100 protein-coding genes and 1 tRNA gene (2 of these 101 running past the window's edge) are annotated in these 115343 nt (G+C 33.5%); 29 read left to right on the forward strand and 72 right to left on the reverse strand.

All coding sequences use genetic code 11. The features are described from left to right. The 7 genes from hisB to Q9Q97_RS04810 all read right to left on the reverse strand — a co-directional run. Positions 1-876, reverse strand: partial view of a bifunctional histidinol-phosphatase/imidazoleglycerol-phosphate dehydratase HisB gene (gene hisB / locus Q9Q97_RS04780; protein WP_306155180.1) — the 5' portion only. Its footprint begins 261 nt before the window's first position; 876 of the gene's 1137 nt are visible here — the first part of the coding sequence; it begins with the start codon at positions 874-876; the stop codon falls past the left edge of the window. 37 nt (positions 877-913) lie between these two features. Further along, positions 914-1663 carry a hypothetical protein gene (locus Q9Q97_RS04785; RefSeq protein ID WP_306155182.1) on the reverse strand — a complete coding sequence of 250 codons (750 nt, stop codon included), beginning with the start codon at positions 1661-1663 and terminating at the stop codon, positions 914-916. A gap of 27 nt (positions 1664-1690) precedes the next feature. Then, entirely contained in the window at positions 1691-2740 is a 1050-nt protein-coding gene (hisC, locus tag Q9Q97_RS04790) for a histidinol-phosphate transaminase (protein ID WP_306155184.1), read from the reverse strand. A gap of 80 nt (positions 2741-2820) precedes the next feature. Next, complete coding sequence (hisD, locus tag Q9Q97_RS04795) at positions 2821-4119, reverse strand: histidinol dehydrogenase (protein ID WP_306155186.1); 1299 nt, start codon at positions 4117-4119, stop codon at positions 2821-2823. Positions 4120-4291: 172 nt separating this feature from the next. Continuing rightward, positions 4292-5149: an ATP phosphoribosyltransferase gene (gene hisG / locus Q9Q97_RS04800; RefSeq protein ID WP_306155188.1), complete on the reverse strand. Its 858-nt coding sequence runs from the start codon at positions 5147-5149 to the stop codon at positions 4292-4294. Between the two features lie 312 nt (positions 5150-5461). Beyond that, a complete protein-coding gene (locus Q9Q97_RS04805) occupies positions 5462-6862 on the reverse strand; it encodes a cell wall metabolism sensor histidine kinase WalK (RefSeq protein WP_306155190.1) in 1401 nt (466 codons plus the stop codon). 4 nt (positions 6863-6866) lie between these two features. After that, the gene (locus Q9Q97_RS04810) at positions 6867-7529 is read right to left on the reverse strand and encodes a response regulator transcription factor (RefSeq protein ID WP_306155191.1); all 663 of its coding nucleotides are present in this window, start codon (positions 7527-7529) and stop codon (positions 6867-6869) included. A 197-nt stretch (positions 7530-7726) separates the two neighbouring features. Between Q9Q97_RS04810 and Q9Q97_RS04815 the strand changes: the two genes are divergently transcribed. Then, a complete protein-coding gene (locus tag Q9Q97_RS04815; protein WP_306155192.1) occupies positions 7727-9865 on the forward strand; it encodes an LTA synthase family protein in 2139 nt (712 codons plus the stop codon). A 619-nt stretch (positions 9866-10484) separates the two neighbouring features. Here Q9Q97_RS04815 and Q9Q97_RS04820 read toward each other — a convergent pair. Continuing rightward, positions 10485-11483, reverse strand: a complete 999-nt coding sequence (locus Q9Q97_RS04820) for a zinc dependent phospholipase C family protein (RefSeq protein WP_306155193.1) — start codon at positions 11481-11483, stop codon at positions 10485-10487. Positions 11484-11590: 107 nt separating this feature from the next. Here Q9Q97_RS04820 and Q9Q97_RS04825 point away from each other — a divergent pair, with 107 nt between their 5' ends. Continuing rightward, positions 11591-12607, forward strand: a complete 1017-nt coding sequence (locus Q9Q97_RS04825; RefSeq protein ID WP_306155194.1) for a hypothetical protein — start codon at positions 11591-11593, stop codon at positions 12605-12607. Between the two features lies 1 nt (position 12608). On the opposite strand, the gene Q9Q97_RS04830 is transcribed toward Q9Q97_RS04825, so the two are convergent. From Q9Q97_RS04830 to Q9Q97_RS04925, 20 genes are all read right to left on the reverse strand, one after another. Then, positions 12609-13589, reverse strand: coding sequence for a YeiH family protein (locus tag Q9Q97_RS04830; protein ID WP_306155195.1), 981 nt, complete (start codon positions 13587-13589; stop codon positions 12609-12611). A gap of 59 nt (positions 13590-13648) precedes the next feature. Continuing rightward, complete coding sequence (locus tag Q9Q97_RS04835; RefSeq protein ID WP_306155196.1) at positions 13649-14545, reverse strand: LysR family transcriptional regulator; 897 nt, start codon at positions 14543-14545, stop codon at positions 13649-13651. 85 nt (positions 14546-14630) lie between these two features. Further along, positions 14631-16658, reverse strand: coding sequence for a hypothetical protein (locus Q9Q97_RS04840; protein ID WP_306155198.1), 2028 nt, complete (start codon positions 16656-16658; stop codon positions 14631-14633). A 79-nt stretch (positions 16659-16737) separates the two neighbouring features. Beyond that, a complete protein-coding gene (fabG, locus tag Q9Q97_RS04845) occupies positions 16738-17484 on the reverse strand; it encodes a 3-oxoacyl-[acyl-carrier-protein] reductase (RefSeq protein ID WP_057119779.1) in 747 nt (248 codons plus the stop codon). A 492-nt stretch (positions 17485-17976) separates the two neighbouring features. Beyond that, a complete protein-coding gene (locus Q9Q97_RS04850) occupies positions 17977-19338 on the reverse strand; it encodes a DUF4302 domain-containing protein (protein WP_306155202.1) in 1362 nt (453 codons plus the stop codon). Between the two features lie 30 nt (positions 19339-19368). Next, a complete protein-coding gene (locus Q9Q97_RS04855) occupies positions 19369-20226 on the reverse strand; it encodes a putative zinc-binding metallopeptidase (RefSeq protein ID WP_306155204.1) in 858 nt (285 codons plus the stop codon). Positions 20227-20246: 20 nt separating this feature from the next. Further along, positions 20247-21734, reverse strand: a complete 1488-nt coding sequence (locus tag Q9Q97_RS04860; protein WP_306155206.1) for a RagB/SusD family nutrient uptake outer membrane protein — start codon at positions 21732-21734, stop codon at positions 20247-20249. Positions 21735-21747: 13 nt separating this feature from the next. Then, positions 21748-25458: a SusC/RagA family TonB-linked outer membrane protein gene (locus Q9Q97_RS04865; RefSeq protein ID WP_306155208.1), complete on the reverse strand. Its 3711-nt coding sequence runs from the start codon at positions 25456-25458 to the stop codon at positions 21748-21750. Positions 25459-25677: 219 nt separating this feature from the next. Beyond that, the gene (locus Q9Q97_RS04870) at positions 25678-26793 is read right to left on the reverse strand and encodes a FecR family protein (protein WP_306155210.1); all 1116 of its coding nucleotides are present in this window, start codon (positions 26791-26793) and stop codon (positions 25678-25680) included. A 90-nt stretch (positions 26794-26883) separates the two neighbouring features. Then, complete coding sequence (locus Q9Q97_RS04875) at positions 26884-27489, reverse strand: RNA polymerase sigma factor (RefSeq protein ID WP_306155212.1); 606 nt, start codon at positions 27487-27489, stop codon at positions 26884-26886. 452 nt (positions 27490-27941) lie between these two features. Then, the gene (locus Q9Q97_RS04880) at positions 27942-30794 is read right to left on the reverse strand and encodes a T9SS type A sorting domain-containing protein (RefSeq protein WP_306155214.1); all 2853 of its coding nucleotides are present in this window, start codon (positions 30792-30794) and stop codon (positions 27942-27944) included. 119 nt (positions 30795-30913) lie between these two features. Further along, positions 30914-31342 carry a hypothetical protein gene (locus tag Q9Q97_RS04885; protein ID WP_306155216.1) on the reverse strand — a complete coding sequence of 143 codons (429 nt, stop codon included), beginning with the start codon at positions 31340-31342 and terminating at the stop codon, positions 30914-30916. Positions 31343-31495: 153 nt separating this feature from the next. Beyond that, positions 31496-32368, reverse strand: a complete 873-nt coding sequence (sucD, locus tag Q9Q97_RS04890; protein WP_057118027.1) for a succinate--CoA ligase subunit alpha — start codon at positions 32366-32368, stop codon at positions 31496-31498. Between the two features lie 86 nt (positions 32369-32454). Next, positions 32455-32817 carry a nuclear transport factor 2 family protein gene (locus tag Q9Q97_RS04895; protein ID WP_306155222.1) on the reverse strand — a complete coding sequence of 121 codons (363 nt, stop codon included), beginning with the start codon at positions 32815-32817 and terminating at the stop codon, positions 32455-32457. 1 nt (position 32818) lies between these two features. Next, entirely contained in the window at positions 32819-33748 is a 930-nt protein-coding gene (locus Q9Q97_RS04900) for a UDP-3-O-(3-hydroxymyristoyl)glucosamine N-acyltransferase (RefSeq protein WP_306155224.1), read from the reverse strand. A 208-nt stretch (positions 33749-33956) separates the two neighbouring features. Next, positions 33957-34523 carry an elongation factor P gene (gene efp, locus Q9Q97_RS04905; protein ID WP_306155226.1) on the reverse strand — a complete coding sequence of 189 codons (567 nt, stop codon included), beginning with the start codon at positions 34521-34523 and terminating at the stop codon, positions 33957-33959. A 123-nt stretch (positions 34524-34646) separates the two neighbouring features. Then, positions 34647-35432, reverse strand: a complete 786-nt coding sequence (gene lpxA, locus Q9Q97_RS04910) for an acyl-ACP--UDP-N-acetylglucosamine O-acyltransferase (protein ID WP_306155228.1) — start codon at positions 35430-35432, stop codon at positions 34647-34649. A 74-nt stretch (positions 35433-35506) separates the two neighbouring features. Beyond that, positions 35507-36895, reverse strand: coding sequence for a bifunctional UDP-3-O-[3-hydroxymyristoyl] N-acetylglucosamine deacetylase/3-hydroxyacyl-ACP dehydratase (locus tag Q9Q97_RS04915; RefSeq protein WP_306155230.1), 1389 nt, complete (start codon positions 36893-36895; stop codon positions 35507-35509). Continuing rightward, positions 36888-37931 carry a UDP-3-O-(3-hydroxymyristoyl)glucosamine N-acyltransferase gene (gene lpxD, locus Q9Q97_RS04920; RefSeq protein ID WP_306155232.1) on the reverse strand — a complete coding sequence of 348 codons (1044 nt, stop codon included), beginning with the start codon at positions 37929-37931 and terminating at the stop codon, positions 36888-36890. The genes Q9Q97_RS04915 and lpxD overlap by 8 nt, the downstream gene beginning before the upstream one ends. A gap of 39 nt (positions 37932-37970) precedes the next feature. Next, positions 37971-39200 carry an HD domain-containing protein gene (locus Q9Q97_RS04925; RefSeq protein ID WP_306155234.1) on the reverse strand — a complete coding sequence of 410 codons (1230 nt, stop codon included), beginning with the start codon at positions 39198-39200 and terminating at the stop codon, positions 37971-37973. Positions 39201-39423: 223 nt separating this feature from the next. On the opposite strand from Q9Q97_RS04925, the gene Q9Q97_RS04930 reads away from it, so the two are divergent. The 5 genes from Q9Q97_RS04930 (at position 39424) to Q9Q97_RS04950 (ending at position 44141) form a co-directional block, all read left to right on the forward strand. Beyond that, entirely contained in the window at positions 39424-40977 is a 1554-nt protein-coding gene (locus tag Q9Q97_RS04930) for a bifunctional response regulator/alkaline phosphatase family protein (protein WP_306155236.1), read from the forward strand. 277 nt (positions 40978-41254) lie between these two features. Beyond that, positions 41255-41662, forward strand: a complete 408-nt coding sequence (tsaE, locus tag Q9Q97_RS04935) for a tRNA (adenosine(37)-N6)-threonylcarbamoyltransferase complex ATPase subunit type 1 TsaE (protein WP_306155238.1) — start codon at positions 41255-41257, stop codon at positions 41660-41662. 6 nt (positions 41663-41668) lie between these two features. Continuing rightward, positions 41669-42433, forward strand: a complete 765-nt coding sequence (locus tag Q9Q97_RS04940; RefSeq protein WP_306155240.1) for a DUF4262 domain-containing protein — start codon at positions 41669-41671, stop codon at positions 42431-42433. 97 nt (positions 42434-42530) lie between these two features. Continuing rightward, positions 42531-43730: an alanine dehydrogenase gene (locus tag Q9Q97_RS04945; protein ID WP_306155242.1), complete on the forward strand. Its 1200-nt coding sequence runs from the start codon at positions 42531-42533 to the stop codon at positions 43728-43730. 36 nt (positions 43731-43766) lie between these two features. Next, complete coding sequence (locus Q9Q97_RS04950) at positions 43767-44141, forward strand: DUF4258 domain-containing protein (RefSeq protein ID WP_306155244.1); 375 nt, start codon at positions 43767-43769, stop codon at positions 44139-44141. 130 nt (positions 44142-44271) lie between these two features. On the opposite strand, the gene Q9Q97_RS04955 is transcribed toward Q9Q97_RS04950, so the two are convergent. Further along, on the reverse strand, positions 44272-44937 hold the full coding sequence (locus Q9Q97_RS04955) for a uracil-DNA glycosylase (RefSeq protein ID WP_306155245.1): 666 nt from the start codon (positions 44935-44937) through the stop codon (positions 44272-44274). Positions 44938-45119: 182 nt separating this feature from the next. Here Q9Q97_RS04955 and Q9Q97_RS04960 point away from each other — a divergent pair, with 182 nt between their 5' ends. From Q9Q97_RS04960 to Q9Q97_RS04970, 3 genes are all read left to right on the forward strand, one after another. Next, on the forward strand, positions 45120-47285 hold the full coding sequence (locus tag Q9Q97_RS04960) for a DNA mismatch repair protein MutS (RefSeq protein WP_306155247.1): 2166 nt from the start codon (positions 45120-45122) through the stop codon (positions 47283-47285). A 295-nt stretch (positions 47286-47580) separates the two neighbouring features. Beyond that, a complete protein-coding gene (locus tag Q9Q97_RS04965; protein WP_306155248.1) occupies positions 47581-47886 on the forward strand; it encodes a GIY-YIG nuclease family protein in 306 nt (101 codons plus the stop codon). A gap of 12 nt (positions 47887-47898) precedes the next feature. Next, on the forward strand, positions 47899-48342 hold the full coding sequence (locus Q9Q97_RS04970) for a thiol-disulfide oxidoreductase DCC family protein (protein ID WP_306155249.1): 444 nt from the start codon (positions 47899-47901) through the stop codon (positions 48340-48342). 516 nt (positions 48343-48858) lie between these two features. Here the strand turns inward: Q9Q97_RS04970 and ettA are convergent. Genes ettA through holA form a run of 3 tightly spaced genes read right to left on the reverse strand, consistent with a single transcriptional unit; the run spans position 48859 to position 51843 of the window. Next, positions 48859-50550 carry an energy-dependent translational throttle protein EttA gene (ettA, locus tag Q9Q97_RS04975; protein ID WP_306155250.1) on the reverse strand — a complete coding sequence of 564 codons (1692 nt, stop codon included), beginning with the start codon at positions 50548-50550 and terminating at the stop codon, positions 48859-48861. A gap of 45 nt (positions 50551-50595) precedes the next feature. Continuing rightward, a complete protein-coding gene (locus Q9Q97_RS04980; RefSeq protein WP_125720634.1) occupies positions 50596-50778 on the reverse strand; it encodes a CAL67264 family membrane protein in 183 nt (60 codons plus the stop codon). 60 nt (positions 50779-50838) lie between these two features. After that, positions 50839-51843, reverse strand: coding sequence for a DNA polymerase III subunit delta (gene holA, locus Q9Q97_RS04985; RefSeq protein WP_306155251.1), 1005 nt, complete (start codon positions 51841-51843; stop codon positions 50839-50841). Between the two features lie 94 nt (positions 51844-51937). On the opposite strand from holA, the gene Q9Q97_RS04990 reads away from it, so the two are divergent. The 3 genes from Q9Q97_RS04990 to Q9Q97_RS05000 are packed head-to-tail and all read left to right on the forward strand — an operon-like array spanning position 51938 to position 54300. Next, entirely contained in the window at positions 51938-52390 is a 453-nt protein-coding gene (locus Q9Q97_RS04990; RefSeq protein ID WP_306155252.1) for a type I restriction enzyme HsdR N-terminal domain-containing protein, read from the forward strand. A gap of 24 nt (positions 52391-52414) precedes the next feature. Beyond that, complete coding sequence (locus Q9Q97_RS04995) at positions 52415-53434, forward strand: glycosyltransferase family 2 protein (RefSeq protein ID WP_306155253.1); 1020 nt, start codon at positions 52415-52417, stop codon at positions 53432-53434. 32 nt (positions 53435-53466) lie between these two features. Then, positions 53467-54300 (forward strand): flagellar motor protein MotB, encoded by an 834-nt coding sequence (locus Q9Q97_RS05000; protein ID WP_306155254.1) that lies wholly within the window; start codon positions 53467-53469, stop codon positions 54298-54300. Between the two features lie 188 nt (positions 54301-54488). On the opposite strand, the gene Q9Q97_RS05005 is transcribed toward Q9Q97_RS05000, so the two are convergent. The 3 genes from Q9Q97_RS05005 to Q9Q97_RS05015 all read right to left on the reverse strand — a co-directional run bounded on the left by Q9Q97_RS05005 (position 54489) and on the right by Q9Q97_RS05015 (position 58894). Next, positions 54489-55109, reverse strand: coding sequence for an L-threonylcarbamoyladenylate synthase (locus Q9Q97_RS05005; protein WP_306155255.1), 621 nt, complete (start codon positions 55107-55109; stop codon positions 54489-54491). Between the two features lie 76 nt (positions 55110-55185). Continuing rightward, complete coding sequence (locus tag Q9Q97_RS05010) at positions 55186-57522, reverse strand: ATP-dependent helicase (protein WP_306155256.1); 2337 nt, start codon at positions 57520-57522, stop codon at positions 55186-55188. A 604-nt stretch (positions 57523-58126) separates the two neighbouring features. Next, on the reverse strand, positions 58127-58894 hold the full coding sequence (locus Q9Q97_RS05015; RefSeq protein WP_306155257.1) for a TSUP family transporter: 768 nt from the start codon (positions 58892-58894) through the stop codon (positions 58127-58129). Positions 58895-59018: 124 nt separating this feature from the next. Between Q9Q97_RS05015 and Q9Q97_RS05020 the strand changes: the two genes are divergently transcribed. After that, positions 59019-59543: a hypothetical protein gene (locus tag Q9Q97_RS05020; RefSeq protein ID WP_306155258.1), complete on the forward strand. Its 525-nt coding sequence runs from the start codon at positions 59019-59021 to the stop codon at positions 59541-59543. Between the two features lie 77 nt (positions 59544-59620). Here Q9Q97_RS05020 and Q9Q97_RS05025 read toward each other — a convergent pair whose 3' ends face one another. Beyond that, positions 59621-60529: a patatin family protein gene (locus Q9Q97_RS05025; protein ID WP_306155259.1), complete on the reverse strand. Its 909-nt coding sequence runs from the start codon at positions 60527-60529 to the stop codon at positions 59621-59623. A 188-nt stretch (positions 60530-60717) separates the two neighbouring features. Further along, positions 60718-62778 carry a M1 family metallopeptidase gene (locus Q9Q97_RS05030; RefSeq protein WP_306155260.1) on the reverse strand — a complete coding sequence of 687 codons (2061 nt, stop codon included), beginning with the start codon at positions 62776-62778 and terminating at the stop codon, positions 60718-60720. A gap of 94 nt (positions 62779-62872) precedes the next feature. On the opposite strand from Q9Q97_RS05030, the gene Q9Q97_RS05035 reads away from it, so the two are divergent. Beyond that, positions 62873-63616 carry a diphthine--ammonia ligase gene (locus tag Q9Q97_RS05035; protein WP_306155262.1) on the forward strand — a complete coding sequence of 248 codons (744 nt, stop codon included), beginning with the start codon at positions 62873-62875 and terminating at the stop codon, positions 63614-63616. A 62-nt stretch (positions 63617-63678) separates the two neighbouring features. Here Q9Q97_RS05035 and Q9Q97_RS05040 read toward each other — a convergent pair whose 3' ends face one another. The 4 genes from Q9Q97_RS05040 to Q9Q97_RS05055 form a co-directional block, all read right to left on the reverse strand. After that, a complete protein-coding gene (locus Q9Q97_RS05040; protein ID WP_306155264.1) occupies positions 63679-64071 on the reverse strand; it encodes a DUF4348 domain-containing protein in 393 nt (130 codons plus the stop codon). Further along, on the reverse strand, positions 64071-64610 hold the full coding sequence (locus Q9Q97_RS05045) for a DUF1697 domain-containing protein (RefSeq protein WP_306155265.1): 540 nt from the start codon (positions 64608-64610) through the stop codon (positions 64071-64073). The genes Q9Q97_RS05040 and Q9Q97_RS05045 overlap by 1 nt, the downstream gene beginning before the upstream one ends. 33 nt (positions 64611-64643) lie before the next feature. Continuing rightward, complete coding sequence (locus Q9Q97_RS05050) at positions 64644-66410, reverse strand: hypothetical protein (protein WP_306155266.1); 1767 nt, start codon at positions 66408-66410, stop codon at positions 64644-64646. Between the two features lie 148 nt (positions 66411-66558). Continuing rightward, complete coding sequence (locus Q9Q97_RS05055) at positions 66559-66990, reverse strand: hypothetical protein (protein WP_306155267.1); 432 nt, start codon at positions 66988-66990, stop codon at positions 66559-66561. A 338-nt stretch (positions 66991-67328) separates the two neighbouring features. Between Q9Q97_RS05055 and recG the strand changes: the two genes are divergently transcribed. Beyond that, positions 67329-69437 carry an ATP-dependent DNA helicase RecG gene (recG, locus tag Q9Q97_RS05060; RefSeq protein WP_306155268.1) on the forward strand — a complete coding sequence of 703 codons (2109 nt, stop codon included), beginning with the start codon at positions 67329-67331 and terminating at the stop codon, positions 69435-69437. A gap of 271 nt (positions 69438-69708) precedes the next feature. Here recG and Q9Q97_RS05065 read toward each other — a convergent pair whose 3' ends face one another. The 4 genes from Q9Q97_RS05065 to Q9Q97_RS05080 all read right to left on the reverse strand — a co-directional run bounded on the left by Q9Q97_RS05065 (position 69709) and on the right by Q9Q97_RS05080 (position 72332). Next, a complete protein-coding gene (locus Q9Q97_RS05065; protein ID WP_306155269.1) occupies positions 69709-70314 on the reverse strand; it encodes a PAS domain-containing protein in 606 nt (201 codons plus the stop codon). Between the two features lie 64 nt (positions 70315-70378). Beyond that, positions 70379-70723 carry a hypothetical protein gene (locus Q9Q97_RS05070; RefSeq protein ID WP_306155270.1) on the reverse strand — a complete coding sequence of 115 codons (345 nt, stop codon included), beginning with the start codon at positions 70721-70723 and terminating at the stop codon, positions 70379-70381. 123 nt (positions 70724-70846) lie between these two features. Further along, positions 70847-71701, reverse strand: a complete 855-nt coding sequence (locus Q9Q97_RS05075) for a hypothetical protein (protein ID WP_306155272.1) — start codon at positions 71699-71701, stop codon at positions 70847-70849. 31 nt (positions 71702-71732) lie between these two features. Further along, complete coding sequence (locus tag Q9Q97_RS05080) at positions 71733-72332, reverse strand: thioredoxin fold domain-containing protein (RefSeq protein ID WP_306155274.1); 600 nt, start codon at positions 72330-72332, stop codon at positions 71733-71735. 465 nt (positions 72333-72797) lie between these two features. Between Q9Q97_RS05080 and Q9Q97_RS05085 the strand changes: the two genes are divergently transcribed. From Q9Q97_RS05085 to Q9Q97_RS05110, 6 genes are all read left to right on the forward strand, one after another. Next, positions 72798-73856, forward strand: coding sequence for an efflux RND transporter periplasmic adaptor subunit (locus Q9Q97_RS05085; RefSeq protein WP_306155276.1), 1059 nt, complete (start codon positions 72798-72800; stop codon positions 73854-73856). A 91-nt stretch (positions 73857-73947) separates the two neighbouring features. Then, a complete protein-coding gene (locus tag Q9Q97_RS05090; protein WP_306155278.1) occupies positions 73948-77046 on the forward strand; it encodes an efflux RND transporter permease subunit in 3099 nt (1032 codons plus the stop codon). 37 nt (positions 77047-77083) lie between these two features. After that, on the forward strand, positions 77084-78394 hold the full coding sequence (locus tag Q9Q97_RS05095; RefSeq protein WP_306155280.1) for a TolC family protein: 1311 nt from the start codon (positions 77084-77086) through the stop codon (positions 78392-78394). A gap of 26 nt (positions 78395-78420) precedes the next feature. Further along, positions 78421-79284, forward strand: a complete 864-nt coding sequence (locus tag Q9Q97_RS05100) for a bestrophin family protein (RefSeq protein WP_306155281.1) — start codon at positions 78421-78423, stop codon at positions 79282-79284. A 181-nt stretch (positions 79285-79465) separates the two neighbouring features. Continuing rightward, positions 79466-80458: a hypothetical protein gene (locus tag Q9Q97_RS05105; protein WP_306155283.1), complete on the forward strand. Its 993-nt coding sequence runs from the start codon at positions 79466-79468 to the stop codon at positions 80456-80458. Between the two features lie 176 nt (positions 80459-80634). Then, complete coding sequence (locus Q9Q97_RS05110) at positions 80635-81558, forward strand: AraC family transcriptional regulator (RefSeq protein WP_306155285.1); 924 nt, start codon at positions 80635-80637, stop codon at positions 81556-81558. A 201-nt stretch (positions 81559-81759) separates the two neighbouring features. Here Q9Q97_RS05110 and Q9Q97_RS05115 read toward each other — a convergent pair whose 3' ends face one another. The 3 genes from Q9Q97_RS05115 to Q9Q97_RS05125 all read right to left on the reverse strand — a co-directional run bounded on the left by Q9Q97_RS05115 (position 81760) and on the right by Q9Q97_RS05125 (position 84806). Then, on the reverse strand, positions 81760-82134 hold the full coding sequence (locus Q9Q97_RS05115; RefSeq protein WP_306155287.1) for a DUF779 domain-containing protein: 375 nt from the start codon (positions 82132-82134) through the stop codon (positions 81760-81762). A 69-nt stretch (positions 82135-82203) separates the two neighbouring features. Next, positions 82204-83238 carry an alcohol dehydrogenase AdhP gene (gene adhP / locus Q9Q97_RS05120; RefSeq protein WP_306155288.1) on the reverse strand — a complete coding sequence of 345 codons (1035 nt, stop codon included), beginning with the start codon at positions 83236-83238 and terminating at the stop codon, positions 82204-82206. Positions 83239-83300: 62 nt separating this feature from the next. Then, positions 83301-84806, reverse strand: coding sequence for an aldehyde dehydrogenase family protein (locus tag Q9Q97_RS05125; RefSeq protein ID WP_306155289.1), 1506 nt, complete (start codon positions 84804-84806; stop codon positions 83301-83303). 273 nt (positions 84807-85079) lie between these two features. Here Q9Q97_RS05125 and pheT point away from each other — a divergent pair, with 273 nt between their 5' ends. Continuing rightward, positions 85080-87500 (forward strand): phenylalanine--tRNA ligase subunit beta, encoded by a 2421-nt coding sequence (pheT, locus tag Q9Q97_RS05130; protein ID WP_306155290.1) that lies wholly within the window; start codon positions 85080-85082, stop codon positions 87498-87500. A 369-nt stretch (positions 87501-87869) separates the two neighbouring features. Here the strand turns inward: pheT and Q9Q97_RS05135 are convergent, their stop codons facing one another. The 3 genes from Q9Q97_RS05135 to Q9Q97_RS05145 all read right to left on the reverse strand — a co-directional run bounded on the left by Q9Q97_RS05135 (position 87870) and on the right by Q9Q97_RS05145 (position 92934). Then, positions 87870-88694: an N-acetylmuramidase family protein gene (locus Q9Q97_RS05135; protein ID WP_306155291.1), complete on the reverse strand. Its 825-nt coding sequence runs from the start codon at positions 88692-88694 to the stop codon at positions 87870-87872. Then, complete coding sequence (locus tag Q9Q97_RS05140; protein ID WP_306155292.1) at positions 88694-90841, reverse strand: hypothetical protein; 2148 nt, start codon at positions 90839-90841, stop codon at positions 88694-88696. The genes Q9Q97_RS05135 and Q9Q97_RS05140 overlap by 1 nt, the downstream gene beginning before the upstream one ends. Before the next feature lie 77 nt (positions 90842-90918). After that, complete coding sequence (locus Q9Q97_RS05145; RefSeq protein ID WP_306155294.1) at positions 90919-92934, reverse strand: hypothetical protein; 2016 nt, start codon at positions 92932-92934, stop codon at positions 90919-90921. Positions 92935-93190: 256 nt separating this feature from the next. Between Q9Q97_RS05145 and Q9Q97_RS05150 the strand changes: the two genes are divergently transcribed. The 4 genes from Q9Q97_RS05150 to Q9Q97_RS05165 all read left to right on the forward strand — a co-directional run bounded on the left by Q9Q97_RS05150 (position 93191) and on the right by Q9Q97_RS05165 (position 95666). After that, positions 93191-93616, forward strand: coding sequence for a hypothetical protein (locus Q9Q97_RS05150; protein WP_306155296.1), 426 nt, complete (start codon positions 93191-93193; stop codon positions 93614-93616). 7 nt (positions 93617-93623) lie between these two features. Beyond that, the gene (locus tag Q9Q97_RS05155) at positions 93624-94271 is read left to right on the forward strand and encodes a hypothetical protein (RefSeq protein ID WP_306155297.1); all 648 of its coding nucleotides are present in this window, start codon (positions 93624-93626) and stop codon (positions 94269-94271) included. A gap of 98 nt (positions 94272-94369) precedes the next feature. After that, positions 94370-95026, forward strand: a complete 657-nt coding sequence (locus tag Q9Q97_RS05160; protein ID WP_306155298.1) for a sensor histidine kinase — start codon at positions 94370-94372, stop codon at positions 95024-95026. Further along, on the forward strand, positions 95016-95666 hold the full coding sequence (locus Q9Q97_RS05165) for a response regulator transcription factor (RefSeq protein WP_306155300.1): 651 nt from the start codon (positions 95016-95018) through the stop codon (positions 95664-95666). The genes Q9Q97_RS05160 and Q9Q97_RS05165 overlap by 11 nt, the downstream gene beginning before the upstream one ends. A 1-nt stretch (position 95667) precedes the next feature. On the opposite strand, the gene Q9Q97_RS05170 is transcribed toward Q9Q97_RS05165, so the two are convergent. Continuing rightward, complete coding sequence (locus Q9Q97_RS05170; protein WP_306155302.1) at positions 95668-96180, reverse strand: adenine phosphoribosyltransferase; 513 nt, start codon at positions 96178-96180, stop codon at positions 95668-95670. A 114-nt stretch (positions 96181-96294) separates the two neighbouring features. Here Q9Q97_RS05170 and Q9Q97_RS05175 point away from each other — a divergent pair. Beyond that, positions 96295-96368, forward strand: a tRNA-Arg gene (locus tag Q9Q97_RS05175). Here Q9Q97_RS05175 and Q9Q97_RS05180 read toward each other — a convergent pair. The 20 genes from Q9Q97_RS05180 to Q9Q97_RS05275 all read right to left on the reverse strand — a co-directional run bounded on the left by Q9Q97_RS05180 (position 96334) and on the right by Q9Q97_RS05275 (position 113999). Continuing rightward, positions 96334-97884, reverse strand: coding sequence for a recombinase family protein (locus Q9Q97_RS05180; protein ID WP_144212938.1), 1551 nt, complete (start codon positions 97882-97884; stop codon positions 96334-96336). The genes Q9Q97_RS05175 and Q9Q97_RS05180 overlap by 35 nt on opposite strands. Beyond that, positions 97881-98045: a hypothetical protein gene (locus Q9Q97_RS05185; protein ID WP_167443804.1), complete on the reverse strand. Its 165-nt coding sequence runs from the start codon at positions 98043-98045 to the stop codon at positions 97881-97883. The genes Q9Q97_RS05180 and Q9Q97_RS05185 overlap by 4 nt, the downstream gene beginning before the upstream one ends. A 60-nt stretch (positions 98046-98105) precedes the next feature. Next, a complete protein-coding gene (locus tag Q9Q97_RS05190; protein ID WP_306155304.1) occupies positions 98106-98390 on the reverse strand; it encodes a hypothetical protein in 285 nt (94 codons plus the stop codon). 10 nt (positions 98391-98400) lie between these two features. Next, positions 98401-99444 (reverse strand): hypothetical protein, encoded by a 1044-nt coding sequence (locus Q9Q97_RS05195; RefSeq protein ID WP_306155305.1) that lies wholly within the window; start codon positions 99442-99444, stop codon positions 98401-98403. A gap of 28 nt (positions 99445-99472) precedes the next feature. Continuing rightward, positions 99473-100276 carry a hypothetical protein gene (locus Q9Q97_RS05200; RefSeq protein WP_306155306.1) on the reverse strand — a complete coding sequence of 268 codons (804 nt, stop codon included), beginning with the start codon at positions 100274-100276 and terminating at the stop codon, positions 99473-99475. Between the two features lie 28 nt (positions 100277-100304). Continuing rightward, positions 100305-101153 (reverse strand): conjugative transposon protein TraN, encoded by an 849-nt coding sequence (traN, locus tag Q9Q97_RS05205; RefSeq protein WP_306155307.1) that lies wholly within the window; start codon positions 101151-101153, stop codon positions 100305-100307. Positions 101154-101168: 15 nt separating this feature from the next. Then, the gene (gene traM / locus Q9Q97_RS05210; RefSeq protein ID WP_306155308.1) at positions 101169-102443 is read right to left on the reverse strand and encodes a conjugative transposon protein TraM; all 1275 of its coding nucleotides are present in this window, start codon (positions 102441-102443) and stop codon (positions 101169-101171) included. Positions 102444-102447: 4 nt separating this feature from the next. Further along, entirely contained in the window at positions 102448-102714 is a 267-nt protein-coding gene (locus Q9Q97_RS05215) for a hypothetical protein (RefSeq protein WP_144212950.1), read from the reverse strand. Positions 102715-102720: 6 nt separating this feature from the next. Beyond that, positions 102721-103341, reverse strand: coding sequence for a conjugative transposon protein TraK (gene traK / locus Q9Q97_RS05220; RefSeq protein WP_115887085.1), 621 nt, complete (start codon positions 103339-103341; stop codon positions 102721-102723). Between the two features lie 19 nt (positions 103342-103360). Then, positions 103361-104560 (reverse strand): conjugative transposon protein TraJ, encoded by a 1200-nt coding sequence (gene traJ, locus Q9Q97_RS05225; protein ID WP_222104868.1) that lies wholly within the window; start codon positions 104558-104560, stop codon positions 103361-103363. A 4-nt stretch (positions 104561-104564) separates the two neighbouring features. Continuing rightward, positions 104565-105200, reverse strand: coding sequence for a TerB family tellurite resistance protein (locus tag Q9Q97_RS05230; protein ID WP_144212952.1), 636 nt, complete (start codon positions 105198-105200; stop codon positions 104565-104567). 4 nt (positions 105201-105204) lie between these two features. Next, a complete protein-coding gene (locus Q9Q97_RS05235; RefSeq protein WP_144212954.1) occupies positions 105205-105825 on the reverse strand; it encodes a hypothetical protein in 621 nt (206 codons plus the stop codon). A 14-nt stretch (positions 105826-105839) separates the two neighbouring features. Beyond that, on the reverse strand, positions 105840-106523 hold the full coding sequence (locus tag Q9Q97_RS05240; RefSeq protein WP_144212956.1) for a conjugal transfer protein TraI: 684 nt from the start codon (positions 106521-106523) through the stop codon (positions 105840-105842). A 12-nt stretch (positions 106524-106535) separates the two neighbouring features. After that, positions 106536-109004 (reverse strand): TraG family conjugative transposon ATPase, encoded by a 2469-nt coding sequence (locus tag Q9Q97_RS05245; protein ID WP_306155311.1) that lies wholly within the window; start codon positions 109002-109004, stop codon positions 106536-106538. Between the two features lie 33 nt (positions 109005-109037). Then, complete coding sequence (locus Q9Q97_RS05250) at positions 109038-109352, reverse strand: DUF4133 domain-containing protein (protein WP_115887082.1); 315 nt, start codon at positions 109350-109352, stop codon at positions 109038-109040. A 12-nt stretch (positions 109353-109364) separates the two neighbouring features. Beyond that, positions 109365-109703 carry a DUF4134 domain-containing protein gene (locus Q9Q97_RS05255; RefSeq protein ID WP_306155577.1) on the reverse strand — a complete coding sequence of 113 codons (339 nt, stop codon included), beginning with the start codon at positions 109701-109703 and terminating at the stop codon, positions 109365-109367. Between the two features lie 130 nt (positions 109704-109833). Then, positions 109834-110307: a hypothetical protein gene (locus Q9Q97_RS05260; protein ID WP_306155313.1), complete on the reverse strand. Its 474-nt coding sequence runs from the start codon at positions 110305-110307 to the stop codon at positions 109834-109836. A gap of 569 nt (positions 110308-110876) precedes the next feature. Beyond that, positions 110877-112070, reverse strand: a complete 1194-nt coding sequence (locus Q9Q97_RS05265; RefSeq protein ID WP_306155315.1) for a hypothetical protein — start codon at positions 112068-112070, stop codon at positions 110877-110879. Positions 112071-112094: 24 nt separating this feature from the next. Next, positions 112095-112991: an AraC family transcriptional regulator gene (locus tag Q9Q97_RS05270; protein ID WP_306155317.1), complete on the reverse strand. Its 897-nt coding sequence runs from the start codon at positions 112989-112991 to the stop codon at positions 112095-112097. Between the two features lie 315 nt (positions 112992-113306). Further along, positions 113307-113999 carry a hypothetical protein gene (locus Q9Q97_RS05275; protein ID WP_306155319.1) on the reverse strand — a complete coding sequence of 231 codons (693 nt, stop codon included), beginning with the start codon at positions 113997-113999 and terminating at the stop codon, positions 113307-113309. 336 nt (positions 114000-114335) lie between these two features. On the opposite strand from Q9Q97_RS05275, the gene Q9Q97_RS05280 reads away from it, so the two are divergent. After that, positions 114336-115343 carry the 5' portion of a helix-turn-helix domain-containing protein gene (locus tag Q9Q97_RS05280; protein WP_306155321.1) on the forward strand. The gene runs 675 nt beyond the window's last position, so 1008 of the gene's 1683 nt are visible here — the first part of the coding sequence; the start codon lies at positions 114336-114338; its stop codon lies beyond the right edge, outside the window.

Genomic DNA, 115343 nt, shown 5'->3' on the forward strand with positions numbered 1-115343 from the left:
AATTGCAGCTTGCGCTAAGCAATCGTCCATTGGAAGACAGAATCCGTAACGTTCAATCCCCAATTTATTTCCTAACGCTTTCGCGAAAACTTCACCCAAAGCAATTGCTGTATCTTCGATTGTGTGGTGTTCGTCAACTTCTAAATCACCTTTTACGGTGATTTCTAAGTCCATTTGACCGTGACGCGAGATTTGGTCTAACATGTGATCAAAAAAGGCAATTCCCGTATCGATTTTGCTTTTTCCGGTTCCATCAAGATTTAAATTGATGTAAATATCAGTCTCATTTGTTTTACGAGTGATTGATGCCGAACGAGCCTCTAGTTTTAAAAACTCATAAATGGTCTTCCAATCCATTGATTGTAAAACGATTGTTTCGTTTAACTCTTCACGTTTAGAAGAAATTTCACTGCTTCCAATTCCATCTGTGTTATTCATGAAAATTGCTTTTGCACCAAGGTTTTTAGCCAACTCCACATCGGTTAAACGATCTCCTAAAACAAAAGAATTAGCCAAATCATATTCTGGATTGTTCAAATATTTGGTCAGCATTCCAGTTCTAGGCTTGCGCGTTGGCGCATTTTCTTCTGGAAAAGATCGGTCAACAAAGATTTCGTCAAACTTTACGCCTTCATTTTCAAAAGCTTTCAGAATAAAGTTTTGCGTTGGCCAAAATGTATCTTCAGGAAAACTGTCTGTTCCTAATCCGTCTTGATTGGTTACCATTGCTAATTCGTAATCTAATTCAGAAGCAATCTTAGCCAAATATTGAAATGCTTTCGGATAAAACTCTAATTTATCTAAGCTGTCTAATTGATAATTTTCAGGTTCTAAAACAATCGTTCCATCACGATCGATAAAAAGTACTTTTTTCATAATATAATCTTATTGAGCTTAATCTCTATTAAAATGTTTAATATTTAAATTCGCGCTCTATGTAATTTATTTCTATTTTGTTATCAGAATTTATATCCTGAAAATATACGCCAGTCCAATTATAATCATCATATTTTTGATAAACACTCTTGTTGTACAATCTAGGTTCTTTGTCATGATTTAAAGTGATTTTTCCATAAATTTCGGTTGGAAAGTTCTTCTCATTATACTTATATGTATATACATCATTCTGAATCCCATTCAAATAAGTTTCTTTAATAATATTCTTATTCGCATCATATTCATATGAATATGTCCAGCTTGAATTAATACTTCCGTCGTCTTCCAAATACGCTTCAGTTTTCTTTACAAGCAAATCATTTTCATAATCGTACTTTATAAATTTTTCATATTTTTCTTCACGATAAAACTTTTCTTCTATAAGATTCTTATTTAGATAGACAAATTTTGTTTTACCAACAACTTTGCCTTCATCATCATAAAAAATCGATTCAATTTTCTGATTATCTTTATTATAAATATTTTTTTTTGAATCTTTTTCTTCTGAAGGAAATTCTGAATACTCTACAAATTCATTATTTGAATCTTTAACATAAACTTTTTCATATAAAAATTCTCCTTTTATAAAACCCGTTTTTGTTTTCTTTGCTTTGTAAAACGTTTCTTTATATTCTTTCGGATTGCCTCTTATGGCACCTAAAAGCTCTTCAGTTTGTGCTGAAGCATTAATAAAAACAAAAAAGAATGCTAAATAGATTAATTTCATATGGCAGTTTTTAAATATTGTTAAAAATTATTCAAGTTTCCTTAATTCCCTAATCACAACTTCATTTTCTTCTTTTGTTCCGATTGTGAAACGAAGACAGTTTTCGCATAAAGGTTGAGTCGTTCTGTTTCGGATTACAATTCCTTTGTCAATCAACTGATCGTATCTTTTGTTAGCATCATCCACTTTTGCTAAAATAAAATTAGCTTCTGTTGGGTATACTTTTTCGACAAAACTTACTTCAAGTAATACTTTAAGCAATTCTTCTCTTTGATCAATAATTGAAGCTATTTCTTGTTTAATTTTTTCTGAATCTTTTAAACGCTCGATTGCTTTTTGCTGTGTTAATTCGTTTACGTTATAAGGCGGTTTGATTTTATTTAAAATCGAAATCACAGCTTCAGAAGCGTAACAAATTCCTAAACGAATTCCTGCCAAACCATAGGCTTTAGAAAGTGTTTGTGTTATGATCAGATTTGGATATGCATCAATTTCTGTCATCCAGCTTTCTTTTTCCGAAAAGTCAATATAAGCTTCATCAATCACAACTAAACCTTTGAAATTTTGAAGCAGCTTTACCACGCTTTCGTCAGAAAAAGAATTTCCAGTTGGATTGTTTGGCGAACATAAGAAGATGATTTTTGTGTTTTCATCAACAGCTTCTAAAATTTTTTCTACTTGTGGCTGAAAATCTGTAGAAAGCAAAACTTCTCTGTTTTCTACATTATTAATATTCGCCAAAACACTGTACATTCCGTATGTTGGTGGCAATGAAATAATGTTATCTGTTTTCGGTTCGCAGAACGCTCTGAAAAGCAAATCTAAAACTTCATCACTTCCGTTTCCTAATAAAATCTGACTCTGTTTTACTAAATTATTTTTAGCCAAAATCGCTTTTACAGACAGCTGCTGCGGGTCTGGATAACGATTTACGCCATTCTGAAACGGATTTTCATTCGCATCCAAGAAAATCATTTCGGCTGTGTCAAAATCTTCAAATTCATCACGCGCCGATGAATATGGTTTTAAAGATTTTACGTTTTCTCGCGTTATTGTATTTATATCGAAGGTACTCATTGTTTTTTTATTTTCCTGCAAGGTTTCCAAAACCTTGTAGGTATTACTATTAAACTTTTAAATCGCAAATCTATTTAGACCTACGAGGTTTTGGAAACCTCGCAGGACTGCAGACGTAATGTCACTGCGTTCTTGTGCGCCTGTAAGCCTTCAGCTTCAGCCATCAATTCGATAGCTTTTCCTATATTTTGAATTCCTTTTTCTGAAATCTTCTGAAATGTCATCGATTTCATAAAACTATCCAAATTTACGCCACTGTAATTCTTGGCATAACCATTTGTCGGTAAGGTGTGATTAGTTCCTGAAGCGTAATCTCCGGCACTTTCTGGCGTATAATTTCCAATAAAAACAGAACCCGCATTTACAATTCCGTTGCAGTAGAAATCATCATATTCAGAACAGATTATAAAGTGTTCCGGGCCATATTCATTAATTAAATCTAAGGCGATTTGGTCGTTTTCAACATAAATCAGTTTCGAATTTTCGATAGCTTTTTCTGCAATTGCCTTTCTTGGTAGCACTTCCAATTGCGATTGAACTTCTTTTTCTACTTCTGCAATCAGTTTTTTCGAAGTCGAAACTAAAATCACCTGACTGTCTGTTCCGTGTTCTGCCTGCGACAATAAATCGGACGCTACGAAAGCTGGAACCGCAGTATCGTCAGCCACAATCAATAATTCTGAAGGCCCTGCAGGCATATCGATTGCAACGCCAAATTGTGTCGCCAATTGTTTTGCCACAGTTACGAACTGATTTCCAGGCCCGAAAATTTTGTATACTTTCGGAATTGACTGTGTTCCGAAAGTCATTCCTGCAATAGCTTGAATTCCGCCAACTTTTAGAATTTTAGTTACACCGCATAAATTGGCAGCATATAAAATCGCTGGATTGATTTTTCCTTTTTTGTCTGGGGGCGAACACAATACAATTTCTTTGCAACCCGCAATTTCAGCAGGAACTGCCAACATCAAAACAGTAGAAAACAAAGGCGCAGTTCCTCCTGGAATGTATAAACCAATTTTTTGGATTGGTCTTTTTTCCTGCCAACAACTTACTCCTTCAATTGTTTCAACCGAAACTCTATCTGTTTTTTGGGCATTGTGAAATTTATAAATATTCTCTTTTGCTAATTCAATAGCTTCTTTCAATTCGCTTGGAATCAAACTAATTGCCTCGTTAATTTCTTCTTGAGAAACTTGATAATTATCTAGTGAAATTCCGTCAAAAATTGAAGTGTATTTTGCCACTGATTCATCTCCTTTTTTCTGAACTTCTCTAAAAATTTCTTTTACCGTAACCTCAATATCATCAATAGTTTGAGTTGGTCTTTTTAATATTTCTGACCAGATTTCTGGTTTTGGATTGTCTATTTTGTTCATAATATTTTTAATATTAAATTCCAATTTTTTAAGTTCCAAATTCCAATGCTTTGTCTTAAAATTTTACCGCAAAGAGCGCAAGGTTTTTTATTCTCTTTGTCTATAAAAACGCTAAGCCCGCAAAGCTGTTGTCCAAAATTGGAATTTGGAATTTTATATTTGGAATTTCTTTCTACAGTACCATTTTCTCAATTGGGCAAACTAAAATCCCTTCTGCCCCTACTTCTTTTAATTGATCAATTACATCCCAAAAAGTATCTTTGTCAATTACCGAGTGAACACTGCTCCAACCTTCTTGTGCTAACGGCAAAACCGTCAAACTTCTCAAAACCGGAAGAATTTTTCCAACTGCATCAATTTTGTCATTTGGAACGTTCATTAGAATGTATTTTGAATTTCTAGCTCTTAAAACAGCTTGAATTCTAAATTTTAAAGTATCAATGTGTTTTTGGATTTCTGGAGAAACTTTTGGAGAAACCGCTAGAACAGCTTCACTTTTTAAAATCACTTCAACTTCTTTTAAGTTGTTTTTAAATAAAGTGCTTCCGCTTGAAACAATATCTACAATTGCATCTGCAAGTCCGATATTTGGCGCAATTTCTACAGAACCAGAGATTTGATGAATATCTACAGTTAAACCGAATTGGTTGAAATATTCGTTAACGGTGTTTGGATAAGAAGTTGCAATACGAAGATTAGCTAAATCCTGAACAGAATTATATTCGAAAGTTTTAGGAACCGCTACAGAAACTTTACATTTTGAAAATCCAAGTTTTTGAACGACTTCGATGCCTTTTCCTTTTTCTACCAAAAGATTATCGCCAACGATGGCTAAATCAACCACTCCATCAATTAAATATTGCGGAATATCTGAATTTCTAAGGTATAAAACTTCAAGAGGAAAGTTTGAAGCTTCGGCTTTTAACTGATCGATTCCGTTGTTGATTGAAATACCGCAATCTTTTAAGATTTGAATGCTGTCTTCGTTTAAACGACCAGATTTTTGAATTGCAATTTTTAAAGTACTCATTTTTTTAGTTGTTTGTTGGATTAATAGTTTGAGTACAAAGAGAGCTTGAATTAAAAAACCCGTTTGATGTACTCAAACGGGTTTTAAAATATGATGATTTACACGCATATCATTAACACATCGCTTGAGAGCAATAATGTAAATGATGATGATGTAATTGAATTGAGATCATGATTCGGTTTGTTTTTTACTTCTTTGATTCGGTTGCAAATATACTAGATAAAATAATTAAAAAGCAATTTTTATTTTAACTTAACGATAGTTTATTGTTAAAAATCGTTTTAGATAGCATTTTACTTAATGATTTTAGAATTACTTTAACGAATTATCATATTCGTCAAAAACCAATAAAACCTTGGTTCCTTTTCCTATTTCGCTTTCAATTTTGAATTTAATCTGCAGCAGATTGGTCATTCTTTTTACAATAAACAATCCAAGCCCAGTTCCTTTAATTTCGGAATGATTAAGCGAATCTGATCTGAAAAACGGATTCAAAATAGACTCCAGATCTTTCTTTGCAATTCCGATTCCATGATCTGAAACGGTGCATACAATTTTATGGTTTTCTCTTGACAATGAAATTTTAACTTCATTATCTGGTTTTGAATATTTTACCGCATTTGAAATAATATTTCGAAGAATTGTTACGGTCAAATAATTATCAGAATAAATGTAAAATTCTTCTGAAGCATCCAAAATCACATTTATTCTTCCTGATTTAATCTTCTCTGCATTCAATTTTAAAACGTCTAAAATTGCCGCATTCAAATAGACATTTTCTTTAAGAATGTTCTGTTTCTGATTCTCAAAACGCGCCATCAAAAGCAGCTGATCTACAAGTGAATTTAAATGGTCTACTTCGTTAATACAATAATTTATTTTTTCTTCGTATTCCTTACTATCACGAGGTTTGCGTATAAGAACTTCAAGTGTTCCTTTAATTACTGTAAGCGGAGTTCTTAATTCATGAGAAGCATCAGAAGTAAACTGTTTTTCACGTTCAATTGCGTCTTCAATTCGGTTCAATAAATTATTAATTGTTTTAGAAAGTGTAAACAATTCGTCTCTCGTTTTTGGCAACGGAATTCTGGATTTTAAATTGTCTTTTGTAATGGCTTTCGAAGTCTCTATAATATCGTTTATGGGTTTTATACTCCTTCCCGCATAGAATCTCGCTAAGAAAAACAAAATCAAAAGAATGATCGGAAATGTAATGAGCAAGGTATCCATCAGATTATCTAAAACTTTCGACGAATCTGAAAGCGACATAGCAATGATTAAATACCCTATTTTCTTTGATTTTAAATGAAGTGGAACTTGAATCTGACGAATTTTATTGCCTAATAATTTGGTGTCAAAAAGCTGAAAATGGTCTTTATTTTCATGATAAATCAGTTTTTCATTCTTTAGATTAGGCGATTTCTCAATGATTTTTTTATTCAAATCTAAAAATTGGACAAAAACAGGATTTACATCTACAGAGTTGTGCTCTCTTTCCTCCCATTCTTCGGCATCCATAAAGATTATTTTGCCATTTTCTTCTTTAATTTCTTTAAAATGATCTTGAATTTCGGTATTTAAATTTTCGTCAATATGGTTGTAAACGGTAAGTTTTACAATGAAATAAATAGCAGAAAAGACCACTAAAACCAAAAGTCCTGTTCCTACAATATAATTTAATGCAATTCTATTTTTAAAAGATAATGATGTCATTTTGCTAATCATTGGCGATGTATCCAATGCCTCGGATGGTTTTTATATAATCTTCTTCAATTTTAAGGTTTAGTTTTTTTCTAATGGCATTCATAAAAACATCAATAACGCCCGTATCGTACTCAAAATTGATTTCCCAAACATCTCTCAAAATTTGATTTCTAGTGCAGACTTTCCCTTTATGTTCAATCAAATACGCTAACAATTCAAATTCTCGCTGGGTAAGCGAAATTTCCTCTTCCCCTTTTAAAACAATATGCCGAGACAAATCCATCGTAATGTTTCCGAGCGTCAAGGTTTCGGTCTTTTTTTTATTTCGAAAGTGAACTTTAATTCGCTCAACTAGTTCTTCGAAACTAAAAGGCTTTTTAATATAATCGTTTGCACCCGCTTTTAAACCTTCTATAGTTTCTTGAACGGTGTCTTTTGCAGTCAAAAAAATGATTGGCGTAACTTGGTCTTTTATACGGATCGCTTTGCACAGGTCAAGACCATTAATTTTTGGCAGCATCCAATCTAAAAGAATCAAGTCAAATTTTTGCTCCTGAACCAGCTCAAAACCTTTAGAGCCATCTCCTGCAGTAGTGATTTCATAGCCTTCTTCCTGTAAGCCTTGTTTTAGAAATTGGACAATTCCTATTTCATCTTCAACTATTAAAATATGCATTACTGTATCTGATTAATTTGAATTTCATTTTGCAATCCAAAGATAGATAATTTAGTCCTCTGAAATAAATCGAACACTCTAATAAACAAAGAAAACCAGCATCTTAAGCAAACTTTAAGTTAACGCTAAGCAAGGTAATAGCCGAACTTAATCTAGCATTAATCAATCGAAATTAATTTTGTAAAAAAATAAAACTGATGCATTTTTACAAAAAACTTTCGCCCTTTTACAATCTTGCTTTATTATACTTTATAGTAAGTTTTATATTAAGAATAGTACTGCTTTTTCATCCCATTACCCAAAGTTCATTTACTTTTACGGAGAGTTTAAAAATCTTTTCATTCGGCCTATTATCTGACTTTTTCGTCTTTACTATAGCTTCCGTTTTCCTGTGGCTGTATCTTATTTTTATTTCTAATTCAAAATACAATGCCCCTTACGGATATATTATTCTTGCGAGTTTTGTAGCACTTTTAATTTATACAGCATCTGGAAAAAGCATTTTTGATGAATATGGCGGTGCTTTACCCAAAATTGTTTTGATTTTTGTTTCTCTAAAAACACTTTTGTTTTCGTTTTTTCTTTTCCTGCCAAAACATAGAAACAAAATCAGATTTTGGCTCTTTGCCTTTGTGATTTTTTTATATGTTTTATTGATTCTTCAAAACGCAATAAGCGAATTTTTCTTCTGGAATGAATTTGGCGTAAAATACAATTTTATTGCTGTTAATTATCTCATTTACACTAACGAAGTCATTGGCAATATTATGCAGTCTTATCCAGTAGTTCCAATATTTTCTGCTTTGTTTCTTATTACTGGAGCAATCACTTATTTTATTATAAAGAAATCAAGAAATTATATTGACGAAATTCCCAGTTTTAATGAAAAACTAAAAATTTCAGCTCTTTATGCGGTTCTTTCTATCACTTCTTTATTAGCAATTCCGGGATTAGCGAAAACACAGAATTCTAAAAATATTTTTGTTAATGAACTGCAATCTAACGGAATTTATAAATTCTATTTGGCATTTCAGAACAACAAATTAGATTATTTTAAATTCTACAAAACAATTCCTAACGAAAAAGCATTTGCAATTTTAAAACACGAATTGCCGTCAATTTCAGGAAAAAACACCATCAGAGAAATCAAGGAAGATTCTATTGAACAACATAAAAATGTAGTTTTAATTACCATTGAAAGCTTAAGTGCCGATTTCATGAAGATGTATGGAAACAAACAAAATATTACACCATTTTTAGACAGTCTTGCTCAAAAAAGCTTGCTCTTTACCAATGTGTATGCAGCCGGAAACAGAACAGTACGTGGTCTTGAAGCCGTAACTTTATGCCTTCCTCCTACAGCTGGAGAAAGTGTTGTAAAAAGAGAAGATAACAAAAATAAATTCTCAACGGGATCTGTATTTCTTAAAAAGGGATACAATGTAAAATTCATGTATGGTGGAGATGCTTTTTTTGACAATATGCAGGATTTTTATTCTGGAAATGGTTATCAGATTATTGACAAATCGAATTTTTCTGAAAATGAAGTTACTTTCTCTAATGTATGGGGCGTTTGCGATGAAGATATGTATAATAAAGCAATCAAAGTCATGAACAGTGAAGCCAAAGAAAACAGACCTTTCTTTAATCATATTATGACGGTTAGCAATCACAGGCCTTTTACTTATCCGAACAATAAAATTGATATTCCTGGAAATATTAAATCTCGTGATGGCGGCGTAAAATATACTGATTACGCTTTGAAACAATTCTTCAAGCAGGCTGAAAAACAGTCTTGGTTTAAAAATACAGTTTTTGTAATTGTAGCCGATCATTGTGCTTCGAGCGCAGGAAAAACGGAACTTCCGTTAGATAAATACCGAATTCCTGCTTTGATTTACACTCCAGACAGAAAACCCGAAAAATACACTAAACTCATGTCTCAGATTGATATTATGCCTACTTTATTCGGACTTCTAAATTTTGATTATGAAAGCAAATTCTTTGGTCAAGATGTATTTAAAACAGACTATCAGCCACGTGCTTTTATAGCGACTTATCAGGATTTAGGTTTAATAAAAGATAATGTTTTGACGATTCTGTCTCCAAAACAACAGATCAAACAGTTCAAATTAAAACTTAATAATACAATTGGAATTTCTCCTGAGTTTCAAATTCATTACGATGAAATTCCGCTGAAAGCTGAAAATAACGACTTGGTTAATCAAACTATTTCTTATTATCAATCCGCTTCTTATGTTTTGAAAGAGAAAGAATACCAGTTTAAGGATTTGGCTGATAGGAATAAGAAATTGTACGCTAACGTTCGTAATTAACATTTTTTTTTACCGCAGAGAACGCGGAGCTTTTACGCAGAGATCGCAAAGTTTTTTTGAGTGAATTTTATAAATAAAAAAGTTCGCGAAGCTGATATGATTCTTAACGTCTATAAACCCACCAGGTTTTAAAAACCTATCGGGTTTCGATTCTGAAATCCTTTAGTTTAATCTGTGGTTAATTTTTTAACGCAGAGAACGCTAAGGAATTTTTCAAAGTTTGTGTTTGTCTTTGTGTTGAATAAGTTCGCAAAGCTGTGCTGGTTAAACCTGAAAGTTTTTTTTAAAACCTTTCAGGTTTAGTTTTTGATATTTTTGTCAGGCTGAGCGTCCCGAAGTTTCGGTAGAAGCCCACATGCCAATTGGAACGCCCTTCGACTTCGCTCAGGGTGACAAACTATAAAATCAAAAGAGTTCACAAAGCTTATAGATAAAGCTTTGCGAACTCTTTTATTTATAAAATTTACTCAAAAAAAAACTTTGCGATCTCTGCGTAAAAGCTCCGCGTACTTTGCGTTAAAAAAACAGAATCAAAAAAGCCTCAAATCCTAAAGAATCTGAGGCTTTTATAGATTTCAAAGTAACTTATAACGTTAAACCTGAAACTTGAAACAAATATTTAGTCATTCTGATTTTTCATTCCAAATAAATCTCCTTTTTGGAACATTTTTAAATCATCCTGCAAAAATTGATAATTTCTTTGAGTTACTGCTGGTGCATCTAAATCACTCAAATCTGGTTTTCCTGCATTTACCCACGCTGTATACCAAAAACTAGCCGTTGCAGAAATCGCTTTTCTCATTTGGCTTTCTACCATTCCGTTCAACTGTTCGTGCAGTTTTTTAGCATATTCATCAGAGAAAACAGCTGTATTGTATTTCGTTTTCAACACGTTCCCTTCCGCATCCATCTTAAATACTTTGTCTTGCGGAGTTGCAACTCTCAGTTTTTTATCGATATCCAATAAAGGCTGTGCTAAGCTATGAGTATCATTAATTAAATCCCAAATTGCTTTGTGAACATCTGGATAATACTGCGCCTCAGGAACATTTAATTTGTAGTTTTTAACAAATAACTCTGGCAATCTGCTTTCCCAAAGAGAATGAATTCCTTTTTGATCCGTCAATTGTCCATCGTGATTTGCAGAAGTATGCAATGGCATGTGCGCATCGCCAACATAATGACCTAAATCTGCTGCTAGAAATAAGATTTCAGCTTTATTTTTATCTTTAAAAGCTTTAGTCAATTTTGCCATCATGTCTTCCATGTACCAAGGCAAAATTCCATTAACACTTAAAAAATTAGCATCATATTTTTGTTTTGCTTCTTCTAAAGTTTTTGGATAACTGTCAGCAGGACCAAAGTTTTCCATATCGAAATAATGTCTTGGACCTTCTTCTTTATAATTTAAAGCATATTTACGGATATCTGGAACCGAAGCTTCTTGTGTAATAAAATCAATGTGATTGTAGAAAAATATCTGCAATTGTTTTGGTAAAGCCATTACAGCAGCTTTGTTAATACGTTCATGGCCAACATTTCCCCATGATAAAGTAATAAAGCCAATAATTAAAGCACCGAAAGCGATTAATTTTGGTCTCATTTGGATTTTTTTCATTTGTTTTTTTATTAGAGGGAGCAAATTTAGCTTTAATTAAAGAATACGCAAAAAATACGATCATTAAGATTCAACAATTTTAACTTTTATGATTTATGAGCCTAAAAATGAGAGAAGTTCATATTAACAATATTTTTCTTTGTAAGTTTGTTTCATTAACCAAAATCAATTTTATGCGCCAGATTACCTTAAATATTTTTCTATTAATTTCTGCTTTTTGCCTTGCACAAGAAACTGATTTAGAGCTAAAAAATGTTAGCGACACTATATTAAACCAAAAAAGAGCACTGAAAATTTCTGATCCGTTAAACGGTGAAAAAACAATGCAAAAACTGTTTCCTGGCAATTTATATCATCTTTCTGATAAAAATACTTTCATTAGCTGGAAATGTAAATCTTGCAAGCCTACACCTTTCCTTGATGTAAACGGCGTAGAAGGCGATCAAATGTTTCCTTACACTGAAGGCGTCGCTACAAGACTTTTGGCGAATATTGATTATACTGATTCAAAAGGAAACCAGTTTAAAATTTTAACTTTCAATCATTCTGTTCATGATGAAGATGGACTGCAGACAGGACGTTTTTCTGGCGGTTTATTAGGTATAGCGAAATTTGCAAAAAATGATAATGTCTGGGAAATGAGATCTTTTCAGCCTGCAGTTGCTGCATTTGGGGCATTTGCACAATGTCCAACCCCTAAATTGGTTGAAATTGGAGAAGATCAATATGCTTTATCGCTTGTTCATGCCAATGGTGGCGCAGGTGCTCCTTATAACGGATATTTTTATTTAATTGCCGGATTTGATGGAAAATATCAGCCTTTAATGGAAATTGATAATTATTCACTTACCAATAGCGCTAGTTCGGAATGGTCAAGTACTTATACAGTTATTACAGATAATGGTAAAAAGTTTTTCAGAGATTTTAAAATTGTCACAAAAGGTTCGTACAAAAAAGCAAAAGGCACGGAAGATGATTTCGAAGTTGATCTACCTGTCGAACTTGCAGAAATGGCAAAGACAAAGAAGCAGTTTAACTTTGTAATCGAGAGAAACTACTCTTTCAAAGGAAAATTCTACAAAATTATTGACAAACCAATTGTAAAATTCTCCAATGTAAAATAGTTTAACTTAAATAAAGTATTGATACTAAAGCCAAAACTGCTATAAAGATCCATAAAAAAACGCCTTGAAGCAAAGGTTTTACTCCTACCGCTTTTAAAGTGGCAAAGTTTAAAGTCGCACCAATTAAAAATAAAGTTATCGTTAAACCGATTTTTGCAATTCCTACAAGATGTGCTGTAAAAATAGTTGTTGACGGAATATAGGTATTGACCAACATGGCTATAACAAACAAGCCAATGAAATAAGGAATTTTTATTTTTGAGTTTTTGTTTTTAAAGAAAAAAGCAGTCAAAATAGAAATCGGAATAATCCATAAAGCTCTGGCTAATTTTACGGTTGTGGCCACTTGAAGCGCTTCTACACCATATTTATTTGCGGCGCCGACTACAGAACTTGTATCATGAATGGCGATTGCGCACCATAAGCCAAAATCTTTTTGAGATAAATCTAATTGATGTCCGATAAACGGAAAAACAAATAAAGCAATTGAATTCAATATGAAAATCACTCCTAAAGCAATTGAAGTTTGATTTTCGTTTGATTTGATTACAGGAGAAATAGCAGCAATGGCACTTCCTCCACAAATTGCTGTTCCGCAAGAGATTAAATGAGAAGTTTTTTTCTCTGTTTTAAGCCATTTCCCTAATAGAAATCCAAAGAGTAAAGTACTGAAAATAGAAAAAACCGTTAAAACAAACCCTTCTTTTCCCGCTGAAACTGCGCTATTCGCATTCATTCCGAATCCTAAACCGACTACTGAGAACTGCAATAAAAAAGTGATCGCTTTGTGATTGAATGCTACGAAAGGATTTCCGAACAAATTCACAATTAAAACGCCCAATAAAAGCGCAATTGGCGGAGAAATAATCGAAAATAAGCATAAAAATATCACAACAAGAAAAAGGACTTGTTGCAGTGATTGATTAATTTCAAATAATTGTGCTGATGTTTGTTCTTTTGTTTTCAAAATAAAGGTATTCATATTTACCCTGCAAAGTTCTGCTGTTTATTTCGAAATCACCAATCGTAAATTACAATTGACTATAACTTCAGGTTATAATGAGAAGCTAGATTTTGAATAAATAGTTCTGACAATGAATCTGATTTTCCTTGCAAAGTTATAATGTAAAAGTACCTTTCTATAGATAATTCTTCAACATCTAAAACAATTAATTCTTTGTTTGTCAATTCTTTACTTACAGCATGAATAGACATAAAAGCAAAACAATCAGAATTAAGCAAATACGATTTTATACTTTCTGTACTTCCTAATTGCATTTCGATTTGCAGATCGCTAAACTTTAATCCCGCTTTTTTTAAAGCAAATTCTATAACCTCAAGTGTTCCAGATCCGCGCTCTCGGGTAATGAATTTCATTGATTTTAAATCGTTTACTGAAATTTCATTTTGCTTTACTAACAGGTTTTTACTGCTGCAGACCAAAACCAATTCGTCTTTTAAAAACGGAATGTATTTTATGGATTGATTTTTAGATTGTCCTTCAACAATTCCGATTTCAATTTCTTTATTGATTAAGGCATTTTCGATTTGTTCGGTATTTCCATTCAGCAAATTGACTTTTATGTCTTTTTGTTTCTGATGAAAACTAGCCAAAACTGGAGAAATAATATACTGAGAAATGGTTGTACTTGCTCCCAAACGCAATAATCCTTGGCGTTCATTATTGAAGGAACTCATTTCAAAATCTATTTCGCGATATATATCGAAAATACTTTTAGTATACTTTAAGAGAATTTTACCCGCTGGAGTTAAAGCAATCTTAGAACCATTTCGTTCAAAAAGTTTGGTTTTATACTGTTCTTCTAATTCTTGAATATGTTTGGAAACCGCTGGCTGTGTGATGTACAATTCCGTTGCCGCTTTAGTAAAATTAAGGCGGAGCGCAACGGTGTAAAATACTTTTAGCCTGAAGTCCATATTATTTTTGTTTAAAGTTTGAAGTTTCAGGTTTCAGGTTATCCAAACTTTGTCACTTTGCCACTCTGAAACTTTGTCTCTCTATTTAAAGTAACCCATTATACTTCCTTATAAACCATTCTGCAGTCAATAAAGCAACAATCAAAATCAACAACCAAACCCAGTCAATAATTGGCGTTTTGCTCGAAATATTCTTTTCGATTGATTTGTATTCTTTGTTTTCTAAAAGCGTGTTAATCAAATGATCGGCTTGGTCTTCAAAGAAAGCTTTTCCTCCTGTTTGCTGTGCCAATTGATGTAGTTTGACAACATCTGGATTTACGAATTGTTTTTCGATATCAAAATCTAATATTTCAAAATGACTTGCGTATGAAGTATTTGAGTTTAACTCTTTTACTGTAAAGTTATATTTTCCTGCCGGAAGTCCTTCTAGATTTGCTGAGAAAGAATTGCTTCCCTTTAATAAATCGTAGTTTTTGGTTTGTTTCGTAGCTACATTAACAACGCTGATTGTTAATCTGGCTTTTTCGTCAAACTCATAATTTTTATTGAAATATTGTGCGTTGATTATAATCTCTTCTCCAGAATTGTAAAAACTTTCATGTGTTACAACCAAAGATTTTTTTGAAGCTGATGAGGCTAAGTATTGGATGATTTTATCAATGAAAACATCATATTTTTCAAAAGACTGATTGTCAACATGACTTTGCAAACGCCATTTCCAGCTGTTTTCTCCTAAAAGAAAAGCGGTTCTTTTTCCTTGATTTTCGGCGAAAGCCAATAAAGGCGCATTGGTAGAAACGTTTCTAATTTTTGAAGAAAGTAAAACAGATACATTTCCGTTGGCAGTAATATTCCCAAACGGATTTTGCAAAGGCGGGAAATTTTCAAAACCGATATTATCAATTGCAAACAAATTAAAAGCGGATTGGAATTCGCTAAGAAAATCTTCTCGCTGATTGCTCATTTTGAAAACCAGATTGTTTTGCTGCTGATTTAAAAAATTGAAGTCGGTGTTGTTTCCAGTTATAATAAAGGTGTTTGTTCCTTTTACTTTATTATTGTCAAAAATAGCTTTAAAAGCAGTTGTTGGCTGATACAAAACTAAAACTGAAACATCTTGTAAATCGTTAATTTGATTCGGTTTAACCAATATTACTTTACGCTGCGCATTAACTTCTATCGAACGTTTTAAAGCTGCAATATCTGGGTGATTTATAGCGGAAACAATTGCAATAGTTGATTTTTGATCTATGATTTCTACTGCAAAGTTTTTGATGTTATTATAGCTGTTTTTTTCTTTTGCAGAAGACTGAATGCTTGCTTTATAAATCTGTAATCCGACTTTATCTGCTGGCAGCAATAAATTTAATGAAGCTGTTTTTTTAGAAGGCGAAAAAGATAGTTTTTCTTTTGCCACAACGGTATTTCCTTGCGAAATAGTAAACTCTGCATTGGCAGTTTTGTCTCCTGCATATTGCAGAAAAACTTCAACTGGAAATTTATTTTTATGAAAAGCGTATTTGTTTACGTTTAACTGATTGATTTTTAAATCAAAAAAAGTAGTTGTATCTCCCACAACCAAAGGATAAACTTTATTGACAGGATCAAAACGATATACATAGTCGTTTCCTGTAGTTTGATTTCCGTCGGTAATAATAACCGTAGGGAAAATCAGGTTTTTATTGATGCTTTTTAGATTTTTGGCAACTTCATCTAAATTGGTCTGATTTCCTTTAAAATCAAATTGGTCTGAAGTTTTAAAATCATTGTCAAATTGATAGGTTTGAATATCAAATTTTTCTTTTAAAGCAGGATTCGAAACCAGTTTTTGGTACAATTCAACCGCTTTTTTATCTGATTTTAAGGCAACAATAGAACTCGAATTGTCAACTACAACCGCCAAAGGTGTTTTGGTAATTTCGAGCGAGTTTTTAGAAATAATCGGGTTGATCAATAGAACCAACAATCCGAAAATGGCTAAAAAACGTAAAAAAGCCAAAAGTATCATCACATTGGATTTACTTTTGGCTTTATAAAAATATTGAAAATACGACAAACCACCAGCAATTACTAAAGAAAGCAATAATAAAAGAATCGTGTTTGTAGTCATGTATATTTTAGTTTATTGTTTTGAGTTTATAGTTTTGAGTTGCTGAACAATAAACAAAAAACCATAAACAATTAACTTATTAAGTAAGCATTCCTCCGCAAACGTTAAGAACTTGCCCTGTAATGTAACCGCTCATGTCTGAAGCTAAGAAAAGACAAGCATTTGCAACGTCTTCTGGACTTCCTCCGCGTTTCAACGGAATACCTTCTCTCCATCCTTTTACTACATCTTCGCTTAATTTTGCAGTCATTTCAGTTTCGATAAAACCTGGAGCGATTGCGTTGCAACGAATGTTACGAGAACCTAATTCAAGAGCTACAGATTTTGTAAATCCGATTGCACCAGCTTTAGAAGCTGCATAATTGGTTTGACCAGCATTTCCTGAAACGCCAACAACAGAACTAATGTTGATGATTGATCCTGCTCTTTGTTTTAAGAAAGTTTTCTGAATCGCTTTTGTCATATTAAAAACCGATTTCAAGTTTACATCAATTACTTGGTCAAAATCTGCCTCAGACATACGCATTAACAAATTGTCTTTTGTAATTCCGGCATTGTTGATTAAGATGTCAACAGTTCCAAAATCTGCTAAAACAGCGTCAACAAAAGTTTGAGCTTCGTTAAAATCTGCTGCGTTAGATTGGTATCCTTTCGCTTTTACTCCTAAACTATTTAATTCTGCTTCTAAAGCTTCTGCAGATGCTGCAGATGAGCTGTATGTAAAAGCAACGTTTGCTCCATGTTTAGCAAAAACTTCTGCAATTCCTTTTCCAATTCCACGGCTTGCACCAGTAATAATTGCAACTTTTCCTTCTAGTAATTTCATATTAAGGTATTCGTTTTATTTTTTGAATTACAAATATAGATTATTTGAGCGTTTAATAAAATTTGTAATACAAAATTTGGTTTAGATTTTTCTATCCCTTAAAAAACAAAAAACAGCTCATTAAAAATGAGCTGTTTCCCCCAAAATAAAAAATAAAACTAAAAAACCTGAATGCGATTTTCGTTGCAAGATGAAATGAGCAATACAACGATTTATAGCCTTTTCACTTATTCGTCCTTTTCTTCTTCTTTATCTTCTCTAATCTTTTCCAGTACTATATATCCTATTGCAATTATGATGGACAAATAGAGATAATGTTTTAAATATCCATGGAAGTACTGATTTATAATAAGAAGACCAACTATCCAAAAGAAAATTACAATAAGCGACGGTGTTAATTTTTTTTTAATCATAATGCCTATAACTTTAGAAGTTGATTCAGAAATTATGCTGGATAAAAGCAACTCATTTCTGAGTTGCTGATTAATTGCATTAATTGATTATATATGCCGTCATTCTAAAACTACTAGAAGCACTTGTAAAAGTGTAAATTACATTGGTGTACTGAATTTTAAAGTTTTCTTTGTTGACATATAATCCTTTTGGATTTGTAAACTGATCATCAATTTCTTTTAAAAACGCCGGAGCAGCTATTCCACCTGCCCAAAAATCATGGGTGAGGATTATAGTTTTATTTACAGCATCTTCTGATGATTTTACAACATGATTAATAGCGGCTTTACCTCCATTGAAATTGTAACTAATATAAGTCTGATTTGCAGCTGTATTAAAATATAAATAGATACTTGCAATTGATTGGTTTGCTGGTAATGCAGCATTTGCTTTTGCTACTAAATATTTAAAATAATCGCTTGTTGTTGGAGCCGTAGATAAAAAGGCAGGTAAATAACCAAAGTATTTATAAGGATTTCCTTTTCCACTTAAAAACAATTTATAATCATCTGTAACTCTTGGCGGCGCATTTGTATATTTAACTGTTGCCGATACTCCATCTTTTCCTGTGGCAACAAAAGTATTTGCAGCACTATTATAAACAAAATCACTAAGTTTCTGCCCTTTCACTTCTAATGGAAGTTTTGAATAAGCTCCTAAAGGATTAAAGGAGAAGGCTAGATCATAACTTGTATTAACAGCGGGATCTAAAGAATAACCCGTTCCAAAACGCGCACTAGGATTATAACTAAAATCATAATTTTTAGTAGTTGTGCCATCATTTATTTCTAATAATCTAAATAATGGACTGTTCATGTCTCCAGTAATAGCTTTGATAATTGGAATATTGCCCGACAAATCTGCCCAATCTTTTGGCGTAGCTTTTACAAAACGAAGAAAGTGGCTATTTCTATTGGTTCTAAAAATAATGTCTCCATTTTTTTGTCCATAGTAGTAAAACTGGAAATCTCCTAAATATCCTTTTGCTAGAAGTCCTGCTGTTGGATAATTACTCGCATCAGACAAAAGATGGATTCTATTCTGAGTAGTAAAAACTAAACTCGGAGCACTTCCAACCTGCATTTCGTACTGACTTTGATATATTTTTGTGTCGATCTCACCGTCTTTACCTGTAAAGTCTGATGCCATGTCTACTTTTCCGCCTGGCAAAAATTTAAATAAATGTGTCCATCCTCCTAATTGTGTACTATCAGTATAATAAACAGCTTTCCAACCATCTGCAGACGAAAGCAACAAATCGTTTAATTCTTTTTGACGCCCGCTTAATCGATCAGTAGCATTTTGATCAAATTTTGCATCTATTTCAGGGCTTGAACATGATCCTAAAAGCAAGGCTGCAAAAGCGATCATTAAGCACTTATATATATATTTTACTTTCATAATATTGATTTTTATAAAAATTTATTGTCCTTAATTGTTTATTACAGCATCGGTATTTTTTTGAGCTTCGTCTCTTAATGCGTAAAAGTCTATATTGAAAGAATCTTTATAATATTTAACCACTAAAGCTTCTTTTGCTTTAATATTAGCTTTTGCATTAGCGTCTGTTACACTTGCTAAAATTGCATCATACTCTGCTTTTGAACTGGTTAAGATTGTTGCTGCTGTTTCTGCGAAATCTTCATATATATTTAATCTCGCATAACTAGTAATAAAACCAAGCGATCTAGAAGTCGAAATTGCTTCTACATACCAGCTAGTAGTATATCCAGATGGCGTTAATTTTGCCCAAGCTTGCTCGTCAAAAGGTTTGGTCTGGTTTAAAATGTGTACATATTCGTGCTGAATGGTGTGAATGAATTGCGTTACACTTGCTCTGCTCTTTTTGTTAAGGTTATCAACTTGAAAAAGAGATACTCTTTGGCCAGCTTCTGCAAGTCCAAGCGTTACCGTACCATTTGTATTTAAGTTTACTCCCCCAACAAGTACAAATTCTCTTGGGGCAATTTTTTTAACAAAATCTGCTCCTCCGATAGTGCTATAACTATCAATCCAGATTTTCTTTACCACTTCCATTGCTGGCTGTACTTTATCTCCTTTCGGAGGATATAAATATCTATTTTCGTCTACCAAATTCTGGTTCCATTCGTAATAAACATTGATATTGTATGGATTTAAGAAATTTGTTCCAATCCAATTGTCCAATTCTGTTTTTTCTGGTGTAGAAAAATCTAACTGGCTTTCTTTTGGTTGATCTTCATGTGCACATGACGCAAGCAATAAGGCGCCTGCAAGGACTACTATTTTATATGTTTTGAATATCTTCATAATACTTTCTAATTAAAAATTTACCTAGGATTTTTTTCAATACCATTATCTGAAGCTCTAAGCGGTATTTGTAATGCTCTTCTTTTATCGTCTTTTTCTAGAACATTATTTTTTACCACTTTTCCAAATTCAAGTGTATTATGTGTAACTACAAGATTAAATCTTTTAATATCAAACCATCTCAAGCCTTCACGGATAAAATCTCTTCTTCTTGCTTCTGCAATTGCTTTGATATACGATTTTTGAAGATCTGATAATTCATAAAATGGAGTGAACTCGTTTTCAACAACTGGGAATTTAGCTGTAATAATTGCTTCATTCAATATATCTGTTGTGGCATTGTATCCTGAAGTTCTAGTTCCTAAAAAGTATCCTAATTCTGTATTCACTTCAGCAATTCTATTTTTCATTACTAAGGCTTCAATACGATTCAAATACATTTCATCATTACTAAATAATACAGAACCAGTGTAAGGCTCACCTGTACGAGATGTCAAATTGGTGTATTTAAAATACTCATAAAGCTTCGGAACAAATACATTGACACCTCCAAAATATTGTCCATTTGGTCTAATTAAATGAGGTTTTGCCCATACGTTAGTTTGTGTTCCAAATATTTCATCAGATCTATTTCCAGGAAGTGCAAACCTGTATGCTGCAGATCTATTAGCAATTGAATTTGGATAAGCTACCAATAAATTTGTTTCTTGTTCAACTCTTGAATATTCAATTGGCATTTGAGCAAAAGCTACAGCATTAAAAGCAGTATAATTTCTGATTTTTGTCGGTTTAGAACCAAGTCCCTCAGAATATTCCAATACCTTATCCCAATCCCCTTTAATTAAGTAAAAACGACACGCAAATGCTTTAGCAGCTTCAACTGTAAAGTGATATTTTGGCTCTTTATATTCACTTGTAATGTATTTCATTCCTTCATTAATATCTTGCTCAATAAAGTCGAATACTTCTTTAACAGTGTTACGTTTATATTTTACCAATAGTTCCGTTTCTGGTTTAGTGATATAAGGAACTCCCAAATCTGTACCTGCGGTTGCTGGATTATAACGATTTGACCATAATGAAACTAGCATAAAATGATTATAAGCTCTTGCTATTAATGCTTCTCCTTTTTGCGGGTTCAAACTAGCTTGACCGCCTAATTTTTCAATAGCGTCTAAAGCCAGATTCGCCGCGGCAATTGATTCATATGATGCTATCCAGAATGCATTTTCGCTATCGGTTCCGATTTGGCTCTGCATTTCCCAGTTGTAACTCTCCTCATTAATGATACTCACAGATTGTTTTGATTCTGTATCATAGACATTATCCGACATTACTTCGGCAATCGGAAAATAGGATCTGTTCGGATAAGCAGTAACTAATAATTCTGATATTTTTTCTGGAGTATCTATCTGTGTTCTATTATCTGGCACTTCTGAAAGAAAATCATCACAACTGCTAATCGTAATCAGTAATAATAATGACAGTGCTATTTTTATATTTTTCATAATCAATTTAGTATTAGAATGAAATATTAATTGCAAAAGTATATTGTGCCGTAATTGGGAAAGCTACCCCTCCTGTGTTACGGAATTCAGGATCTTGTCCGTTTAATTTTTTATCTGAATAAATCAGCCAAGGATTAACCGCCGAACCTTTCAATGTGAAAGTTGATAATCCTAATTTTCTCTTATAATCACTTGGGAATTCCCAGCTTAAAGAGATGTTTTTTAAACGTACAAAGTCACCGCTTGCAATTCTAGCATCAGAGAAATTATAAGTATTATAAGCAATCTGTAAATCGCTTGCTCCATAATTTCTGTTCAATAATTTATCTGCAATAACCGGAACGTTGGTATAATTTTCGTCTCCTGGGCTAATCCATCTGTTTGCAAAGTCTTTTGTAAATACTGTTTGATCTGTATATTTGTTGCTATACACAGGGTTTAATCTAACTTTGTTTCCTCCAGATCCTACAACGAATACATACAATGACCAGCTTTTATAAGTAAATGTGTTAGCAAAACCAATAGATTTATTAGGCTCAACAGATCCCTCATATTTCAAATACTTGGTTACATCATTTGTATCTTGAAAATCTGCCTCTGTGATATTGTTCTCTGCTCCATCTTGTAAAATAAAAGTCGGAAGTCCTTCATTGTTCAAACCTGTAAATTGATAAGAATACAATGAGTTTCTAGGATGTCCTACAGTGTTTCCTCCATTTGTTGCAATCAAATCAAATACTGCTGGTTTATTAGCCAATTTTGTAATTTTTTGATCAAAAACAGAAAAGTTCACTGTAGTAGACCATTTAAAATCTTTTGAAACTATGTTTTGAGTAGTAAAACCAATTTCAAGACCTTTAGTTTCCATATCTGCATTGTTACCTTGTTTGATAGATTCTCCTCCAACTCCAGATGTAATTACATAATCGATCAAATCGAATGCTTTACGACGGTAAATATCTGTTGTAAACTGAACTCTATTTCTAAACATTCCAAGATCAACTCCAATATTGGTTTCATACTGTTTTTCCCATGTCAAATCTTTATTTTGCAAATCTTCTATACGAATTGCATTCTCTCTATCTCCAACTGCAAAACGGTCTGTGATGAAACTTTTAAAAATTGCCAATGAGTTTGTTGCTGGTCCAGCAGTAGCTGTTAAACCGTAAGATGCTCTAAGTGCCAATGTGTTAATAGGCTCAACATCTTTCATGAAACTTTCTTCTTTAACATTCCATTTACCACTCACCGTATATGTAGGCAACCATCTAGAAGAACCAGTATCTCCCTGTCTGTTAGATCCGTCATAACGGCCAGTAATAGAAGCTGTATAACGACGATCGTATGTATATCCAACTTTTCCAAAGAAACCAACAGTACGCTCTCTTTCTGCTCCAAACTCATAGTAAGAGTTTCCTTCATTCACCAATTTTTCAATCAATTTAGGATCAACAAAAGAAGTAAGACCTTTTTCGAATTGAATACCTGCAGCAGTAAAGTTGTCATTATTTCTATCTACAGATCTAAACTCTGTACCAAAAAATCCTTCTAATTCATGTTTTTCGTTAAAGGTATTTCTGTACGTAATACTGTTTCTAACATTGTAAGAAGTCATATCGTTAGTGAACTTTCTTAAAAATCCTCCATTTGGCAATACAGAAACTTTAGGTGCCGTTAAATCATTTGGATTTTGATATAAAAACACATTGTCTTTCTGAATTTGAGTATTTAAAGTTTCACCTACACCCGCATTATAAGCCCCTACTACATTTGAACCTTCGTAGATTTTATGCTCTCTTGAAGTATTAGCATAACGTGCTGAAGCCGTCAGGTTGTAACTTAAATTTTTATTGATTTTATAATCTAAATCAGCTTGAAAACGAATATCATTTACTTTTATATCTAAAGTATTATTTTCCAATTCGTTAAGAATATTCATTGGCGCCCAGTTATTTTGATAATATTCTAGGTTTCCGTTATCATCATAAGGTCTTAACGTTCTGCTTGTACTCAATACATAATTAAACGGGTTGATGTCAAAATCTCTGGTTACTTTACCAAACACAAGATCATTTTTACTATCGTAAGCACCAGGGGCATCTTGATCACGCATCGATCCTAAAGTTGATAAAGTGATATTTAATTTATCATTAATATAGAACGTTCCTTTAATGTTTGCTGATAACTGTTTCACATTATCTGCTACAGTCCATCCTGGATCTGTATAATATCCTAGAGAAGCATAAAAAGTGTTATTTTTTCCTCCTCCAGAAAAGCTTAAAGAGTGATTTTGAGTAATGGATGGTCGAAACAAAACTTTAAACCAATCGGTGTTAGCCAATTCATATTTTTGCAAAAATTGATTGATGTAAGGCTGTTCATTTCTAATTCCAAACTGGCCATTAGAAGTATCATACAAATTAATCTGTTTTGCCAAAATACCATATACACCACTAAATCTAGCTGTTAATGAAGAACTTTGATCCAAATAACCTTTGGTTCTCATTTCTTGAAAAACACTCATAGATTCTTGTGAATTCAAAATATCAAACTGCGTATAACTTGGTACGGTTCTAACTGTATTTTCTACCGAATAGTTTATTTTTAAAGGAGAATCTCTTCGTCCTTGTTTTGTTGTAACAACTACAACTCCATTTAACGATCTTGAACCATAGATTGAAGTAGCCGATGCATCTTTAAGAATTTCAATACTTTGAATATCATTTGCATTTAAACCTGCAACTGCAGAACTCAATAATGTTGCCGAGTTTCCAGAAGCTAAATCTGCAAATGTAACATTGATAATATCTTCTTGAACAACACCATCAATAACCCATAATGGCTTGGTATCGCCAAAGATAGAAGAAGAACCACGAACGGTAATTTTTGGAGTAGCACCAAAAGATCCTGTAACGTTTTGTACAGTAACTCCCGCCGCCTTTCCTTCAATCATTCTACTCACATCTACAACACCATCAACTTTTAATTCTGCACCAGAAATTTTACTGATAGCTCCAGTAAATGTTCTTTTTGAAGTTTTTTCGTAACCCGTTGTAACTACAACTTCTTTAAGGTTTTGTCCCGCTTCTGTTAAAACTACAGTCGGCGTAGGATTGTCAATTCCAATCTCTTTAGTTTCCATACCAACATAAGAAATAACCAAACGGTTTACGTTAGCAGGCATTTCGATAGAAAAGTTTCCATCAAAATCTGTCAATACAGCAGTTTTCGTTCCTTTTGCCATGACCGTAGCACCAGGAAGAGGCGCTCCAGATTGATCTGTAACTTTCCCTTTGATAATTGGGCCGAAAGTCAAAATTTCGAACAACGAATCATGATTATTAGCACTAGAAAAAGAAACTGCACTTTTTTGGAGCACAATTTGATTGCTTACTTCAGAGAAAGTAATATTAAAAGGAACCAATATTCTGCTCAAAATACTTGACAGAGTTTCTTGGGTTGCTTCTATACTAACCTTCTCTCCTAGTTGCGGAAGTCTTGAGTTATAAGAAAATTTTACATGAGCAGACTTTTCAATTTTTGATAAAGCATTGTCTAAAGTTAGGTTTTCGACTGTGATAGTTACTTTAGTATCTAATTTTTTCTGCCCATTTACATTATTTGCGAGAGTAACGCTTGAAAATACAAGCGCTAACACAAACTGAAACAGCGTTATTTTCATGATTTGGTGAAGTAATCGTTGCTTGACAACAGGTTTTTTCATAATTTTGGTTTGTTTTGATTAATACTATTCGAGTGTATTTTAAGAAACATCATAAATTACACTTTACAGAGCGTAATTTATTCAGATTTAAGTGTCGATAATGTTACAGCATTCTCGGCACTTTTTTTATGTATTCATTTTTCACATAGGCAGTTACAAATTATTTTTAGTTTTATTAATTAGTTAATTTTGGTTTCTATTTTAATCGAATTTCGAACTCTAGTTACAGCCAGAAGTCGTAATTACGATTTGATTTCCATTCATTTCATAATTGGTATCGTTACCAATACTTTTACAAATTATTTTTAGCTTTTCCGCCAAAGGCTGATCGCTTAAAGAAGTGGTTAATCGGCAATCTTTCAGTTTATCGTGCGGAAAATCGATGTCTACTAAATACGCCTGCTCAATAGTTTCAAGAATTTGTTCTACCGGAATATCAGTAAACTCAAAGCTTAACTGTTCAATATTTCTAACACTATTTACTAAAATCGGATCTTCAGTAATGTTGGTTATTTTATTAAACACTAATTCTTTACGAGCAAAACGCAATGCCTGATTCGGTAATAAAACAATCTCTCTGTTTTCCGAAGTGCGAACTAAGTCATTGGATTTTACCTTAACTTTACCGGTGCGAACTAAAACTTCAACGTTTTGCTGGTCTGGATAAGCTTTAATTCTAAAGCTTGTACCAACAACTCGAGTTACAATTTCGTTAGCGTAAACAAAAAAAGGCTTTTTAGGATTTTTACTAATTTCAAAGAAACCTTCGCCGGATAAATACACCTTTCTTTCGTTTCCGGTAAAGATTTTAGGGTAACTTAATTTACTATTGGGCTGTAATAAAACCGAACTTCCATCAGATAAAGTAATGATCTGTGATTTTTCAGAATTGTTGGTCTGTTCAACCAAACCTTCATCATTATCATGAACGAGTTCGTTGTAAGTAACAACATTGTCAGTTGTTATAATGTTATTTTTAAAAAACCAGATAGAGAAAATCCCAACGAGAATAGCCGCTGCCACCCCGCTGATCCAGTATCTCTGCAATTTTAGTTTTTTGATTTTTGAAGCTTTTAGAGAAAGCTCTTCTTTTTGTTCAATTCTGCGCCAAGTTTCCTGTAAGGCTTCATGAACTTCATTTGAAGATAAATTAGATTCTGGAACTCGCATCGCCAGCAGCACAAGCCTTGCATCTTCTACAAGTTTGGCTCTTTGACGATTTTCCAAAGTCCATTCTTCCCAGCCTTGTTCATCAATCTTAGATAAAATCCATAATCGAAAATATTCATCGGCTAAAAAGTCTTCTATTTCAGTATAATTGTTACGTTTTTGCATCACACTATTAGGGTTACAAAAACATAGAGGACAGTTTTTTTATTATATACTCACCTATTTAAGATTTTTTTTTGATATTTTCTTAAATTTTTAAAAAAGCCCTGAAGATATAAGGACTAGAAGCGGAATACTGCCTTTCCATTCTTTACGAAGACTTAACAGACCTCGATGCAAAAGATTACTCGCAGACTGATAATTTACGTCTAATAAATCGGCTATTTGATCTACGCTCAATCCTTGGTGATAGCGCAAATACAAAGCTTCTTTCTGACGGCCTGGCAAATCGTTTAGTAATTTATTCAAAAGCAAGACACGTTCTGCCGTTACTTCGTCTTCAACCAAATCATTTTCTATAGAAAAGTCAAAAAGAAATTCTAAAGCATCGGTAGTTGTTGTTTTTCTAAACACGTGATCTCTTTCATGCAGACGCGCAATTCTCTTTCTAACGCTAGAAAGCAAATAAGCCTTAACAATAACATTATCTTGCAGAGAGCCGCGATAAAGCCAGATATCTTCAAAAACATCTTGAATACAATCCTGCACTTTTTCAGCATATGGGCAAAGCGAATTACCGTAACTGATTAAGTCTCTATAGTATTTTTCAAAAAGCAGAGAGAATGATTTCTCATCACCATTCTTCAGATTATTCCACAAAATGAAATCGTCTAAAATCTTGTTCTTTAAAATTTGGCTCATAGAAAAAGTTTTGGGGGCGTAAGAATCAAAATTATTTAAGAGACTTCTTAAAATAACTTGATTATTTCAGCAATTAAATCACATTTCAATTTTTTGATCTTTTTATAATTAAATCGAATGAATGGAAATACTTAATTTAACAAAAAATAAACAAGTGTTTTACATTCCGTTTAATTTAGTTCAAGCAAAAAGATTCAAATTTTTAACATTATTTTTTGTTTTTGTGTGATAAATATAGAAAAGCAAATAATCAAAACCCAATTAATTACAAAAAATCGTAACTTTTTCTAAATTTATCAGTATTTGCCCTTCATTTTTTGATTAAACTTAAATTTACTATAATTTAAATTTTAATTAACTAAAGAGACTTTTTCATTTTTAATGGAAAAAATTAAGCACAAAAAAAGCCTTATCGAAATAAGGCTACATAAAGAGACTAAAAATATTTTTTCTTAAATCTTAATAAATTTCATTGCAGAACTTCCTTTGTCAGTTTTAACTTGAAGAATGTAATTTCCCGATTGAAATCTTGAAATATCAATTTTAGCAACATTCTGAGCATTTGGAATTGTTAAAACTAATTGCCCCAAAAGATTATAAACAGCCATAGACTTTATTTCTATTGTATTTTTTGAAGTTATATTCAAGAAATTCTGGGACGGATTTGGATAAGCATAAAAATAAGATGAAAACTCAAAATCTTGCGTTCCTAAAGTCTTAAATGTTGAGGTTTCTTTATTGGTTAAAATTGGAAAGTTATAATCGAAATAAATATTGGCTTCATTTGCAAAAGAATCTCCAATGCTTAAAGTCGGTAAGGTTTTAATTTTGAAAGCAATATAACCGTCATTATTAGCATCATCAAAAGGAAGATCTATTTTTTCGAAGATAAATTCCACTTTGTTTCCATCAGAAATTTTAGTTGTACACGAATGGCTTGCACTAGTAGGAACCAATGTAGAAATGTCAAATTTTGACAAATCGATCATATCTTTAACAACGACATTTTCAGCTTTATAAGTTCCGGTATTTTCAAAACGAATTAGATAATGGACATATTCTCCAATAAGTTCAGGCTTAATAACATTTCCTTCTAGACATGTTTTGTCATTTGGGTCATAAGAACCTACAACAGTTTGATTAAGTTCAAAAATATTATCCAAAGGTTTTTCATCTGTTTCAGAAGAACTTACTGCTAAACTGTATTTTAAAACATCTCCATTGTTTACAGCTGGAGTTTCAGTTGGAGAATTTACATTTAAAACTAAATCAATTTCTCTGCTTTCAAATGGTTTTAGATCTGAAAAATCCCAAACTAATTTACCAGAAGTTTGGCTAGAAATTGCAGAATTCGAAGAAACAAAATCTAAAATTGAATCGTCAAAATTAAGTACAACAGCACCAAACTGAACCGTATTTCCTTTATTTTTTGAAATAATTTTATAAGTAGCGTCAAAACCGGGTCTTGCAACTTCAACTGGAATCATATTAACTTCCAGATCATTATTAGCATTATTAGGCGTAAAACAAAAATCTTGAATTAAAGTATTTGAAAAGCTAGTAAATTCAAAATCAATACTATTTGGATAAACTGAAAAATAATCTGAATTTTCTAAAATTGGTGAAATTGTATATCTACCTGCATTAACTGAGATTGAATAATTTCCTTTTTCATCAGTGAATATAATTCCATCTTTGGTTCCGTCAGAAATCTTTAATCTAATTTGAGAAGCTGGCAAATCGTTACTATCACATCCATTTTTATTAAAATCGATTGTAGCATTACCTGTAATTAAAAAACTTTCACCGCCTGGAACAAACGAACAGTATGAATTTACATTACAATTTTTATAATTATTTTGTCTTACCAAATTTTGAATTTGAACAATCTGATTATCATCGCAACAGATATATTTCAAATTAAGATTCCCTGAAATATTTAATACAGATTCTGTACTACCATTTTTCAAAAAAGCTGATTCTAAAAATCGATTATTATTGATATTTAAATTCATCAATTTTGGTAACGAACCAAAATCTACAGACACAAATTGATTATTGTAACAATCAATTCCCTGCAAATTTTTTATCTCTCCAAAATTGATCGATGTTAGATTATTCTGATGACATCGTAAGGTTCTTAATTTAAACAAATTACTAACATCTAAACTTGTTAATTTATTCTCACCGCATTCTAAAACTTCAAGATTAGACATTTCATTTAGATTGATTGTTTCTAAATTTAAACCGTTGCAAAATAAATACTTTAACTTTTTTAATGCTGAAATATCTATTTTAACGTTACCGCTAAAACTAAAATTCAAAGTTAAAAGATTAGTTAATTTTGATGAATCAACAATTAAATTCTCAAAACTATTATTATTAATTGTTAACGTTTCAAGTATTCTAGTTGATCCTGTTAAATCTAAAGAAGTTAGTTTATTTGCTCCAATTTCTAATCTTTTTAAATAGCTTAAATTCTTTAAATTAATCGTTGATAATTGATTCTGATTTGCTACTATTTCTTCGATGTAAAGCGAATTAGTAAAATCGAGGAAGGTCAAATTATTAAAATAACAGTATAATCTTTGCAGTTTAGTTAAATGACTTATTTCTAGAGCAGAAATAGAGTTATTAGAACAATATAGGCCTTCCAAATTGGACAAACGGCTTACATCTAATACAGAAATTTTATTATTTGAACATTCTAAACCTGCAAGATTTAAATAATTATTCAAATCTAATGTTTCAATTTTATTGTTACTGCAAAATAAATTTCTAAGTTTTGCAGAATGCTTTACATCAATTAAAGAAAGCTCATTCTCTGAACAAAAAATATCAACGATAGATTCTAAATCATTAAAATTTAATTCCGTTAACTTATTTTTATTACAGTTTAAAAATTCGAGTTTCGTTAAGCCAGAAAGATTTAACGCAGTTACTTGACTATTATAGCAATTTAAATTCTTAAGATTTTTTAAATCACTTACATCAAGAGTAGAAATCTGATTACCTCCACATGAAATCGTTTGCAAATTTTGAAAGTTTTTAATTCCTTCTAGGGAAGTAATATTTGAATTTTCAACATTAAGCCAAAAAACTCTCATGACTTCCGACTGTTCAATAACACCATCGTCGTTAGAATCTATCTTAATGTTCGTCTGATTTTCATCTTTAGCTATCGCATTGAATGTATCAGATTGCAATAATTTTTCTTTGAATTTGGAATCTGAAAAATTTAAAACTTGTGCATTTAAAGAAAGCACACTAAATAAAATAAAAAAAAGCAGGTAATTTTTGATCATAAATTTGTTTTTGGTCGTTAAAAATATAAAACCAAAAATTAAAAACCTAGCAAAATAAAAAAGGCCTCACTAATTAATTTAGCGAGGCCTTTTTAAATATTTTTAAGTTTGAAAGCAACTTAAAAAGCAACATTCCATCTTGGTAATTTACCATTTTCATCTAAGAAATTCTGCAAAACCTGTCCTTCAACAGCAGTTGGAATTGCTTTTGCATCTGTATTGAAAGTCTCGTACCAAACTACTTCAAGCTCAGAAATGTTTTCTAATTTCATTTGAGCAGGCCAAGAATATTTTCTTCCTGTTTTAGCAAATTGGTGTCCGTTTACGATTTTGTCGTATAATCCGCCATTTTTGCTTTTTAAAGTTCCGTCGTTCTGAACAGTTCCTGTAGAACCAACCATAATTAGTTCTTTTGCATCACCTTCAACAGCGTAAACAACAAAAATTCCTGCGCTTCCTTCTGGAGCGTTACAAGCTTCTTCTAAACTATCGTTTACAGTAAAAGTAAAACTATTTGTTGATTTAAATTTTTCTAATTCTTTGTACATATTTCTTTTTTAAGCTTCTATCCCGATAGCTATCGGGACTGAGGTAATAGAAGCTAAGTTTTTAGTTTTTGTACCTCAGTATTTTTAAATGGAAAAAAGTCTCAACAAAATATTGAGACTTTTCTGGAATTTGTTATTTTGAATATTTGGAGATTATCCTAATACTTCTTTTACTTTTTTACCAATTTCAGCTGGCGAATCAACAACGTGAATTCCGTTGTCTCTCATGATTTGTTTTTTAGCGGCAGCAGTATCATCAGAACCACCAACGATTGCACCTGCGTGCCCCATTGTTCTACCAGCAGGAGCAGTTTCTCCAGCGATAAAACCAATAACTGGTTTACGGTTACCGTCAGCTTTTACCCATCTTGCAGCATCAGCTTCAAGTTGTCCACCGATTTCACCAATCATGATGATAGCTTCAGTTTCTGGATCGTTCATTAATAATTCAACAGCTTCTTTAGTTGTAGTTCCAATAATTGGATCTCCACCAATACCAATAGCTGTAGTGATTCCTAAACCTTGTTTTACAACTTGGTCAGCAGCTTCATAAGTTAAAGTTCCAGATTTAGAAACGATACCAACTGTTCCTTTTTTGAAAACGAAACCTGGCATAATACCAACTTTAGCTTCACCTGGAGTAATTACACCTGGACAGTTTGGACCAATTAATCTTGAATTTCTTTCTTTAACATAATTATTTGCTTTAATCATATCTGCTACAGGAATTCCTTCTGTAATAGCAATAATTACTTTAATTCCAGCATCAGCAGCTTCCATAATTGCATCAGCAGCAAAAGCTGGCGGAACAAAAATGATAGAAGTATCAGCACCAGCTTGATCAACAGCATCTTTTACTGTATTAAAAACTGGACGATCTAAATGGCTAGTACCACCTTTTCCTGGAGTTACACCTCCAACAACATTAGTACCGTACTCAATCATTTGAGAAGCGTGGAAAGTTCCTTCGCTCCCTGTAAATCCCTGAACAATTATTTTGGAATCTTTATTAACTAAAACACTCATGATATATATTTTATGTAGTTTTTAAATTTGTGTTGCAAAAATAAGGTTTTGTAATGTATTTTGCCTCTTTTATTGTCAAAAAAATATTAAGAAAATTGACTCATTTGATAACCTTTATAAAGTTTATCATCTTTTATCTGCCAGATTGTTGCAAAATGCGCCAAAAGCATTTCCTCTCGCGGATTCTCAATTGTTTTCACGAAATGAGAATAACGCACTGATACTAAATCATCTTCAGAAATAATATGGCTTATTCTCACTTTAGATCGCACATAAGCACGACTCAGATCGTTAGCCATTTCTATTATAGCATTATAGTCCATCTTAATAAAACCTTTACTGCTATTCCACTCCAATGTAACGTCAGGATGCAGATATGTTTTTAAAATTTCGCTATCAATTAGGGCATCTGACTTATAAAATTTCTGAACAAATTCTTTAATAGACATATTACTTCAATTTACTTAAAATTTCAGGAATCTTCTTGATATTGGCTAATTGTTTCAATTTTTCTCTTGACTCTTCAATTGGAGTACCAAAATAGGATTTTCCGCCTTCAACCGACTTAGTTACACCTGTCTGCCCCATTACAACGGCTTTTGCCCCAATTGTAATACCGCTTGTGGTTCCTACTTGTCCCCACAAAGTTACTTCGTCCTCAATAATTACACAGCCCGCAATACCAGTTTGCGAAGCAATCAGACATTTTTTGCCAATTACGGTATCATGTCCAACATGCACTTGATTATCTAGTTTAGTACCTGCACCAATTGTGGTATCTCCAGTAACGCCTTTATCGATAGTACACAAAGCACCGATACCAACATTATCTTCAATAACAACTCTTCCGCCAGAAATTAACTGATCGAAACCTTCAGGACGTTTTTTATAATAAAAAGCATCGGCTCCTAAAATGGTTCCAGCATGTATAATAACATTATCGCCAATTACAGTATGGTCGTAAATAGAAACATTAGAATGTATCAGGCAGTTTTTACCAATTTTCACATGGTTTCCAACAAAAGTATTAGGCTGTATAACTGTTCCCTCTCCTATTTGTGCAGTAGAAGCAATGGCAACATTAGCAAACTGAAACGGCTTAAAATGCTTGGTAAGAATATTAAAATCTCTAAATGGATCATCAGAAATTAAAAGCGCTTTACCTTCTGGACATTCTACTTCTTTGTTTATCAAAACAATAGTTGCAGCCGACTGCAAAGCTTTATCATAATATTTTGGATGGTCAACAAAAACAATATCTCCAGGCTCTACAACGTGTATTTCGTTCATGCCTAAAACTTGAAAGTCTTTGTCGCCAATAAATTTGCAATTAAGCAAATTGGCAATTTCTTGTAAAGAATGACTCTTTGGAAATTTCATATAGTATAATTAGAAAACTTGTAAATTAGAAAATGAGTCAATTAGAAAATTTATATCCAAAATTATGTTGATCTAAAAATTATCTAATGGGCTCATTGTCCTATTATCTCAATTAGAAAATGAGTCAATTAGAATGTGAATATACAAAATTATGTCGACTCACAAATTTTCTAATTGACTCATTGTCAAATTATCTTAATTAAAATAACTATTCTTTAACACGCTCCATGTAAGAACCTGAAGCTGTATCGATTTTAATTTTATCACCTTCATTGATGAACAACGGAACGTTAATTGTCGCTCCTGTTTCAACTGTAGCAGATTTTGTTGCGTTTGTAGCAGTATTTCCTTTTACTCCTGGCTCTGCATAAGTAACTTCAAGAATTACAGATGTTGGCATATCTACTGATAAAGGCAAATCTGTTTCTGTATTGATTTGTACCATCACATTTGTTCCTTCTTTTAACAAATCTGGAGCATCCAAAATGTTTTTGTTTAAAGAAATTTGTTCAAACGTTTCAGCATTCATAAAGTGGAATTCATCACCTTCTGGATATAAGTATTGGAAAGTATGTGTCTCAACACGAATAACATCAATTTTATGACCAGCTGAAAAAGTATTGTCTAATACTTTTCCTGAAGTTAAACTTTTTAGTTTTGTTCTTACGAAAGCTGGACCTTTTCCAGGCTTTACGTGAAGAAATTCAATAATTTTATAGATATCGTGATTAAATTTAATACACAATCCGTTTCTAATATCTGATGTAGACGCCATTTGTTTTTTATTTTAGATTTTTGAATGTAGATTTTAGATCCAAAACTTAGAATCAATCTTCATTTTTTTTATTTTTTCAACTGTAGTTTAGAACTCTAAAATCAGAAATCTAAACTCTTAAATTTAATAATTTCCTGAATAACCTTTCATGATTCCTCGAGAAGAGTTTCTAATGAAATCTAAAATTTCATCTCTTTCAGGAGTCGCTTCCATTTCAGCTTCAATAATACTTAAAGCCTGAGTTGTATTGTAATTCTTTTGGTATAAAATTCTATATATTTCCTGAATTTCTCTAATCTTTTCAGTAGTAAATCCTCTTCTTCTTAAACCAACAGAGTTAATTCCAACATAAGACAAAGGCTCTTTTGCCGCTTTTGTAAATGGCGGAACATCTTTTCTTACCAAAGATCCTCCAGAAATCATAGCGTGATCTCCAATATGAATAAATTGGTGAATAGCAGCTAAACCACCAATAACAGCATGATTTCCAACTACTACGTGGCCTGCTAAAGCAACACCATTTACGATAATAGCGTTATTTCCGATCTCGCAGTCGTGTGCGATGTGAGCATAAGCCATTACTAAACAGTTGTTTCCTATTATAGTTTGGCCAGAAGCAATTGTTCCTCTATTGATAGTAACACATTCTCTAATTGTACAATTATCACCGATAATAGCAAGAGAATCTTCACCTCCGAATTTTAAATCTTGTGGCACCGCAGAAATTACAGCTCCTGGAAAAATGTTGCAATTTTTTCCAATTCTAGCCCCTTCCATGATGGTCACGTTTGAACCAATCCAAGTACCATCACCAATAACAACATTATTGTGAATTGTTGTAAATGGCTCTATTACAACGTTTTTAGCGATTTTCGCGCCTGGATGAACATATGCTAATGGTTGATTCATCTGTATGTTTTATATTTTTAATTAAAATATTCTGATTTGAAGCAACAAACCTAAACAATAAATTTGATAATTTATTATTGTTTTCTTGCTATTTGTGCCATTAATTCAGCCTCAGTTACCAATTTACCATTTGCATAAGCGTTTGCTTGCATATGACAAATTCCTCTTCTGATAGGAGAAATTAACTCACATTTAAAAATTAAAGTATCACCTGGCAATACTTTGTGTTTAAATTTAACATTATCAATTTTCATGAAATATGTCAAATAATTTTCAGGATCTGGAACTGTGCTTAACACTAAAATTCCGCCTGTTTGTGCCATTGCTTCAACAATTAATACACCTGGCATAACTGGAGCTTCTGGGAAGTGACCAACGAAGAAATTCTCGTTCATCGTAACGTTTTTCAAACCTACTACGTGACGATCAGACATTTCGATAATTCTGTCGATTAACAAGAATGGCGGTCTATGAGGAAGCATTGCCATAATTTTATGAATATCCATCAGTGGCTCCTGATTTAAGTCATAAGTTGGCACATGGTTTCTCTGCTCTATTTTGATAATTTTAGCCAATTTCTTTGCAAACTGAGTATTTACAAAGTGCCCTGGCTTGTTTGCGATAATTTTTCCTTGGATACGAACTCCAATTAAAGATAAATCTCCAATTACGTCAAGCAATTTATGTCTTGCCGCTTCATTTGGATAATGCAATGTCAGATTATCTAAAACGCCGTTTGGTTTTACAGAAATCTCCTCTTTACCAAAAGCTTTCTTTAAATTTTCCATTGTAGATTCAGAGATTTCTTTATCTACATAAACGATTGCATTGTTTAAATCTCCACCTTTAATAAGTCCGTGCTCTAACAAAGATTCTAATTCATGAAGGAAACTAAAAGTTCTAGAGCTTGCAATTTCAGATTTAAAATCGGCTAGACTTTTAAGAGTGGCATTTTGAGTACCTAAAACTTTTGTACCAAAATCTACCATAGTAGTAACCTGATATTCGTCGCTAGGCATTACAAGAATTTCGCTTCCCGTAGCTTCGTCAGTAAAAGAAATAACTTCTTTTACAACATAAACGTTACGGCTTGCGTCTTGTTCTTCAATTCCTGCTTTCTCAATTGCTTCAACAAAATATTTTGATGAACCATCCATAATTGGAAGTTCAGAGGCATTCAATTCAATAATGACATTATCCAAATCACATCCAACAACTGCTGCCAAAACGTGTTCAGGAGTTTGAATTTTCACTCCAAGTTTCTCAAGATTTGTTCCTCTTTGAGTATTAACAACATAATTAGCATCAGCTTCAATAACTGGTTGACCTTGCAAATCTACTCTTACAAAAGTGAAACCATTATTAACAGGTGCAGGTTTAAAAGTCATTGTAACTTCTTTTCCAGTGTGTAAACCAACTCCTGTTAGCGAAATTTCATTTTTGATGGTCTTCTGTTTAACCATTATTTCCATTTTTTGGGTTTATTATTTGTTTTTTTAATTCTTCAACTTCAGCCACAATTTTAGGCAGATTCTTAAAATGAACATACGATTTATTAAAATCGGTATATCCAAGAGACGGAGTTCCTTGTAAAACTTCGTCGTCTTTAATGTTTCTGGCTACACCCGACTGCGCTTGAAGCCTAACATTATTACCTATTGTTAAGTGGCCTGCAATACCTACTTGTCCACCAATCATACAATTTTCGCCAATTTTTGTAGAACCCGCAACACCACTTTGAGCAGCAATCACAGTATTTTTTCCAATTTCTACATTGTGCGCAATCTGAATCTGATTGTCTAGCTTCACTCCTTTTCTAATAACTGTAGAACCAAGAGTTGCTCTGTCTATCGTAGTATTAGCACCAATATCTACGTTATCTTCAATAATAACATTTCCAATTTGCGGCACTTTACTGTATTCGCCATTTTCGTTTGGAGCAAATCCGAAACCATCAGCGCCGATAATAACGCCAGAATGTACCGTACAATTGTTTCCAATAACAGTTTCTGAATAAATTTTAGCACCAGCAAAAATGAATACATTATCGCCAATAACAACGTTATCGCCAATAAAACTGTTCGGATAAATTTTTACATTATCACCTAAAACTACATTTTGTCCAACATAACTAAAACTTCCCAAATATAGATTTTCGCCATATTTAGTACCTTCAGACATAAATGACTGAGGCTCGATGCCCGTTTTATTTAATTTGACTTGATTATAAAAGTGTAAAAGTTTAGAAAACGCTGCATAAGCATCTTCCACTTTAATTAGTGTAGTTGTAATTTCCTGTTCTGGAATAAAGCTTTCATTAACAATTGTTACTGTCGCTTTTGTAGTATATATATAATTGATATACTTAGGATTAGCCAAAAAAGTAAGCGATCCCTCGTCTCCTTCTTCGATTTTAGAAAGCTTAGAAACTTCTGCATTGGGATTCCCAACAACTTCTCCTTCTAAAATTCCTGCTATTTGTTCTGCTGTAAATTTCATCGCGACAAAAATATAAAAAATAGGATTTAAATGTTAATTTTATATAAGTTGTTTTGGGAAACAGATATAATATTTTGTTACCAATTTAGATAACGATTTCAAATTCAGCTGGTCAGAAGCTTCAACAACATCCTCAATTGTTTTATCTTTTTTCAAAATACGGATAGGTTCTGCTTCTTTACTATACGCCTGATTTTTAATTTTTCCTCTAAAAATAAAATATCCTGCATCCAATTGCGAAATATGATGCTTATTGGCAAACTGCTCTTTTAAAGACTGAGATTCTTCCATAGAGACTTTCTCTGCACTCATTTTAATTTTAAGCAAATCTCTGTTAATGATCATTTTACTCAAAGTGCTTAAAACAAAATCATCATGTCTCTGCCAAGTTTTTAGAGCGCTAATAATATCAAAATCATCTAATTGCGAAAACAAATCCAACTTCTCGGCATCAAAATCTTCAAGTGTTACTTTATTGTGCATAAAATAAGAAAGCGGCTCGCTGCAAGGAAGATCTACTCCTTTTAAAACCAGTTCTTTGGCTCTTTTTAATACCTTCATCAAAATTAATTCGGCAACCAAACTTGTTTTATGTAAATACGCCTGCCAGTACATTAATCTTCTAGAAAGCAGAAATTTCTCTACAGAATAAATTCCTTTTTCTTCGATTACCAAAACATCATTTTCAACATTCATCATCTGAATCAAACGTTCAGAATTTACATTTCCTTCAGCAACTCCCGTATAAAAACTATCACGTTTCAAATAATCCATTCGATCCATATCCAATTGGCTCGAAATTAATTGCAACATGAATTTTCTATGATATTCTCCTTTAAAAACCTGAATCGCCAAACTTAATCTTCCGTCAAACTCATCATTTAACTGATTCATAAACAGTAGTGAAATGGCTTCGTGGTGTACATCTTCTACAATACTTTTTTCCATTGCATGAGAAAATGGCCCATGTCCTATATCGTGAAGTAAAATGGCGATTAAAAGCGCATTTTCTTCCTCTTCAGAAATGACAACATCTTTAAAACGAAGCGTATCGATCGCTTTTTTCATCAGATGCATACATCCTAAAGCGTGATGAAAACGGGTATGATTGGCTCCTGGATACACCAAATACGATAATCCCATTTGAGAAATACGGCGTAGACGCTGAAAATAAGGATGCTGAATTAAATCGTAAACCAGCTCGTTCGGAATCGTTATAAATCCATATATAGGATCGTTGAATATTTTTAATTTATTGATCTGAGTCACAGTCTGGTTATTTTTTTGGTCAACAAATATAAGTAAATAAGTATAAAGAGTCTGGTGTTTTTTACTTAAAAATCATAATCGAAATTATGATGATTATCAATAAAATACATTTAAAAATGTTAAAATGCAAAATAAATTCATGCATCTTGTTTGGCAATTTTATACTATTTTTAATACTTTTTAAGTTCTATAACTTTAAATTGCAGTAAAATTAAATTGATTTATGGATAAGATAAAAATACTTTGGGTCGACGATGAAATCGATCTTTTAAAGCCACACATATTATTTCTAGAAAAAAAGAATTACGAAGTTACTACTTGCAATAACGGTCTTGACGCGATTGCTTTGTTTGAAGAAGATAATTTTGATATTGTTTTTCTAGATGAAAACATGCCTGGAATGAGCGGATTAGAGACGCTTTCTGAAATGAAAGAAAAAAAATCTGCTATTCCGATGATTATGATCACCAAAAGCGAGGAAGAATATATAATGGAAGAAGCCATTGGATCTAAAATCGCTGATTATTTGATCAAACCAGTAAATCCGAATCAGATTCTTTTGAGTTTGAAGAAAAATCTAGACGATTCGAGGTTAATTACCGAGAAAACCACTTTGGATTACCAGAAAGAATTCAGAAAAATTTCGATGGAATTGGCAATGGTCAATTCTTATGAAGATTGGATAGAATTATATAAAAAATTACTTTTTTGGGAATTAAAACTAGAAGACATCAACGATACAGCAATGATCGAAATTTTAGAATCTCAAAAAGTCGAAGCCAATTCGCAATTCGGAAAATATATCGAAAGAAATTACGAAGACTGGTTTGAGCCAAAAGCAGAAAAACCAATTATGTCTAACACTCTTTTTAAAGAATTGGTAGTTCCTGAAATTAAAAAGAAAGACAAACCTATTCTGTTTGTGGTTATTGACAACCTGCGTTACGACCAATGGAAGTCTTTTGAAACTGTAATTTCAAACTATTATAAGCTTGAAAAAGAAGTTCCCTACTACTCTATTCTTCCAACTGCTACGCAATATGCTAGAAACTCTATTTTCTCTGGTTTAATGCCTTTAGAAATGGAAAAAAAGCATCCTGAATATTGGAAAAATGATGTTGAAGACGGAGGAAAAAACCTTTATGAAGCAGAATTTTTATCGGCTCAATTAAAACGTCTAGGTTTAAATATTAAGGAAGATTATTTTAAAATCACGAATTATTCTGGCGGAAAAAAATTAGCAGAAAACTTCAAAGCCTTAAAAGGAAATGACTTAGTAACGGTAGTTTACAACTTTGTTGATATGCTTTCGCATGCTAAAACAGAAATGGAAGTGGTAAAAGAATTGGCTTCAGACGATAAAGCCTATCGTTCTTTAACTCTAAGCTGGTTTAAAAATTCTCCATTATTAGAAATTATTCAGCAGGCACAGCTTTTAGGTTTCAAACTGATTTTAACAACAGATCACGGAACAATAAATGTAAAAAATCCGTCGAAAGTTGTGGGAGATAAAAATACAAGTCTGAATTTGCGTTATAAAACTGGTCGCAGTTTAACTTACGAACAAAAAGATGTTTATGTAGTTAAAGAGCCTAAAACCATTGGTTTGCCTGCGATAAACATGAGCAGTTCGTTTATTTTTGCCAAAAATGATTTCTTTCTGGCTTATGTAAACAACTACAATCATTATGTTAGTTATTACAAAAACACCTATCAGCATGGAGGAATTTCGTTAGAAGAAATGATTATTCCATTCTTGGTTTTCAATCCTAAATAAAAATAATTTAGCCACAGATTAAAAGGATTATTTGGATTGGAAAAATCCGCTTTATCTGCTAATCTGCGCGAAAAAATTTGGTCTCGCAGATTTAGCAGATTTTGGAGATAAAATAAAAATCCTTTTTAATCCTTTAATCTGTGGCAAAAAATAATTACGCTTTCGCGGAAAACAATTAATACAGATATTTATCCGCCACGAATTCAATATTTTTTACAAATAATTTTAGATTAATTCGTGAGAATTGGTGAAATTCGTGGCAAAAATTCACCACAAAATGACGATCACTTTTACTTTAGATCAAATTCAGGAAACTGCTGAGCAGATTTTAGCTTCAAACCCTCAGAAAATTATTCTTTTTAATGGAGAAATGGGTGTTGGAAAAACGACTTTAATCAAGCAATTATGCAAGAGTTTAGGAATTACAGACGCAACCAGCAGTCCAACTTTTTCTCTAGTAAACGAATATCAGATTCCGAACGGCAAAAAAGTATATCATTTTGATTTTTACAGAATTAAGCAAGAAAGCGAAGCACTAGATATGGGTGTTGATGATTATTTGTATTCTGGAAATTGGTGTTTTATCGAATGGTCTGAAAAAATTGAAAGCTTAATCCCAGAAGAACATTCTACAATTAATATTGAATTGCTTTCAGACGGAAGCAGAAAACTAACATTAATATAGTTTTTCATGACTTCCGAAAACCAACATAATTGCGTTGAGCATAATGATCTAAAAAAAGATATTGTACTCAATATTGAAAAGTATGGTCTTCAAGTTATAATAATTGAAGCAACGGATTATCTGCCTTCTTTTGCTTACAGTATAGGATTATGGCAAAAATATAATCACCCTGAGATAATTTGTTTTGGATTATCAGCTTCACTTCTGCATACTATAATAAATGATGTTGCTGAAATAATTAAAACTGGCGAGTCTTTTATAACCGAAAAACAATATTTTGATCGAATTTTCAACAACAGTAAAGCTGAATTCTTAAAAGTTCATCCAGAGAATATTGACGATTATTTTGGCACTGCAATAAATTTTTACAGCAAAAATAATTTTCCAGCACTTCAACTTGTTTGGACAGATCGAAATGATAAATTTCCTTGGGAAGAAAATTTTGAAGAAGAGTTTTTATACAAACAGCCACTGTTAGATAGAAATAACAACTTTAAATTTAGAGAGCCAAAAAACTTAACTTCTTTCACCACAAAACAATGGCTTGAAGGTAAACCAATAATAAAGGTCTACCATGATGATGAAGGCGATTGGATATTTTTAACTGATGATGAAACATCAACTGAAAACATGATAATTGTGGCACTTGAACAATTAGTTTTAAAAGACAATTCTTTAAATCAGATTTTTAATCTTGAATATGGTGAAGAGGGAGAAAGAAAAAACCTTGATCACAATTGGATCATAAGAAAAACCGAAAATGATAATTGAAAAAATTTCTTAACACTCCGCTTAGAGTATTAGCAGAATTTTTGCATTAATTTTAAATCTTTTTACGTAATTTGTACCCTTAATTTTTGCACTATCCATGTCAATCACGTTAACTCCATTTACAAAACAACAATTAATACCGCAGGAAGAAAAACTTGAGGTTGGTCGTTTTAAAAGAGAACTTTTTATAGGAATTCCTAAAGAGACAAGTTACCAGGAACGCCGTATCTGTCTTACGCCCGATGCTGTGAACTCCTTAACGTACGAGGGACACCGCGTTATGATTGAATCTGGAGCTGGAGAAAGTTCGAGTTATACGGATAAAGAATATGCAGATGCCGGTGCAGAAATTACAAAAGATACTAAAAGAGTTTTTGGCTGTCCGTTTTTATTAAAAGTAGAACCACCAACATTGGCAGAAATCGAAATGATTAATCCGGAAACGGTTATTATTTCAGCTATTCAGCTAAAAACCAAAAAGAAAGAATACTTCGAAGCATTGGCAAAAAAGAAAATTACAGCCTTAGCTTTTGAATATATTAAAGATGAAGATGGATCTTATCCCGCTGTAAAATCTTTAAGCGAAATTGCAGGAACAGCTTCAATCCTTATTGCTGCTGAATTAATGATCACTGACGAATTCGGAAAAGGCCTTTTATTTGGAAATATTACTGGTGTTCCTCCTACTGAAGTAGTCATTTTAGGAGCAGGAACTGTAGGTGAATTTGCCGCCAAAACCGCTATCGGATTGGGTGCCAACGTAAAAGTTTTTGATAATTCGATTACAAAACTACGTCGTCTTCAAAACAATTTAAACCAAAGAATTTTTACTTCAACTATACAGCAAAAAGGTTTATTAAAAGCTTTAAGACGTTGTGATGTGGCTATTGGCGCTATGCGGGGCAAAGAACGCTGCCCAATTGTCGTAAATGAAACAATGGTAGAACACATGAAAAAAGGTGCCGTAATTGTTGATGTTAGTATCGATACTGGCGGTTGTTTCGAAACTTCGGAAGTCACTACTCATGAAAAACCAACTTTTATAAAAAACAATGTATTGCACTACTGCGTACCTAATATACCTTCAAGATATTCCAAAACGGCTTCATTATCAATCAGTAACATCTTGACACCTTATCTGCATCAGATAGCCGAAGATGGTGGTATCGAGAGCGCCATTCGCTGCAATAAAGGCCTTAAAAACGGAATTTATCTTTATCACGGAATCCTAACAAATAAAGCTATTGGCGACTGGTTCGATTTACCAGACAACGATATTAATTTACTTGTATTTTAAGGGAACTTTAATGTACCTTTGCAAAAAATTTATTTCATGAAGTTCGTACACCGTTTTGCATATTATCTGATTGGTCTCGTAATGGGATGTTTTATTGTATCAGGATTTTTTATTGGAAAAGACACCCGTTGCAATTATTTTCCAAACGCAAGAGTTTTAAATAATCTTAGAACAAAACCTTTTCAATATTCTCCAAAAGCCATTCAGACTCTAAGCGAAAAATGGGTGGATACGGCAGATGTCAAAAATACTTTAACTTACGGAGATGTTGATTTTGATCAAAGTAACGTTCCAACAAAAGGAGGAAAACTTTATATCATTGAAGGCAAAACAGTTAAAGATCAAGAAATTATTCTAAAAGTAGTAAACTACGAGAATAAAGCTGTTTTAGAAGAAATCGTAAAAAAATAAAATAAAAAAATCTTTTGTTTCTCGCAGATTCAAAAGATTTTTTTAACTAAAGAATATTTCTCGCAAAGTCACAAAGACACAAAGTTTTTTACCTTTGTCCCTTTGTCACTCTGAAACTTTGCACCTTAAATTACCATTCTATCTCTTTCAATCCTTTCGATTTCAAAAATTCATTAGTTTGAGAAAAATGTTTGTTTCCAAACCAAAAACCTCTATTTGCGCTTAAAGGCGAAGGATGTCCAGATTTTAAAATATGATGTTTTGAAGCGTCAATCAAAGCCGCTTTCTTTTGAGCAAAACCTCCCCAAAGCAAGAAAACAACATTTTCTTTTTCAGCCGAAATTTGTTTAATCACAGCATCAGTAAATTTTTCCCAGCCTTTTCCTTGGTGGCTTCCTGCTTCAGATTGTCGAACGGTTAAAGTGGCATTTAAAAGAAAAACACCCTGATCTGCCCAACGTTCCAAATTTCCAGTTTTAGGAAGCGGTTTTCCCAAATCAGTTTCGATTTCTCTAAAAATATTGTATAAAGAAGGCGGAAAAGGAATTCCGTCATTTACAGAAAAACACAAACCATTTGCCTGATTTGGTCCGTGATACGGATCTTGCCCAATGATAACTACTTTTACTTCGTCAAAATGACAATGGTCAAAAGCTGAAAAAATCTGGTTCCCTTTTGGGTAACAAATTTTTGTCGCGTATTCCGATTTTACAAATTCAATTAAATCGTTGAAGTATGGTTTTTCGAATTCTTCATTCAAAACAGGTTTCCAAGAAGAATGCATTTTTACGTCCATAATTTTTTTTATGCGAATTTCAGAAATAATTACCTAAAATCATATTCCTAAAAGAAAAACATCAAAAATCGAAAGTAAAAAATTAAAACGACAGCAAAGAAAAAAACTCATAATTCATAACTCATAATTCACAATTGATGAATGTTTTCGTACTTTTGCTTTTGCTTTCATAAAGAAAATAAATGATCAGTATTACCGAAAAAACATTACAAGACTTACAATTTCCAACTGTTTTAGAAACCATTTCAGATGGGTGCAACACCGACATTGGAAAAGAAAAGGCTTTACAGATAAAACCATTTAGAGACAAAGAAGAATTAATGCAAGCTTTGATGCAGACATCGGAGTATGTGTCTTCTTTTCAGAATAATAACGCCATTCCGAATCACGGATTTGACGCCATTTCGCATGAAATTAAATTTCTTGCCATTGAGGACAGTTTTCTTGAAGTAGGAAGTTTTAGAAAAATTGCTAATCTTTCTGCAACAACAAATGTGTTGCTGAATTTCTTAAAAAAATTCGATGACTATTATCCAAATTTAAACGCAAGAGCTTCTCGCGTAGAATTGACCAAAGATATTATCACGGCAATTGACGCAATTGTAGACAAATATGGAGAAATTAAAGATAATGCTTCTCCCGCTCTGTCTGGAATTCGCCAAAATATGAATTTGGTTCGCGGAAAAGTAAACCAAAGCTTTGGTGTGGCTTTGACTCAGTACAACAGTTTAGGCTATTTGGATGATATTAAAGAAAGTTTTGTTCAAAACCGTAGAGTTTTGGCCGTTTTAGCGATGTATCGCCGTAAGGTAAAAGGCTCAATTTTAGGAAGTTCTAAAACTGGAAGCATTGCTTATATCGAACCAGAAGCTACTTTGAAATATTCTCGAGAATTAGCCAATTTAGAATACGAAGAGAAAGAAGAAATTACTAGAATTCTAAAGAATTTATCAAATGCAATTCGTCCATATCTTCCTTTACTGATTGAATATCAAGACTTTTTAAGTGATATCGACGTAGTTGCCGGAAAAGCAAAATATGCAAACCGAATCAACGGGATTTTACCTGCAATTACAGACGAAAGAAGATTATTTTTTAGAGAAGCGTATCATCCGATTTTATATTTGAACAACAAACAAAAACAAGAAGTTACGCATCCGCAGACAATCGAACTAAAACAAGAAAACAGAATTATTGTTATTTCTGGTCCAAATGCTGGAGGAAAAACCATTTCCTTAAAAACGGTTGGATTATTGCAATTAATGCTGCAATCTGGAATTTTGATTCCGGTGCACGAAAGAAGCGAAACATTCTTATTTGACAGAATATTGACAGACATTGGAGACAATCAATCTATTGAAAATCATTTAAGTACATATTCTTATCGTTTAAAAAACATGAATTATTTCTTAAAGAAATGCAACAAAAAAACCATGTTTTTAATTGACGAATTTGGTACAGGTTCTGATCCAGAATTGGGTGGAGCTTTAGCTGAAATTTTCTTAGAAGAATTTTACCATCGTGAGGCTTTCGGAATTATCACAACGCATTATTCTAATTTGAAGATTTTGGCTAACGAATTGCCATATGCAACGAATGCGAATATGATGTTCGACGAAAAATCTTTAGAACCAATGTACAAACTGGCTTTGGGTCAGGCCGGAAGCTCGTTTACTTTTGAAGTGGCTCAGAAAAATGGAATTCCATTTGGATTGATTAATCGTGCGAAAAAGAAAATCGAAGTTGGAAAAGTTCGTTTTGACAAAACTATTGCAACGCTTCAAAAAGAGAGATCAAAGCTGGAAAAAACTTCTTTAAATTTAAAAGAAGAAGAAACTCGTGCGCGTGAAGAAAGTAAAAAGATGGAAAACATCAATACTAGAATTCAGCAAAAATTAGAAAGCTATCAAGAACTTTACGACAGTAATCAGAAAATTATTTACATCGGACAAAAAATTGATGATATAGCCGAGAAGTATTTCAATAACAAAAATAAGAAGGAACTAATTGGTGAGTTTTTGAAAATTGTTGAAATTGAAAATTCGAAACGTAAAAAAGCTACTCCAAAAGAAGTAAAGGCAAAAGTTGAAAAACAAAAAGAAGTTATAGCCGAAGTTCAGGTAAAAGTAGAAGAAATTCGAAAAGAGAAAAAAGAAAAGAAACTCAAACCAGTTATTGAAAAACCAAAGCCAATTTTAAAAGTTGGCGACCGTGTAAGAATGCTTGACGGAAGATCTGTTGGAAGTATCGATTCTATCGAAAAAAATAAAGCAACAGTAAATTATGGCATTTTTACTTCGAAAGTAAGCTTGGATGAATTGGAATTGGTTGAAGCTGTCAAAAAATAATTTTCAGCTTTAAAATTGAGTTAAAAATCGCCAAATTTAAAATAAAACGATTTAAAGAAAGATTTTCATTTTAACACAAAAGAAGATCAACAAATTTTAAAATTAGCTTAAAATTAATTTATGAAAGCTGTTTTTGATTTGTAAAAATTATTACATATTAAAAATCAATAATAAAAAATTATACATAATACAAATCTTACATTTATTTTATTTTCGTTAGTTTTGTCATTGCGAGGAACGAAGCAACCTCACTAAGGGTTAGATAAAACTCACAATTACAAAATAAATTAAGAAAATGAAACCTGGATTTGTATACATCATAACAAATAAATACCAAACTGTTGTCTACGTCGGAGTAACATCAAATCTTCCGAAAAGAATTTTAGAACATAAAAACAAAAAATATCCAAAATCATTTTCTGCGCGATATAATGTCAATATTTTAGTTTATTATGAACAATTTCAGTGGATTGAAGAGGCAATTGGAAGAGAAAAACAAATAAAAGCAGGTTCAAGAGAAGTAAAAAACAATTTAATTCGTTCTTTAAATCCAACCTGGAAAGATCTATTTGAAGAAATAGAAAACATAATGATTCTATAATAACAAATTGTAATGGATAAACATCATGAGATTGCTTCGTTCCTCGCAATGACTGCAAAAAATAAAAAAATAATACTTTTTGATGGAGTTTGTAATCTCTGCAGTTCTGCTGTACAGTTCATTATCAAACACGACAAAAAAGATATTTTTAGATTTGTCGCATTGCAGTCAGAATTAGGGATTTCAATTTGCAAACATCTGGGAATCAGTTTTTCTAAAATGGATAGCATTATTTTATACAATCCCGGAACAGCTTATTTTTATAAATCTTCTGCTGTTATCGAAATCGCGAAAAATTTTGGCGGGCTTTGGAAATTAACTCCAATTTTTAGAATTGTACCGATTTTTATAAGTGACCGAATTTATGATTACGTTGCAAAAAATAGATACAATTGGTATGGCAAAAAAGAAAGCTGCATGATTCCTACTCCGGAATTGAAAGCTAAGTTTCTTTAGACTTATCCTCATTTTTTGTCATCCCGAGGAACGAGGGATCTCCGCACGAAACTCTACAAAGATTGACGATTTTGATTGCGGAGTTACTTACGGAGATCCCTCGTTCCTCGGGATGACAAACTAGACGAAAAAACAAAACGTTTAAAAAACAAAAATCCAGATTCCAACTTCGTTTTCCTTTTTTTTGTCATTTCGAACGAAGAGAGAAATCTCAGCAAGTAGCTCGACAAAGATTGGCGATTTTGATTGCGGAGTTTCTTGCGAAGATCCCTCGTTCCTCGGGATGACAAACTAAACGTAAATGTTCTTATGAAAAGAGTTTCCTAGCCCCGATAGAAGTGAAAATCCTTTTTTATTTTTTCTTTAAAAATAAAAAAGATTGTAACGGATAGCGGGATTAGCTCCTAAAAAATATTTGGTTTTGTAAGAGAAATTGAAATGACAAACTAAATAAAAAAAATCCCAAATTCACATCAATTGGAATTTGGGATTTTGTATTTTGAAATTTATTAGAAGTTATCTAATCAATTTTCTGTATTTCAAACGTTTCGGAGTTAAGTCACCACCAAGACGTTTCTTTTTGTTTTCTTCATAATCAGAGAAACTTCCTTCGAAGAAATAAACTTCAGAGTTTCCTTCAAAAGCTAGAATGTGTGTACAAATTCTATCTAAGAACCATCTGTCGTGAGAAATGATTACAGCACAACCTGCAAAATTTTCCAAACCTTCCTCTAGTGCACGAAGTGTATTTACGTCAAGGTCATTCGTAGGCTCATCCAGTAAAAGTACGTTTCCTTCTTCTTTCAAAGTCATTGCTAAGTGCAAACGGTTACGTTCTCCACCAGAAAGCATTGACACTTTTTTGTTTTGCTCACCACCGCCAAAGTTGAAACGTGATAAATAAGCTCTTGAGTTCACTTGCTTTCCTCCCATCATAATCAATTCCTGACCATCTGCAAAGTTTTCCCAGATTGATTTATTCGGATCAATATTAGAGTGTGACTGATCTACGTAAGCGATTTTTACTGTTTCTCCAACAGAAAATTCTCCGCTATCAGTAGCCTCTTCTCCCATAATCATTTTGAAAATAGTAGATTTACCAGCACCGTTTGGTCCAATAATTCCAACAATACCCGCTTGTGGTAAAGTGAAGTTCAAATTATCGTATAATAATTTATCGCCAAAAGCTTTGGCAACATTTTTAGCTTCAATAACATTTGTCCCCAAACGAGGACCATTCGGAATATAGATCTCTAGTTTTTCGTCTAGTTGTTTTTGATCTTCATTTAATAATTTGTCGTAGTTCTGCAAACGTGCTTTTTGTTTTGTCTGACGTCCCTTTGCTCCCTGACGAACCCAATCCAACTCACGCTCTAAAGTTTTTCTACGTTTAGATGCCACTTTTTCTTCTTGAGCCAAACGATTTGATTTTTGATCTAACCAAGAAGAATAGTTTCCTTTCCACGGAATACCTTCTCCTCTATCTAACTCTAAAATCCATCCAGCAACATTATCAAGGAAATAACGGTCGTGTGTTACTGCAATTACAGTTCCTGAATATTGCGCTAAGTGCTGCTCCAACCAAAGAACTGACTCAGCGTCAAGGTGGTTGGTAGGCTCATCCAAAAGCAATACGTCTGGCTGTTGCAATAACAAACGGCATAAAGCCACACGGCGGCGCTCTCCACCAGAAAGGTTTTTAATTGGTGTATCTCCTTCTGGAGTACGCAACGCATCCATCGCAATTTCTAGTTTGGTATCGATTTCCCAAGCTCCAAGCGCATCAATTTTGTCTTGTAATGCTGCTTGGCGATCCATCAATTTATCCATTTTGTCTGGATCAGAATAGTTTTCTTCAAGACCAAACAAATCATTGATGTCGTTATATTCTTTAAGAACAGCCATTGTTTCAGCTGCACCTTCGCGAACAATTTCTATAACTGTCTTAGAATCATCAAGAATTGGTTCTTGCTCTAAATAGCCTACTGTATAACCAGGTTGAAAAACGACATCACCTTGATAGTTTTTATCAACTCCTGCAATAATTTTTAAAAGCGAAGATTTTCCAGAACCGTTAAGTCCCAAAATACCAATCTTAGCACCATAAAAGAAACTTAAATAAATGTTCTTAAGAACCGGCTTATCTGCTCCTTGATAGGTTTTACTCAATTTCTGCATTGAGAAAATTACTTTCTTATCGTCTGACATTTTTTATTTTTTATTATAATTATTTATTTCTTTTTGAATTTTTATTTAAACTCTTCCTTTCAAAGCATTGAAAACCCAAGCATTAGCAAAAAAGCCAACTCCTACCGCACCAAATCCCCAGCCCGAAACATCACTGTATCTAAAGATTCCAAGACCTATAAGCAACAATCCCATAAGTACCATTATAAAAGTAGCCCATCCTAAAATGGTGTTTTTATTCATTCCCATAATTGTATAAATATTTTTAGTGCAAAATTTTAGAAAAGCAAATATCGTGATTTTAATGGCTTAATTAAAAATTTTATACAGCATTTCTTTCAGCAAATCTGCCTGCGATAAAGCATTGGCTCCCACACCTTTACTTTTAACATCAATATCTCGCAAAGCACCAACAATCTGACTTACTTTTCGCATTGGGTAGTTTTTTACGGCTAAATCGTATTCTTTTAAGAAATATGGATTTACGCCAAGGGCCGAAGCGACATTTTTAGGACTTTTATCTTTTAATCCGTGGTATTTTAGAAGCTGAACAAAGAAACCGAATACCAAACCTGTTGTCATAACCAAAGGGTATTCTTTCGGATTGTGTGCAAAATTCTCTGCTATTTTGTATGCTTTCAACTGATTACGTTCTCCAATTGCTTTTCGAAGTTCGAACACATTGTAATCTTTACTAAAGCCAATATTTTCTTCAATATGTTCAGCGGTAATCATGGTTCCTTTCGGTAAAATAATCTGCAACTTTTCTAGCTCATTATTGATTTTACTTAAATCTGTTCCTAGAAATTCCACTAGCATGGCATTCGCTTTTGGATCAATGGTATATTTTTTTCCGGCTAGAACACGTTTAATCCAGTCTCCTACTTGATTTTCGTATAATTTTTTACTTTCGTAAACTACACCTTTTTGTGCCAGTAGTTTAGTAACTTTTTTACGTTTATCGAGCGTTTTATATTTATAACAAAAAACCAATACAGTGGTCTGCATCGGGTTATCTACATACGATTCTATTTTATCGATTGTTCTTGATAAATCTTGCGCCTCTTTTACGATAACAACTTGACGTTCAGCCATCATCGGATAGCGCTTGGCCGTTGAAATAATATCGTCTACAGAAACGTCTCTTCCGTACAAAACTGTCTGATTAAAACCTTTTTCTTCTTCGGCTAAAACATTACCCTCAATATATTCCGATAACTTATCTATATAATAAGGTTCTTCACCCATCAAGAAATAAATCGGTTTAATATCTCCGGCTTTAATATCATTAACAATTTTTACTACTTCGTCCATTTAATTTTGTTTCAAGTCTAAAGTTTCAAGTTTAAAGTTCCAATAACTTGAAACTTTAAACTTGAAACCTGAAACTATTTTATATTTTTGCTTTATGTTAAAGCTAAATTTTCCTTCTTATACTTTCCGATTCAAAAATAGCGAAAATAAAGTGTCTATTTTTGATGAAATCAGGAAAAAATTTATAATTCTTACGCCAGAAGAATGGGTTCGCCAGCATGTTGTTCATTATTTGATGCATGAAAAAAAATACCCCAAATCGCTCATTAATGTAGAGAAAGTTTTAACAGTCAACGGATTAAGAAAACGTTACGATATTGTCGTATTTAACTCTAATGGTTCTATACATATATTAGTAGAGTGCAAAGCGCCAGAAGTTAAAATCTCTCAGGCAACTTTTGATCAAATTGCGCGTTACAATATGACAATGCAGGCACGGTTTTTGAATGTCACAAACGGACTAAACCATTTTTATTGTCAAATGGATTTTGAAAACGAAAAATATGAGTTTTTGAGAAACCTGCCAGACTATAAAGAAAACCATTAACAAAGAATAAATAATTAAGTACTTTTGGATAAAATAGCAGTTGTAATTTTAAATTGGAACGGAGTAAAATTGCTAGAGCAGTTTTTACCATCTGTTATTCAGTTTTCAGAAGGCGCAGCAATTTATGTTGCTGACAATGATTCTACGGATAATTCTGTTGCATTTGTCACAGAAAATTTTCCTACTATAAAAATTGTAAAAAATTCAGGCAATCACGGCTTCGCAAAAGGCTATAATGATGCTTTGAAACATATTGATGCAGAAATATATGCATTAGTAAACTCAGATATAGAAGTTACAGAAAACTGGCTTCAGCCTATCCTTGATACTTTCGAAAAAGAAAAACACACCGCTATTATTCAGCCTAAAATTCTTGATTTTAAAAACAAGGAATATTTTGAATATGCAGGTGCTGCCGGCGGTTTTATTGATAAATACGGTTTTCCTTTCTGCAGAGGAAGAATATTTGAAACTGTTGAAAAAGACAACGGGCAATACGATGATAATGTTGAATTGTTCTGGGCTTCTGGAGCTTGTTTTTTCATTAGAAAAAACATCTATCATGAATTAGGCGGTTTTGACGAAAGCTTCTTTGCACATCAAGAAGAAATTGATTTATGCTGGCGTGCCGCAAATGAAGGGCACATCATAAAGTATAATTATCAATCTGTTGTTTACCACGTAGGCGGTGCGACATTGCAACAGGGAAATCCTAAAAAAACGTATCTGAATTTTAGAAATTCATTGTTAATGCTGGTCAAAAATCTGCCTTCAAGAGGATTATTTTTTGTGGTTTTTTTCCGCATGGTTCTAGATGGAATTGCAGGTATCCGTTTTCTTACACAGGGTAAAATCGGGCATACTTTTGCCATTTTGAAGGCACATTTCTCTTTTTATTGCTTATCTTTAAAATATTTAAAAAAACGTAAAGATTTTCAAATACAGCAATACTATACGGTGAAAAGCATCGTTTTCCTTTATTATATCAGGAAATTGACCTTATTTAAAGAAATCTTTAACAGTATTCAAAATATTAAAAACTAAATTTGTAATCAAGTCTAATTAAAATTAAATTTATGAGAAAAATAGTTATCGCACTATCAGTATTAATGGCCCTAACATCATGTGTTTCTAAAAAGAAATATGCTGAGTTAGAAGCTAAAAACAAAGAGACTCAAGATTTGTTAAACTCATGTACTGTAAAATTAAATACGTGCTTAGAAGAAAAAGCTGGATTAGCTGCTACAGCTGAAAGCTACAAACAGCATAATCAAGATCTTATCAATAGTTCAAAAGATTTAACAATCTTAACTACTAAAGGTGCTGAAAACCTTGAAAAATCTCTTGAAAGTTTAAAAGAAAAAGATTTGAAAATCTCTAGACTTCAAGATGCGCTTACTAAAAAAGACAGTGTAACTTTAGCTTTAGTAACAAGCTTAAAAGGTGCTGTTGGAATCAACGATCCAGACATCGAAATCAATGTTGAAAAAGGAGTTGTATTTATCTCTATCGCTGATAAATTACTATTCAAAAGCGGTAGCTATGAAGTAAGCGACAAAGCAAAAACTGTTTTAGGAAAAGTTGCTAAAGTTGTAAACGATAAGCCAGATTTCGAATGTATGGTTGAAGGTCACACTGATAACGTACCATACAAAAGCAACGGAATTATCTTAGACAACTGGGATTTAAGTGTTAAACGTTCTACTTCTATCGTTCGTGTATTAACAAACGATCTTGGTGTTAACCCAGCTAAATTAATTGCTGCTGGTAGAAGTTCTTACGTGCCATTGGTACCAAACGACACTGCAGAAGACAAAGCTCGTAACAGAAGAACTCGTATCGTAGTTATGCCAAAAATCGATCAATTCTATGATATGATTGAAAAAGAAATGAAAAAACAACAAAAATAATTAGTTGTACATCATTATAAAAACAGAAAAAGCAGGTCTTACGACCTGCTTTTATGTATCCTTAATTTTGTTTTTAATAACCAATTAAATATAAATCAAGAATAGCATTATTTTTAAGTAACTAACTAAATTTTAACAAAATAAAGTTACTCATAATTTCTGTACTTTTATACTTTTAGTGTATTTTTTTACAAAATATCAATATCACCCTTACCTTCTCTTACGATAACTGGCTCATGTTCAGAAAGATCAATAATTGTTGATCCCACATTATCTCCATAGCCTCCATCGATTACCATGTCTACAAGATTCTGCCATTTCTCAAAAATCAATTCTGGATCTGTAGTATATTCTATTACATCATCTTCATCACGAATAGAAGTCGAAACAACTGGATTTCCTAACTGACGAACAATTTCTAATATGATATTATTGTCAGGCACACGAATACCTACTGTCGTTTTCTTTTTAAACTCTTTTGGGAGACTATTATTTCCAGGCAAAATAAAAGTATAAGGCCCTGGTAAAGCTCTCTTTAAGATTTTGAATGTAGAAGTATTAATCTGTCTTACATAATCTGACAGATTACTTAAATCATGGCAAATAAATGAAAAGTTGGCCTTTTCTAATTTAACTCCTTTTATTTTAGCAATTTTTTCTAACGCTCTCGAATTGGTAATATCACAGCCCAAACCATAAACAGTATCTGTCGGATAAATTACCAACCCGCCATTCTGAAGGACTTTAACTACTTTTGCAATCGCCGCTTCACTAGGTTTATCTGGGTATATTTTTATAAATTCAGCCATGTTTTTTGTTTTAAGTTTAAGGTTTTAAATTTCATGCTTATTAAAGTTACGAAATACTTCGAACTTAAATTTACATTTATCCCACTACATCCAGCTTAGCAAATCGTAACAGCAATTTCTTTAATCCGCCTACTTCAAATTTAATTTCAGCTTTTCTGTCTGCTCCTACACCTTCAAGATTAATCACTTCACCTTTACCAAAACGTTCGTGCATTACAATATTTCCTACCGTCAATTTACTGTCAAATAAATTTGAATTTCCAGTTGATGGCGCATTTCCTGAAACTGGTTTCAGCTTACGAATATTCAAATCTGGTTTTGGCTCGTTGCTAGTAATATGAGCTGGCGGAGTTCCGCCAACGGGTTTATTTAACCTTAATTTTGATTTATCTACATCGCCAAAAATATCACCGTCAATTGGTGATTTATAACGATAATTGGTTTCTGATGGTGTCAAATATTCTAAAAATTGACCATCAATTTCTTCTATAAAACGAGACGGTTCGCTGTCTGTCAATTTTCCCCAGCGGTAACGCGACTGAGCATAAGTCAAATACGCTTGATGTTCTGCACGAGTTAATGCCACGTAAAACAATCGGCGCTCCTCTTCCAGTTCACTTCTAGTACTCATACTCATGGCAGAAGGAAACAAATCTTCTTCCATTCCCACCACAAATACATGCGGAAACTCCAATCCTTTTGCTAAGTGAATCGTCATCAAAGCTACACGATCATCATCGTTGGTATCTTTATCTAAATCTGTTGCCAAAGCCACATCTTCCATGAATTCAGAAAGTGCACCTCTTGCTCCATCAATTTCTCTCTGTCCTTCAACAAAATCTTTAAGACCGTTTAAAAGCTCTTCTATATTCTGAATTTTTGCCATTCCTTCTGGAGTAGCATCTTTTTTCAATTCCTGAACCAAGCCCGTTTTCTTGGCAACGTGATCGGTAACATAAAAAGCATCCTGATTCTGATCAATAACCTGAAAACTCTGAATCATAGTCACAAAATCCTTCAGTTTGTTTTTTGTTCCCGCATTCAGTTTCAAATCGATTTTATCGATATTCACCATTACTTCCCAAATCGAACGTTTGTAATGATTGGCTGCAATGGTTAATTTTTCAACTGTTGTATCTCCAATTCCACGCGCCGGATAATTGATTACACGAATTAAAGCTTCTTCATCTTTCGGATTCAGAACCAAACGCAAATAGCATAAAACGTCTTTAATTTCCTTACGCTGATAGAAAGACAATCCTCCATAAATTCTATATGGAATATCACGCTTTCTCAACGCATCCTCCATGGCACGCGACTGCGCGTTGGTACGGTATAAAATCGCAAAAGCGCCATTATGCAACTGATTCTGCATTTTCTGCTCAAAAATCGTACTTGCCACAAAACGCCCTTCTTCAGCATCTGTCAAACTTCTATGAACCTTAATTCTCGGTCCAAAATCGTTAGCTGTCCAAACTACTTTATCCAGTTTTGTTTTATTATGTTCCATCACCGTGTTTGCGGCTTCAACTATATTTCGGGTCGAACGGTAATTTTGCTCCAAACGGAACATTACCACGCCCTCATAATCTTTCTGGAAATTCAAAATATTATTGATATTCGCACCACGGAAAGCATAAATACTCTGCGCATCATCTCCAACCACACAAATATTCTGAAATTTATCAGATAAAGCCCTCACAATCAAATATTGAGAGTGGTTTGTATCTTGGTACTCATCAACCAGAATATAGCGGAAACGGTTTTGATATTTTGCCAAAACTTCTGGAAAACGAGTTAGCAATTCATTGGTTTTCAACAACAAATCATCAAAGTCCATTGCTCCAGCTTTGAAACAGCGTTCTACATATTGCTGATAAATATCTCCTAATCTTGGTCGTTTTGCCATAGCATCGGCTTCGACTAATTCAGGATTATTAAAATACGCTTTAACCGTAATCAAGCTGTTCTTATAACTAGATATACGTCCTAAAACCTGTTTTGGTTTGTAAATGTCTCGATCCAACTGCATTTCTTTGATAATCGAAGAAATCAATCTAGCCGAATCCTGAGAATCGTAAATGGTAAAATTGGAAGGATATCCCAAATGATCTGATTCTGCTCGAAGAATACGGGCAAATATCGAGTGGAAAGTTCCCATCCAAAGATTTTTAGCTTCAGACGCTCCCACAATATCCGAAATCCTGTGTTTCATTTCGCGCGCCGCTTTATTGGTAAAAGTCAGCGACAAAATATTAAAAGCATCAATTCCCTGATGCATCAAATAAGCAATTCTAATCGTTAAAACTCTGGTTTTTCCAGAACCTGCACCAGCGATAATAATCATTGGCCCGTCTTTCTTTAAAACAGGCGCTCTCTGCGCTTCGTTGAGCTGGTCAATATATTTTTGCATGAAATTTTCTCCTTTTAGGCAAAAATAGCAATTAAAGATGGAAAAAGAAAGCTCCTAAGATGCTAAGCTACTAAGGTTCTAAGTTTTTTTTAAAGCCAAACAAAAAGCTTTTTATTAAACATGTTTTCCCGCTTTCGGCTATATCTCTCCGCTCCGCTACGAGGATACCGCCTCAATCGGGGCTAGAAAACAAACAATTGGCCTTCTTTTAAATATTTTGAACCATATAAGTCATATAAGTTCATTTAATCCTAAGTAAAAAAACATAGCTGCAATAATGCAAAAATGCAATTTGTGAAAATCATTAGGCCGAAAAAACTGAAGAAGAAAAATATGAAAGTTCTTTTCAAATAAAGAATCCGAAGGATTCAAATATTTATAGCACATTATTCCTCCCGCAGATATGTGACCCCGAAGGGGTCATATTCACCGTGCAGCAATATAATTCTATACATATTTGAATCCTTCGGATTCATTTTTTGAACCATATCAGTCATATAAGTAAATTTTAGTTTTTTTTAAATACTAAGGAAGACTTATATGATTTAGAATCATATCGAATCACAACTTAAAATATCTTATATGACTTATATGGTTTAAAAATTTACTTAAAGAAAACATCATAAGCAAATCGAATCAAAGTCCCGACAACCACAATTAAAAAGAAAATTCGAATAAAACCATTTCCCTTGTTGATAGCCAGTTTTGCGCCAAGCCATCCTCCTAGTCCATTACTTATGGCCATCGGAATTGCAATAGTCCAAATGATTTTTCCTTTAATCATAAACAGACAAATTGAACCGAAATTGGTTGCTAGATTTACCATTTTGGCATTCGCGGAAGCGTGAAGAAAATCGAAACCTAAAAGTGCAATAAAAGCCACAACAAAAAAACTTCCTGTTCCTGGCCCGATAAATCCGTCGTAAAAACCGATTATTATACTAATTACAACTGCATAAAATATTTGTGTCGTTGCCGAATGATCTTTAGCAACGTGCTGTCCAAAATTTTTCTTGGCATAAGTATAAATAAACAACAAGGATAAAACCACCAGCAAAAGCGGTTTCATAAAATCATTGCTGACCAACGTTAAGATTGTAGAACCTAAAAATGCCGACGGAACCGCCAGACACATCATGATAATTAAGAGTTTCCACTGAATCACTACTTTTTTCAAATACTGAAAAGCTGCAAAAGCAGTGCCGCTAAAAGCTGGAATTTTCAGCGTTCCAACTACGGTCGAAACAGGAAGATTAGGCAATAAAATTAATCCCATCGGAGTTTGGATTAATCCGCCTCCGCCCACAATGGCATCAATAAATCCTGCAGCAAAAGCCGCCAAACAAAGTAAAAGTATTATGTATGAATCCATTAAAAAGATATTTCGGTCTTCGTAAAAAACAAGTTGCAAAAGTACGTCTTCCTTTTTGTTTATTACCAAAAATTTAAAGTTGATTTTTGATCAAAAAGTATATTTTTGCTTAAAAATTACACCAATGGATTTTAACAAAATAATAGAACTTGCGAGTTATACTTTACCAGCCTTAGTTACAGGAGTTGTAGCGTATCGGTTCTTTGAATTACACATTAAAAACAATGACAGAAAACGTGCTTTTTTATTAAACAAACAAGCACATAAAGAGTCGTTACCAATACGTTTACAAGCCTACGAACGCATGACTTTGTTTTTGGAACGTATTAATTTGACTAAACTTTTAATTAGAGTTGCGCCAATTTCACCATTAAAACATGATTACGAAAATTTCTTGATCGACCAAATTGAACAAGAATTTGAACATAATTTAACGCAACAAATTTATGTTTCTGAAGAATGCTGGACCATCATTACAACTGCAAAAAATACAACAATCCAGATGATTCGTAAAGCTGCGATGAGCGAAAAAGTCGAAAACGCTGATAAACTTCGCGAAGTTATTTTGAATGATTTATTAGAAAAACAATCACCAAGTAATGCCGCTTTGAGTTTCATTAAAACTGAAGTTGCAGATCTTTGGTATTAGAATAATTTAAGATTGTTGATTTTAGATTTTGAACGTTCATCAGTACAATCTAAAATCTAAAATCTGCAATCTTAGATCTAAATTAATATCTTATTGTCGCTCATCGTTTCAGACTTATTCTGGGCATATTCGTAACCTTGTTCCCACCATTCTTTCATTACCTCTTTATTAAAAATCAAGGCATTATCAGTCAGTTTTATTGGAGTGTAATATAAATTTAATTTTACATTTTTATTATTTGCCATAAGTTTCCCAATAGCAATATCGTGTTTTTCAACTTGATCTAAAGCAATTCGGAACAAATCGATCATTAGTGAAAACGGATTTTTACCAATAACCGTTTTAGTTGTATTTACTTCTGTTTCTAGCACAATCACATCAATTTCAGTTGCTCCGCGATTGATTGCTTCCCGTATCGGAACCAAGCTTGAAAATCCGCCGTCACCATATTCACAATTGTTTTTTTCGACTAAACTCATAAACGGAACGTAATTGCTCGATATCCAAGACCATTCGCAAAACTCTTCGTACGTACAATCTTTTACCGATTTATATTCCGATTCGTTTTTAGTGAAATTGGTTACTGTAACGATAACATCGGTTTTTAGCTTTTTAAGTTTATTAAAATCAGAAATAGAAAAATTATTCTGAATGTATTTTTTCAAGCCTTTGCTTTCTCCAAAAGTTCGTTTTCCCTTAAAAAACTGGCGTATTACATTAAAGTGATTGATTGTCACAATATCAACTCCATCCTTAGTTTTTACAACAAACGGACAAATGTTAAAAATACTCGACATGGTTACATTAGTATATACAGAATGTATTTTTTTGATATGACCGAGAGCTAAATGCGGAATGAGCAAACTTCCTGTCGAAGTTCCTAAAAACAAATCGTATTCGTGTCTTTTTTCTTCTATTAAATACTGGGCAACACCGCCGGCAAAAGCGCCTTTACTGCCACCACCTGAAATAACCAATGCTCTCATAAATTGTAATGTAGGTTTTGTTTTTGGGATTATTTTTTTTTAGAGAATAGAGATAAGAAGCAAGAAGAAAGACTTCTTTACTCTTGTTTCTTGCCTCCAATATCTATATTCTATATTCTATTCTCTTTTATCTATTTCTCAGCATTTCTTATCTTTCTTCTTGAATCTTTCTTCTACTCAAGTCTAATTTACTCTTTCAACAAGCGATTCAATTGGAACTGCTCATCGGTTGTCAAATTAGGTAAAATTCTATTAAAAGAAGCACGCATTTCAGGATTTTTTAACAGAAGTCTAATTGTGTCTCTACCAAATTTTGAAAACTGCCACATATGATGCGTTGTGGCACCAACTAAATTCTTTAAAACCTGATCGTTAATAATTTTAAAAGTAATCAGTTTTTCTAAAGCGTTTTGCCGCGTTGTAGCTTCATATTTAGTTGAAGAAAAGGCGATTAATTCGTTTGCAAGAGCATCTTGATCACTACTGTAATTGGGGGTTGACAAAGCTAGAGAAAGCCATAAAGTTCTGAGATTATAATCGTTGAAACCAATCCAGTTTTTAGATTTATCCAAATAGGCTGTTCTATGATCTGGAAAATTTCTCCACAACCAATACAACGCAATTTCTTGTGTCTGATACGATTTATCATCCAAAAGTGTTTCGTAATTGGTTCGAAAATCTTCCGGAATTTTAGTCAGTGAACCCGCAAGATTTTGGCGAACATTAATATCATTTGTTTGCAAAGCTAAAAGTAAGAGCTCTTTTTTGTCTTCGTATTTTTCATTTTCTAACTGATCGACAACAGCTGCTTTTACCGATTGATATACATCTGACTCTAAAGTGCTTTTTAAAACAGCCGCTTTCTCTGCTAAAGGTGTTTTTTTCAGTTTATCAATTTCTAAACGCTTTTGAATCGTTTTATTTTTACTCAATAATGCATTTGCTGTCGGTGTATCAAAAACGGTAGATTCCAACCAAGTTTTCTGGAACTTCTCCAAATCAAAATCTGAGACTTTTTTAATCTCGTCAAAGAAATTCTGTGTGTTTACAGTTTGGTACGCATATTTGGCGAGATAATTTTTAATTGCTTTTTTAAACGCTTTCTCTCCGATTGATTCATGCAGAACAAATAACGTCCAAGCTCCTTTTTCGTAAAATGTCAACGAACTGGCTTTTGCGTTCAAAACTGGAATGGTGTCGGTACGAGAAGCAAATTTAATCTGCTGCGCGGTGTCGTACAGTTTAGAATAAAAGTAATCTTCCCCATAAATTTCCCTTTCTGCCAGAAGCGCAAAATAAGTTGCAAATCCTTCCTGAAGCCAATGATGCGTACTGCTTTCAGCTGTAATTAAATCGCCAAACCAATGATGCGCCAATTCGTGCGCGTCTACATTTGTATAATTTCTGTCGCAAAAACCAATTGAATCGACCACATAACGTGTCGCAAAAAGTGTCGAAGTCGTGTTTTCCATTCCGGCATATAAAAAGTCTCTCACCGGAATCTGTCTGTTGATTTTCCAAGGATATTTTACACCAATTTCTTTTTCAAGGAAATCAAAAATTTGTTTCGAATAACGATATGTTGGTTCAAAACGATCTGCATCTTTAGGTTCGTAATAATATTCTAAAGGAATTTTGCTTTTTGATTTAAATTCTTTTTTATCAAATTTTCCGATAGCCAACATCAACAAATAGGAACTCATAGGTTTTTCCATTTGAAATTGCCAGTGATTTAGATTTCCGTTTGTTGTTTTTTCTTTTAAAATTCCGTTTGCAACTACCTGATATGTGGCATCATAAGAAATTCCGAGATTAAAAATCAGTTTCTCGTTTACATCATCAAAACTAGGAAACCAATTGCTGGTATATCTTCCCTGCCCTTGTGTCCAAATCTGCATTTCATCGTTTTCCATTTCAACAAAATACAACGCCTGTTTTGGTTTTGCTGTGTAACTGAAAGTCAAATGATTCTGCCCTTTTTTGAAAGGAAAAATCAATTTCAATTCTTTGTTGGTATTGAGATACATGATTTCGTTATCATCGATTTTCACATTCGAAAATCCTATATTTTTTGCGTCAAGCGAAATGGTGTCAATATCCTGCAAAACCTCAAATTGAAAATCGACAGTTCCAGAAATCATTTTTTCTTTCGGATTTAATGTCAATTGAGCCGATACAGATTTGAAATCAACAAATTTTGTTTGCTGTGCAAAAAGAAAACTGGTGAAGAATAGAAAAATGTATTTCATTGAAATGAATTTGAAGGCGAAATTCCAAAGTTACAAAGGTTTCCTTTACAAATAGAATGAAATTTGTATGTTTACAATATAAAACCGTCAAATCGTGTCTCAACCTAAAAAAGCCTTATTTAACTGGAGCAGCGGAAAAGATTCTGCTCTTGCTTTATACAAAACACTTCAAAATTCTGAATTTCAAATCGAATGTTTACTGACGAGTGTAAACCAGCAATATCAGCGAATTTCGATGCACGGAATTCGTGTTGAATTATTGCAGAAACAAGCCGAAAGTATCGGAATTCCGTTAAAAATTCTTGAAGTTCCCGAAATGCCTACAATGGAAGTATATGAAAAAGTAATGACTGAGACTTTGACGGAGCTCAAACAAAACGGCATAACACATTCTATTTTTGGAGATATTTTTCTAGAAGATTTACGCCAGTACCGAGAAAATCAACTGGCTAAAATTGGATTTACTGGTGTTTTTCCGATTTGGAAGATTCCGACTCCCGATTTAATTCATGAATTTATTTCGTTGGGATTTAAAACGATTGTCGTTTGTGTCAATGAAAAATATTTGGATAAAAGTTTTGTTGGCAGAATTATCGATCAGGATTTTATAAATGATTTGCCTGAGAATGTAGATGTTTGTGGCGAAAATGGCGAATTTCATACCTTTACTTTTGACGGTCCGATTTTTTCTAAACCAATTGATTTTGAAATTGGCGAAATTGTGTATCGAAAATATGAAAAATCAGAAAGACAAGATTCATCAGATACAGCTTGCGATAACAATGACGAAACTGCATTTGATTTCGGATTTTGGTATTGTGATTTAATCAAAAAATGAAAAAGCTGAAAAAGAAAATAAATCTCCTTTTACAGCTTTGCTAAAATGGCTTCGTGATTAAATTAAGTAGATTGATCAACCCAAGTTTTAAGAAACCATTTATTATCTTTTAATTCGAAAATATAATCTGCGTAAATTCCGGTATCAATTCCGCGTTGCTCAATAACGGCTTTGTTTGGTTTTAGGATGATTTTTTGTCTAAACTCCATTCCTTTATCATCCAGTTTTAGAATTCTATAATTCTTCTGTGTCATTGTCACCTCAATATCTTCCAAATTATCGTCGATCGTTTTTATTTTAAACGGAAACTTTACTCGGCTCAATTGAAAGTTTTTATCTTCATTAAATTTCTTAAGAAAAGTGTTGAAATTTTCGCTGTTTGATTTGGCTTTTTGCTGTGCGGTTGCTAATTGGCAAAAAACAGCAATAAATAAGATTGTAATTATTTTTTTCATTATTCGTTATACATTTTAAGCAAGTTCATAACGGTATTCCAGTTTCGAATTGTGGCGGTTACATTTAATTTTTTCTCTATATATTTTTGATCAAAACGCGTTTTTCCAGCCCCTACAGCATATTTTATAAAAATTCTATTTTCATCAATACTTGCTTCGTCTGGTTTAAACTGACTGATTTTCAAATCGTTTATATTCTCTTTCTTTAAAGTCGTTGAAACAAAAGCAACATACAGTTTTTTAGTATCTATATCTTTTTCTTTTAAAAACGGACTATTGGCAAAACACGATTCTAAATTTTCTTTGGTAATCATGACAACGGGAACTTCATGACCGAAAACCTTAAAAATTTCCTGTTTGATCATAAAACCAACTTTCGAAGCCTCTTCTTCACTATCTACAAATACATTTCCAGATTGTAGATACGTGCGAACATTCTGAAAACCAAGGCTCTCCAGCATTGCTTTCAAAGCTTCCATTTTCATCATATTGTGCCCAGAAACATTGATTCCTCGTAAAAGCGCTAAATGTGTTTTCATTTTTTTTCTAATTTAAATTCAAAGATAAAAAAACTATTCATCATCGTCTTCTTCGCTAATTTCAATATCAAACTTCACTAAGAAATCATTAAACTTTTGTTTGTACTTTCTTTGCGCTTGTTCTACAATTTCGTCAGCTTCTTGGTTTTCTTCTATTGCATCAAGATTGAACTGCTCTTTAACCCACTCCTGAAATTCTTCTTTATTTTCGCTTTCTTCATAATATTCCTCGTCTTTATAGAAATAAGCTTTATCAAAATCAACAGAAATTTCAGTATCTAAAGTTAAAAGCTGAATCAGTTTTTGAGTGTTTTCTGCCACAATATGAACTCCGCCTTCATCACCAAAAACAACAATCGGGCAATTATTCAAATCTTTATCAATAAGCCAATACGCATACGAACTTCCAGAACCGTTTGCTCCTGCAAATTCGATAAAACTGGTGTAAAATTCCTCGTCTTCAGACCATGTTTTAATGCCTGTTTTATCATCTGTTATCGTAAGTCCGAAACATTCAGAATAGCTTTCAACGCCATATTCTTGTTCGAATTCATATAACTTAACTAAATCTTGAGGAAGTTTGTAATCAGCAAATTGAACGGCAAATTCTTCTAATGAAAAACTGCTGTTGTAATCTGCATATTCAGTTTCTTCTTCATCATTTTCAACAACTTCAGATGTCAGTATTTCAAACGTTTTTATTGCCGCCTGTTTTACGCAGAAAAACTCAATTCCTTGTGCATTTTCGTCATTCATCCATTGGTATTTCGGATCTCCGTCTTCATTAAGATATTCCAAAATAAGCATAATTTCTTGATCATCATGACACCATAAAGCTCGCATTCTTATACCAAAACCGTTGGCAATTTCTTCAGAAATCTGACTGTATTTCTTTCCTTCATAATCAAAAGGAACGAACAGATAAGTCGTTCCAGAAATATGTCTAACAATACTTCCATTCTCTTTCAATTCATCATTTTCAGACAAAACTTCGAACATATTGATAAACTGATTTCGGAAATCAGCATACATATACTTTTCTTTTTTATCGTAATCTAAAATGGAAAGTCCGTCTTTAAAAACATCCAAATAATTATTGCCTAATATTTCACTGCCATAAGCGGAAATTTCTACAAACGCATCATCGACAATATCAGATAATTGATGAGTTGAAGGCAGATAATTTTCGACCGTTATCACAGATCCGTCTGTATCTTGAACATTGCTGCAGATTAAAATATCAGGCCTTCCCGCACTAATAATAGCCTGAACATCTGTAAAACGTTCAAAATGAAACGCCATGTCATCGCTGTAAACAAGCCAAGCTTTAAGATCGCCTTTTACAAAAAGTTCACCATGATTGTACTCTCCGTAAAGCGTATCGCATTGCAGACCTCCGCCTAAATAATGAACGCTTCCGAATAAATTGATATTTACTGTGGTTGTTTTTCCTAAAACGATTAAAGCAGGAGAATTATCGGTATCGTAAGAACTGATCCATTTTGCAACTGTCAGGTTTCCTTTAAAAATAAATCCTAAAATGAAAACGTCGGAATGTTCTTCTGTGCTGAAATCCATTTCAAAGGAATCCATTTCGACATCGTCTTCTGCTAATAGAAAGATCGGATTTTCTTCATAATCAGGAAAACGCCAAGTGTCTTCAAAAACATTGTAGATTTTATTATTGCCAAAATCCGTTAGATCTCCAATAATAGTGTGGGCTTCGTGACGATTAATTACTTTGAATGTAACACCCGAAAATACCATTGTTTCAAATGGAACTTTTTCTTCTTTAATCATAATTTGAGGCTTATAATTTAAATGTTCAAACAAATCTAACAATTATCTTTTTTTATTAAAATTTTACTGACGATAAAAATTAAAAAAACTCCGTCAGAAACGGAGTTTTCAAAAAAAAAAAAGAATTGAATTAGTAAGCATTATAAAATTATCTCTTTTTTTCGTATACCAATAAAGGACCGTCACAAATGCTCCAAGAACTATACAAGTTGCCGATAGTATCAATGATATATAAATTTTCTTTTACGTTTGAAGTGCAAGAACCAATGATATCGCTTTGAGCTGTATAATTTAATTCAAACTGGGTCTGATCTGCTGTTTTTGTCATAATGTAAGTTCCTGCAATAGTGGTGATTTTCCCGTCTCTTTTTCTAGTTTTAGAAAAGGTATTATTTGAATTGAAAGTATAACTTTCTTCCCACTCCATAACATCTATCGAATTTGCCGCAGGATTACCGCTTCCCATTCTGGTCAAAACCCATTTTCCATGGTAAGATTCAGTTGCCTTATTATCAGAATCATCGTTTGAGCAAGAAAGTAAAGAAAAAAGCATTACAATTAAGAGTCCAATTTTTTTCATTTTTATAGTTTTTAATGGTTAACTATTATTAAGATTTTACTTTCTTAAAATGGTTGCGTCGTAATTTTCAAATTAATGATAAGTTAACATTCAACCACTTGAAAACGACAATTCATTTTCAAATTTCCCAATTAAAATCTATCTTCGCTTTTCTAAAGAAAAAAGAGAATAGAATAAAGAAAATAGAGCTAAACTTTGTATTTATTCTTTTTTCTTGGCTCTAAAAAATAAAATTCCAATTAAATAAATTCCAAATTCCAATTGTCATCCTGAGCGTCCCGATGCTTCGGGAGAAGGACCAAATCTAAAATCAGCAATCTAAAATCTAAAATAATTAAATGTCTAATAATCTTCTTGAAACTCCAATTGAATACCTAAAAGGTGTTGGTCCGAGCCGTGGCCAGCTGCTTCGCAAGGAATTGGGTATTCATAAATACGGAGATTTAGTTAATCTTTTTCCGAATCGATATATTGACAGGACGCGTTATTACAAGATTAATGAGTTGCAGAATACAGGTTCTGAAGTTCAGATTATTGGAAAAATAATCAACATCAAAACGGTTGAATTTGCCAAAAACAAAAAACGTCTTGTGGCAAGTTTTGTTGATGATACAGGACAAATTGACTTAAACTGGTTTCAAGGACATAAATGGATTCGTGAAAGTTTAAAACTGAATGAACCTTTGGTAATTTTTGGAAAATGTTCTCTTTACGGAAGCCAATTCAGTATGGCGCATCCCGAAATTGAACTGTTGAGCGAACACGAAAGAAGTTTGCGTTCGGCTATGCAGCCTGTTTATCCTTCGACAGAAGCTTTGGCTAATAAAGGGATTTCAAATCGGACCATTAATAAAATGATGGAGCAGCTTTTCCTAGAAACTCAGGCGCTATTTACAGAAACTTTTCCGCCGTTTTTAATTGAAGAACTGAAACTAATTCCGAAACGCGCCGCATTATTCAATATCCATTTTCCGAAAAGCGCTGAGATTTTAGCGAAAGCGCAATTTAGATTGAAATTTGAAGAATTGTTTTTTATTCAGTTGCAATTAATTACAAAGAATCTCATTCGAAAACATAAAATAAAAGGGCATCCATTTGACAAAGTGGGCGAACTTTTTAATGAATTTTATAAAAATCATCTGCCTTTTGATTTAACTAATGCTCAAAAAAGAGTAATTAAAGAAATCAGGTCAGATATGGGAAGCAACGCCCAAATGAATCGTTTGCTGCAAGGTGACGTAGGTTCTGGAAAAACTATTGTGGCTTTTATGAGCATGCTTTTGGCTATTGACAATGGTTTTCAAGCTTGTCTGATGGCGCCTACAGAGATTTTAGCCAATCAGCATTTTCTTGGTTTATCTGAATTTGCTAAGACATTAAACATTAATATCCGAATTTTAACAGGTTCTACTAAAACTTCTGAAAGGAAAATTATCCATGAAGAATTGGAAAGTGGCGAACTTAAAATTTTAATTGGAACTCATGCTTTGCTGGAAGATAAAGTACAGTTTCAGAATCTTGGTTTAGCTGTAATTGATGAACAACATCGTTTTGGTGTGGAGCAACGATCAAAATTGTGGAAGAAAAATGATATTCCGCCACACGTTTTGGTTATGACCGCCACTCCTATTCCGAGAACGCTTGCAATGAGTTTATACGGCGATTTGGATATTTCTGTTATTGACGAATTGCCTCCAGGAAGAAAACCGATTCAGACCGTACATCGCTATGATTCCAATCGTTTGAAAGTCTGGAAATTCCTTCGTGACGAAATTGCAAAAGGAAGACAGATTTATATTGTTTATCCGCTAATTCAGGAATCTGAAAAAATGGATTATAAAGATTTGATGGACGGCTACGAAAGTATTTCGCGTGATTTTCCGCTTCCTCAATATTCTATTTCTATCCTTCACGGAAAAATGAAACCAGCCGATAAAGATTCCGAAATGAAGCGTTTCTCTGAAGGAAAAACTAATATTATGGTGGCTACGACTGTAATCGAAGTTGGTGTAAATGTGCCAAACGCCAGTGTAATGATTATTGAAAGCGCCGAAAGATTTGGACTTTCGCAATTGCACCAGCTGCGCGGACGTGTTGGCCGTGGCGCTGAACAGAGTTATTGCATTTTAATGACAGGACATAAATTAAGCGCTGACAGCAAAACCAGAATGGAGACCATGGTACAAACCAACGACGGTTTTGAAATTGCAGAAGTAGACTTAAAACTTCGCGGTCCCGGAGATTTAATGGGAACACAGCAAAGTGGTGTTTTAAACCTTCAAATCGCTGATATTGTAAAAGATCGTGAAATCCTTTCTCTGGCTCGAAATTACGCCATGAAAATCCTAAAAGAAGATTCAGCGCTCCAAAAACCTGAAAACGCTATTTTAAGAATGATTTTCATCGAAATGACCAAGAAGAAGAATATTTGGAATTATATTAGTTAAAGGTGCTAAGCTACTAAGCTACTAAGCTTCTAAGCTTCTAAGGTGCTAAGTTACTAAGGTTTTTAAGCTCAAAGATTTAATTTTTAAATCTTTGGCTTTTTTTGTTTTATAAAGATACTAAGAAACTTAGAAGCTCAGCACCTTAGAAGCTTAGTAGCTTAAAAAAAACTCCATTGCGTTCTAATTATATTCTGGTGATTTTAGATTTGTTGGGGGTCAAATTCAAAGGGGGCGAATATTTTTATTAGACACAATGAAGTATTTTAGTTAGTTATTTCTTTTTTGGATCGTTTTTCTTTTCAAAAAGACCGCTAAACAAACCTTTATTGACTTTGTTTTTATCGTCTTTTCCAGTTGCGATTAAGTGGTCGATATATTCCATATACGTTTTCTTTCTTTCTTCTAGAAAACCTACCAGATATTCTTCAGACGCGTGCATGCCGCTAGTTTCTTCAATCTGTAAAAGTTTTTTGTACAAAGGCTCAATAAACTTCACAATAATCTCATTCGGAACTGATTTTCTAGTGCCAAAGAAACCCACAATCTCACCATCGGCGTCTGCGATGATTTTAAAATCGGTTACAACCCAGTAATAGCGACCAGTTTTGGCCATGTTTTTTATAATAACATGAATGTTTTCGCTAGATTTAATACTGTCCCATAAGAATTTAAAAATAACCTTTGGCATATCTGGATGGCGAATTATATTATGAGGCTGACCCACAAGTTCAAATTCATCATAACCAGAAACATCTATAAAGTCTTCATTGGCATATAATATGGTTCCTTTTTTATCGGTTTTACTCAGCAGCACTTTATTCTTATTCCAGTCTACTTCTCTGTCAGAAGGTGTTGGACGGTGTAATCTGGTATCCATAAATTTTACATTTAAATTAATTTACAATTCAATTAAGTACATAAAATGAATCCTTAAACTATTTTCAATTTGACTCGATTTCTAAAACAAGCAGAATATTTCTGATTTTACGAAAAACCGTTTCCAATTCATTTTCCAGCCATTCCGGAATCTGATTGTTAACAGCAAGATTGCGATGACTTATATCGTTCATAATCTGAACTAGTTTTTTGTATTGAAAATCAAGATCGTAAACATTAGCATTATTTCTATAGCCTTTGAAAATTTCTCTCAACTCGATCTCAAATTCAGATTGAGCGCCAATTTTTTCAATTGAATTTAATGTGATGCTTTCATTCAAAAAGTCATCGATAATTTTCTTTAGATTATGCAGCGTAGGTACTGCAGTTGGCAAATCATACTTAAACATAATGGGGTTTTAAAATTAATATTGGTTTTTATTTGAGGATATTTGTTTGGGTTTCAATCGCAATTTGGCCCTTCGACTTCGCTCAGGATGACAATTGGGATTTGGAATTTTTAAGTTGGAATTTTAATTCCTATTTGATGTCGATTTCACATGAATATCATTCACTAAATCATCAATTTTCTTCGCGCTTTCTCTCATCATTTCAAGATACGTCAGCAATTTATCGTTGTCTGTATGCCCTTTCGAAACATCAATCAGTTTTAAAACAGAATTTACAGGCAGTTTTAAATCTAAAGTGGTTCTGTGAATAAAATCATTGTAATCTTTTGTAGCCGACATTGAGCTGTATTTTGCAGAAGCCAGTTTCATATTTTCCAATTCATATTCGTCTGAGATTTTTGAAATATGATTTTCACTATGCTCTTTAAAATAATATGCCCAATAGCCATTCATAAAAAATACGACAGCAGCCAAAACGGTATGAATGATCAAAGTTTCCAGATCAAAATTGACTTGCGAAAAATACACCTGAAGTCCGTTGGCATCATTGTATATAAAGTTTTGCAGATAAGCCAATCCTGCGTGGTGAAGCACAACCAATAAAGTCAACGGAATTTGAAGTTTCCAGTTTTGATAAATAATCAAAATTGTGCTGGCAATGAATACTGTAAAGTGCATTTCGAACATACCATGCATCTGATAAATATACTGCGCCATAAAAATAGCCAGAACAACAGATAAAACGTATTGGTAAAATTTGGAGTTTTTCATGAAAAACTTAGCCGAATAATATAGCAAAAGATTCAACGTTCCAACGCCGACACCAATTTCGAAAGTATCGTATTTAAAAGAAAGTCCGATACCGAGAAGAAAATATACGGCAAGTACATAATTAATAATCGTATCTGATTTTTGTGTCATAGTAGACATAAAACTGTGCAGATAATCTTGTTCGTTTAAGCTAGCTTTTGTTTTCATAGGTCAATTAGATTTAGGTTTTTGGAAATAGTTATTTGGTACATTTTGGTAAAGAGCATCCGTAAGCTTTTAGAGCCAAAGCATTAAAAGACGGATTATTTTTTCTGCTCAGAAGAGAATCAATCGCCATTTGGGCATAATTGCTTTCTGCATCTGTACAATATCTGGTTTTATTGTAATTGCCTCTGTAATATAAATTGTGCGTCTGATCTAGCAAAACTGCTTGCGGAGTCGAGAAAACACCGCATTTTTTAGCCATTGCTTCATCAAAATAAACAGGGATTTTGGCGTCAAACTTTTGCTGTATTTCATCAATCGTAAAATTTTTCTCTTTGTTTAACACAACAATTTTAAAATTGATCTGATCTCCGTACTTTTTAATTAAACCGCTTACATGTGGCACATTGAACCGCGAACAGGGACATTCGGGGTTAAAAAAATGAATAAAAACAGGTTTATTGTCAAATGCACAACACGGACCAAGTTCGATCTTCGATCCCATTGCAATGGCTTTATAATTCTTTGGCACTGGAGTCGGGAGACTGTATTGAAATTCATTTTGCCAAAATAAATAGCCAATTGCTGCAAGTAAAAATGTAAACCATAAACTGAGAAGTAATTTTTTCTTCATAAATCATTTTTTTATTATTCAAACAACAAAAAGAATAAACAATTGTTAATATAACTCTCTGTAAAATTTTGTAAAAAACCAAAAAAAACAACTTCTCTTAACATATTTTAACACTAAATCCTTATAAATAAAGACTAGTACTAAAAATTTTCACCATTTTGTTTAACATATCAATGTTACAAATAAAATCGATAAACTGCAAAAAAAATCAGACAAATTGCAAAAAAAATATTCAATCCTAGGAAAAGTCCACTCTAACACAACATTCTTTTTGATCAGTTTAACAGTTTAAATCAAAAAAATTTAACCTTTCATTAAACCTTTTTGCCTGCTTGCAGTCTAAATGCAAACCTTTGTACATACAAATGTTAAATAAAAGCTAACGCCTTCTGATTTCGCATCAAAAAGTTAAATTTGTAAGCTTACTAAAAACAGAAACCCAAAATAAATATTCACCTCAATTTTATGAAAGTAAAACACCTCATTTACACCCTTTTAATTGTTACAATTGGAGGCTTTATTACCTACAGAATTATTTCTAATAAAGGTAAAAATGAAGATTCTAAAAAGTTCAATGACAAAAAATCTCCAACAACTGTTAATGGAGTCGTAATAAAAACTGCCACTTTTGACAATAATTTAGCATTATCAGGATCAATTGAGGCAAACGAACAAGTAGAAATTCACAGTGAGGTTTCAGGAATTGTTGAAGGAATATTTTTTAGCGAAGGCAGCAATGTTACAAAAGGACAAGTACTTCTTAAAGTAAACGATATTGAACTAAAAGCACAATTAAGACAGGCTCAAACCAGAGAAGGATTGGCTGCTGAAAACGAAAGAAGAGCAAAATTACTGCTACAGAAAGAAGCTATCAGCCAAGAAGAAGCAGATGTAGCTAAGGCAGATCACGCTTCTGCACAAGCACAGACACAATTAATACGCGCACAAATCTCTAAAACTTCTGTGAGAGCGCCTTTTTCAGGAAAAATCGGTTTGCGTTCTATCTCTCCAGGAACTTATATTACCCCAACTGTTTTAGTAGCAAAATTGGTTAATACAAGTAAATTAAAAATCACTTTTTCAATTCCAGAAAAATATGCTGCAGAAGTGCGATCTGGATCTGTAATCGATTTTAAAGTTTCTGGTTCAGACAAAACTTATAATGCCAAAATTTATGCAATAGAACCTGAAGTTGCCGTTGCGACACGTACACTTCAAATTCGTGCTCTTGCAGATAATAACGACGGAAAACTTTTCCCTGGAACTTTCGCAGATATCAAATTGCCTTTAAATATTATTAAAGATGCAATCGTAGTTCCTTCTCAGGCAATTGTGCCAATTCAAGATGGTAAAAAGGTGTTTATCGCCAATAAAGGCCAGGCAAAAGAAGTAATGGTTGATGCAACGACAAGAACAGATTCTTCAATTTTAATTTTAGCTGGATTAAAACCTGGAGATACTTTAATCACAAGTGGTGTAATGTCATTAAAAGACGAAGCGCCAATAAAAGTTAAAGTAAAATAATTGTAGATTTTAGATTTTAAATTTCAGATTAACCTCTGAAATCTAAAATCAACAATCTATCCCGATAGTTATCGGGACTAAAATAATAATTATGAGTTTATCAACTACAAGTATAAAAAGACCTGTTTTAACAATAGTACTGAATCTATTAATTATATTATTCGGTTTTATTGGCTACACTTTTTTAGGAGTCAGAGAGTTCCCTTCTATCGACCCTGCGCAGGTTTCTATCCGTACCAATTATACGGGTGCAAACGCCGACATTATTGAATCGCAAATTACAGAACCTCTTGAAAAAGCGGTAAATGCAATTGACGGAATTAGAAATATCACTTCCTCCAGTAATCAAGGAAGCAGTAATATTACCATAGAATTTAATCTGGACAAAGATTTAGAAGAAGCGGCAAACGACGTTCGTGACAAAGTTTCGCAAGCCATTCGAAATCTACCGCAAGATATTGATGCTCCGCCAGTTGTATCAAAAGCGGATGCCGACAGTGATGCGATTATTTCGATGACGGTTCAAAGTGATTCTAGAAGTTCTTTAGAATTAAGTGATTATGCGGAAAATGTTATTTCGCAGCGTTTAGAAACTATTCCGGGCGTGAGTGGCGTACAGATTTGGGGACAAAAACGTTACGCCATGCGTTTATGGATCGATCCTGTAAAACTGACTGCCTACGGCTGTACGGTTGCTGATGTGCGTGCAGCGTTAAACGCTCAAAATGTTGAACTTCCATCGGGAAAACTGACTGGAAACAACACCGAACTTACCGTAAAAACAATCGGAAATCTTTCTAAAGCAGAAGAATTCAATAATATCATTATTCGTACAGACGGAGATAAAATTGTTCGTTTAAGCGATGTTGGAGGCGCAGAATTAGGTCCAGAAAACATCGAAACCAAATTGAGCCAGTCTGGTTTGCCAATGATTGGTTTGGCGATTGTGCCAATGCCTGGAGCCAATTATCTGGATATTTCAGCTGAATTTTATAAAAAATACGAAGCCTTAAAAAAGGATCTTCCAAAAGATATTAAACTAAATATTGCGCTTGACAATACGATTTTCGTAAAGAAATCGGTTCTTGAAGTTGCTGAAACCTTAGGGATTTCGGTAATTCTTGTAATTATTATTATCTATTTATTCTTTAGAGATTGGGCCATTGCTTTCCGACCTTTAATTGATATTCCCGTTTCCTTGATTGCTACATTTTTCATTATGTGGTTGTTTGGATTCTCTATCAACGTATTGACTTTATTAGCGATTGTACTGGCAACGGGACTTGTGGTGGATGACGGAATTGTGGTAACGGAAAATATCTTCAAAAAAGTTGAAGAAGGAATGTCTCCAATTGAGGCCGCAATTAAAGGTTCTAATGAAATTTTTTATGCCGTAATTTCGATTTCGGTAACCTTGGCGGCGGTATTCTTGCCTGTTATTTTCTTGGAAGGTTTCGTTGGACGATTATTTAGGGAATTCGGAGTTGTAATTGGCGCCGCGGTATTAATTTCGGCATTCGTTTCGCTGACTTTAACGCCAATGTTGAACGCTTATTTAATGAAAGGCGGCGAACAGAAAAAATCTAAATTCTATATTAAAACAGAACCGTTTTTTGAAAAAATGAACAGCAGTTATGCTGAGGCGCTTTCAAAATTTATGGATAGAAAATGGATCAGCTTCCCTATTCTTATTGCTTGTTTTGGATTGATTTATTTGTTTTTCACTATTCTTCCAAAAGAAACAGCACCTTATGACGATAGAAGTTCTGTAACCATGCGTATGACGACTCCTGAAGGTTCTTCATACGAATATACAGACCGTTTTATGCAGGAAATTTCACAATTGGTTGATGATTCTATTCCAGAAAAAAAGGTGAGTTTGGTTATTACGGCACCTGGTTTTGGAGCTTCGGCAACAAATACCGGTTTTATAAGGCTTTCTTTGAAAGAACCAGATGAAAGAGAAGCTTCTCAAAAAGATATCGCCGACAAATTAACCAAATGGACGAAAAAATATCCAGATGCTAAAACCTCTGTAATACAGCAGCCTACAATTGCCGTAAACAGACGTGGTGGTTTGCCGATACAATACATTATTCAGGCTCCAAATTTTGATAAATTGAGAGAAAAAATTCCTTTGTTTATGAATGAAGTTGGAAAAAGCGATGTGTTTTCTACAACAGACGTAAACTTGAAATTTAACAAACCTGAAATCAACGTTACAATTGACCGCGAAAAAGCAGAAAGTTTAGGAATTTCAATCATTGATATTGCACAAACTTTGCAGCTTTCTTTAAGCGGACAGCGTTTTGGGTATTTTATTAGAAACGGAAAACAATATCAGGTAATTGGGCAATTTGACCAGAAAGACAGATCTAAACCTTTGGATTTGACTTCGATGTTTGTAAAAAACAGAAATGGCGAATTGATTCAGATGGATAATGTGGTTAAGGTTTACGAACAAAGTAACCCGCCGCAATTGTTTCATAATAACCGTTATATGTCAGCAACAGTTTCGGCTGGTTTGGCACCTGGAAAAAGTATCAGTGACGGTATTCAGGAAATGGACAGAATTAAAGCAAAAGTTTTGGACGAAAGTTTCACAACCGATTTAGCTGGAGAATCTCGAGATTTCGTAGAAAGTAGCTCGAATACTTCTTTCGCTTTCGGATTGGCTTTATTGCTTATTTTCTTGATCTTAGCTGCGCAGTTTGAAAGTTTTATCGATCCGTTTATCATCATTCTAACGGTTCCAATGGCGGTTGCGGGAGCTTTATTCTCGTTATGGCTATTCAACCAAACTTGGAATATTTTCAGCCAGATTGGTACGGTAATGTTGATTGGTCTGGTAACCAAAAACGGTATTTTGATTGTAGAATTTGCCAATCAGTTGCGAGAACAAGGCAAACCAAAACTAGAAGCTATTTTAGAGGCTTCAGAAGCACGTTTACGTCCAATTTTAATGACGAGTTTAGCCATTGCATTAGGAGCGCTTCCAATTGCGATGTCGCTTGGAGCTGCGTCTACGAGTAGAATTGGTATGGGGGTTGTAATTGTGGGCGGAACTATTTTCTCATTGGCTTTAACGCTTTTTGTAATTCCTGCCATTTATTTAATGTGGTCGAAAGCCAGAAAACACTATCCTGAGTTTGACCATATTGACGAATACGAAAGAGAAAGCATTAAATAGAAACCAATAAATATATTTTTGGTTAAAGAAAAAGAATATGAATATCAAAAAAATATACTGTACAGCAATTATCCTGTTCTTTTGCATGGTTCAGACCAAGGCGCAGGAAGTTCTTACTATTGAACAGGCTATGACTATAGCGCTGGAGAATAATTTTGAAATTAAAATTGCTAAAAATAATTCCAAAATAAGCGAAACCAACGTAACGATTGGAAACGCTGGAATGCTGCCAACAGCAACGGCCAATGTTACCGACAATAACAGCATTATGAATTCGTCTCAGACACGTCAGGACGGGACAAGCACATCGCTTGACAATGCTAAAAACAACAGTTTAAGTTATGGTGTGAGTTTAGGATGGACGGTTTTTGACGGAATGAAAATGTTTGCCAGACTAGATCAGCTGAAAGAACTTCAGAAATTGGGTGACGCAGAATTGAAAAGAACCATTCTAGTCAAAATTGCTCAGGTAAATTCGGCTTATTATGATTTAGTGCAAATGCAGCAGCAACTAGCGGCCTTAGACACTACAATTGTAATTTCGAATCAGCGCCTGACTTTGGCTAAAAACCGTTTCAGCATTGGAAAAGCTTCAAAATTAGAAGTTTTAAACGCGCAAGTTGATTTAAACTCCGATCAGGTTGCTCTGCTAAGACAAAAAGAAGCTTACGCTAATGGCAAAATCTTATTGAACCAGCATTTGGCACGCGATCCTAAAATTGATTTCAAGGTTACCGATGAAGTTGTGGTAGACAATAAATTGGTTTTAGCCGATTTAATGGATTTGGCGCAAAAACAAAATCCGGCTTTAGAAGCACAAATCATCAACAAACGTATAGCCGAATTACAGCTCAAACAGGTAAAAGCAGACCGTTATCCGACCTTACGCTTAACCACAGGCTATAATTTTAACGAAAGCCAATCGAGTTTGGGTTTTACCAGCGAAACATCTTCTAGAGGTTTAAACTACGGTTTTAATGCTTCTATGAATATCTTTGACGGTTTCAACCAGCACCGAAATGAAAAAGTAGCGAAACTTCAGATTGAAAATTCAACGCTTGCCATAGAACAGCAAAATACAGTTTTGAGCACGCAGCTAAGCACTGCATTCCAAACGTATTTAACCAATTTAGAATTAATTGATCTGGAACAGGATAATGAAGCCATTGCCAAACAAAATTTAGACATTACATTGGATAAATTTAGAATCGGAACGATTACAACGCTTGATTTTAGAACCGCTCAGCTGAATTATGTCAACGCCAAAGTACGTTACAGCAATGCACAATACGAAGCAAAATTATCTGAAATTGCCTTAAAAGAATTAGCTGGAAATATCAATTTTTAAGTAAATTTGTTTCAAAATCCACTTAAATGATTTCGTACAACACCAAAGACTGGTTTGCTTTTATTTTTCATTTCCATAAATCTGATACAGTTCGAAAACTGTTTACGATTATGATTGCCATTGGAATATATGCCACAGCCGTCTGTTATCTCGAACTTCATTATTTTAAAGTAACCAAAAACGATTATATCCACAACATTCCAATTATGCATGGAATGCTTGGATTTGTAATTTCGCTTTTGTTGGTTTTTAGAACCAATACGGCTTATGACAGATGGTGGGAAGGCCGTAAACTTTGGGGCGGACTGGTGAATAACAGCCGTAATCTGGCTATCAAACTTTCAGCAATTTTAAAAGATGAAAACGACAAAAAGTTTTTTAGAAAATACATTCCGATGTATGCAGAAATACTTCATCAGCATTTGAAAGATGAAGACACAGGAAAAATGCTGTTTGAAGATGTTGAACTCGAAATCGATCAGCACAAACATAAGCCTAATCAATTAAAAAAAATAATGTATCATAAAATCAATGATTTGTATGATGCGAAAAAAATATCTGGAGAGCAGCTAATTACGCTAAATGACGAATTAGTTGCTTTTACAGACATTTGCGGAGCATGCGAGCGTATTAAGAACACTCCTATTCCCTACTCTTACAGCGCTTTTATAAAGAAATTCATCTTCTTTTATACGATGACGCTTCCGTTTGGATATTCTGTCAGTTTAGGTTATCTGGTTGCACCTGTGGTAGTTTTTATCTTTTATGTTTTGGCAAGTTTAGAACTTATTGCCGAAGAAATTGAAGATCCGTTCGGAAATGATGAAAACGATCTTCCTACCAAAAAAATATCAGAAAATATCAAAAAACATATTGAAGAATTGATATAAATTCAGAAACAGGTTCTGAAAATTAAAAAATAAACAATTTAGCGGTAAAATCATTCGTTAGACGACTATTTTTTGAAATCTGATAAATAAGTAATAAAATTTGTAACAGCAATTTAAATTTCCCTCATTTAAAGCTGCATTTGATTTTTTCTTTGTTACTAATTTTTAACTACTTATTACGATGAAAAAAATTCTTACACTTGTAGTTTTCGCTTTTCTGACTGTCAATTGTACCGACGAACCTGTGGGTACTGACATTCAAACTGAGGCCAAAAAATTGGATAGTTCTACTGCCACCGCAAAAGGAACTTATTCAGAATGCGATCCAATATCAATTAACATTATGGCTGGCCAGTTTACCAATGCTGGAAAAGTTTTAATTGAAAATGACGCTACAAATCTTTACGTAACCTACACTGCAATTCAAGACTGGTATTTTAGTGAACTTCATTTATATGTAGGTCCTTATGCCAATATACCCGCAAAAAATGGAAATCCAATTCCCGGGCAATTTCCTTATAAAAAATCTTTTAACCCTTTAGTTCAGAGCTACACTTTTACAATTCCGCTTTCGTCTATAACGTTAGATGCTAACAGATGTTTGTTTATTGCGGCACATTCTAGCATGAAAAATATTGTAAACGGAACCGTTATCAGAACAGAAACTGGCTGGGCTGGTGATATCAATTTTCCTGGCAAAAACTGGGCGACGTATTTTAACTACTGCTTAAGAACGTGCGACACGCCTCCGCCTCCAGTTACAACATGCGATACCGCTTATATGTTTGGAAATTACACTTTCAACGGATTAGAAATCTCCGAAAAATGGGGCTGGGCTACATATTACGATAGTGTAGTTGATGGAACTTATACTTACAATTTATACGCAGGAGCTGGACAAAATAATATCAATAATGGATATTTGGCTGGAACCGTAACAGTTGTTATTCAAGGAAGTAATGTTCAAGTTACTATAAATGCTACTCATCCTGGAACTGTATTTACAGAAACTCATGTTTACTTGTCAGATGAGAGACCAGAAACAGCCGCTCCTGGCCATTTTGGCAATCAGCACACTTTAAACAATGCTACCACAGATAGCTATAATTTAAGCTATAGTGGAGATGGAAATTTCTGGCTCATCGTTCATGCTTCAGTATGCACCACAGAATAATTGAAATGAAAACAGAAATGAAAAAAGAGAGAGCCAAAATTCTCTCTTTTTTTATTGAAAGCTTTCAAGCTTTTATAACTTAATCTATTCTTACACAAAGCATAAAAAAGGCTTAAATATCTAGATGTTACATATATTTTTATTAAATTTAGAGTCTTCACCAAAAATTAAATTTAATGAATAATCAACGATTTTTAGTCAATCCGCTCCAATTATCGCAAGAAAAATCATTAAAGACTCTTGTAGAAAACAGAACCATTTACAATTTAAACCATTGCGAATTGAATCTGTTTGAAACCTACGAGTCGACCCATAAAGTTCCGTTGAAGTTTAATGATTTAGTGGTAACCAGTATGCTGAGAGGCAAAAAAATCATGCATCTTTTTGATGATCCAGAATTCGTTTATCTTCCTGGCGAAACGGTGATTGTGCCTTCGAATGTAGAAATGAAAATTGATTTTCCTGAAGCTTCCAAAAATAATCCGACGCAATGTCTGGCGTTAGCAATTGACCAAGATAAAATTGCTGAAATCTTAAACTTTTTAAACGAGCAATATCCGAAAGAAGGAACTAATATGTACTGGCAGCTGAACTATCAGAATTATTTCTTTTACAATAATGTCGAAATGGCAGCGACAATCAATAAACTCATAAAAGAATGTATGAGCACATCGATTACCAAAGATATTTTTGCCGATCTGACTTTAAAAGAATTGCTGATTAGAATTATTCAGACGCAAACTGTAAAATCTCTAGATCAAGGAAAATTTCTTGAAGATAATAATCCAATTAAAGAAGTTACAGAATATATCAAACAGAATTTGAAAGAAAACATGAGCTTAAAAATGCTAAGCGAAAAAGCTTGTATGAGCACTACTTCTTTCTACCGTTTCTTTAAGCGCGAACTCGGAATGAGTCCGATTGAATATATTTTGAATGAAAAAATAAAATGTGCTAAAAATCTTTTGAAAAACCCAACACTTCAAATTAATGAAGTCTGTTATTTAGCAGGTTTTGAAGACGCCAATTATTTTATTCGATTGTTTAAGAAATATGAAGGGATAACGCCGAAGCAGTATCAGTTGCTTTATGTATGCTAAAAAGCTTCTGAGGTTCTAAGCTGCTAAGGTTCTAAGTTTTTTAGCCACTAAGGCGCTAAGTCGCGAAGTTTTCTTTAAAGCTTTTTTACTATATGCTGAATACCGAAACTGAAATAGGAGTACTGTTTTTTTTTGTCTTTCCGAGGAACGAGGAATCTTCGCAAGTAACTCCGTAAAGTGACTTGTTTTACAAACAAAACACTACTCTATTCTAATAACGGGTTCTAAATTCTTTTCTTCTTCTGGAGTAAAAATTCTGTACTCAATTTGAAATGTTTTCTTTAAAGGCGTTTCTAATGAAAAACCTCCTACTCCAAAGGCGTCAATTACGGTTAAGGTAAAATGGGCGTGTTTCCAATATTCAAATAAATCTTTGTCTACCCAAAATTCCGTGTCTTCGACAACACCAATACAAACATCGCCAGTGCGTTGGTAATAACCTCCTTTTTCAAAACATTGCGGTTGCGTTCCTTCACAGCATCCTCCTGCTTGGTAAAACATCAAATCACCGTGTTTTTCTTTGAGAATTTTAATTAATTCTATTGCTTTTTCTGTAGCGTCAATTCGTTTTATCATAACTTTTAAAATTAAAAAAAGCAGTAAATATCAATTAAGAATTTACTGCTTCGAAACATAACCAACTATTTAAGAATGTGCTATGTCGAGCACAATCCTTCCTTCTATTTCACCTTTTTTCATTTTATCGAAAACAGTATTTACATCTTCCAATTTTGAAGTGGTTACTGTGGCTTTGACTTTTCCATCAACTGCAAATTCGATTGCTTCTTTCATGTCTTTTCTGGTTCCAACAATAGAACCTCTTATGGTAATTCTATTTAAAACAGTATCAAAAATAGACAAATCAAAATTACCTGGAGGAAGTCCGTTTAATGCCATTGTACCTTTTCTTCTCAATGTTTCAAGCCCTTGTTTGAAAGCTATTGGAGAAACTGCGGTAACCAATGCCCCATGCATTCCACCGACTTCTTTCTTTAAGAATTCTCCAGGATTTTGATTCTTTGCATTAACCACCAAATCGGCACCTAATTTTTTTGCCAAATCCAATTTATCATCTCCAATATCAATTGCAGCCACATTCATTCCCATAGCTTTTGCATATTGCACAGCAACATGCCCTAAACCTCCAATTCCAGAAATTGCAACCCATTCTCCAGGTTTCACTTCTGTTTCTTTCAATCCTTTGTAAACCGTAACTCCAGCGCATAAAATAGGAGCCATTTCAATAAAATTGACATTAGAAGGCAAAATTCCAACATATCTGGCATCTGCAATTACATATTCTGCAAATCCGCCGTCTACGCTGTAACCGCCATTCTGCTGGCTTTCGCATAAAGTTTCCCAACCCGTAATGCAATGATCACAGCCACCGCAAGCGCTATAAAGCCAAGGCACGCCGACAGCATCTCCTTCTTTTACGTTTTTCACATCCTGCCCAACTGCGACAACATAGCCAACAGCTTCATGTCCCGGAATTAAAGGCATTTTAGGCTTGACCGGCCAATCGCCTTCTACAGCATGTAAATCAGTATGACACACTCCGCTTGCAATTACTTTTACAAGAATTTCGTTTCTGCCTGGACGTTTTACTTCGACCTCTTCAATTTTCAAAAGAGATCCGAATTCTCGAACGACCGCAGCTTTCATTGTTTTTGGAAGCATAATTCTATAGTTTTAAGAGAATAGAAAACCTATCGAATTTTCCATTCTCAAGTTTATATTCTTTAAAAGAATCCTAATTTCTTTTTGTCATAAGAAATCAGCATGTTTTTGGTTTGGCGGTATTGGCTCAACATCATTTTGTGATTTTCACGGCCAATTCCAGATTGTTTGTAACCGCCAAACGGAGCACCAGCAGGATAAGAATGATATTGATTAATCCAAACACGGCCAGACTGAATTGCTCTCGGAACCTGATAAATTTCGTGCGCGTCTCTTGTCCAAACCCCTGCTCCTAGTCCGTACATGGTATCGTTGGCAATTTCAATTGCTTCTTCAGTAGTTTTGAAAGTGGTAACCGCCAATACAGGTCCAAAAATCTCTTCCTGAAAGATTCTCATTTTGTTATGGCCTTTAAACAAAGTCGGTTTGATATAATAACCTTCAGCTAATTCTCCTCCGAGTTTATTTTCATCACCTCCTGTTAGCAATTCTGCGCCTTCTTCTTTTCCTAATTTGATGTAAGACATAATTTTTTCTTTCTGAACAATCGAAGTCTGCGCACCGATCATAGTCGATTTATCCAGCGGATTTCCAGCTACAATGGCTTCTGTTCTTTCGATTACTTTTTTGATAAACTTGTCGTAAATATCTTCGTGAATTAATAATCTCGAAGGACAAGTACAAATTTCGCCTTGGTTCAAAGCAAATAAAACCGCACCTTCCACCGCTTTATCAAAGAAATCATCATCATGATCTGCTACAGAAGGGAAGAAAATATTTGGAGATTTACCTCCTAATTCTAAAGTTACCGGAATAATATTTTCAGTCGCATACTGCATTACCAAACGTCCTGTAGTGGTAGAACCGGTAAATGCCGCTTTTGATACTTTTTTATTGGTTACTAACGGACGGCCTAATTCGGCACCAAAACCGTTTACAATATTTAAAACTCCCGGAGGAAGAATATCTCCTATTACTTCCATTAAAACCATGATTGAAACTGGCGTGCTTTCCGCTGGTTTTAAAACGATTGTATTTCCTGCGGCAAGAGCTGGAGCGATTTTCCAGACTGCCATTAAAATTGGGAAATTCCACGGAATAATTTGCGCTACCACACCTAATGGTTCGCTTAAAGCGATAGAAACAGTTTGAGAATCCAGTTCAGCAATCGAACTTTCTTCTGCACGAATTACACCTGCAAAATATCTAAAATGGTCAATTGCCAGCGGAATATCCGCAGCTAGCGTTTCACGAATTGGTTTTCCGTTGTCTACCGTTTCGACTGCCGCGATATATTCTAGATTGTCTTCAATTCTTTGTGCAATCTTATTTAATAAAATACTTCTTTCGGTTGCAGAAGTTTTTCCCCAAGTCTTAAACGCTTCATAGGCTTTATCTACAGCCAATTCTAAATCTGCTTTTCCAGAATGCGCTGCTTTTGTAAATACTTTTCCATCTATTGGAGAAAGCACGTCAAAGTATTCTCCTGAAATTGGTGGAGTAAATTTTCCGCCAATATAATTATCATACTTTGCCTTAAATTCAGGTCTTTTTACTGAGGTACTCATAATATTCTTTTTTTGATTTACTCCAAATTTAGTTTCATAAAAAGAAACAGAATAGCACTTTTCATTCATCTTGTAGCACAAAAATTACACAATCCGTTTTTTTAGTCATTTACACTATTCATTCGCTAAAATTTTGACCTATAAATTATTAAAAGCTTAAAGCATAGCATTTTCTATTCAATAAAAAACAACGAGAAAAAACCACATAATTTTTTCTTACTCCAAAGCGCAATCCTTATATTTGTAACCTTATTCAAGAATTAAATAGCTACAATGAAAATATCTTACAACTGGTTAAAACAATTTATTAAAACAGATTGGACATCTGAACAGACTTCTGAATTACTAACAGATTTAGGTTTAGAAGTAGAAGTTGTCGAAAAATACGAATCAATTAAAGGAGGTTTAGCAGGAGTTGTTGTTGGACATGTTCTGACTTGCGAAAAACATCCTGATGCTGATAGATTGAAAGTTACTACAGTTGATGTCGGTTTAGAAGCTCCAGTTCAAATTGTGTGCGGTGCTGCAAACGTTGCTGCGGGACAAAAAGTGCCAGTTGCCACAATTGGAACCGTTTTATACGATAAAGAAGGTGCTGAATTTACCATTAAAAAAGGAAAAATCCGCGGACAGGAAAGTCACGGAATGATCTGTGCTGAAGATGAATTAGGTTTAGGAACAAGCCATGACGGAATTATGGTTCTAGCAGAAGATTTGGTTCCTGGAACTCCTGCATCTGAAGTTTTCCAAATTGCAAATGATGAAGTTTTCGAAATCGGATTGACGCCAAACCGTGCCGATGCGATGAGCCATTTTGGAACTGCTCGTGATTTAAGAGCGGGAATGTTGCAGCGTGGTGTAAACGTAGAATTGATCACGCCTTCTGTAAGCAATTTTAGAGTTGACATGCGTACGCTTAAAATTGACGTAAATGTTGAAGATACTCATTTGGCTCCAAGATATTGCGGTGTAACTATTTCTGGAATTTCTGTTCACGAATCTCCAAGCTGGTTGCAAGACCGTTTAAAAGCTATTGGATTAACTCCAAAAAATAATATTGTAGACGTTACTAATTATGTTTTACATGAATTAGGACAGCCTTTACACGCTTTTGATGCTGCGAAAATCAACGGAAAAGTGATTGTAAAAACAGTTGAAGAAGGAACAAAATTTGTTACGCTAGACGACGTAGAAAGAACCTTAAGCAAAGAAGATTTAATGATTTGCGACGAAAAAGGTCCGCTTTGTATTGCGGGAGTTTTTGGAGGAAAAAAATCTGGCGTTTCTGACGGAACTACTTCTATCTTCTTAGAAAGTGCTTATTTTGATCCGGTTAGCATTCGTAAAACAGCTAAAAGACACCAATTAAGTACAGATGCTTCTTTTAGATTTGAAAGAGGAATTGATCCAACGATTACAGAATACGCTTTAAAACGTGCTGCACTTTTAATTCAAGAAGTTGCAGGCGGAAAAATCACTTCTGATGTTGTGGAAGTATATCCTAAAAAAGTAGAAGATTTTTCTGTTTTATTGAATTTCAGCCATGTATCTAAAATTATCGGGCAGGAAATTTCGAAAGACACGATTAAGAAAATCTTAGTTTCACTGGACATTAAAGTAAACAGCGTTTCAGATTCTGGTTTAGGTTTAACTATTCCTGCTTATCGTGTAGACGTTCAGCGTGAAATTGACGTAATCGAAGAAATCTTAAGAGTTTACGGTTATAATAACATCAATTTCTCTAAGAAATTTAATGCTACAGTAGCCAATTCGCCAAGAACAGAAGATTACAAAGTACAGAATGTAATTGCATCTCAATTGAATTCGCAAGGTTTTCACGAAATGATGGCAAATTCACTGACAACTGCAGCTTACGCTAAATTATCTACTTCATTAAAAGAAGAACACAACGTTTCGATGCTGAACCCGTTGAGCAGTGATTTAGCAACACTTCGCCAGTCTTTATTATTTTCTGGTTTAGAAGCGGTATCATACAATATCAACAGAAGAAATTCGGATTTAAAGTTATTTGAATTCGGAAAAACCTATCATAAATATCTTAACGGATACGAAGAGCACAAACACCTTTCTCTTTTAATTTCTGGAAACAGAAACAAAGAAAGCTGGACAAACCCTCAAAAAACAACTGATTTCTTCTTGTTGAAAGGATATGTAAAAGCGATTCTATCTCGTTTAGGAATTGAAAAGATTTCGAATGCCCCAGTTCAGTCAGATATTTATTCTGAAGGAACTGCGATTACGTACAACAATGATATTCTAGTTGAAATGGGTGTGATTAAAAAACCTATTTTGAAGCATTTCGGTATTAAACAAGACGTTTATTACGCTGATTTTAACTGGGATTTGGTTTTAAAAATCATCACAGGAAAAATTAAGTATACTGAAATCCCTAAATATCCTGAAGTTCGTAGAGATTTAGCTTTATTAATTGACGAAAAAACGACTTACGAAAGCATTTTCAACTTGGCAAAACAAACAGAGAAAGCACTTTTAAAAGACGTTAATCTATTTGATGTTTACCAAGGAAATAAATTGCCAGAAGGCAAAAAATCATACGCTTTGAGTTTTACTATTCAAGACAATACTAAAACTTTAACCGATGCTCAGATCGATAAAATCATGTCTAAATTACAGCAGACTTTCGAAACTGAACTTGGAGCAACATTGAGATAGATTTTTTTGCTTCATGTTTTGAAAACGTTGCGTTTATTTTTTACCGCAAAGGACGCTAAGAATTTTACACATTGTGTTTCGTTTATAAATTAAAAAGTTCGCAAAGCTATATCTACAAAGCTTTGCGAACTTTTCTTTTTTAATAAAACCACAAAAAACTTAGCGACTTTGCGACTTTGCGCGATTAAAAATTACTTTGCACAAAGCTTTGCGAACTTTGCGTAAATCTTATAGCGCACCTTGCGGTTAAAAAACTTTACGCCTTTGCGCGATTAAAAAATTACTTTACAAAAAGCTTTGCGATCTTTGCGTAAACCTTAGCGCACCTTGCGGTTAAGAAACTTTGCGCCTTTCACGATTAAAAACAAACTATCTAGCATACTTAGCATAAGCACGCGCCAACTTCTCATCATATTTATTGGTTTTGTACGCTGGACCATTATATTTTAAAGCAAAAGAAGCCCAGTTTTTACTTCTCAGCAATCCAATCAAATTGTTCTTTTCTAGAAACATTCCGAAAGCTTTCAGATGTTCCCCTTCATTCTGGTTCATTTTTTCTACATATTCGTCAATGCTTTTATAACCGATAGAAATCGCATTAAAACCCATAATTTGAAAAAGTCCCCAAGAAGCCGAACTATTTGCCGCATCAGCTATTCTTTTGTCCTGACCAAGATTACGTGCTTTCTCTAAACGCGCATATTCAGCTGTTCCGCCAACGTAATGTTTTTTAGTATAATTTTCGAACAAAACATCTTGCGTATTCGCATTCGCGTAAGCGTTTGGATCAATATTTCTTTTCTCCAGTTCTCGCCAGAAAATATGTCCTTCAAACAAAATCTTCGGGCGACCATCGATTAAAAAACCTTTTCCGTTGCTTTCCACTTCATTCACCGCTTTTACAACTGCGAGTTCTAAATTAAACTGATTTGAAAAATCAATTAAATCCTGTTCTGATAATAATTTAGTGTTGGTCGAAAAACCGTTTTTATTTTTCTCCAAAAGTGCCGACCATGTTTTAAGCCCCACTACTCCATCAACCACAAGATTATTCTTTAGCTGAAAATCTTTGATTGCTTTATCGGTTTCACTTCCGAAATAATCGGAAACGACAACGCCGTAATTTAATTTGGACAAAAGCTCGTTTAAATAATAAACTTCAGGAGATTTTGTGCCTGCTTTTATGGTTCTCATTATTTTTTATTTATGGTGATAATTGATGCTTTAGAAAAATCAAAAACATCATTTTTGGAACCTGTTAGATTATCATTTTTGTCAAAATAATTGACTTTGTATGAAATCAGAGTATTATTGTTCGCCGTATTTTTTACAATAAAATTGAACAATATGGGGGTCGAGAATTCCGATTTTAAGCGTTCGATGGCAAATTTACTTCCCGTTTCCTGAACAGTTAATTCCAAAGTAATTCTGCTAGTTGCCGCCGCCTGGCTTTTAACCTGAACTTGAATGTATCGATTATAAGCCGTTGATTGTGAAACAACCTGACTAAATTCAGAAGTAATATTTTCTATGTTTTCAAAATCAAAAAACACATTTTTAATTTCGCCCAAAGCGGTTGGATTGATTGACGAAAAATCTAAAAACTTTATATCGTTGCTGATTAACTGCGGATAATTTTTAAAGAAAACACTATTCAAATACGTTGCATTCTGATTGTAAAGCAACAGAATTGAATTAAGCTTGCAATTTGAAATCGACTGATTGTTAACTTGGATTTTCTTTCCTGCATTATCAATCAAAGTATCCACTATTTCTCCAATTGTCTGCTCTAGATTTAGTTCTACAACGCTTGTATCTTTTATTTCTTTGTATTTAAAATTGATGTTAGCGTATTGCGAAATGGTATTATTGAGCGCGTTAATCAAGATGCTGGCTTCAGAAAGGTTTTCGGTTGAGATTTTAAATATAAAATGTTTGCCATCAGTAGTAATTTGTGCTTGCTGAAGAAAATGATTGCCGTTTACTTCATACTCGGCTCCCAAATCATTAGGAAACAAGAATTGCACTTTATCAAAATAATCTGCCGGATCTCCGTCTATAAAATTGTTTTGCAAAAGCGCAATTTTCAATTTAGCCAGATCAAAACTGGAAAGATTCGGACCAATAACAAACTCAAACGTAATCTGCGAAATCTCTTCAGATGTTCCTGTGTCTTCTTCATGAGCATGAAAAATAGTAGTCACACAGGGTTTCATCGTATTTAAATCTTTTGAAAGGCTGTACGTTTTTGAAATCAGCAAGAAAGTATTGGGCTGAACCATCGATTTATATATCGACAGTTTGCTGAAATTATATCCTGAAACGAAAATCTGTTTAAACTCCGAAAAATCTTCATTTAAATTGAAAGGATTATTCGCAAATGGTCCATCATCATTTTGATACAGCTTTGGATCGTTGCCAGGCAAACGTGGATAATTTACCGTTTTGTTGATTTTGAGCAAAAAAGTACTTTTTACATATTCTTCCTGAACTTCAGCCTGTATATTATTGTCTCTCCTAATTTCTGAAATAGCTATTTTAGGAGCAACAGTTCCTGCCGTTGTCGTTTTGACCATCAGCGGACTACTTATAAGCGTTGCTTTTGGCTGTAAAGTTGTTCTAGCGGTTAGATCCTTTTTTGTTGTAATCTGACTTCTTAAAATAGCCACATCTCTTGCGTACAAAAAATTGCGCTTTACTTTCGAATAGCCTTTGAAATCAAAAAACAAATCGACATTGCACATCAAATCGCTTATTTTGGAAACTAAATTGGAATAGGCAATTTTCACCGCTTCATCAATCAAATCAAACTGAATTTCTTGCGTGGCAGTATTTATGATTCCGTTTATTTTGACGGTATCATTTTTTACCTTTAAGTTTAAAACTGCTTCTCTCAAGTTTAGAACAATATTTTTCTGATTGGCCTGCAACGGTTTGTTTTTGATGCTGTATTTCAAAGTTACCCTTCCCATAAGTCCGTCCTCCTTTGCAGATTTTCCAGGCACATCTTCATAATAAAATAGCGCTCCATTATTGGGTTCTATTTCTACTTGAGGAAAAAAAAGAATAATTTCATTCTTAAAATAATCCTTAAAGGAATCGTTCTCTGTAATCGCTTTATCTCCTTCAATTAGAGGAAAATAATTTTCAAAAATGGGAAGAATTAAAATGGGCTGAATTTCAATAGAATGAATAACAGGATGTTCGATTACCTTAAACTCCGTTTCTTTTACCACTGCTCTTGCAGTAAATACGGTGCTCGGTTTGGCAGGCTCGAGATTGAATCTATTTACGGGAACCAACTTGGTTCCGTCGAGCTTAAATGTATTTAAATCTGGCATAATCTTTAGGTTTAATGAATGGTGAGTTAAGAAACAAAAGGGACTTTACGTCCCTTTTGCAAAATGTCTCAAAAAAATTATTCCATAAATGGAGCTCTGATTTTCTCGATATCGGCATTTTGAGCTGCTGTTCCTGTTGGAATTTCAAACAACACATCGCCTTCCTGATAATCAAGTTTGATGTAATCTGTTGAAACAGAAACTTTTTTCGATTTCTTGCCAATTTTACCGTTGCAAGTATATTTTACTTTGTACTCTGTCGGTTTAACCGTATAATCTGCTTCATACCAAGCTCTGTACGGAATGGCATCTTCAAAATTATCTACTGTAAACTTGTACTTTTTAGAAGACATTTTATCTGCTTTCAAAGTCACTTCAAGCGTATCGCAATCATACAATTCTTCGGTAGACAAAGTATAATTGATCATGTTCTGAATTGGAAGCGGTACAAATATCTTAGTCCCTTCAAATTCATACTCTCTTACAGTATCTTTTAGCTTGATTCTCTTGTCTTTTTCATACATTACTTCTTGTTTCACTTTAATTTTTGAAGAACCGTTGTTTTTCACGAAATCAAACACAAAAGCATTTTTTTCTTTCGATTTATCGTTCCAAGTTGCTGGAAAAATAGCATCGATTTCTTTTCCCGATTTACTCGTATTTTTTACATACGGAGTTCCTTCTGGCGCAATCATTCTACCTGAGCTTTTCCAGATCATTTTCCCTTTAGAATCTGGATAACCCACTTCAATAGAAACTTGGCTCACCGGATTATCATTCACAATATCACTGTCTTTGTCCAATTTAATTAAACCTCCATTTAAAGAAGCGATTACCTGCACTTTAGAGAAATCTTCATCCAACTGGATTTCAGTAATATATTTTTTCAATTCCGTTTTTGCTTCAGGACCAGATTTTAAAGTCAGCGGCGTTAGATTTCCGCTTATTTTTGAATCTAAAACTTCGATTGCAGAGAATTTGATTTCGTCTGTGAATTTTACTTCTCTAGTTTGGCTTCCGTGTTTCAAACTTACGCCCACGCTTCCCCAGCCAAAAAGAATTCTAAAAAATCCTCCCGGTTTTTCTGGTGTTGTTGCTGGTGTAAATTGTTTTTCTGGCGCATCAAAAATTTGTTTTTGAACCATTTGAAAAGCAAAATCTCTCTGTTTGGTAAAAAGCGCTTCTTCTACTTTTTTTCTTTCTTCATTAGAAAATTGATTGTCAGTAATGATTTCGCTTACAATACCGCCCTGAGTCAGGATTTTCTCGTATTCGCTTTCCCAGTTTACATCTACAAATGACCAGCTTGCATTCGCTTTAGCAGAAAAATAAGTATGTACTTTTTTTACATCAATCGTTGTTTTGATGGTTGTAGTCGGCATATAGCCTTTGTATTTGATGTTATTTTCAACCACCAAATTATTAGCGCCAGATTCTAACGCATTTTTCACCAAAGAAGCACTGTTGCGCCCCATAAGCACAGAAAGTGCATTATCTCCTAATCCAAATGTAGTTCCAGCGCCTTCTCCCTGAATATTAAATGTCCACGGATTGGCTCCTCCAAAAGGATTATTTGGCGATTTTTCGCCTACAATATGCATCGTAATCGTATTTTCTGTTAGCTGAATTGGTCTAACATTGGTTTCATTAAAATCGCGATCGACACCTTTTAGATAAGAAAACAGTCCAAAAAGTTTAGATTGTCTCTGATTATTATAACTGGTGTGCAATTTTGTTTTCAGCTTGTCAATTGCTTTTTTCAATAATGCTTCTGGCAGATCAATAGTACTAGTTAAAGTAGTGTATGCTCCTGCTTCTTCTTCTAATCCTTCGGCGCCAATTACGGTTGAAGAATCTCCTTCTGATTTGAAAACCTGCATGGCAAATTTAAATCTTCCATCTGGGTGCTTAGCTAGACGTGGTGCTTTTGGATAATAATAAAACTGCATTGGCAGACCAGCATCTCTTAATAATATATTATTAGGATCTGGTGAAAAAAGTACTGCATAATCTGCTCCATCTTCTTTTTCTAAAAGAATTTCTACTGTTCCGGCTCCTGCGTGAGGATAACCTAGAGGTGTTGGTTGTGACATAATTTTAAAAATTTAATTAATTATTAATAGGTTACATTTTTGATTGCCCGTTTTTACCTTAAAACTGACGATGTAAAATTCTATCTTTACAAATAATTATGTAACAGCACTTTAACCCAAATTTTTAAATATTTTCACCTAAACAAAAAAGGGTATATTTCCCCTTGTCGGAATTTTATGTTTCAGATAATTTTGCCTTGTTCAACAACTCAAAAAGCTGTTAACTAAAACTTTAACCAATTAATATGAAATAACTATGAAAAATCCACCCGCAAAACCGAGTCAGTTAATCACAAAAGAGTTTGCACGACAATTAAATGTGAATTACAATAATAAAAGAGCTTCTCTTTCTGCAAAAAGAGAGCAAAAAGAAGATGCCAATGCAATCTGGTATTCTCTTGAAGAGTTAGAAAATTATATTCATTACATCAAAACGAATGGCGCAAAAGAGGGTTATAATGTAGACGGAATCCGTTTTTACTTTGGAGTTTATCCAGATGATGAAAAACACGGAGAAAAAGCCGGACTGACCACTTTATTCCTTGTTCCGACTGGTAAAAAAGCAAAAGACAGTAGCCAAATTCAAGGTTTTGCGATGATGCAAGAAGCTTCTGTTGACATACAAAGCCTTGAACCAATGAATTACGGAAACATCGGAAGACCGCCAAGCTTATTATACTAAAAAAATTATGTTCGAATTTTTAAGATCTTATATTATCTATATGGCTTTATTGTCAGGAACGATTGGTTTGTTTGCACTGCCAAAACTTCCTGGTAATAAAGCCAAATTTTTAGTACTTTTAATCTGGTTTTCTGTAGTGATTGAAGTTGTAGGCTATTATTTTACCTTTTGGACAGGTTTGCTCAACTTTCATGTGTACAATTTCTATATGCTTACCAGCTTCTCTGCCTATATTTTACTTCTAAGAGCCCTGCTTACCAAAAAAGATCATAGAATTTCGGCTGTTCTTTTTCTAATACTGTTTATTGTGTCGTTTTTCTTAAATATTTTATATTTCAAAGAAGACATGAACCGTTCTTTTACCTATAGTTTTGCAATTGGTGTATTATTAATTTTAATATTATCCTGCATGTATCTGATTGAGATTTTTAATTCGGAAAAAATACTGAATTTTAAGAAATCGGTGTTTTTCTGGTACATTCTCGGGATCCTCGTTTTTCATGTTCCGTTTACACCTTTTATGCTGGCTCTCAATTGGTTTTTAATCAAGCAAGACGAATCTATTTTTAGTTTGGTCGTGTTTATTTTAAATTTTCTGGCACATAGCTGTTTTATAATCGGATTTTTATGGAGCGAAAAGAGATACAATTATTAGTTATTTCGTTAGGTATTGTTTTCTTTACCTTAATAGTCATTCTGCTTGTTATCTTCTTTTATTTTTTAAAGAAGAGAAATAAATTCTTAGTAGAAAAAATGGAAGCTGATTTGTATTTCCAGTCCGAATTGGTTAAAACAAGAATTGAAATAAAAGACCAGACTTTATCTGAAATCAGTAAAGAATTGCATGACAATATCGGACAGATTATTTCGGTTGCCATAATGCAGCTTAATATCGGAATCAGCAATAAAAACATCCAAATAGAAGAACTTAAAGATTTGAAAGCTGTTTTAGCAAAATCTTTAGACGAACTGCGCATTCTCTCACGCATTATAAACAAAGACAATCTCCTTCATAATAATTTTATCGAAGCCATTCAGCAGGATTTGGAAAGAATTAAAAAGCTTAAAAAAATTAAATTCAATTTTAAACAGATTGGAACAGTCCCTGCAATAAATGAAGAACACGAACTTATTGTTTACAGAATTTTTCAAGAAGCGCTCCATAACAGTTTAAAGCATTCTAGAAGCGATTTGTTTGATGTTCATATTGAAACTACCGATTCTTTTTTCATATTAAATCTAAAAGATTTCGGAATTGGCTATGACGTTAAAAAGTCAAATTCAGGAATCGGATTGAATAATATGAAATTAAGAGCTAAGCTTATTGGCGCCCAGTTGATCTTAAATTCTGATACGTCTGGAACCAGTGTAACCATCAAATACCCATTAACCCAAGGCTATGAAAACTAACTCTAAACGAAAAATAATAATTGTAGATGATCATTTGCTTTTTTCGCAGTCTCTCGAACTGCTAATAAAAAGTTTTGGCGATTATGAAGTGATAAACCGCTTTGAAAATGGAAAAGTCTTCATCGACTATATCGAACAAAACAACGAGGCTGAAATCGATCTTATTCTGCTTGATGTTAATATGCCTGTACTCGACGGATTAAGTACAATGAAATGGCTTAAAGACAATCGGCCAGATTTGAAAGTAATTGCTTTATCGGTAAACGACGATGAAGAAATTATCATAAAAATGATCACAAATGGCGCAAAAGGTTATCTGCTGAAAGATACTTCTCCAGAAATCTTTAAAGAAGCAATTGAATGCGTCATCGAAAAGGGTTTTTATTTTACAGAACTTGTTTCTGGAATGCTAATTAATAAAGTTGGAGGCGATAACAAAAAGATTTCTCTAAAAGAAAAAGAAATTGTTTTTATCAAACATGCCTGTACTGAAATGACTTATAAGGAAATAGCATCAGAAATGTGTTTAAGCCCCAAAACCATTGATGGCTATAGAGAATCACTTTTTGACAAACTTGAAATAAAAACCCGAATCGGACTTGTGCTTTATGCGATTAAGCATAAAATTGTTTTTGTTTAATCTAGTACGTTAACGCTGCAAAAACAGGATATTCCTTAATTTTCTCTCTTCCGTTAAGAAAAGTCAGTTCCATTAAGAAATTACATTGTACAATTTCGCCACCCAGTTTTTCGACCAATTCGCAAACTGCTTTTGCTGTTCCGCCAGTAGCCAAGACATCATCGTGAATTAACACGTGATCGCCTTTTTTGATAGCATCTGTGTGCATTTCTAAACTATCAGAGCCATATTCCAATTCGTAAGAAGCAGAAACCGTATCAAACGGAAGCTTCTTTGGTTTTCTCACAGGCACAAATCCAGCATTTAATTCCTGAGCTAGTAACATTCCGAAGAAAAAACCTCGAGATTCAGCTCCAACCACTTTATCAATTTTTTGTCCATTTAAAGAATCCAACAAAATTTTTAGGCAATTGGTACGCGCTTCTGGGTCACCAAGCAAAGGTGTGATATCTTTAAATAAAATTCCTTCTTTTGGAAATCCCTGAATATCACGTATATACTTTTCAATCTTCATTTTTTTTTAATTTTCTGTTATTTTTTCCTTGTTTATCTCACATTTATGTCTATCTTTGCACCCGCAATAAGCAATCAACAAAGCTACAAAAAAATAGCTAATTGATAACAAAAAGGCCTCGTGGCGCAACTGAATAGCGCATCTGATTACGGCTCAGAAGGTTACTGGTTTGAATCCAGTCGAGGTCACTTCTCGGGACAAAAGATAAAAATCATCTTTTGTCCCGTTTTTTTTTGCTTTTAACTGTTTGTTAATGAGATAAATAGACTCCACTATTTTGTTCACTCTAGCGGTTTGTACTTTATTTTCGTGAATTGTGAAATTTTCGGGGTAAACTAAACCAATTAGGCTTCTTGCATCAGATAAATCCCTTTTCAAATATGAATCACTAAGCTTGATAAGGTTGTCAACCCCCTTTATCAGTAGCTCTTCAATACTATGCTTATCTTTAGTGACTGTTGATAGCTCACGTTCAAGGTTTGCAATTCGTGCACCATAGTCATCTTTCATTAGCTTATAATCATCAGCTTCAATTTTTGATGTAAGGAGAAGATCTCTTGCATTGCTTAATCTGAGTTCAAAATCTTTTATCTGTTCTACAAGTCTTCTTTTCTGTTCGCCGGCATTATTTGCGAGATCACGATGTGTTTCATATAAAATCGAGCTGTATAATTTCTTGACTTCAGCTATAGGTTGATACTTATTAAGATCTTCAATAAAAAGTTCATTGGCGATTTCTGAGTTAATTCTAAACTTACATTGCGCTTCACAGTGGTAATAATGATAGTATTTGTGTCTTCCTTTACATTTACTTCCTTGCAGCTTCTTTTGGCACTTTGGACAGATAAAAAAGCCTCTTAATGGGAAATCAACGACAGTTTTAATTTTAGGTCTGTAAAGGCGTGATTTTCCATCTAAGATATCTTGTACATTATAAAAAAGGCCTTCAGAAATAAGTGGCTCATGCTGTCCAGTAACAAATCTGCTTTCTTCATCTTTATATTTCGGTATAAATATTTTACCACAATAAACAGGATTTCTTATTAAGCCCCACATGTTGTTTTTAGTTCTTTTAAATCCTCTTCTGCAAGCCATATGATATATTTGCTCTGTATTGAATATTCCTTTAGCCAATTCTTCAAATATCCAGCGCATAACAGAAGCGGCAGGTTCTACAAGTGCAATATATTTACTTCCGTCTTCTTTGGATTTATTAGCATATCCAAACGGTGCAATACCCATATATCTACCTTCTTTTTTCGCCCTTCTCATTCCATGAAAGGTATTTAAAGCTCTTCGATCGTTCTCAACTTCAGGAGCCGCTAAGTAAAAAGCCAACATCATCTTATTTTCTGGAATTGCCAAATCAAGAGGTTGCTCAATCGCTTGAGGCTCTACACCTAACTTTCTTAATAAGCTTATCATCTGATAGGCATCACCTGCGTTTCTGCTGAAACGATCCCATTTGGTAAACAAGACTAGGTCAGTTGTGTTCTTCTGTTTTTTCAGATTCAGTAAAAGTTTATTCCATTGTGGTCTATTAAATGTCTTAGCGGAATGATCCTCATAAATAACGTTACGCACTTCAATATAATTTATTGAGCAATATTTCCTTAAAACTTCTTCCTGATTTCTTTGCGAATAACCTTTTTCTGCTTGTTCGTCCGTGCTTACACGTATGTATAAATCTGCTATAATACTCATGACTCCAAAAATTTAGATACGGCTACATGAGCCATTTTTCGTAAAAATAGCAAAATTTCAGTTGCTTCTTCGATTGTAACATTCATACCCTCAGAGTTTAACATATTCATAGCTTTCTCTGGGGTTATTTTCCCTCTTGTGTTTTCCTCTTCATCTTCCATTTCTACAATATTTTATATAAAAAAAGCCCTTATTAAGGGCTTTAGTTTTTTATTATTACATTACTCAAAAAAATAAATCTTACTCCCTTGTGTTTTCTTAAACGACCGCTCATACTTTATATAACCATAAGTACTCAATTCCTGAATACATTTATGATAAGTGTAAGCTGAAGATATTTTTGCCAAAGGAGTTATTTCATGTCTATAGACCTGTATAGGATTCATGAAACCTTTTTCAACTCTATACTTTAGCAGTGCAGCATAAATTGCAATATGAGTGGAACTAATTCGAAAATCATTTTCAATTGCAGAAAAGAAGTCCAGTAAGCTTTTCAGATTTTCCATAGCCTTTATTTTATATTTTTCTGCATTTACTTTTGACTTTGATATCTTGACTTTTTAAACTTGATTGTAATTTCAATGGGACATCCCTTTTAACTCTAAACAAACTTTCAATTGTCACCTTCCTTAAGTTTTCATTGTAGATATTCAGACACTTATTTTGAGGATTAGCTTCGATATAGACCTTACATTCCTTTCCTTCTTTGGTTAAAGTCACTGCTTCTCTTCTGCCTTCTTTAAGAGAATCTAGTAAAGAATTGATTTCCGATTGACCTGAAGTCTTCAGAAATAATTCAGATACACTTTTTTCAATGTTGAAGCCATATGATTCATGAAATTCTTTTAATTGATAATTATTATCAACTCCTTTTTGATTAAAGTCTAATTGTTTCCAAGTCCCTGCTGTTAAAACTGCTCTACCTGATAGTAATTCGTAAGCCTGCTCTGAATTATAAGCTTTTACCTCTTCAACATTAAAATAGTATTGCCTATTCTCGTTATTACCATTCTGATGATGGAGATTAGAGTTAAAACCTTTAAAATCATAATGTCCCTGCTCATTTTTTATAAAATGAAGAGAATGATTCATCTGGTCGTGCTCATTAAGATAATAAGATATTGGAACAGTAAATTTATCCTGCCCCAGCCTCATATACCTATCAACTTTATTGTATGCATCTTTAAAGCCAGCACGTTCCAGATTATCTGCAAGCAACTGATTGCTTTTTAGCTCCTCTCTGCTTTCTTTTTGAGCATTGATTCTTTCTACAACAAATTTGCGCATTAGTTTATAGAAATACTGTCGAAACCTGTCCGGATAAATTTTCTTAATTAAAGTGTTTCGTTCGTTTCTTATAATCTGCAATGCAGTACGTTCATCTAATTGATTTGTATTCTTGTACTTCAATAAAATATTTTCATAGAACCTTAGTTTCTCTTTTAATAGAGAATTTTCTAACGATGAACTTGATTTAAAAAGTTTCTTCAGTCGGTCTTCTTTTGAATTCCACCCAGCAATCTCTGACTCCAGTCTATTTGTATGAACCTCATTATTCATAATTTTAAACTTTAGAGGTTAAGAATTTCTATACAGATTTACCTGCCTTTCTTTTATGGGCAGCAGTTTTCTTTTCCCTCTTATCAGGTTCATCATCACTATCCTGCTTCTGTGATTGTTCTTTCGAAGCTGACTTTTCTTTTGATTCCGACTGCTTTTGATCCTTGCTCTCGCGATGATTAATCCTTTGTAAATTATCGTCGTAAACATTTACAGTCTTAAATTGTGGATTTGCCTCTACATACTGTTTGCTTTCTACTCCACTAACAACAAAAGTTACGGACTGAAGATTACCTTTTTTAAGTGAATTTAAAAGATCTTCTTTGTATTTAGGTGTTTCAAGTTCCTTTATAGAATGTTTTGCTAAACTTGCTTCCAAATCGTACCCATAATTTTGATGGTAATGATTTATTTTAAAGTTTCCATTACTCTCGGATTCCTTAAAGTCAATTTTTAGCCAGGAATTATACACTTCACCTTCCTTCGTTTTAAGATCTTTATTTACAGAACGACCTTCCATTAAATTATAAGCTTCTTTAAGGGTAATATTACTGCTGTTGCTATTAATATAAAAAGTCTGTTCTAATCCTTCTTTTGATTCTTCTTTTTTAAGATTCACATGATAAGAATTAAAAAAGTACAGATCACTTTGGTCGGATTTTTTAAAATTCAGTTCGGCAGTCATTGCATCTTTTCCATAAACACCTTCTTTTATAATCTTAAACTCTGTCTCTCCTTTTAGCATCTTTTCTTTCAGATCCTGATCGAACGTTTCTCCAAATCCAGTATATTTCAACTGATCTTTTAGGAATTCTAAATTTTTCTGATTCATGATAAATTATTTTAATGTTATTATTGTTTTAAAAACTATTAAGAACATCAAGATCAATTAGATCATTATTCTTGATGTCTATTTCTAATTGTCTGCCACCATTCTTTTCAATAAGTTGAATCGTTAGGTATTTTTTCTCAGGGATAGTAAACTTTGATAAAGCATAGACTAAATTCACTTCAGATTTATCTGGAATGAGCATGGAGTTGGAAGTTGAAAAAAGCGGAAGTATTTCTATTTCCTGTGAAGCAGTACGTTTAGATTTTCTCTGATCTCGAATAAAAAAACGAAGCTGGTCTATATCGTAATTTATCTGTGAAGTATTACCTAAAACAAGTCTGATGTAAAGAACATCCTGATGAATAAATATGCCGTTCACACTAAGATTAATATCAAATCTTGAACTCTTTAAACCGCTTATTTTTTTCTTTTTCAACAAAGCAAGCTTAGAATACTGTTCAATTTTCTTTTGATTTTCATTATCGAGCGAAAACAAAATATCATTATTTACTATTGCACTATTGTCAGCCTTAATGTTTAAATCCGGGCATACCTCATCATAATTCAGAACAAAGACATATAGCCTGCTGTCGGCTGTAACTACAGTAATATTGGTCTGTATAAAATTCTGCTTAGCAGCTTTCAGCAGTAAAATGTTTTCTACTCCTTTTGCCTTTTGCATTAAAATATCCTGACTTCCCTTATCTACACTTTTAATCGCATAAGGAAACACTATGCTTGTTGTTTTAGAATAAGCAATCTGCACGTTTTTAAACTGATCCTGATTGAAATCAACAACTCTATTTATCAATTGTGCATTACCCGACAGTATACTTAAAAGCAGGCAGACCAAATTCATCCAATTATTATTTTTCATTTTTTCAAGATTTAATTATTTCAAATTCTTTTGTTTTTCATCGTAGAGTAAAATTTGATATCCAGCCTTTATGACAACTTTTATAAGTTTTACCTTTTTGCTCATAAGGCTTTTTGCTGCTTCAATTCCCATCTCTGCAGCCTGCGCACCCCATGAGTCGGTAACTCCATTTAATCCTAAAGTTTGAAGAGAGCGGTCTGCAGAAGTTTTAGCTACCTCCCTGCTTATTGCTCCCGGAATATAGATTCCGTCAATTCCATCCAAGTCGTAAACAGAGAGTTCAACAGGGAAAATTGAATTTCGATACTGGATATTATTAATTTTAACCTCCAGCCTTTCTCCTTTCAAAGATGCAATGCCATACAAAAAAGTGTTCTTAGGAATAAGTATGCCCTGGAGAAATACGTCAGTTTTTAATCTTAATTTTATAATTGCCCCATTTACAATAGTTTGTGTCTCGTGTATTATTGCTTCGATAGAATTCTGCTGCTGTTCCATATCTAAGTTTTCATCAACTGAATAAAATGAGTTAGATTTTAAGAGATCTGGAGCTGCTATATTTTGCTGTAGAGAAGTAGTGTTATCTACTTCTTTTTTATGGCTAACAGTGAAAACTTTTCCTTTGTTTATTTCTGAAGCTTGCTTTAACTTTTCCTGTACACGTGATGGATGCTGAATATCAAGAATGTTTTCAAGCATACCGCCGAGTTGTTTTAGTTCTTGATCAGGTTCTTGCGAAGTGCCTATTTGTGACATCATCTGCTCTAAGTTTTTTATCGCATCTGATTCACCTTTTGATGATCCATAGTTTTCAAACTCACTCATATCCTGACCATAATTATCAGGGACAGCAGGCTGGCTGATTACTTTTTGAAGTGCTTTAAGTTTTTGATAAACTTTCTGTTCGTTTGCATCTTGATAAGAGGATGTATTAAATACACTATGTGCTCTTACTAAATTATTATCCGTAAAATCATCTATTGATCCTTCTGCTATTTTTTGATTTGAGTAATTAGGGTCTTTTTTTATTTGTTCCAGCAATTTGATCGAATCTACTGCCGCTTGGTCGTAGTAACTCATTTTATCGAGTGATGAATCTTCTTTAAATTTAGGAATGGGAAGATTAAAGTTAAATCCCTTTTTAATTTCTCTTTTGGCCGTTTCTGCTTCCATTCTTCCACCACCTAAAATGTAGAATAATATGGTTATAAAAGGAAGTGTTATAAGAGGCAGAACTAAAAGCATTTTTCTTCTTTTAGATTCTTTGAGTGATATTATTTTTTGCTGCATGACATTACTTTTTAAAATTGATTGTTTTAATTTTTGAAATGGTTTCCGGGTTTTTATTTATTTCAGAATTTTTCTTTGAGAACGCCGCGTAAATGTTATAGAGAAAATACCCTCCCTCCAAAACAGTAAACAGAACCAGCAGATAAATAATGGCTCTTTTAGAAAGTCTGCCCGTTAAAGATTCCATTTTTTGCACCCACTTATCTTGTGCAGATAAGTAATACTTATTGTAAATAAATGGCTCTTCTCGCTTTTTAATTAATTGTTTCATAACTGTCTATTTTCTATTTTCAACAGTTAAATCTTTGTTTTCGATGGTATTCCATCGTTCGATTAAAAAACCATGTGGATTGTTGTCGCTCCTAGATACATTACGAAGGCTTCCTTGGGTTATAAGGCTTCTTTTCAAGATACTGGTGGTTCTTATTATGCTTTGTTTGGCATAGCATTGAAAGCGGTACGGGTATTCTTTGATATCTATAGTTATACTGTCAATCTGGATTGTCTGGCTTATATTTCCTGAAATGATTCCAGAATAGAAACCATTCTCTTTTAGATCATCATAAATTCGCTTTGCACTGTCATCAGCCAGATAAAGAGCTTTTGTAACATTGGTTTTAATTACTTTATCATCAGGATCAAGGGTAAAGAAAAATTTATGAAATGTTTTTACATGATCTCTTGCTTCCACAGGTACATTATCTCTTCTATCTGATGCATATGCTTCCATAGCTTTCCCATTGGCAAGAATATAAACCTTATCCTGCATCAGAGCTACAGACTCAAAGCTTTTATAAAGCGTGTAACAGCAGATAATAATACATCCTGTAATTACCAGCATTGTAAATCCTCTCACATATCGGAATGCAGTATCTATATTTTTCATTTTAGTAAACATCTTTTATCTTTTTAGGTTACTATGAATTTCCTTTTAGCTTATCGTTCATGTAATTTCCTTTCTCTTTGAAATAGGGAGTACTAGCAGCTGATGAGGACATACTTTGTGACATTTGGCCTGCAGCATTTCCCATTGAGTCCATTACCATACCAGCGCCTTGCGAGGTTTTTGTAATAACTGAATTAGTAGTACTGCTAAGCATACCAGTAACTTTCTGTCCTAAGGCTCCGCCTCCACCTGCATGAACGATGTAATTAGCTACTGATGGGACAGTAAAATATCCGATGATCCCAATAATCATAAAAATGAGATATGACATATCAGTCCTGCTGAAGAAAGTATCTCCCGTCGACTCTACCTGTGATAAATCCAGCTTCAGCATTAGCTCCTGAATTTTACCGATGATGCTTCCAAAGATATTTGCAACCGGCAGCCATAAATAAATATTGATATATCTTGCCAGCCAAACGGTGAGAGTATGCTGAAATCCATCAAAGACCGCTATGCCAAATACAAGGGGGCCAAGTATGGAGAGTACTACCAATTGAAAAGTCCTAAGCGTGTCAATACACAGAGCGGCAGCTTCAAACAATACTCTAAGTACTTCACTCATCCATTCTTTTACAGAATTTCTGAAATTATAAGAGGCCTTTTCCATGGCAAACTTTACGTCGTTTCCTATACCTGCAAGCATGCTCTCATCGGAAGGATCCTCATCATGAGTATATTTATACCATTTATCTCGATCTCCTGTTCCTGTGGAACCAACATACATTTTCCATGGATCAGTTTCTTTTATAGCCTTTTCTTTTTCCTTTAAAAGAACTGCAACAGCATTATTAGATCCTCGCACCATCGCAGCAGTGGCTGTAACAGTTGGTTTCATTACCCCATTAATAAGTGCCAGTACAGATGGAAAAATCATAATACAGAATCCAATAACAAAAGGCCTGAAAAGCGGATAGAAGTCAATAGGTTCTGCATTTGCCATATGACGCCATACACGGGAAGCTATATACCAAATTGTCCCAAAACCAGCTATCCCCTGCCCTACAGCCAAAAGATTACTGCACAGCGGCATCATCTCATCATAAAGCTGATCTAAAACCGAGTGCATACTCTGCATATTATCGCCGAGTCCCTGTGCACTTGCAGCAAAGGGTACTATCATTGCACCAGTTAATAAAAGCACTGTTTTAAAAGATTTATATATGTTCATCGTTTTAATTTTTTAAATCAAGAAGTTCTTTGGAAGCATATACATCTTTCTTTTCCTTTGCTCTCTGCAGTACCAGTATGCTTGATGATTTATTAAAGTCTCTCAAAAACAAAAGTTTATCCTGCATCTCCATATAAATATTATCAATTGCTTGAAGCCTTTCATCGTCTGACATTCTTAACTTATCAGCTGTAATTACCATAGTTAGTTCATCAAGGTTTCTTAAACTCTGGTTCAAAAGGTTTCCATAAACTTTCTCAAAATAATTGATCTCCTGCTGGCTGAAACTTTCACTTTTTAAAAACCTGTTCAATCCTTTTTTGCTTTCTTTTACCAGCAATATTTGATAGTTTACGATATCTCCTATCCTTTTGTAATTTTTGACCGTTGGGCTTACCTGCATAAGGGCATCTAAGAATGTTTTATGAAGACTAAAGTTGCCTTCGGACATATCTTTAACTGTTTTGTAACCTCCAGAAAGCAGTTCATAACCCTTTTTCATATCGCTGAGAATCTTTTTGAACTGCGAGAGTTTTTCAATGTTTAAGATCAACTGCTGGATTTCTGCCGACTGTGCATTCATGCTGCTTGGGATAAATCCAAAAAAGACCAGAAATACTAAAATCAATATCCTTTTCATGGCGTTAATTTTTAAGTCCGTAAATACTTTGTGTGGATTCAGCACTTCTTTTTTCATGAGATTTTGACAATGACAATAACTTTGCTTCATTACTAAAAGACAAACAGAAATCGTAATTACTAACCATCGTTTTGTATAGCTCATCTATACGCTCTATCCTTTGGTCATCTTTAAGTTCCAGTTCTGAATCAGTAGTAAGAACCAGAAGCTGGTCTAAAGTTTCATTGCAGCTTTCTAGTAATCTTTCAAAAGAACGCTCAATATAATCGAGCTCATTTCCCTGAAATAAATCATCAGTCTTGAGTTTAGTATAAGTCCTTTTATACATTTTCACTATCTTAAACTGCAAGGAGATAATCTCTGCTGTTTTATAATAGTTCTTTATTTTGGGATTAATTTTTAAAAGTGAAGCGAAATAATCACCATGAAGATTGACTTCTCCTTTCTTCACATCACCAATGAGATTCAGACCTTTGGAAACAGCTGAATATCCTTTTTTAGCATAATCCATGTAAACCTGAAGTGCAGCGATCTGCAGCAGCAGTTCCTTTCTCTGCTTGGCCTGTGCGTGAATTCCTTGATTTAAAACAAACCCAGCAAAGAGTAATACGATTACTTTTTTCATAATATTTTCCTTTATTACGGAATTCCGTAAAATTGTTTGACCTGATTTACTTCTGTTTCAGTTTTTGCTCTTTGAAGGCTTAGCATTACATTCTGCTGATTAAAAAGTTTCAAGTCATCATAATTGGAATCGATTTGATCAGCAGCTTTATTAATAATCTCCAATCTTTTTAAATCACTCATCTGCGTTGAGAAAGAATCCAGAATTAAAAAGATCTGGTCAATATTCTTGACACTCTCCTCTAGAATACCTGAATAAACTCGCTCCATATACTGAATTTCGCTTTCTTTAAAGTGAGAATCCTGCTTGAACAGATTCCAAGCTCTTTCATATTCCTCAATCAGTTTTGTCTGCTTCTTTGTAATATCCTTTATCCTCTGATAGTAAGTAATAATAGATTTTACTTTTGCCAGTTCTTCATAATAGCCTTGATATAAATCTTTCTGCTTTTTCGTCCAATCAGAAATTTCATCCAACTTTAATTTAGACAATACATTTTCAACTTTTTTCTGGGCATTCTGAAGCCAGATTGTCTTATTTTGCAGTTTTTGAATTCGAAGGTCAATTGCTTTAATAACTTTCTTGGTAACTGCTTTAACGATCTCCAGTATTGGCAACACTGCTGTATTATTTGCCGATCTTGCAGGATTGCTGATGAGTAGCAGACATATCATGCAGGTAATTAATTTTGCTTTCATTTTCTCTTTCATTTAATTTCCATCTCTTATATCTTGCGCCATTGCAGCTATGCCTTTTTTTATGTCGCCGTCAAACTTTTTAGCATAGGCGTTCATTTTTACCTTCTCGCTTTCCTCAGTCGTGTAAGCCAGATATTCCTCCAAAGAAACTTCTGTCCTATAGACCTTCGAAAGCCTTCCGCCCAGAGAAATAAATACTTCTTTGTACTTTTTATCGGGATCATTGGCTTTATTAACTGAAAGTACAAGAGCTTTTTCCTTATCTGTAAGCCCCAGAAGCTCCTGTATCTGATCGAACTTGTTTTGATATTTGCTCTGGTCCAATAGGATTTTGCAGTCGCTGTTATTTATAATGGCTTGTTTTACTACTGGTGAAGAAATGATATCTTCTATCTCCTGCGTGACTACAATGGCTTCCCCAAAGAACTTCCTAACAGTTTTAAATAAGTACTTAATATATTCGGACATTCCTTCTTTGGCAATGGCTTTCCATGCTTCCTCGATCAAAATCATCTTGCGGACACCTTTTAGTTTGCGCATTTTACTTATGAAAACTTCCATTATAATGATCGTCACTACAGGAAATAAAATTGGATGATCTTTGATATTGTCCAGTTCGAATACAATAAAACGCTCTTTCAAAAGTTCCAGATTCTCAGTGGCATTAAGCAGATAGTCAAACTCACCGCCTTTATAATATGGGCGGAGTACATAGAGAAAATTATTTACATCAAAATCCTTTTCTTTGACTCTATCATCTTCCAGTATCTTTACAAAATCATTTTTCAAAAAATCATAAAAGCTATCAAAACAGGGAAAAATACTAGAGTCATTATCCAGCTTTTCATAATATAGCTGAAGAGCATTTGAAAGGGCCACATACTCACTTCGGTTAAAGGTTTCATCATCTTTTTTCCACAGAGCCAAAAGCAGCGTTTTAATACTTTCCTTTTTCTCAGTATCCAGATTATCACCTTCAGAAATATAGAAAGGATTAAAACGGATCGGGTTCTTTTCATCATAAGTAAAATAATAGCCGTCGACCATATCACAGAGTCCTTTATAGCTGTGTCCAACATCCACAAGTACGATATGTGTACCCTGCTCATAATAACTTCTTACCATGTGATTAGTAAAAAAAGATTTACCGCTTCCTGAAGGTCCTAGTATAAACTTATTCCTGTTAGTACATATTCCCATTTTTACAGGCTCATCGCTAATGTCTACATGAACGGGTTTGCCTGTTAATCGATCTCCAAGTCTGATACCCGTTGGACTTAAAGAAGACTTGTAACCTGTTTCCATGTTTAGAAAACATACTGCCTGCTCTGTGAAAGTGTCAAAAGTATCATTCATAGGAAAATCTGCTTCATTCCCCGGTATTCCAGCCCAATAAATCTGTGGAGCTCCAACCGTTTCCTGTTTAGCTGCTGAATCCATCTGAGCAAGTGCTGACGATACCTTGTTTTTGATATCCTTAAGTTCTTCTTTGTCTATACTCCAGGCCAGCACATTAAAATGTGCCTTTACTGGAAGTCTTTGCTGAGACACGGCTTCATTCAGGAAATCATTAGTGGCATCTCTGGCAATCATATTCTCCCTGCTGTAAGCCGACAGTGATTGAAGTCTTAATCTTTTACTCTCCAGCTTTTGGATAGTTTTCTGTGCATCTTCAATAAAAATGTACTGATTGTAGATATGGTTGCACGACAAAAGCTGTCCTAAAGTTGACGCAAATCCGACACTGAATTTAGTTTTATCGGTAGAATAGCGGTCAAAATTAATTCTAGATCCACAAAGGCCTGGAAGGTCAGCAGCGTCACCAAGAGTAAAAAGCTGGCAGTGTTTATCACCTACTGAAAGACCTTCATCAAATTTAATGTCCGTATAGACAAAAGAATCTTCCCGTTCAGATAAGAAACAGTACTGCTCAATAAGACCAATTTTTCTGCTTTCACTTCTGAGTGAATTGTTTTTCAATCGGATAAGTTTAACAAAACCGCTGTCTTCCAATATTCTCTTAAACTGTCCGGTACAGTCAATAAAGTCCTGCAACAGCTGTGTATTCAGTGTCTCTTCAGGCACCATTTTATTTCTTATAAGACTTGAAAATAAAGAACTTGAATTCTTCCTTCCCTGCGGTTTCTTGGTAAGTATAATATAACAGGAATGCTCCAGAAAAGGTCTTTCATTAAAAAATCGTTCACTGCTTCTTGTCAAAAAACTACTGTCATCACTTGTGAAATCAGCTTTATATTTCTTTTCTATAAACCAATCCTGCTTGTGAAAAACACAGAACTTAGGTAATACCTTTAGTGCCTTGATCCATGACTGATGAAAAGCCTCATATTCCTGATCCGATAATGTAAAAATCTCAGGCAGTTCTACTCTGAATGCTACCGTAACATCACCATGCTTTGACAAAATACAATCATGTTCGACTGCCATAATGGGCAGTAAATCTTCCATCCTCTTCTCCATCTCCTCTTCATTTTTACTATTAACGCTCTACAGCTATATCTTTAAAAAAATACCTCTACTATAAACTTTAATACATTTTGGAATCTGCTTCTTGGCTAGTGCCTTCATCATACCGAATTCTCCATACTGATTACTCATTTTGTATATTTTAAAAACTAAAAAAGCACCAGCAATCCCAACAAGTCCAACGCATAATAGCGAAGGAAGCCCAATGATATAAAGGATCGCAAAAATGATCATAAGAGATACAACACCCCCTCCCAAATACCAGATATACTGAGCTTTTAAGCCTTTAAATTCTATACTTTGATTAATTCCTTTGTTGATCTGGTAAACACTGTTACTCATAAGAACCTATGTTTAAACCCCGAAAAAGGATTTAATTACTGTAGCCACTACAACCAGAAAGACACAACTTCCAAACCAAGCCGCCGCAACCTTGCCTGTATCAGGATCACCAGCATTCCATTTCTGATAAACCTTTACTGCTCCTATCAAGCCCAATATTGCGCCTACAGCATACATTAGCTCAGTACCTGCATCAAAATAGCTTCTCACTTTTTGATTCGCTTCATTAATGCCAGCTACACCATCTTGGGCATAAATTTTTGTTTCATACACCAACAACAACGCAAGTATACAGTAAGACAATACTTTCTCCTCATCTAAATCCTTTAATTTCCATCCGCATTTTTTCATAACCATCATTTTTAAAGTTTTCAATACACCTATTTAAAAAGCAGAGGAATATCGCTGTTGCAACTCTTTTTCCTTGTCACATAAAGCCATACCGCACCAGAGAGAACAGGGATAATTCCTCCGCTGAATTTTAGAAAACACTTCCTTCCCACAGACTGTCAGCCTCACTTAAAGTCAAAATCAGGTTTGGATATTTTGAAGATTCAGTTACCATTAGTTTATTGATATTTTCTCGAAGTGAAGAAATTTTCACATAAGGATATTCATCGAGAACCATTCTTAGATAGTTTTGAAAGTGCTCTTTTGAAAAGTTCTTTTCATCACTTTCTGCAACAGCCTGAAGAATTCGGACAGAAAGTTCTTCAGCATCTTCCAAAGTATCAAATGATTCTGAAAAAGCCGAAGACAAAGATCTATATGCTCCCGAATCTTGTCCTTTTTTTTCGGTCATATTTTTAAGTGAAGTAAACTTGAGTTTCTTTTCTCCTGAAAATATCTTCAACAGATCTTTATAATAAAACTTTAATAGTATTATTAAATACCAGATCAGTACCACCACGCCTAAAACAGTTAAGTAACTGCTCCATGAAATATTTGTAAACATAGCATCATCATTTATAATTCAACATTCATCTCTCTCTTTGCAATCTATCAAATTGTTTGACATGATTTATTTTATGAGTCAAAGGAACAACTACAATACTTCCTCTACAAGTACAACTTTTTTGTACCCCGTTGTACCCCCAATGTTTACAGGGAAAAAGCACTTAATAATGAGTATATACGCAATAAAAAAGCCTATGAAAAAGTGAATTCTTTTCATAGGCCTGTATTAAATTTTTAGAAAGCGTAATTTACCTTCTCATAGCTTTTATTAATTTGCTATTTCTTTTATCTGCTCTTGAATTCTGCAGAGATATTACTGCCCAAATTGCGGCAGGAATCCAGCCTATCAAAGTTATCTGCAAAATGAAGCAGATTATACAGGTAAAAATCTTTCCTCTTAAAAGAAAAGAAATACATGGAAAAAATATTGCAATTAGTGTCATAATTATAATTTTTAATGGTGATTTTGATTAAGTGATTGTTCATTAATAGACACCTTTTCAGTGTTTTCGTTACGAAAACACAGTTATTTTCTTTTCAAGTTCAATACTATAACAATTATGACTATTAGTAGGACTTGATCTTTTCTATAATTTTTTTTAAGGTTTGAATAGCAATTTCTTTATCCCTGTCTTCAGCATTATACGATTTACTTCTTACTGATTGATAAGAAAGATTCTTTTTAAAAGGAGTGGAAAGAAATGGTACAATAGTTTTAAAGACTAAACTCATTGATCTAGCTTTCAAAACTCTTGATTCATCACCAGCTCTTAGTATCAGTGCCATTTGATCGGTTGAAAGTGTGCATTCAACTTTATCTTCTCCCATTTGCATGGATTCAGTCGCTGCATTGTTTTCATCTACATCTACAGAAAGTTCCTTTTTTCTCTCAAGATATTTTATTTCATGCCTAAACCAATTTTCCAGCATAAAACTTATATTCTGCTTTGAAGGATCAAAAGCTATTCTTTCACTAGAGGATAATTGACTGAACTCTTTATAACAGAATAACAACTCGCCAATTTTACCAGCCAATGTTTCCTGGGATTTAAGATGATTCTCTACCTTCTCGATAACATGGCTTATATAAAAACTGTCATTAAAATTTACTTCTATCAATAACTCGTCTAATAAAGAATAAAAGTTTGATTTACTTTCAATTGCCAGTTGCATCTCCACTTTCTTTAATAGTTCTTTTTGATATAGTACTTCTCTGTATGTAATTTTGTTTCCTGCATTAATTTGATTTGATACAGTTAAAGCATCGACAATGATCTGAATAACTCGATTGACATCATTTATAGCTGTCTTTTTCTTTGAAAGTCTTCCTATCTTTAAAAGTATTTCCTTTCTCGAAACTAATAAATATGGTAAAGGAACACGCTCATCAAGATTCAAATAATTGGGATAACGATTTTCAACAAAATACAATAAATCATCCAATGTGTCTATTATCGATTCAGTTATGCGAAAAAAAATACCGTCTTTAAGAATTTCATTATTTTGATTTTCAATAATATTATCAAGGAGATAAACCAACGTTGAATGATACTTTCTTACCAAAAGTCGAATTTGCCTCTTTTTTTGTAGAGCAAAAATTTCGTTCTTTAACTGGATTTGAATTTTATGAGATTCTCTAGAAAGATTCTCAGTTATAAAAACCAAATCACTCTGTGACAGATTACCGATATTTGATTTATTAGGATTTAGGGTAAGCAATATCAATGAATCTATCCATTCTAAAGGATATATAGTAATCATGACAGTAGTTTTAATTTAAATTAGTCAACGAAAATCTGACGTTTTAAATCTCCCAACAGTCTTTTGACGATATTCCGAAGGAGAAAGCGAAGTGTGTTTCCTAAAAAAGGCACTAAAATTCGCCAGACTACTAAATTCAAAATCCTGTCCAATAAAAGCAATGGAGGATTGTGAATTTTCTAGAAGATTCTTTATTTCATTTATGATTGCCACATCTATGAGGCTTTTAACGGTCTTTCCTGTTATCTGTTTGACAGTCCGATTTAAATAACCTCTTGTAACAAATAACACACCTGCATAGAACTTGGCACTGTGCTGCTTTTTGCAGTGAATTGTCAAAATAGTCAGAAACTTAATTGTGAGCCCCTCCTGCCGGGTAAAACTGTTCTGAGTTTGTAAATCTGATCTATTAAAAATAAATTTAAGCTCATATAAGAAAAGGTTGAAACTTATGCGTTGCAGTTCCACATCCTGCTCATTTCCTGCTGCATCTTTATTGACAAAACAGATTAGTTTGTAAATTAATGACAAGACCAAAAAATCCTTCTCACCAAGTGTTATTTTTGATGACGGTTCACCAAGCAGAAAATTGAATGAATCAACCAATTCTTTCTTTAGGCAATTTTCAAAAGCGAAATGTGATGTAAAAGAAAGGAGCAGCAACTGCAGTCTACCCTTAACTTCCATAATAGTACAAAATGAATTTTTAGGAATTACGAGCAGATCGTGTGGAAGTAATTCCTGTGTAAAATCACTTAGCTGTATTTTGAATTGTCCAGACTTTATCAGTATAATTGCATAATTGTTCACTTGAAAGGAATCATCTGCTGCAGTTTTGACTATGTACTTTTTAATAATGTGTACATCAAGTCCAGAAATAGGCAGATTCTTCATTTCAATATTTATTAAATCCTTCATCATAATATCATAGTTAAGTTAATTATGGAAAAGAATAATAGATCTTGCATGTTACTTAGATCTTATCCTTATAAGAATTTTCGATCATTACGAATGACAAAAAATAAAGGTTCAAAAGGCAAGTTATAAATAGCAGATATGCCAATTTTCTCGGGTCACTGCTTTTTCTTCCTCCAGTAATAATGTAGCCAACTATTTCATCATAGCTGAATAAGCATATGATGAAATAAAGGCTTACAAGATTAAAAATGACCAATAATAAATAGAGGATTGTTCGAGGTTTCATTTTAAAGAGATCAAGATTAATCAAAATTAACGTCACAGAATGTTTTTAAGTAATACAATGATAGAAGTGAAGGCGATTTCATCAAGGGAAAAAATCGAGTTAGCTTTTTTATTGCCAGCAGATGATTCCCAGTCCCTATCTTTTCGTTCAGATGCTGAGTAAAGTGAGTATCTCGAAATAGAAGTCACAGTTAAAATAGTATCCTTATCATCTTCACTTATAGTACTATTTTCGATAATACTATCTTCGTAGGAAACGACATAGTCATATTTGACTCCAAATTCTAATTCACGTTTTAAGAGAAGACCTTGTAAGAAGTTTGTAATACTAGATTTTGATGCTGGAGAGAGTAAACTATTCTGTACAATTGTAATCATCATATTATCAGGATCAGCCATGATAAAATCTACAATCGAATCGTTAAATGAAATTATATTTTTATGCGAATATTGGCTGTAGCCTATTTTATTTGAGATAAACCTAATTTGATCCCTAAGTTCAAGGGTCGACTTTGGCATTTGATGATCTTGATAATAAATATTTAATTCATTGTAATACATTTTTCCTTTGTAATCGAAAGGATTAGCAGTATTCATTGGCAGCGCTAACCCGTTACTAGATTTGGCTTCTGCATTTGAAAAGGGTTCAGATTGATTAATTTCTGAATCAGTTGAACATGAAATAAAGAAACATACTAAAACGCTGCATAATATTAGATTTTTCATCGTAATGGGTATATGAGAGTGAATGAGAATTTCTTCTCAGTTCATTTCATCCGGATAAGCGGAACTTTAATTCGGCACGATGCCAAACATTTTCGCTATTGAATTCAAAGCAAATCTATCCTGTTGAAAAGTTTCCCACAACTTCATTGGTATCGATTTATTAAAAATATGATTGCGATTTATTAAAAATCCACACCTCTTTTTTATAAACAAAACACTACAATTCAAATGTTTATGTTATTTTTGAGTTAATCTAATGTAAATTTATTAGTCCAGCTCTGATGAACTGTTAGAGGTAACTTTATACAGAAATTAGTCCCCCTAACTATAGCTTTTATGAGAAAAAAATATTTACTACTATTGATAATTTGTGTACCTACCTGGTCCGCTGCACAGAAAATTCATCAAAAATATCCTGACTCGTTAAACAAAAAAAGTTATGAATATCTAGATGAGAGAATTTATGAGCTTAGAAAAGACAGCGCAAGATCTTCTATTTACCTATATGTCTATCTTCGTAAAGCAAAAGAGGAAAAAAATTATAAAGAAATCATCAATGGGTACCAGAATCTTCTTCATCAGTCATCAGATAATAAACGTATGATGTATGCAGACAGCATGGTGTATGCATCTAAAAAGTCAAACGATAAAATTCTAATAGGATCAGCCTATTTGTCTAAAGGAATTGAATATTATGCTTTAAAACAGCACAATAATGCACTTGACAATTTCATTATCGCAGACAGTTTGATCTCGCAGACAAGTGATAGATATCTTCGCTATAAGTTGAAATATCATATTGCTTTGGTTAAATATTATCTCGGGTATTATGATGAGGCAATTGCATTACTTAGAGAATGTATAACTTATTTTAAAAATGAAAATTCAAGGGCCTATTTAAATTCATTGCATTCCTTGGGTTTATGCTATAATAGAATCGGCAACTATGGATTATGCTCCCATACAAATGAGCTAGGTCTTTCTGAATGCAAGAAGTTAGACATTCAAGAGATGGAAGTTTACTTTATTCATTCTCAGGGAATAAACGACTTCTTTCAAAAAAATTATGCCTCAGCTATTAAAAATATAGAGTCTTCCATCGAGGGATTAAAAGAAAAGAAAGATTTCGGTAACGAATCAGTTGGATACTTTTACATTGGTAAAAGTTATTGGGAAGTTAGACAATATGAGAAAGCATTACCTTACTTTGAAAAGGTAGATAATCTGTTTAATATAAAAGGTTATCTCCGCACTGATCAAAGGGAAATGTATGAGCTTTTAATTAAGTATTATAAAAATAATGGTAATACAGATTTACAATTATACAATATTGATCAATTACTC

Origin of the sequence: Flavobacterium sp. DG2-3, from assembly GCF_030730925.1 — a bacterium.
Lineage (GTDB): Bacteria > Bacteroidota > Bacteroidia > Flavobacteriales > Flavobacteriaceae > Flavobacterium.

Coding starts and splice junctions, on each gene's coding strand:
- Q9Q97_RS04785 (WP_306155182.1), bottom strand. CDS start 1,663: ATGAAATTAATCTATTTAGCATTCTTTTTTGTTTTTATTAATGCTTCA.
- hisC (WP_306155184.1), bottom strand. CDS start 2,740: ATGAGTACCTTCGATATAAATACAATAACGCGAGAAAACGTAAAATCT.
- hisD (WP_306155186.1), bottom strand. CDS start 4,119: ATGAACAAAATAGACAATCCAAAACCAGAAATCTGGTCAGAAATATTA.
- hisG (WP_306155188.1), bottom strand. CDS start 5,149: ATGAGTACTTTAAAAATTGCAATTCAAAAATCTGGTCGTTTAAACGAA.
- Q9Q97_RS04805 (WP_306155190.1), bottom strand. CDS start 6,862: ATGACATCATTATCTTTTAAAAATAGAATTGCATTAAATTATATTGTA.
- Q9Q97_RS04810 (WP_306155191.1), bottom strand. CDS start 7,529: ATGCATATTTTAATAGTTGAAGATGAAATAGGAATTGTCCAATTTCTA.
- Q9Q97_RS04815 (WP_306155192.1), top strand. CDS start 7,727: ATGCATTTTTACAAAAAACTTTCGCCCTTTTACAATCTTGCTTTATTA.
- Q9Q97_RS04820 (WP_306155193.1), bottom strand. CDS start 11,483: ATGAAAAAAATCCAAATGAGACCAAAATTAATCGCTTTCGGTGCTTTA.
- Q9Q97_RS04825 (WP_306155194.1), top strand. CDS start 11,591: ATGAGAGAAGTTCATATTAACAATATTTTTCTTTGTAAGTTTGTTTCA.
- Q9Q97_RS04830 (WP_306155195.1), bottom strand. CDS start 13,589: ATGAATACCTTTATTTTGAAAACAAAAGAACAAACATCAGCACAATTA.
- Q9Q97_RS04835 (WP_306155196.1), bottom strand. CDS start 14,545: ATGGACTTCAGGCTAAAAGTATTTTACACCGTTGCGCTCCGCCTTAAT.
- Q9Q97_RS04840 (WP_306155198.1), bottom strand. CDS start 16,658: ATGACTACAAACACGATTCTTTTATTATTGCTTTCTTTAGTAATTGCT.
- fabG (WP_057119779.1), bottom strand. CDS start 17,484: ATGAAATTACTAGAAGGAAAAGTTGCAATTATTACTGGTGCAAGCCGT.
- Q9Q97_RS04850 (WP_306155202.1), bottom strand. CDS start 19,338: ATGAAAGTAAAATATATATATAAGTGCTTAATGATCGCTTTTGCAGCC.
- Q9Q97_RS04855 (WP_306155204.1), bottom strand. CDS start 20,226: ATGAAGATATTCAAAACATATAAAATAGTAGTCCTTGCAGGCGCCTTA.
- Q9Q97_RS04860 (WP_306155206.1), bottom strand. CDS start 21,734: ATGAAAAATATAAAAATAGCACTGTCATTATTATTACTGATTACGATT.
- Q9Q97_RS04865 (WP_306155208.1), bottom strand. CDS start 25,458: ATGAAAAAACCTGTTGTCAAGCAACGATTACTTCACCAAATCATGAAA.
- Q9Q97_RS04870 (WP_306155210.1), bottom strand. CDS start 26,793: ATGCAAAAACGTAACAATTATACTGAAATAGAAGACTTTTTAGCCGAT.
- Q9Q97_RS04875 (WP_306155212.1), bottom strand. CDS start 27,489: ATGAGCCAAATTTTAAAGAACAAGATTTTAGACGATTTCATTTTGTGG.
- Q9Q97_RS04880 (WP_306155214.1), bottom strand. CDS start 30,794: ATGATCAAAAATTACCTGCTTTTTTTTATTTTATTTAGTGTGCTTTCT.
- Q9Q97_RS04885 (WP_306155216.1), bottom strand. CDS start 31,342: ATGTACAAAGAATTAGAAAAATTTAAATCAACAAATAGTTTTACTTTT.
- sucD (WP_057118027.1), bottom strand. CDS start 32,368: ATGAGTGTTTTAGTTAATAAAGATTCCAAAATAATTGTTCAGGGATTT.
- Q9Q97_RS04895 (WP_306155222.1), bottom strand. CDS start 32,817: ATGTCTATTAAAGAATTTGTTCAGAAATTTTATAAGTCAGATGCCCTA.
- Q9Q97_RS04900 (WP_306155224.1), bottom strand. CDS start 33,748: ATGAAATTTCCAAAGAGTCATTCTTTACAAGAAATTGCCAATTTGCTT.
- efp (WP_306155226.1), bottom strand. CDS start 34,523: ATGGCGTCTACATCAGATATTAGAAACGGATTGTGTATTAAATTTAAT.
- lpxA (WP_306155228.1), bottom strand. CDS start 35,432: ATGAATCAACCATTAGCATATGTTCATCCAGGCGCGAAAATCGCTAAA.
- Q9Q97_RS04915 (WP_306155230.1), bottom strand. CDS start 36,895: ATGGTTAAACAGAAGACCATCAAAAATGAAATTTCGCTAACAGGAGTT.
- lpxD (WP_306155232.1), bottom strand. CDS start 37,931: ATGAAATTTACAGCAGAACAAATAGCAGGAATTTTAGAAGGAGAAGTT.
- Q9Q97_RS04930 (WP_306155236.1), top strand. CDS start 39,424: ATGGATAAGATAAAAATACTTTGGGTCGACGATGAAATCGATCTTTTA.
- tsaE (WP_306155238.1), top strand. CDS start 41,255: ATGACGATCACTTTTACTTTAGATCAAATTCAGGAAACTGCTGAGCAG.
- Q9Q97_RS04940 (WP_306155240.1), top strand. CDS start 41,669: ATGACTTCCGAAAACCAACATAATTGCGTTGAGCATAATGATCTAAAA.
- Q9Q97_RS04945 (WP_306155242.1), top strand. CDS start 42,531: ATGTCAATCACGTTAACTCCATTTACAAAACAACAATTAATACCGCAG.
- Q9Q97_RS04950 (WP_306155244.1), top strand. CDS start 43,767: ATGAAGTTCGTACACCGTTTTGCATATTATCTGATTGGTCTCGTAATG.
- Q9Q97_RS04955 (WP_306155245.1), bottom strand. CDS start 44,937: ATGGACGTAAAAATGCATTCTTCTTGGAAACCTGTTTTGAATGAAGAA.
- Q9Q97_RS04960 (WP_306155247.1), top strand. CDS start 45,120: ATGATCAGTATTACCGAAAAAACATTACAAGACTTACAATTTCCAACT.
- Q9Q97_RS04965 (WP_306155248.1), top strand. CDS start 47,581: ATGAAACCTGGATTTGTATACATCATAACAAATAAATACCAAACTGTT.
- Q9Q97_RS04970 (WP_306155249.1), top strand. CDS start 47,899: ATGGATAAACATCATGAGATTGCTTCGTTCCTCGCAATGACTGCAAAA.
- ettA (WP_306155250.1), bottom strand. CDS start 50,550: ATGTCAGACGATAAGAAAGTAATTTTCTCAATGCAGAAATTGAGTAAA.
- Q9Q97_RS04980 (WP_125720634.1), bottom strand. CDS start 50,778: ATGGGAATGAATAAAAACACCATTTTAGGATGGGCTACTTTTATAATG.
- holA (WP_306155251.1), bottom strand. CDS start 51,843: ATGGACGAAGTAGTAAAAATTGTTAATGATATTAAAGCCGGAGATATT.
- Q9Q97_RS04990 (WP_306155252.1), top strand. CDS start 51,938: ATGTTAAAGCTAAATTTTCCTTCTTATACTTTCCGATTCAAAAATAGC.
- Q9Q97_RS05000 (WP_306155254.1), top strand. CDS start 53,467: ATGAGAAAAATAGTTATCGCACTATCAGTATTAATGGCCCTAACATCA.
- Q9Q97_RS05005 (WP_306155255.1), bottom strand. CDS start 55,109: ATGGCTGAATTTATAAAAATATACCCAGATAAACCTAGTGAAGCGGCG.
- Q9Q97_RS05010 (WP_306155256.1), bottom strand. CDS start 57,522: ATGCAAAAATATATTGACCAGCTCAACGAAGCGCAGAGAGCGCCTGTT.
- Q9Q97_RS05015 (WP_306155257.1), bottom strand. CDS start 58,894: ATGGATTCATACATAATACTTTTACTTTGTTTGGCGGCTTTTGCTGCA.
- Q9Q97_RS05020 (WP_306155258.1), top strand. CDS start 59,019: ATGGATTTTAACAAAATAATAGAACTTGCGAGTTATACTTTACCAGCC.
- Q9Q97_RS05025 (WP_306155259.1), bottom strand. CDS start 60,529: ATGAGAGCATTGGTTATTTCAGGTGGTGGCAGTAAAGGCGCTTTTGCC.
- Q9Q97_RS05030 (WP_306155260.1), bottom strand. CDS start 62,778: ATGAAATACATTTTTCTATTCTTCACCAGTTTTCTTTTTGCACAGCAA.
- Q9Q97_RS05040 (WP_306155264.1), bottom strand. CDS start 64,071: ATGAAAAAAATAATTACAATCTTATTTATTGCTGTTTTTTGCCAATTA.
- Q9Q97_RS05045 (WP_306155265.1), bottom strand. CDS start 64,610: ATGAAAACACATTTAGCGCTTTTACGAGGAATCAATGTTTCTGGGCAC.
- Q9Q97_RS05050 (WP_306155266.1), bottom strand. CDS start 66,410: ATGATTAAAGAAGAAAAAGTTCCATTTGAAACAATGGTATTTTCGGGT.
- Q9Q97_RS05055 (WP_306155267.1), bottom strand. CDS start 66,990: ATGAAAAAAATTGGACTCTTAATTGTAATGCTTTTTTCTTTACTTTCT.
- recG (WP_306155268.1), top strand. CDS start 67,329: ATGTCTAATAATCTTCTTGAAACTCCAATTGAATACCTAAAAGGTGTT.
- Q9Q97_RS05065 (WP_306155269.1), bottom strand. CDS start 70,314: ATGGATACCAGATTACACCGTCCAACACCTTCTGACAGAGAAGTAGAC.
- Q9Q97_RS05070 (WP_306155270.1), bottom strand. CDS start 70,723: ATGTTTAAGTATGATTTGCCAACTGCAGTACCTACGCTGCATAATCTA.
- Q9Q97_RS05075 (WP_306155272.1), bottom strand. CDS start 71,701: ATGAAAACAAAAGCTAGCTTAAACGAACAAGATTATCTGCACAGTTTT.
- Q9Q97_RS05080 (WP_306155274.1), bottom strand. CDS start 72,332: ATGAAGAAAAAATTACTTCTCAGTTTATGGTTTACATTTTTACTTGCA.
- Q9Q97_RS05085 (WP_306155276.1), top strand. CDS start 72,798: ATGAAAGTAAAACACCTCATTTACACCCTTTTAATTGTTACAATTGGA.
- Q9Q97_RS05090 (WP_306155278.1), top strand. CDS start 73,948: ATGAGTTTATCAACTACAAGTATAAAAAGACCTGTTTTAACAATAGTA.
- Q9Q97_RS05095 (WP_306155280.1), top strand. CDS start 77,084: ATGAATATCAAAAAAATATACTGTACAGCAATTATCCTGTTCTTTTGC.
- Q9Q97_RS05100 (WP_306155281.1), top strand. CDS start 78,421: ATGATTTCGTACAACACCAAAGACTGGTTTGCTTTTATTTTTCATTTC.
- Q9Q97_RS05105 (WP_306155283.1), top strand. CDS start 79,466: ATGAAAAAAATTCTTACACTTGTAGTTTTCGCTTTTCTGACTGTCAAT.
- Q9Q97_RS05110 (WP_306155285.1), top strand. CDS start 80,635: ATGAATAATCAACGATTTTTAGTCAATCCGCTCCAATTATCGCAAGAA.
- Q9Q97_RS05115 (WP_306155287.1), bottom strand. CDS start 82,134: ATGATAAAACGAATTGACGCTACAGAAAAAGCAATAGAATTAATTAAA.
- adhP (WP_306155288.1), bottom strand. CDS start 83,238: ATGCTTCCAAAAACAATGAAAGCTGCGGTCGTTCGAGAATTCGGATCT.
- Q9Q97_RS05125 (WP_306155289.1), bottom strand. CDS start 84,806: ATGAGTACCTCAGTAAAAAGACCTGAATTTAAGGCAAAGTATGATAAT.
- pheT (WP_306155290.1), top strand. CDS start 85,080: ATGAAAATATCTTACAACTGGTTAAAACAATTTATTAAAACAGATTGG.
- Q9Q97_RS05135 (WP_306155291.1), bottom strand. CDS start 88,694: ATGAGAACCATAAAAGCAGGCACAAAATCTCCTGAAGTTTATTATTTA.
- Q9Q97_RS05140 (WP_306155292.1), bottom strand. CDS start 90,841: ATGCCAGATTTAAATACATTTAAGCTCGACGGAACCAAGTTGGTTCCC.
- Q9Q97_RS05145 (WP_306155294.1), bottom strand. CDS start 92,934: ATGTCACAACCAACACCTCTAGGTTATCCTCACGCAGGAGCCGGAACA.
- Q9Q97_RS05150 (WP_306155296.1), top strand. CDS start 93,191: ATGAAAAATCCACCCGCAAAACCGAGTCAGTTAATCACAAAAGAGTTT.
- Q9Q97_RS05155 (WP_306155297.1), top strand. CDS start 93,624: ATGTTCGAATTTTTAAGATCTTATATTATCTATATGGCTTTATTGTCA.
- Q9Q97_RS05160 (WP_306155298.1), top strand. CDS start 94,370: ATGGAAGCTGATTTGTATTTCCAGTCCGAATTGGTTAAAACAAGAATT.
- Q9Q97_RS05165 (WP_306155300.1), top strand. CDS start 95,016: ATGAAAACTAACTCTAAACGAAAAATAATAATTGTAGATGATCATTTG.
- Q9Q97_RS05170 (WP_306155302.1), bottom strand. CDS start 96,180: ATGAAGATTGAAAAGTATATACGTGATATTCAGGGATTTCCAAAAGAA.
- Q9Q97_RS05180 (WP_144212938.1), bottom strand. CDS start 97,884: ATGAGTATTATAGCAGATTTATACATACGTGTAAGCACGGACGAACAA.
- Q9Q97_RS05185 (WP_167443804.1), bottom strand. CDS start 98,045: ATGGAAGATGAAGAGGAAAACACAAGAGGGAAAATAACCCCAGAGAAA.
- Q9Q97_RS05190 (WP_306155304.1), bottom strand. CDS start 98,390: ATGGAAAATCTGAAAAGCTTACTGGACTTCTTTTCTGCAATTGAAAAT.
- Q9Q97_RS05195 (WP_306155305.1), bottom strand. CDS start 99,444: ATGAATAATGAGGTTCATACAAATAGACTGGAGTCAGAGATTGCTGGG.
- Q9Q97_RS05200 (WP_306155306.1), bottom strand. CDS start 100,276: ATGAATCAGAAAAATTTAGAATTCCTAAAAGATCAGTTGAAATATACT.
- traN (WP_306155307.1), bottom strand. CDS start 101,153: ATGAAAAATAATAATTGGATGAATTTGGTCTGCCTGCTTTTAAGTATA.
- traM (WP_306155308.1), bottom strand. CDS start 102,443: ATGCAGCAAAAAATAATATCACTCAAAGAATCTAAAAGAAGAAAAATG.
- Q9Q97_RS05215 (WP_144212950.1), bottom strand. CDS start 102,714: ATGAAACAATTAATTAAAAAGCGAGAAGAGCCATTTATTTACAATAAG.
- traK (WP_115887085.1), bottom strand. CDS start 103,341: ATGTTTACTAAAATGAAAAATATAGATACTGCATTCCGATATGTGAGA.
- traJ (WP_222104868.1), bottom strand. CDS start 104,560: ATGAACATATATAAATCTTTTAAAACAGTGCTTTTATTAACTGGTGCA.
- Q9Q97_RS05230 (WP_144212952.1), bottom strand. CDS start 105,200: ATGAAAAGGATATTGATTTTAGTATTTCTGGTCTTTTTTGGATTTATC.
- Q9Q97_RS05235 (WP_144212954.1), bottom strand. CDS start 105,825: ATGAAAAAAGTAATCGTATTACTCTTTGCTGGGTTTGTTTTAAATCAA.
- Q9Q97_RS05240 (WP_144212956.1), bottom strand. CDS start 106,523: ATGAAAGCAAAATTAATTACCTGCATGATATGTCTGCTACTCATCAGC.
- Q9Q97_RS05245 (WP_306155311.1), bottom strand. CDS start 109,004: ATGGAGAAGAGGATGGAAGATTTACTGCCCATTATGGCAGTCGAACAT.
- Q9Q97_RS05250 (WP_115887082.1), bottom strand. CDS start 109,352: ATGAGTAACAGTGTTTACCAGATCAACAAAGGAATTAATCAAAGTATA.
- Q9Q97_RS05255 (WP_306155577.1), bottom strand. CDS start 109,703: ATGAAAAAATGCGGATGGAAATTAAAGGATTTAGATGAGGAGAAAGTA.
- Q9Q97_RS05260 (WP_306155313.1), bottom strand. CDS start 110,307: ATGTTTACAAATATTTCATGGAGCAGTTACTTAACTGTTTTAGGCGTG.
- Q9Q97_RS05265 (WP_306155315.1), bottom strand. CDS start 112,070: ATGATTACTATATATCCTTTAGAATGGATAGATTCATTGATATTGCTT.
- Q9Q97_RS05270 (WP_306155317.1), bottom strand. CDS start 112,991: ATGATGAAGGATTTAATAAATATTGAAATGAAGAATCTGCCTATTTCT.
- Q9Q97_RS05275 (WP_306155319.1), bottom strand. CDS start 113,999: ATGAAAAATCTAATATTATGCAGCGTTTTAGTATGTTTCTTTATTTCA.